This window comes from Microvirga sp. CF3062 (assembly GCF_036314045.1).
Lineage (GTDB): Bacteria > Pseudomonadota > Alphaproteobacteria > Rhizobiales > Beijerinckiaceae > Microvirga.
Genome location: NZ_JAYGGN010000001.1, coordinates 53,997 through 165,673, shown reverse-complemented (window position 1 = coordinate 165,673; position 111,677 = coordinate 53,997). Strand labels below are relative to the sequence as shown.

110 protein-coding genes and 1 riboswitch (2 of these 111 cut by a window edge) are annotated in these 111,677 nt (G+C 63.7%); of the genes, 58 read left to right on the top strand and 52 right to left on the bottom strand.

Annotated features, from left to right (window positions below):
- On the bottom strand, positions 1-711 hold the 5' portion of the coding sequence (locus VB618_RS00855) for a M48 family metallopeptidase (protein WP_329794601.1). The gene continues 375 nt to the left of window position 1, outside the view; 711 of the gene's 1,086 nt are visible here — the first part of the coding sequence; the start codon lies at positions 709-711; its stop codon lies off the left edge, out of view.
- 8 nt (positions 712-719) lie between these two features.
- Positions 720-1,943, bottom strand: a complete 1,224-nt coding sequence (locus tag VB618_RS00850; RefSeq protein WP_329794600.1) for a YjgN family protein — start codon at positions 1,941-1,943, stop codon at positions 720-722.
- Between the two features lie 191 nt (positions 1,944-2,134).
- On the opposite strand from VB618_RS00850, the gene VB618_RS00845 reads away from it, so the two are divergent.
- From VB618_RS00845 to VB618_RS00835, 3 genes are all read left to right on the top strand, one after another.
- Entirely contained in the window at positions 2,135-2,623 is a 489-nt protein-coding gene (locus tag VB618_RS00845; RefSeq protein ID WP_329794599.1) for a MarR family winged helix-turn-helix transcriptional regulator, read from the top strand.
- A gap of 8 nt (positions 2,624-2,631) precedes the next feature.
- Positions 2,632-3,477 (top strand): patatin-like phospholipase family protein, encoded by an 846-nt coding sequence (locus VB618_RS00840; protein ID WP_329794598.1) that lies wholly within the window; start codon positions 2,632-2,634, stop codon positions 3,475-3,477.
- A 223-nt stretch (positions 3,478-3,700) separates the two neighbouring features.
- A complete protein-coding gene (locus tag VB618_RS00835) occupies positions 3,701-3,892 on the top strand; it encodes a hypothetical protein (RefSeq protein ID WP_329794597.1) in 192 nt (63 codons plus the stop codon).
- Positions 3,893-3,957: 65 nt separating this feature from the next.
- Here the strand turns inward: VB618_RS00835 and VB618_RS00830 are convergent, their stop codons facing one another.
- Entirely contained in the window at positions 3,958-4,545 is a 588-nt protein-coding gene (locus tag VB618_RS00830; RefSeq protein ID WP_329794596.1) for a L,D-transpeptidase, read from the bottom strand.
- A 195-nt stretch (positions 4,546-4,740) separates the two neighbouring features.
- On the opposite strand from VB618_RS00830, the gene VB618_RS00825 reads away from it, so the two are divergent.
- Positions 4,741-5,682: a histone deacetylase family protein gene (locus VB618_RS00825; RefSeq protein ID WP_329794595.1), complete on the top strand. Its 942-nt coding sequence runs from the start codon at positions 4,741-4,743 to the stop codon at positions 5,680-5,682.
- A 133-nt stretch (positions 5,683-5,815) separates the two neighbouring features.
- Here VB618_RS00825 and ribB read toward each other — a convergent pair whose 3' ends face one another.
- The 5 genes from ribB to VB618_RS00800 all read right to left on the bottom strand — a co-directional run bounded on the left by ribB (position 5,816) and on the right by VB618_RS00800 (position 10,725).
- Positions 5,816-7,105 carry a 3,4-dihydroxy-2-butanone-4-phosphate synthase gene (gene ribB / locus VB618_RS00820; protein WP_329794594.1) on the bottom strand — a complete coding sequence of 430 codons (1,290 nt, stop codon included), beginning with the start codon at positions 7,103-7,105 and terminating at the stop codon, positions 5,816-5,818.
- Positions 7,106-7,322: 217 nt separating this feature from the next.
- Positions 7,323-8,438 (bottom strand): chorismate synthase, encoded by a 1,116-nt coding sequence (aroC, locus tag VB618_RS00815; RefSeq protein WP_329794593.1) that lies wholly within the window; start codon positions 8,436-8,438, stop codon positions 7,323-7,325.
- Between the two features lie 638 nt (positions 8,439-9,076).
- Positions 9,077-9,481, bottom strand: a complete 405-nt coding sequence (locus tag VB618_RS00810) for a VOC family protein (RefSeq protein WP_329794591.1) — start codon at positions 9,479-9,481, stop codon at positions 9,077-9,079.
- A 78-nt stretch (positions 9,482-9,559) separates the two neighbouring features.
- The gene (locus VB618_RS00805; RefSeq protein WP_329794590.1) at positions 9,560-9,952 is read right to left on the bottom strand and encodes a hypothetical protein; all 393 of its coding nucleotides are present in this window, start codon (positions 9,950-9,952) and stop codon (positions 9,560-9,562) included.
- Between the two features lie 353 nt (positions 9,953-10,305).
- A complete protein-coding gene (locus VB618_RS00800) occupies positions 10,306-10,725 on the bottom strand; it encodes a hypothetical protein (RefSeq protein WP_329794589.1) in 420 nt (139 codons plus the stop codon).
- Between the two features lie 377 nt (positions 10,726-11,102).
- Here VB618_RS00800 and VB618_RS00795 point away from each other — a divergent pair, with 377 nt between their 5' ends.
- Positions 11,103-11,582, top strand: a complete 480-nt coding sequence (locus tag VB618_RS00795; protein WP_329794588.1) for a tetratricopeptide repeat protein — start codon at positions 11,103-11,105, stop codon at positions 11,580-11,582.
- Positions 11,583-11,650: 68 nt separating this feature from the next.
- Here VB618_RS00795 and VB618_RS00790 read toward each other — a convergent pair whose 3' ends face one another.
- The 4 genes from VB618_RS00790 to VB618_RS00775 form a co-directional block, all read right to left on the bottom strand.
- Positions 11,651-12,244: a histidine phosphatase family protein gene (locus VB618_RS00790; protein WP_329794587.1), complete on the bottom strand. Its 594-nt coding sequence runs from the start codon at positions 12,242-12,244 to the stop codon at positions 11,651-11,653.
- A gap of 30 nt (positions 12,245-12,274) precedes the next feature.
- Entirely contained in the window at positions 12,275-13,099 is an 825-nt protein-coding gene (gene fabI, locus VB618_RS00785; RefSeq protein ID WP_329794586.1) for an enoyl-ACP reductase FabI, read from the bottom strand.
- Between the two features lie 134 nt (positions 13,100-13,233).
- Positions 13,234-14,175, bottom strand: coding sequence for a J domain-containing protein (locus VB618_RS00780; protein WP_329794585.1), 942 nt, complete (start codon positions 14,173-14,175; stop codon positions 13,234-13,236).
- Positions 14,176-14,275: 100 nt separating this feature from the next.
- Positions 14,276-14,701 (bottom strand): RT0821/Lpp0805 family surface protein, encoded by a 426-nt coding sequence (locus VB618_RS00775; protein ID WP_329794584.1) that lies wholly within the window; start codon positions 14,699-14,701, stop codon positions 14,276-14,278.
- Between the two features lie 99 nt (positions 14,702-14,800).
- On the opposite strand from VB618_RS00775, the gene pdxH reads away from it, so the two are divergent.
- From pdxH to VB618_RS00760, 3 genes are all read left to right on the top strand, one after another.
- Positions 14,801-15,409 carry a pyridoxamine 5'-phosphate oxidase gene (gene pdxH / locus VB618_RS00770; protein ID WP_329794583.1) on the top strand — a complete coding sequence of 203 codons (609 nt, stop codon included), beginning with the start codon at positions 14,801-14,803 and terminating at the stop codon, positions 15,407-15,409.
- A gap of 104 nt (positions 15,410-15,513) precedes the next feature.
- Positions 15,514-16,236, top strand: coding sequence for an SDR family NAD(P)-dependent oxidoreductase (locus VB618_RS00765; protein WP_442931626.1), 723 nt, complete (start codon positions 15,514-15,516; stop codon positions 16,234-16,236).
- An 8-nt stretch (positions 16,237-16,244) separates the two neighbouring features.
- On the top strand, positions 16,245-16,673 hold the full coding sequence (locus tag VB618_RS00760; RefSeq protein ID WP_329794581.1) for a hypothetical protein: 429 nt from the start codon (positions 16,245-16,247) through the stop codon (positions 16,671-16,673).
- Between the two features lie 118 nt (positions 16,674-16,791).
- Here VB618_RS00760 and VB618_RS00755 read toward each other — a convergent pair whose 3' ends face one another.
- Entirely contained in the window at positions 16,792-17,094 is a 303-nt protein-coding gene (locus VB618_RS00755) for a hypothetical protein (protein ID WP_329794580.1), read from the bottom strand.
- A 963-nt stretch (positions 17,095-18,057) separates the two neighbouring features.
- Positions 18,058-18,297: a hypothetical protein gene (locus VB618_RS00750; protein WP_329794578.1), complete on the bottom strand. Its 240-nt coding sequence runs from the start codon at positions 18,295-18,297 to the stop codon at positions 18,058-18,060.
- A gap of 2,329 nt (positions 18,298-20,626) precedes the next feature.
- On the opposite strand from VB618_RS00750, the gene VB618_RS19755 reads away from it, so the two are divergent.
- From VB618_RS19755 to VB618_RS00730, 5 genes are all read left to right on the top strand, one after another.
- Positions 20,627-20,794 carry a DUF7696 family protein gene (locus tag VB618_RS19755; RefSeq protein WP_442931608.1) on the top strand — a complete coding sequence of 56 codons (168 nt, stop codon included), beginning with the start codon at positions 20,627-20,629 and terminating at the stop codon, positions 20,792-20,794.
- Positions 20,795-21,349: 555 nt separating this feature from the next.
- Positions 21,350-21,799, top strand: coding sequence for an NUDIX hydrolase (locus VB618_RS00745; protein ID WP_329794577.1), 450 nt, complete (start codon positions 21,350-21,352; stop codon positions 21,797-21,799).
- Entirely contained in the window at positions 21,796-22,422 is a 627-nt protein-coding gene (locus VB618_RS00740; RefSeq protein ID WP_329794576.1) for a TIGR02301 family protein, read from the top strand. The genes VB618_RS00745 and VB618_RS00740 overlap by 4 nt, the downstream gene beginning before the upstream one ends.
- 172 nt (positions 22,423-22,594) lie before the next feature.
- The gene (locus VB618_RS00735; RefSeq protein ID WP_329794575.1) at positions 22,595-22,858 is read left to right on the top strand and encodes a hypothetical protein; all 264 of its coding nucleotides are present in this window, start codon (positions 22,595-22,597) and stop codon (positions 22,856-22,858) included.
- Positions 22,859-23,019: 161 nt separating this feature from the next.
- Positions 23,020-23,379, top strand: a complete 360-nt coding sequence (locus tag VB618_RS00730; protein ID WP_329794574.1) for a GIY-YIG nuclease family protein — start codon at positions 23,020-23,022, stop codon at positions 23,377-23,379.
- Positions 23,380-23,497: 118 nt separating this feature from the next.
- Here the strand turns inward: VB618_RS00730 and VB618_RS00725 are convergent, their stop codons facing one another.
- A complete protein-coding gene (locus VB618_RS00725; protein ID WP_329794573.1) occupies positions 23,498-23,773 on the bottom strand; it encodes a hypothetical protein in 276 nt (91 codons plus the stop codon).
- The gene (locus VB618_RS00720) at positions 23,770-25,104 is read right to left on the bottom strand and encodes a dihydroorotase (protein WP_329794572.1); all 1,335 of its coding nucleotides are present in this window, start codon (positions 25,102-25,104) and stop codon (positions 23,770-23,772) included. The genes VB618_RS00725 and VB618_RS00720 overlap by 4 nt, the downstream gene beginning before the upstream one ends.
- Before the next feature lie 76 nt (positions 25,105-25,180).
- Between VB618_RS00720 and ygfZ the strand changes: the two genes are divergently transcribed.
- The 11 genes from ygfZ to dxs all read left to right on the top strand — a co-directional run bounded on the left by ygfZ (position 25,181) and on the right by dxs (position 38,218).
- Entirely contained in the window at positions 25,181-26,059 is an 879-nt protein-coding gene (ygfZ, locus tag VB618_RS00715) for a CAF17-like 4Fe-4S cluster assembly/insertion protein YgfZ (protein ID WP_329794571.1), read from the top strand.
- Positions 26,060-26,172: 113 nt separating this feature from the next.
- The gene (locus tag VB618_RS00710) at positions 26,173-28,113 is read left to right on the top strand and encodes a hybrid sensor histidine kinase/response regulator (RefSeq protein WP_329794570.1); all 1,941 of its coding nucleotides are present in this window, start codon (positions 26,173-26,175) and stop codon (positions 28,111-28,113) included.
- A 102-nt stretch (positions 28,114-28,215) separates the two neighbouring features.
- A complete protein-coding gene (locus VB618_RS00705; protein ID WP_329794569.1) occupies positions 28,216-28,872 on the top strand; it encodes an FMN-binding negative transcriptional regulator in 657 nt (218 codons plus the stop codon).
- The gene (gene aac(6'), locus VB618_RS00700) at positions 28,835-29,323 is read left to right on the top strand and encodes an aminoglycoside 6'-N-acetyltransferase (RefSeq protein WP_329794568.1); all 489 of its coding nucleotides are present in this window, start codon (positions 28,835-28,837) and stop codon (positions 29,321-29,323) included. The genes VB618_RS00705 and aac(6') overlap by 38 nt, the downstream gene beginning before the upstream one ends.
- 223 nt (positions 29,324-29,546) lie before the next feature.
- On the top strand, positions 29,547-30,155 hold the full coding sequence (locus VB618_RS00695; protein ID WP_329794567.1) for a DNA-3-methyladenine glycosylase I: 609 nt from the start codon (positions 29,547-29,549) through the stop codon (positions 30,153-30,155).
- A complete protein-coding gene (locus VB618_RS00690; RefSeq protein ID WP_329794566.1) occupies positions 30,155-30,751 on the top strand; it encodes an HD family hydrolase in 597 nt (198 codons plus the stop codon). The genes VB618_RS00695 and VB618_RS00690 overlap by 1 nt, the downstream gene beginning before the upstream one ends.
- 208 nt (positions 30,752-30,959) lie before the next feature.
- Positions 30,960-31,478: a tyrosine phosphatase family protein gene (locus tag VB618_RS00685; RefSeq protein ID WP_329794565.1), complete on the top strand. Its 519-nt coding sequence runs from the start codon at positions 30,960-30,962 to the stop codon at positions 31,476-31,478.
- A gap of 49 nt (positions 31,479-31,527) precedes the next feature.
- On the top strand, positions 31,528-34,230 hold the full coding sequence (locus VB618_RS00680; protein ID WP_329794564.1) for a DUF2339 domain-containing protein: 2,703 nt from the start codon (positions 31,528-31,530) through the stop codon (positions 34,228-34,230).
- Between the two features lie 35 nt (positions 34,231-34,265).
- Entirely contained in the window at positions 34,266-34,514 is a 249-nt protein-coding gene (locus tag VB618_RS00675; protein WP_329794563.1) for an exodeoxyribonuclease VII small subunit, read from the top strand.
- Positions 34,515-34,694: 180 nt separating this feature from the next.
- Positions 34,695-35,996, top strand: coding sequence for an O-antigen ligase family protein (locus VB618_RS00670; protein WP_329794561.1), 1,302 nt, complete (start codon positions 34,695-34,697; stop codon positions 35,994-35,996).
- A 227-nt stretch (positions 35,997-36,223) separates the two neighbouring features.
- Complete coding sequence (gene dxs / locus VB618_RS00665; protein WP_442931607.1) at positions 36,224-38,218, top strand: 1-deoxy-D-xylulose-5-phosphate synthase; 1,995 nt, start codon at positions 36,224-36,226, stop codon at positions 38,216-38,218.
- 102 nt (positions 38,219-38,320) lie between these two features.
- On the opposite strand, the gene VB618_RS00660 is transcribed toward dxs, so the two are convergent.
- The gene (locus tag VB618_RS00660; RefSeq protein WP_329794559.1) at positions 38,321-39,034 is read right to left on the bottom strand and encodes a superoxide dismutase; all 714 of its coding nucleotides are present in this window, start codon (positions 39,032-39,034) and stop codon (positions 38,321-38,323) included.
- Between the two features lie 106 nt (positions 39,035-39,140).
- Here VB618_RS00660 and VB618_RS00655 point away from each other — a divergent pair, with 106 nt between their 5' ends.
- The gene (locus VB618_RS00655) at positions 39,141-39,869 is read left to right on the top strand and encodes a TlyA family RNA methyltransferase (protein ID WP_329794558.1); all 729 of its coding nucleotides are present in this window, start codon (positions 39,141-39,143) and stop codon (positions 39,867-39,869) included.
- Complete coding sequence (locus VB618_RS00650; RefSeq protein WP_442931606.1) at positions 39,829-41,112, top strand: class I SAM-dependent RNA methyltransferase; 1,284 nt, start codon at positions 39,829-39,831, stop codon at positions 41,110-41,112. Before VB618_RS00655 ends, VB618_RS00650 begins: the two co-directional genes overlap by 41 nt.
- A gap of 247 nt (positions 41,113-41,359) precedes the next feature.
- Here VB618_RS00650 and VB618_RS00645 read toward each other — a convergent pair whose 3' ends face one another.
- From VB618_RS00645 to VB618_RS00630, 4 genes are all read right to left on the bottom strand, one after another.
- Positions 41,360-42,109, bottom strand: coding sequence for an SOS response-associated peptidase (locus VB618_RS00645; protein WP_329794555.1), 750 nt, complete (start codon positions 42,107-42,109; stop codon positions 41,360-41,362).
- A gap of 76 nt (positions 42,110-42,185) precedes the next feature.
- Positions 42,186-43,181 carry a magnesium transporter CorA family protein gene (locus VB618_RS00640; protein WP_329794554.1) on the bottom strand — a complete coding sequence of 332 codons (996 nt, stop codon included), beginning with the start codon at positions 43,179-43,181 and terminating at the stop codon, positions 42,186-42,188.
- A 171-nt stretch (positions 43,182-43,352) separates the two neighbouring features.
- On the bottom strand, positions 43,353-44,204 hold the full coding sequence (locus VB618_RS00635; RefSeq protein ID WP_329794553.1) for an SDR family oxidoreductase: 852 nt from the start codon (positions 44,202-44,204) through the stop codon (positions 43,353-43,355).
- 4 nt (positions 44,205-44,208) lie between these two features.
- Complete coding sequence (locus tag VB618_RS00630) at positions 44,209-45,987, bottom strand: acyl-CoA dehydrogenase (RefSeq protein ID WP_329794552.1); 1,779 nt, start codon at positions 45,985-45,987, stop codon at positions 44,209-44,211.
- Between the two features lie 107 nt (positions 45,988-46,094).
- On the opposite strand from VB618_RS00630, the gene VB618_RS00625 reads away from it, so the two are divergent.
- Positions 46,095-47,084 (top strand): L-threonylcarbamoyladenylate synthase, encoded by a 990-nt coding sequence (locus tag VB618_RS00625; protein WP_442931605.1) that lies wholly within the window; start codon positions 46,095-46,097, stop codon positions 47,082-47,084.
- A 25-nt stretch (positions 47,085-47,109) separates the two neighbouring features.
- Here VB618_RS00625 and wrbA read toward each other — a convergent pair whose 3' ends face one another.
- Positions 47,110-47,712 (bottom strand): NAD(P)H:quinone oxidoreductase, encoded by a 603-nt coding sequence (gene wrbA, locus VB618_RS00620; RefSeq protein WP_329794551.1) that lies wholly within the window; start codon positions 47,710-47,712, stop codon positions 47,110-47,112.
- Positions 47,713-47,881: 169 nt separating this feature from the next.
- Here wrbA and VB618_RS00615 point away from each other — a divergent pair, with 169 nt between their 5' ends.
- A complete protein-coding gene (locus VB618_RS00615) occupies positions 47,882-48,829 on the top strand; it encodes a LysR family transcriptional regulator (protein ID WP_329794550.1) in 948 nt (315 codons plus the stop codon).
- A gap of 137 nt (positions 48,830-48,966) precedes the next feature.
- On the opposite strand, the gene acuI is transcribed toward VB618_RS00615, so the two are convergent.
- The 6 genes from acuI to VB618_RS00585 all read right to left on the bottom strand — a co-directional run bounded on the left by acuI (position 48,967) and on the right by VB618_RS00585 (position 57,123).
- The gene (gene acuI / locus VB618_RS00610) at positions 48,967-49,953 is read right to left on the bottom strand and encodes an acrylyl-CoA reductase (NADPH) (protein WP_329794549.1); all 987 of its coding nucleotides are present in this window, start codon (positions 49,951-49,953) and stop codon (positions 48,967-48,969) included.
- A gap of 81 nt (positions 49,954-50,034) precedes the next feature.
- Positions 50,035-51,276: an MFS transporter gene (locus VB618_RS00605; protein ID WP_329794548.1), complete on the bottom strand. Its 1,242-nt coding sequence runs from the start codon at positions 51,274-51,276 to the stop codon at positions 50,035-50,037.
- A 141-nt stretch (positions 51,277-51,417) separates the two neighbouring features.
- Complete coding sequence (locus tag VB618_RS00600; protein ID WP_329794547.1) at positions 51,418-53,298, bottom strand: hypothetical protein; 1,881 nt, start codon at positions 53,296-53,298, stop codon at positions 51,418-51,420.
- 184 nt (positions 53,299-53,482) lie between these two features.
- The gene (locus VB618_RS00595; RefSeq protein ID WP_329794545.1) at positions 53,483-54,859 is read right to left on the bottom strand and encodes a M10 family metallopeptidase C-terminal domain-containing protein; all 1,377 of its coding nucleotides are present in this window, start codon (positions 54,857-54,859) and stop codon (positions 53,483-53,485) included.
- An 89-nt stretch (positions 54,860-54,948) separates the two neighbouring features.
- Positions 54,949-56,172 carry a cell wall hydrolase gene (locus VB618_RS00590; RefSeq protein ID WP_329794544.1) on the bottom strand — a complete coding sequence of 408 codons (1,224 nt, stop codon included), beginning with the start codon at positions 56,170-56,172 and terminating at the stop codon, positions 54,949-54,951.
- Between the two features lie 111 nt (positions 56,173-56,283).
- Positions 56,284-57,123, bottom strand: coding sequence for a helix-turn-helix domain-containing protein (locus VB618_RS00585; protein ID WP_442931604.1), 840 nt, complete (start codon positions 57,121-57,123; stop codon positions 56,284-56,286).
- Positions 57,124-57,257: 134 nt separating this feature from the next.
- On the opposite strand from VB618_RS00585, the gene VB618_RS00580 reads away from it, so the two are divergent.
- Positions 57,258-57,659 carry a hypothetical protein gene (locus tag VB618_RS00580; protein WP_329794542.1) on the top strand — a complete coding sequence of 134 codons (402 nt, stop codon included), beginning with the start codon at positions 57,258-57,260 and terminating at the stop codon, positions 57,657-57,659.
- 238 nt (positions 57,660-57,897) lie between these two features.
- Here the strand turns inward: VB618_RS00580 and VB618_RS00575 are convergent, their stop codons facing one another.
- The 8 genes from VB618_RS00575 to VB618_RS00540 all read right to left on the bottom strand — a co-directional run bounded on the left by VB618_RS00575 (position 57,898) and on the right by VB618_RS00540 (position 67,206).
- A complete protein-coding gene (locus tag VB618_RS00575) occupies positions 57,898-58,254 on the bottom strand; it encodes a GFA family protein (RefSeq protein WP_329794541.1) in 357 nt (118 codons plus the stop codon).
- A 19-nt stretch (positions 58,255-58,273) separates the two neighbouring features.
- The gene (locus VB618_RS00570) at positions 58,274-58,552 is read right to left on the bottom strand and encodes a hypothetical protein (RefSeq protein ID WP_329794540.1); all 279 of its coding nucleotides are present in this window, start codon (positions 58,550-58,552) and stop codon (positions 58,274-58,276) included.
- Complete coding sequence (gene ppdK, locus VB618_RS00565) at positions 58,549-61,227, bottom strand: pyruvate, phosphate dikinase (protein WP_329794539.1); 2,679 nt, start codon at positions 61,225-61,227, stop codon at positions 58,549-58,551. Before ppdK ends, VB618_RS00570 begins: the two co-directional genes overlap by 4 nt.
- Before the next feature lie 246 nt (positions 61,228-61,473).
- The gene (locus VB618_RS00560; protein ID WP_329794538.1) at positions 61,474-62,109 is read right to left on the bottom strand and encodes a L,D-transpeptidase; all 636 of its coding nucleotides are present in this window, start codon (positions 62,107-62,109) and stop codon (positions 61,474-61,476) included.
- A 149-nt stretch (positions 62,110-62,258) separates the two neighbouring features.
- Positions 62,259-64,490 (bottom strand): glycine--tRNA ligase subunit beta, encoded by a 2,232-nt coding sequence (gene glyS / locus VB618_RS00555; protein WP_329795100.1) that lies wholly within the window; start codon positions 64,488-64,490, stop codon positions 62,259-62,261.
- A gap of 14 nt (positions 64,491-64,504) precedes the next feature.
- Positions 64,505-64,933 (bottom strand): endonuclease domain-containing protein, encoded by a 429-nt coding sequence (locus VB618_RS00550; protein ID WP_329794537.1) that lies wholly within the window; start codon positions 64,931-64,933, stop codon positions 64,505-64,507.
- A 184-nt stretch (positions 64,934-65,117) separates the two neighbouring features.
- Entirely contained in the window at positions 65,118-66,059 is a 942-nt protein-coding gene (locus VB618_RS00545; RefSeq protein ID WP_329794536.1) for a glycine--tRNA ligase subunit alpha, read from the bottom strand.
- 262 nt (positions 66,060-66,321) lie between these two features.
- Positions 66,322-67,206, bottom strand: coding sequence for a S49 family peptidase (locus VB618_RS00540; RefSeq protein WP_329794535.1), 885 nt, complete (start codon positions 67,204-67,206; stop codon positions 66,322-66,324).
- Positions 67,207-67,352: 146 nt separating this feature from the next.
- Between VB618_RS00540 and VB618_RS00535 the strand changes: the two genes are divergently transcribed.
- Positions 67,353-67,703: a hypothetical protein gene (locus VB618_RS00535; protein ID WP_329794534.1), complete on the top strand. Its 351-nt coding sequence runs from the start codon at positions 67,353-67,355 to the stop codon at positions 67,701-67,703.
- A 31-nt stretch (positions 67,704-67,734) separates the two neighbouring features.
- Here VB618_RS00535 and VB618_RS00530 read toward each other — a convergent pair whose 3' ends face one another.
- Together VB618_RS00530 and VB618_RS00525 are read right to left on the bottom strand one after the other, a co-directional pair.
- Positions 67,735-68,475 (bottom strand): tRNA1(Val) (adenine(37)-N6)-methyltransferase, encoded by a 741-nt coding sequence (locus tag VB618_RS00530; protein ID WP_329794533.1) that lies wholly within the window; start codon positions 68,473-68,475, stop codon positions 67,735-67,737.
- Positions 68,468-68,692, bottom strand: coding sequence for a putative signal transducing protein (locus VB618_RS00525; RefSeq protein WP_190844942.1), 225 nt, complete (start codon positions 68,690-68,692; stop codon positions 68,468-68,470). The genes VB618_RS00530 and VB618_RS00525 overlap by 8 nt, the downstream gene beginning before the upstream one ends.
- A 109-nt stretch (positions 68,693-68,801) precedes the next feature.
- Here VB618_RS00525 and VB618_RS00520 point away from each other — a divergent pair, with 109 nt between their 5' ends.
- A complete protein-coding gene (locus VB618_RS00520; protein WP_329795099.1) occupies positions 68,802-69,821 on the top strand; it encodes a polyprenyl synthetase family protein in 1,020 nt (339 codons plus the stop codon).
- 355 nt (positions 69,822-70,176) lie between these two features.
- A complete protein-coding gene (locus tag VB618_RS00515; RefSeq protein WP_329794532.1) occupies positions 70,177-70,983 on the top strand; it encodes a MetQ/NlpA family ABC transporter substrate-binding protein in 807 nt (268 codons plus the stop codon).
- Between the two features lie 124 nt (positions 70,984-71,107).
- On the opposite strand, the gene VB618_RS00510 is transcribed toward VB618_RS00515, so the two are convergent.
- The 3 genes from VB618_RS00510 to VB618_RS00500 all read right to left on the bottom strand — a co-directional run bounded on the left by VB618_RS00510 (position 71,108) and on the right by VB618_RS00500 (position 76,090).
- Entirely contained in the window at positions 71,108-71,980 is an 873-nt protein-coding gene (locus tag VB618_RS00510) for a 4-(cytidine 5'-diphospho)-2-C-methyl-D-erythritol kinase (protein WP_329795098.1), read from the bottom strand.
- A 254-nt stretch (positions 71,981-72,234) separates the two neighbouring features.
- Positions 72,235-74,025 (bottom strand): tetratricopeptide repeat protein, encoded by a 1,791-nt coding sequence (locus tag VB618_RS00505; RefSeq protein ID WP_329794531.1) that lies wholly within the window; start codon positions 74,023-74,025, stop codon positions 72,235-72,237.
- Between the two features lie 400 nt (positions 74,026-74,425).
- Complete coding sequence (locus VB618_RS00500; protein WP_329794530.1) at positions 74,426-76,090, bottom strand: electron transfer flavoprotein-ubiquinone oxidoreductase; 1,665 nt, start codon at positions 76,088-76,090, stop codon at positions 74,426-74,428.
- A gap of 241 nt (positions 76,091-76,331) precedes the next feature.
- On the opposite strand from VB618_RS00500, the gene VB618_RS00495 reads away from it, so the two are divergent.
- From VB618_RS00495 to moaB, 4 genes are all read left to right on the top strand, one after another.
- Positions 76,332-76,898 (top strand): methylated-DNA--[protein]-cysteine S-methyltransferase, encoded by a 567-nt coding sequence (locus tag VB618_RS00495; RefSeq protein WP_329794529.1) that lies wholly within the window; start codon positions 76,332-76,334, stop codon positions 76,896-76,898.
- 69 nt (positions 76,899-76,967) lie between these two features.
- Positions 76,968-77,792, top strand: coding sequence for a uracil-DNA glycosylase (locus VB618_RS00490; RefSeq protein WP_329794528.1), 825 nt, complete (start codon positions 76,968-76,970; stop codon positions 77,790-77,792).
- Positions 77,793-77,870: 78 nt separating this feature from the next.
- Complete coding sequence (gene ypfJ / locus VB618_RS00485) at positions 77,871-78,737, top strand: KPN_02809 family neutral zinc metallopeptidase (RefSeq protein ID WP_329794527.1); 867 nt, start codon at positions 77,871-77,873, stop codon at positions 78,735-78,737.
- A 130-nt stretch (positions 78,738-78,867) separates the two neighbouring features.
- The gene (gene moaB / locus VB618_RS00480) at positions 78,868-79,422 is read left to right on the top strand and encodes a molybdenum cofactor biosynthesis protein B (protein WP_329794526.1); all 555 of its coding nucleotides are present in this window, start codon (positions 78,868-78,870) and stop codon (positions 79,420-79,422) included.
- 18 nt (positions 79,423-79,440) lie between these two features.
- On the opposite strand, the gene VB618_RS00475 is transcribed toward moaB, so the two are convergent.
- Entirely contained in the window at positions 79,441-80,202 is a 762-nt protein-coding gene (locus tag VB618_RS00475; RefSeq protein ID WP_329794525.1) for a hypothetical protein, read from the bottom strand.
- A 7-nt stretch (positions 80,203-80,209) separates the two neighbouring features.
- Positions 80,210-80,704 (bottom strand): hypothetical protein, encoded by a 495-nt coding sequence (locus VB618_RS00470; RefSeq protein WP_329794524.1) that lies wholly within the window; start codon positions 80,702-80,704, stop codon positions 80,210-80,212.
- 124 nt (positions 80,705-80,828) lie between these two features.
- On the opposite strand from VB618_RS00470, the gene VB618_RS00465 reads away from it, so the two are divergent.
- A complete protein-coding gene (locus VB618_RS00465) occupies positions 80,829-82,010 on the top strand; it encodes a PA0069 family radical SAM protein (RefSeq protein WP_442931601.1) in 1,182 nt (393 codons plus the stop codon).
- 6 nt (positions 82,011-82,016) lie between these two features.
- Here the strand turns inward: VB618_RS00465 and VB618_RS00460 are convergent, their stop codons facing one another.
- Positions 82,017-82,433 carry a GFA family protein gene (locus VB618_RS00460; protein ID WP_329794523.1) on the bottom strand — a complete coding sequence of 139 codons (417 nt, stop codon included), beginning with the start codon at positions 82,431-82,433 and terminating at the stop codon, positions 82,017-82,019.
- Between the two features lie 155 nt (positions 82,434-82,588).
- Between VB618_RS00460 and VB618_RS00455 the strand changes: the two genes are divergently transcribed.
- The 5 genes from VB618_RS00455 (at position 82,589) to VB618_RS00435 (ending at position 88,596) form a co-directional block, all read left to right on the top strand.
- Complete coding sequence (locus VB618_RS00455) at positions 82,589-83,230, top strand: ribonuclease HII (protein WP_329794522.1); 642 nt, start codon at positions 82,589-82,591, stop codon at positions 83,228-83,230.
- 157 nt (positions 83,231-83,387) lie between these two features.
- Positions 83,388-84,584 (top strand): site-specific DNA-methyltransferase, encoded by a 1,197-nt coding sequence (locus VB618_RS00450; protein ID WP_329794521.1) that lies wholly within the window; start codon positions 83,388-83,390, stop codon positions 84,582-84,584.
- A gap of 149 nt (positions 84,585-84,733) precedes the next feature.
- On the top strand, positions 84,734-85,711 hold the full coding sequence (locus VB618_RS00445; RefSeq protein WP_329794520.1) for an ABC transporter substrate-binding protein: 978 nt from the start codon (positions 84,734-84,736) through the stop codon (positions 85,709-85,711).
- On the top strand, positions 85,708-87,519 hold the full coding sequence (locus VB618_RS00440; RefSeq protein ID WP_329794518.1) for an ABC transporter permease: 1,812 nt from the start codon (positions 85,708-85,710) through the stop codon (positions 87,517-87,519). The genes VB618_RS00445 and VB618_RS00440 overlap by 4 nt, the downstream gene beginning before the upstream one ends.
- A 180-nt stretch (positions 87,520-87,699) precedes the next feature.
- Complete coding sequence (locus VB618_RS00435) at positions 87,700-88,596, top strand: LysR family transcriptional regulator (protein ID WP_329794517.1); 897 nt, start codon at positions 87,700-87,702, stop codon at positions 88,594-88,596.
- Positions 88,597-88,764: 168 nt separating this feature from the next.
- On the opposite strand, the gene mutY is transcribed toward VB618_RS00435, so the two are convergent.
- Positions 88,765-89,883: an A/G-specific adenine glycosylase gene (mutY, locus tag VB618_RS00430; RefSeq protein ID WP_329794516.1), complete on the bottom strand. Its 1,119-nt coding sequence runs from the start codon at positions 89,881-89,883 to the stop codon at positions 88,765-88,767.
- A 57-nt stretch (positions 89,884-89,940) separates the two neighbouring features.
- On the opposite strand from mutY, the gene VB618_RS00425 reads away from it, so the two are divergent.
- The 9 genes from VB618_RS00425 (at position 89,941) to VB618_RS00385 (ending at position 98,246) form a co-directional block, all read left to right on the top strand.
- Entirely contained in the window at positions 89,941-90,450 is a 510-nt protein-coding gene (locus VB618_RS00425) for a DUF721 domain-containing protein (protein WP_329794515.1), read from the top strand.
- Positions 90,451-90,521: 71 nt separating this feature from the next.
- On the top strand, positions 90,522-91,160 hold the full coding sequence (locus tag VB618_RS00420; RefSeq protein ID WP_329794514.1) for a DsbA family protein: 639 nt from the start codon (positions 90,522-90,524) through the stop codon (positions 91,158-91,160).
- Between the two features lie 45 nt (positions 91,161-91,205).
- The gene (smc, locus tag VB618_RS00415; protein ID WP_329794513.1) at positions 91,206-94,673 is read left to right on the top strand and encodes a chromosome segregation protein SMC; all 3,468 of its coding nucleotides are present in this window, start codon (positions 91,206-91,208) and stop codon (positions 94,671-94,673) included.
- Between the two features lie 207 nt (positions 94,674-94,880).
- Positions 94,881-95,252 (top strand): AtpZ/AtpI family protein, encoded by a 372-nt coding sequence (locus tag VB618_RS00410; RefSeq protein WP_329794512.1) that lies wholly within the window; start codon positions 94,881-94,883, stop codon positions 95,250-95,252.
- A gap of 53 nt (positions 95,253-95,305) precedes the next feature.
- On the top strand, positions 95,306-96,034 hold the full coding sequence (locus VB618_RS00405) for a F0F1 ATP synthase subunit A (RefSeq protein ID WP_329794511.1): 729 nt from the start codon (positions 95,306-95,308) through the stop codon (positions 96,032-96,034).
- 54 nt (positions 96,035-96,088) lie between these two features.
- Entirely contained in the window at positions 96,089-96,313 is a 225-nt protein-coding gene (locus VB618_RS00400; protein ID WP_009764739.1) for a F0F1 ATP synthase subunit C, read from the top strand.
- 114 nt (positions 96,314-96,427) lie between these two features.
- A complete protein-coding gene (locus VB618_RS00395) occupies positions 96,428-96,976 on the top strand; it encodes a F0F1 ATP synthase subunit B family protein (protein ID WP_329794510.1) in 549 nt (182 codons plus the stop codon).
- 13 nt (positions 96,977-96,989) lie between these two features.
- On the top strand, positions 96,990-97,475 hold the full coding sequence (locus VB618_RS00390; protein WP_329794509.1) for a F0F1 ATP synthase subunit B family protein: 486 nt from the start codon (positions 96,990-96,992) through the stop codon (positions 97,473-97,475).
- A 126-nt stretch (positions 97,476-97,601) separates the two neighbouring features.
- On the top strand, positions 97,602-98,246 hold the full coding sequence (locus VB618_RS00385; protein ID WP_329794508.1) for an HAD family hydrolase: 645 nt from the start codon (positions 97,602-97,604) through the stop codon (positions 98,244-98,246).
- Positions 98,247-98,422: 176 nt separating this feature from the next.
- Here the strand turns inward: VB618_RS00385 and gcvPB are convergent, their stop codons facing one another.
- Genes gcvPB through gcvT form a run of 5 tightly spaced genes read right to left on the bottom strand, consistent with a single transcriptional unit; the run spans position 98,423 to position 103,396 of the window.
- Positions 98,423-99,997, bottom strand: a complete 1,575-nt coding sequence (gcvPB, locus tag VB618_RS00380; protein ID WP_329794507.1) for an aminomethyl-transferring glycine dehydrogenase subunit GcvPB — start codon at positions 99,995-99,997, stop codon at positions 98,423-98,425.
- Positions 99,997-101,337, bottom strand: a complete 1,341-nt coding sequence (gene gcvPA / locus VB618_RS00375) for an aminomethyl-transferring glycine dehydrogenase subunit GcvPA (RefSeq protein ID WP_329794506.1) — start codon at positions 101,335-101,337, stop codon at positions 99,997-99,999. The genes gcvPB and gcvPA overlap by 1 nt, the downstream gene beginning before the upstream one ends.
- A 20-nt stretch (positions 101,338-101,357) precedes the next feature.
- Positions 101,358-101,834 (bottom strand): OsmC family protein, encoded by a 477-nt coding sequence (locus VB618_RS00370; protein WP_329794505.1) that lies wholly within the window; start codon positions 101,832-101,834, stop codon positions 101,358-101,360.
- A 13-nt stretch (positions 101,835-101,847) separates the two neighbouring features.
- Positions 101,848-102,222 carry a glycine cleavage system protein GcvH gene (gcvH, locus tag VB618_RS00365; RefSeq protein ID WP_329794504.1) on the bottom strand — a complete coding sequence of 125 codons (375 nt, stop codon included), beginning with the start codon at positions 102,220-102,222 and terminating at the stop codon, positions 101,848-101,850.
- Positions 102,223-102,247: 25 nt separating this feature from the next.
- Positions 102,248-103,396 carry a glycine cleavage system aminomethyltransferase GcvT gene (gcvT, locus tag VB618_RS00360; protein WP_329794503.1) on the bottom strand — a complete coding sequence of 383 codons (1,149 nt, stop codon included), beginning with the start codon at positions 103,394-103,396 and terminating at the stop codon, positions 102,248-102,250.
- Positions 103,397-103,553: 157 nt separating this feature from the next.
- Positions 103,554-103,648: riboswitch (glycine riboswitch) on the bottom strand.
- A 163-nt stretch (positions 103,649-103,811) separates the two neighbouring features.
- Here gcvT and VB618_RS00355 point away from each other — a divergent pair.
- On the top strand, positions 103,812-105,116 hold the full coding sequence (locus VB618_RS00355; protein WP_329794502.1) for a hemolysin family protein: 1,305 nt from the start codon (positions 103,812-103,814) through the stop codon (positions 105,114-105,116).
- 3 nt (positions 105,117-105,119) lie between these two features.
- On the opposite strand, the gene VB618_RS00350 is transcribed toward VB618_RS00355, so the two are convergent.
- Both VB618_RS00350 and VB618_RS00345 read right to left on the bottom strand, forming a co-directional pair.
- Complete coding sequence (locus VB618_RS00350) at positions 105,120-105,692, bottom strand: hypothetical protein (RefSeq protein WP_329794501.1); 573 nt, start codon at positions 105,690-105,692, stop codon at positions 105,120-105,122.
- A gap of 28 nt (positions 105,693-105,720) precedes the next feature.
- The gene (locus tag VB618_RS00345; RefSeq protein ID WP_329794500.1) at positions 105,721-106,233 is read right to left on the bottom strand and encodes an invasion associated locus B family protein; all 513 of its coding nucleotides are present in this window, start codon (positions 106,231-106,233) and stop codon (positions 105,721-105,723) included.
- Between the two features lie 313 nt (positions 106,234-106,546).
- On the opposite strand from VB618_RS00345, the gene coxB reads away from it, so the two are divergent.
- The 6 genes from coxB to VB618_RS00315 all read left to right on the top strand — a co-directional run.
- The gene (coxB, locus tag VB618_RS00340; RefSeq protein ID WP_329794499.1) at positions 106,547-107,404 is read left to right on the top strand and encodes a cytochrome c oxidase subunit II; all 858 of its coding nucleotides are present in this window, start codon (positions 106,547-106,549) and stop codon (positions 107,402-107,404) included.
- Positions 107,405-107,433: 29 nt separating this feature from the next.
- Positions 107,434-109,053 carry a cytochrome c oxidase subunit I gene (gene ctaD / locus VB618_RS00335; protein WP_329794498.1) on the top strand — a complete coding sequence of 540 codons (1,620 nt, stop codon included), beginning with the start codon at positions 107,434-107,436 and terminating at the stop codon, positions 109,051-109,053.
- Positions 109,054-109,179: 126 nt separating this feature from the next.
- Positions 109,180-110,136 carry a heme o synthase gene (locus VB618_RS00330; protein WP_329794497.1) on the top strand — a complete coding sequence of 319 codons (957 nt, stop codon included), beginning with the start codon at positions 109,180-109,182 and terminating at the stop codon, positions 110,134-110,136.
- A 4-nt stretch (positions 110,137-110,140) separates the two neighbouring features.
- Entirely contained in the window at positions 110,141-110,302 is a 162-nt protein-coding gene (locus VB618_RS00325) for a hypothetical protein (protein ID WP_329794496.1), read from the top strand.
- 9 nt (positions 110,303-110,311) lie between these two features.
- Positions 110,312-110,902: a cytochrome c oxidase assembly protein gene (locus tag VB618_RS00320; protein WP_329794495.1), complete on the top strand. Its 591-nt coding sequence runs from the start codon at positions 110,312-110,314 to the stop codon at positions 110,900-110,902.
- Between the two features lie 68 nt (positions 110,903-110,970).
- Positions 110,971-111,677, top strand: the 5' portion of a protein-coding gene (locus VB618_RS00315) for a cytochrome c oxidase subunit 3 (protein ID WP_329794494.1). 157 nt of this gene lie beyond the right edge of the window; the window shows 707 of its 864 coding nt (coding positions 1-707); it begins with the start codon at positions 110,971-110,973; its stop codon lies beyond the right edge, outside the window.

The window sequence follows — 111,677 nt, the reverse complement described above, 5'->3', positions numbered from 1 at the left end:
GCCCGCCTGGATCAACTTGCGCAATCCATCCCTGTGCGCGGCATGGCCGATCTCATGCGCCAGCACGCCGGCGATCTCGTCGGCCGATTCCGCCTCATCGAGAAGCGCCTTGAAGAGATAGATCCGCCCTCCCGGCAGGGCGATGGCGTTCGGCACCTTCGATTCCAGCACCGCCACGTCGATATCAGCCGGGAGATCCTGCGCTCCGCGCAGTTGTGCGACGAGGGTTTCGAGCGCCGCGAGGCCGCGCGGATCCTTGCAGATCTTGCCGCTGAAGATCGTGCGGATCTGGTTGTCGACCGCCGTGCCGAGACGGCGCTCGTACGACGCCGGAATAAGCGGCGTCAGCCTCTCCGCCAGAATGGGGAGCAGGAAGAAGACGCAGAGCAGGATCGAGAGCGCCGCCGCCGCAGACCAGAACAGGATCCGGCCCGTCTTCTCCCGATGAACGGCGTCATCGAGATGCAGGCAAAGCAGCCTGATCGCCGACTGCGTTTCCGCATCTGCGATGTCGAGACGGGCAAGGGAGTGCGCCTCTTCGCGCGTCAACCGCAGAATGCCGTCAGGAGCATCGCGTCTCCTGATGTCGGCGGCAGGCCAGGAGGCGATCCAATCAGGCCCTTCATGAAGATCGAGAGAGGATGGGGTGATCTTGACCGAAACCGTTCTGCGACGGGCGCTCTCGCCGTCATAGAACACCGCATCCGCCATCGCTTACCTCATATGCCGACGTTGAAATCGAGCGCGTCGGCCAATCCCTCTCCGAGAACGCCCGCCGGCTGCCCGGCGGCCACCGCGGCATCGATCGCCCGCAGGTTGGTCACCGTCGTGGAGGTCACGATCGCAGCCCATAAGCCCCGTCCGAGGAAGTAGCGCTGAAGAACGCCGAGACCGAGAAGAACGATCAGATAGGCGACGACAACCAGAAGACCAGCACTCAACGATGACAACGACAAACCATCGGCCTCTGCCATGGCTGCCGTGAAGAAGGACGAGAAGAGATAAGCGGCCACGCCAGCAATGATGCCGAATGCAATCAGGAATCCGAAGGACGAGAAGAGCAGCTTGAAGATCAGTCCGTAATACGTCCCGGCTCGGAAGTTGCTCGCTGCGGTGACGTCGCTGAAGCGCAGACCGTCGATATGCCAGCGGGTGAAAATCGCCATCGCCAGTGGCACAAGCGCCACGATGAGCAGACCAACGAGGCCCGCGAGACCCTGCAAGGCGGGCTTACCGCTCCCCGTAGCAATGTCGGAAGCGACGAAGAGGAAAAAGGTGAAGGTCAGAAGAACGAGCCCCGACGCCCAAACCCACCATCCGCGCTTGAACAGGGACCAGCCGGTTCCGACGAAATCGCCTTGGATGCTGCCGAAATAGGTATGTCGCATCCGGTAGCGCTCGAGGGAGGCCATGGCCCATGGCAGTGCAAGGCCAAGCGTCAGAAGAGTGGCGAGATCCCACAGAATGGCCCGGACGGCATAGGCCCAGCCCGAGCCCTTCATCCAGAAGCGAACACCCCGGAAGATGGTTCGGCTCGCGCGGTACTTGCGGGCCCGGTAGCTGCCGAAATGAGCCAGCACATACATGACGATCACGAGCGGCACGCTGGCGAAGGCGTACTGCTCCTCAGCCATGATACCGATAATGAAATACGCGATGTAGAGGGGAACGAGAACGGCGAGCGCAATGAGGAAGCCGATCAGCAGTTCCTTCGCGGTCCCGGTATATTCGAAAGCCTCCCCGTCGATCTGCGTGTTCGCCCAGAGGTGCCGCCGCAGCTTCGTGATCAGCCAGAAGCGATAGAAGCCGAAGGTCGGGATCTGAAAGAGGCTTCCGGTGATCAGAAGCCTGAGGAAGTCCCCGCCCCTGCCTGAGAAGGACATGGACGCATTGTGTGCTGTGGGCTGGGCCAGAGGCAGATCGGTGGACAGAGAAGCGGTCATGGATCAAGGCTCGGTGATGGTCCCTCAAGCTGTACCACAAATATGGAACATTAGAACATGCGACTTGATTGAACCTCTCCCTTTGCTCCACCGGAAAGGTGCGGGAGAAGTGCCGACCCGGCAGGCTGCGAGGGTGACGGCGGGAATGGTTTCACTGTAAACTATCCGCCCTGTATCTGGAGTATGAACCCTTGACGTCCTCCTCCTCGGCCTCTGCCGAGATCAACGCTGCCGATCCTCTGCGGATCTGGTTCCGGATCATCCGCCTGAACCGGCGCGCAACCAATGCAGTCGCGGCGGAACTGAAGGCCCTTGGCCTGTCGATCCCCCAGTTCGACCTGTTGTCTACTCTCACGGAGCGCGAGGGCTTAAGCCAGCAGGAGCTGGCGGAACGGCTTTATGTCACCAAGGGCAACGTGTCGGGCCTGCTCGACCGCATGGTCGAGGCCGGTCTCGTGGAACGGCGCGCAATCCCAGGCGACCGGCGCTCCAACGCTCTCCATCTCACTCCCAAAGGGCGTGACCTCGCCAACCAGGGGATCGCGGCCCAGCGCTCCTATGTGATGCGGACCCTCGGAACACTCCCGACGCAGGATCTCGTCGAGCTGGAGCGGGTTGTTCTGGCCTGGCGCGATCGGGCGCGCGCCGACGAGGAGGCTTCACCCGCCAAACAACGCTAGGAGCACCGATGTTCGATGCGGTGGCATTCGCGGGCGGCGGCAACCGCTGCTACTGGCAGGGAGGCTTCTGGGAGGCCGCAGCGCCGCTGCTCGGATTGAAGCCGGAGATCGTGGTCGGCGTGAGCGCAGGCGCCTGGTCGGCCTGCTACAGCCTCCTCGGTCTCGGCCGGAAGGTAAACGAGATGGTGGCTGAAGGCTGCAGCATCGGGCGCCGCAATTTCGAATGGCGCGCCTGGCGCAGCGAGGGCTCGCCCTGGCCTGTCTCGCTCATGTACCGCAGCCTGATCGAGAGCATCATCGACGAGACGGCCTTGGAGCACCTGAAGCAAGGTCCCGATGTCCTCATCGGTCTCGCCCGCAAGCCCCGCCGCCTGCCTCTGTCGCTTGCCGTTCCGCTGGGCATCGCCACGTACCAGATCGAGAAGACATGGCGCGCACCGGTCCACCCGAGAGGCGGCCGTGCGCTTGGCTTTCGCCCGGAATTCGTCCGCGTGCAGGATCTTGCGTCACCAGAAGAGCTCTCGGCGGTCCTGATGGCGAGCGCCAGCGTGCCGCCCTTCATGCCGGTCGGCCGCATCGGCGGCATGGCGGCCCTCGATGGCGGCCTCGTCGACAACGTGCCGACGGAGCCCCTGCTCCCCGTCGAGGAGCAGGGCGGCAGGACCCTGGTGATTCTCTCCCGGCTCTACCGTGCCGTTCCTCCGGTGAAGGGCCGCACCTACACCCAGCCCTCCCAGCCGGTCCCAATTGGACAATTCGACATCACCAACCCGGCCGGGATCCGCAAGGCTTACGAGATGGGTCTAAGGGATGGCGAGAGCTTTGCAAAAGGTGTGGCTGCGCACAGCTTCTGAGGAAGCGCCTCTGTAGAACACGCTCAGGTGACGCAACGACAAGACGACAGGTATTCATGCCTTAAGTCGGCGGGAAGACTGCGCCGTTAAGTGTTGGTTCACCCTGCTTGCTTCATCTGCAGCCAAGCCAACACATGATCACCGGTCTGCCCCAAAGCGGTCACAGCCCTGGAGATCATAGAAGCAGGTTGCAGAGACAGCCTGTATTTTCCAGAGAGGATCCATGACCCAGCCCGCTCCAAGCCGAGACATCCGTTCAGGCCAACAGAATGCCGCCCAGTCCATCCCGGCCTTCAAGGACGTCGCCCTGCCGGCTCTCGCCGCGGCCGTTCAGGCCGCCAAGCTGCAGCAGAAGCGCCCGAAGGTCTCCGAGCTTCCCGCCTTCCTGCGCAAGGAAGCCATGCTGGGCCAGTAGCCCAAAACATAAAGAGCGCCCCTTCGGGCGCTCTTTTGTTGCCGGCTTCAATCTGCCGTTCGGCTTTAACGGACGATGACCTTCGTGTTCACCGGCACGCGATTGTAGAGGTCAACCACGTCGATGTTGCGCATCCGGATGCAGCCCGAGGAGACGGCAAAGCCGATCTTCTCCGGCTCGTTGGTGCCGTGAATGCGGTAGAGGGTGTCCTTGTTGCCCTCGTAGAGGTAGAGCGCCCGTGCGCCGAGCGGGTTGCTCGGACCGCCCTTGATGTATTGCACATGCGGCCAGCGCGCCTTCATCTCGGCCGGCGGATTCCAATCCGGCCACTCGGCCTTGCGGGCGATGGTGGAGGTGCCGGTCCAGCCATAGGCTTCGTCGCCGACCGCCACGCCGTAGCGGATCGCCTTCCTGTTGGGCTGCACGAGATAGAGCTGGCGCTCCTTCGTATCGACCACGATGGTCCCCGGCGCCTCACCGGTCGGATCGTCGATGAGGTAGCGGCCGAAGCGCGGATCCTCTTCGGCCTTCGGGATCTGTGCCATCCATTCGGCATCGCGCGACGAAACCTGAGGGTCGGGAATGCCCTTGTAGTTACAGCCGGCCAGGGCCGTCATCATTGCCAAAAGAAGGGGCAGACGAAAAAGACGCATCGTGCAAAGCTCTGAAGACTCAGCGGAACTGAGGCGAAGGATGGTTTCGGGCGGGTTTATAGACCGGAAGGTCGTCAAGTCGAATCGGAACACACCATGGCACGGCTCCGCTCCGAAAGGTGTTGCATCGCAACAACATAAACAGACCCATGTGACGCTGCGAAATTTGGCAGCGGCCCTTATCTAAGAAAATCAATGTCCACGCTCTACATTGCCCATCCGGCCTGCCTCGATCATCAGACACCCTTCGGCCATCCCGAGCGCCCCGATCGCATCCGAGCCATTGAGCGCGCCCTCGAGAAGGAGCGCTTCACATCGCTCGTTCGCGAGCAGGCGCCGATGGCCGAGATGGAAAGCCTCGCCCTCGCCCATCCGGAAGACCACATCCTCCGCCTCCGCGACATCAGCCCTCGGGAGGGGCTCGTCCAGATCGACGACGATACGGTCATGTCGCCCGGCACCTACGAGGCGGCCCTGCGGGGTGCCGGCGGTGCGGTGCTGGCCGTCGATGAGGTGATGGCCGGCAAGGTGAGAAACGCCTTCGTGGCCATGCGCCCGCCGGGGCATCATGCCGAGCGCGTCAGGGCCATGGGCTTCTGCTTCTTCAACAACGCGGCGATTGCCGCCCGCCATGCGCAGAGACGCCATGGCGCCGAGCGCGTGGCGATCTTCGACTGGGACGTGCACCATGGCAACGGCACCCAGGACATCTTCTGGTCGGACGAGACCGTGCTCTATTGCTCGACCCACGAGGCGCCGCTCTATCCCGGCACCGGGGCACTGTCCGAGAGGGGCGAACACGGCACCATCGTCAATGCGCCCTTAAGCGCCGGCGAAGGCAGCGAAGCCTTCCGCGAGGCGGTAGAAACCGTCATTGCGCCGCGCATCGACAGCTTCGCGCCCGATCTCATCATCATCTCGGCGGGATTCGATGCCCATTGGCGCGATCCGCTCGCCAGCCTGAACCTTACGGAATCGGACTTCGCCTGGGCGACGCAGAAGCTGATGGATCTCGCCGACCGCCATTGCGGCCAACGGATCGTGTCCGTTCTCGAAGGCGGCTACGACTTAGAGGGCCTCGCGAAGTCGACGGCGTTCCACCTTGATGCGTTGATGGGCCGTGAGGTGGGCGCATAGAGGGCATCCGGAGAACCATCCACGTCATGGCCGGGCTTGTCCCGGCCATCCCGATTCTGTGAAGCTCCATGCTTCAATCAATCGAGATCACCGGCACAAGGCCGGTGATGACGAGGAGGTTGAGACGCAGGCCTCAACCCTCAATCGGCTCCTGCCCCAGAAGCTCAATGCCGAAGCCGCTGAGACCCACATAGGAGCGGCTCGAGGTGGCAAGGTTGCGGATGGACTCGACGCCGAGATCCTTCAGGATTTGCGCGCCAAGACCGATCTCGCGCCACTGGCTTGAGCGCATCGCCTCAGATTCCGTCTCCTCGGTTTCCGCAAAAGATGTGATCGGAACGCCCGCCGTGCCGTCGCGCAGGTAGACGAGGACGCCCCTGCCCTCCTTGACGAAACGCTGCAGCGAGGCGTTCACCGCCTTGCCGCCCTCGAACACGTCGGTGAGCGCATTGGCGCGGTGCAGGCGCACGGGAATGTTCGTACCGTCGCCGATGCGGCCATGCACGAGAGCGATGTGCTGCACGCTGTCGAAGGGCGTCGAATAGGCATAGCCCGTGAACGAGCCCCACTGGGTCTCCACCGGGAAGGTGGCGATGCGCTCGACGAGCTTTTCCCGCGCCTGGCGATAGGCGATGAGGTCTGCCACCGAGATGCGCTTGAGGTTGTGGGTCTCGGCGAAGGCGTCGATCTGCCGGCCCTTCATCACGGTGCCGTCGTCGTTGGCCAGTTCGCAGATCACGCCCACCGGCGGCAGGTCCGCAAGCTTGCACAGATCGACAGCGGCTTCCGTGTGCCCCGAGCGCATGAGCACGCCGCCATCCTTGGCGATCAGCGGGAAGACATGGCCGGGCCGCACGAAATCGGTCGCGCCCATGTTGTTGTTGGCGAGCGCCCGCACCGTGTTCGAGCGCTGCTCGGCGGAGATGCCGGTGGTCAGGCCGTGCTTCACGTCGACGGTGACCGTAAATGCGGTGCCGAGCGGCGCATCGTTCGAGGCGACCATCGGGTCGAGCCGCAGGCGGCGAGCCTCCGCGGCGGTGAGCGGCGCGCAGACGATGCCGCAGGTGTTGCGGATGATGAAGGCCATCTTCTCCGGCGTGCAGAGGGAGGCGGCGACGATGAGGTCGCCTTCGTTCTCGCGGTCGTCGTCATCCGTGACGATGACGATTTCACCGCGAGCGAAAGCCTCGATGGCGTCGGTGACGGAATTGGGCATCAGGGCCTCCTTGGCGGCCGGGGGCAGGAAGTCGTTGGGCGTGACGGCGCCACGGGTTTCACGGGCGATCAGATCCGCCGTGTCCCGCGAGAGCCAAGCCTGTTCGGAGTTGCACATCTGGGTGATGGCGCCGGGCGTAACGCCGATCCGCCGCGCGAATTCCACGCGCGACACGCCATGACGGGTGAGCCACTCAGCCAGTTTCATGCCGGTGGTTTAGCCGAAGGTGCGATTTTAGTAAAACTAAAATCTGCATGCCTGCCCTTGCAGAATTGCCTGGCCCAAGGTGTGGACCCACTACCCCGACGTCATTACCGGCCTTGTGCCGGTGATCCCGATTAACTCAGGCCGCGCCTTTCAGCATCGAGATGACCGGGACAGGCCCGGTCATGACGTTCAGGTTGTGCTTCTCGCCGTCAGGGCCTCAGCTCCCAAACGGCCAAGCCGCGTTCTGCCCCACCTGCCCCCGGTGGCGGAGGACGTGGTCGGCGAGGACGCAGGCGACCATGGCCTCGCCCACCGGCACGGCCCGGATGCCGACGCAGGGGTCGTGGCGACCCTTGGTCATCACCTCGGCCTCGGCCCCGGAGCGGGTCACGCTCGCGCGGGGCGTAAGGATCGAGGAGGTGGGCTTCACGGCGAAGCGGCAGACCACCGGCTGGCCGGTGGAGATGCCTCCGAGCACACCGCCGGCGTGGTTCGACAGGAAGGTCGGCGCGCCGCCGTTGCCGGGGCGCATCTCGTCGGCATTCTCCTCGCCGCGCAGGCTTGCTGCGGCGAAGCCGTCGCCGATCTCCACGCCCTTGACGGCATTGATCGACATGAGCGCGGAGGCGAGGTCGGAATCGACCTTGCCGTAGATCGGAGCACCGAGGCCCGGCGGCACGCCTTCGGCCACAATCTCGAGGACGGCCCCGATGGAGGAGCCAGACTTGCGCAGGCCGTCGAGATATTCCTCGTAGAATTGAGCGGCCTTCGCGTCGGGGCAGAAGAACGGGTTGCGGGCAACCTCGTCCCAATCCCAGTTGCCGCGGTCGATGGCATGCGGGCCCATCTGCACGAGGGCGCCCCGGATGGTGACACCGGCGAGCACCTTGCGGGCGACAGCGCCAGCAGCCACGCGGGCCGCCGTCTCGCGGGCCGAGGAGCGGCCGCCGCCGCGGTAGTCGCGGATGCCGTACTTCACGTCATAGGTGAAATCGGCATGGCCTGGACGGTAGGAGTTCTTGATCTCGGAGTAATCCTTGGAGCGCTGGTCCACATTCTCGATCATGAGCGCGATCGGTGTGCCGGTGGTCACCTGCTTTCCCGTGCGCTCGTCCGTGAAGACACCCGAGAGGATTTTGACCTGATCGGGCTCCTGGCGCTGTGTGGTGAAGCGCGACTGCCCCGGCCGGCGCCGGTCGAGCTCCGCCTGGATCTCGGCGGCCTCCAGCGGGATCATGGGCGGGCAGCCATCGACCACGCAGCCAAGGGCCGGCCCATGACTTTCGCCGAAGGTGGTGACGCGGAACAGGTGACCGAAGGTGTTGTGGGACATGGCGCTTCTTCAGGGTTCAAGGCGTCTTAAAACCAAAGCGCCCCGGTGTCACGCTTGGGCTATGGAATGGACAGATGTCAAACATCCAGCGCCTTGGGGCCCGCAGCGGGTGCTGCGAGCCTGAAGGTTGATCGAGGGTGGCGCGTCGGGCAGCCGGCTCGATGGGTGATGGGGAAGGTGAGAGCCGGGCTGCTCATCACGCACGGTTCTTTTCAGGTGGACCTGGTCAGAGCCAGGATCGACCTCCCGCGACCACAGGCTTGCGAAACCTGCGGCGGGACCGCTCCTCGCCCCGTTCTTGCGACGCCTCGCGAGCGCGCCCCTCGTCGGGCGGGGATGTCTGTAGCTATAGCCGAGCTTAGGAGGATTGTCAAGAACAAAGTGAGAACATTGCTCCTGCCAACCCACTGTCATTCCGGGGCGAGCGCAGCGAGAGCCCGGAATCCATAAACACGACATGTCAGGAAGGGGCGAACAGCGTTTCGCCTCTTTCTGCACTGTTAGCGGTTATCGATTCCGGGTTCGCCTTTGGCGCCCCGGAATGACAGTGAGGGTGTCATTCCCGGCCCTCCACGTCTTCGGACCCGCTGCAGAGACGTGGATCCCCGGACCAAGTCCGGGGATGACGAGGCGGGTGATCATGGACGACCGTCCGTGAATTGAACGAGGTCCCATAGATTGCCGTAGAGATCCTTGAACACGGCAACGATGCCGTAATCAGCCTGCTTGGGTTCCCGGACGAATACGATGCCTGCTTCGGCAATGGCGGCGTGGTCCCGCCAGAAGTCATCGGTTCGCAGGAACAGGAAGACACGGCCTCCGGCTTGGTTGCCGATGAATTCCTCCTGATGAGCATCGGACGCGCGTGCCAGGAGCAGCGATGCGCCATCATTGCCTCGTGGCCTGACGATAACCCAGCGCTTGTCCTGCTCCGGCTGGTATGTGTCCTCGACCAATTCGAACTGGAGCTTGTTCACATAGAAATCGATCGCCTCATCGTAATCCCGGACCACGAGGGCGATGTGAGCAATCCTCTGGTTCACGGCCATCCCCTGCGTGGTTGGAGGAAGCCGTCATCTCCACATCGACAGGACAGCTCCCTTGTCGTTGAGGATCTGACCTTATTCCACGCGGATTCGATAGGTGTTGGTCATCAGGGTCTCAGGACCAGCCTCATTCCAGCTCCAGGGAATGTCGAGAGCGACCTCGTCGGTCCCTTTGAAGCCCTTCTTCGGCGTATAAACGTAGGCGAGGCCGCGAACCTTCGTGCCGGGGCAACGCGTGTCCTTCCCGAGCGCCTGCTCATATGGGCGGATCTGAAGGGTGCCGTTGGCCGGCTGCTGCCGGATCTTCACATTGGGAATATTCGACGGGTAGCAGGTCTCCACCTCGTAGCCGAGGAACCCGCCAATGGCCGAAACCGTGTTGGCCTTGACCGTCCGCTCAACGGTTTCGGCAGACGCGGAACTCATGAGCAGGGCCAAGCCGGCCGCAAAGGCCATGAGGCGAGACATGACAACCCCTATGTTGAAACTTGATAACATAGAAGAGCATATTCTTGAGGAAGGCTCAACAGCAGGGGAAGTGACACAGCCTGGAGCTTGTCCGCCCGTCATGGCCGGGCTTGTCCCGGCCATCCCGATGCTGTGAAGCGCCGCCGCCTTCCAAAGTCGAGATCACCGGCACAAGGCCGGTGAGGACGTGAGCGGATGTTATTCCCGGCCGGAGCGTCAGCGGAGGGGAAGGGAATCCACTCACATACGTAGCGCTATGGATCCCCTTCTCGATCCTGCGGACCGCCGGGGATGACGCCTCACTGACTATCGCCGACACAAGCAGGAGGTGATGGTTGGGAGCGTGGGCGCGCTCAGTGATAAGGATAGCAACGGCTTCGCTCGAGGCTGAGGCCAAAATGCTCGCCCAGCTTCCTGATGGCCTCCGCATGATCGATATAGGGGTCGCTGTTCTCAGGACCGACGATGATGATCCTGAAGGCCGGTTCATGACGCCCGCCCGGCGGCAGCATGGCCGTGACGAGCGCCTGTCCCTCCGCATCGCGCAGGGTCAGGAACAGCGGCATGGCGCGCTGCACGTGAGCCTTGAGGCCGATATTCTTCTCGACGAAGGAACTCGACGTCGGCCGGTAGCTCCGCTCGGCTGACTCCCAGGCCTGATGGAAGTGCTTCTCGACGGCATGATGCATGGCATCGGATTCGAGCGCAGCCTCCCCTTCGGTTTCAATCAGAAACCAGGTCGTCGATCCCGGGGCGTCGCAGATGTATTGCATATCCTTCAACGCGGGAGTGCGGTGAAGGTTGTGCGTTCGTTCTGTCCATCTTGCAGTGCTTTTGCACTCCAAACGCCTACCCCAGCCGTTTACGGCTCATTGGGTCCACGCAGGTTCATTGCCAAACCGAGGAGTAAATTTGGATAGCCTCATGATCTATACAATGTAACATAGGATGATCTCCGAGGAGAGAGACAAGGCTGGAGATAGACAACCAAATGCGTTGCCTTCGATCATTCCTTATCGTTGGAATTCTGCTGTGCCCTTTGCAGACGCTTGCGTCTGGTATTGAGGCGAGGCGCGCGTACATTGCGCAGAACTATGAGGTTGCTTTCAGGACTGCGCGACCGGCAGCCGAAAATGGAGACGCCATCGCAATGCTGGTGCTGGGACGGCTCTATTATGCGGGGAAAAGCGTTCCACAAGATTACATGGCTGCCCTCACATGGTGGCGAGCCTCTGCCGATCTCGGAAACAGCAAGGCACAAAGCAATATCGGCCTTCTTTTTACTTATGGGTTTGGCGTCCCCAAAGACTATAAAGAAGCGGCAAGGTGGCTTGAGCTCTCTGCAAATCAGGGAGAGGCATCAGCTTATTATCACCTCAGCGGCCTTTATATCCACGGAAAGGGGTATGAGACCAACTACGGGAAGGCCCTCGAATATCTGGAGAAAGCTGAGGCTCTCTATAAGGAAGAACTGCTCAACGACCCTGAAAACTCAGAAGCTCTGAAGAAAGGCCTTAACCGCGTTGCTACGGAACTTGCCCTCCTGACTGAGCACCTGAAAAGCATAAAGGCTTTAGAGAAAATGAACAAAGCCATAAGGGACAGGCGTCAACAGGCGACGCCGCGATAAGTCGAGGCCTGAAACAGAAATACAGAATTTACTGTAGAGGCAGATGATCAAGTCTTAGTACAAGCCCTTCACACCCACCGGTGGCTGCGTCCGTCGATCACGAGCACCTTCCCCTGCCAGATGTCCATGCTGGCGGCTTGGCGGGCATTGACCCCGCAGGCGATGGCGAGGAAGGCGCGGGCGACGCCGCCATGGGCCACCACCACCGTATCGCGGGTGATGTCGTCGAGGACGGGGCGGATGCGCTCGACCAGCATGGCGTAGCTCTCGCCGCCTCCGGGCGGAGCGTAGTGCCACTTGTCCTGCTCGCGCAGCACCGCCAAAGCCGGCTCGGCCTTGCGGACTTCCTTCCAGGTCATGCCTTCCCAGATTCCGAAGGTCAACTCCACGAGGCGCTCGTCCAGCTTGTAGGATTCCGGGTGCAGCCCCAGGGTCCCCCGCAGGATCTCCATGGTCTCGCGGGTGCGGGTCATGGGGCTCGCGAGATAGGCGAGATCCTCCACATGGGGCGCAAGAGCCCGGAGCTTGCGGGCTGCCTCCTCGGCCTGAACGCGGCCGACATCGTTGAGCGGAATGTCCTTCTGCCCCTGAAGGCGGCCTTCGAGGTTCCAGTCCGTCTCGCCGTGGCGAATGAAGTAGATCGTGGGGCGGGACGGGGTCACGGTTTGAAGTCCGGTTACGCGTTACTGGGGTCAGTCTTTGTCGAGGGAGAGGTCCGGCGCTTCCGGGTTCTTCATGCCGACCACATGGTAGCCCGCATCCACATGCAGGATCTCGCCGGTCATGCCGCGGGACATGTCGGACACGAGATAGGCAGCCGTCTCGCCGACCTCTTCGATGGTGACCGTGCGGCGCAGCGGCGAATTATACTCGTTCCACTTGAGAATGTAGCGGAAGTCACCGATGCCCGAGGCAGCCAGCGTCTTGATCGGGCCCGCCGAGATGGCGTTGACGCGGATGTTCTTCGGCCCGAGATCGGCCGCGAGATAGCGCACGGAGGCCTCGAGCGCAGCCTTCGCCACGCCCATGACGTTGTAGTGCGGCATCCACTTCTCGGCGCCGTAATAGGTGAGCGTGAGCAGCGAGCCGCCCTCGTTCATCAGCTTCTCGGCCCGCTGGGCGATGGCCGTGAAGGAATAGCAGGAGATCAGCAGCGACTTGGTGAAGTTGCCCTCGGAGGTCTCCACATAGCGGCCGGTGAGCTCGTCCTTGTCGGAGAAGGCGATGCAGTGGACCACGAAGTCGATGGAGCCCCAAAGGCGCTTCACCTCGTCGAACACCGCGTCGATGGTGGCGCCGTCCGTCACGTCGCAATGGCCGACCACATGGGCATCCAGCTCCTTGGCCAGGGGCTCGACGCGTTTTTTGAGAGCATCGCCCTGATAGGTGAAGGCGAGTTCAGCCCCGTGCTGGCGGGCCGCCTGCGCAATGCCCCAGGCGATGGAACGGTTGTTCGCCACGCCCATGATCAAGCCGCGCTTGCCGGCCAGAATGCCGGGAGCCTTTGTCTCCGCCATGGTTCACCTAGATCGTCACTGGAGAGGTCAAGTAAGGAACGGCCTCTTTAGCCGACCCGGCAGCCACGGGGAAGCCCTCTTGGCATGCCTCGTGCCGATCCCGGCGGATAAGGACTAATTTCTGCGGTCGCGCCTTACTTGGCCTTCGCCGAGAGGCGTCTGCGGGCGTAGTCCATCAGGTCCTCGTCCACGATCTCGGGCAGCCTGATCTCCGTGGTCACGAGAAGGTCGCCATGGCCAGTCTTGCCCGGCAGGCCCTTGCCGCGCAGGCGGAAGGTTCGGCCGGAATTGGTCAGAGGCGGGATCTTCATCTCCACCGAGCCGGTCAGGGTGGGCACGCGCACCGACCCGCCCAGGACGGCCTCCTCGATCTCGACGGGCAGCCGCAGCCGCAGGTTGGAGCCCTCGGGGGTGAATTGTTCATGGGGCGCGAACGCAATGGTCAGCAGCGCATCGCCCGGATCGATCCCGGGGGCGCCCTGCCCTAGGCCGCGCAGGCGGATCACCTGACCGTCGGCGACACCCTTGGGAATGACCACGTCCACGTCGCGGCCGGTGGGGAGCCTGACCCGCTTCTTCGCCTCGGCGGCGACATCCTCCAGGGTGACCGTGAGCGTGGCCTCCACGTCCTCACCCTTCTGCTTAGGCTGGCTGCGGGCCTGGCGCGGGCTCTCGCCGCCGGCCCGGAAGGCGTTCTCGAAGATCTGGGAGAAGAAGTCCTCGCCCGGATCGGCCCCGAAACCGCTCCTGCTGCGCCGCCCGCCGAAGGGATTGCCGCCGCCGAAGCCGGAGAAACCCTCCGCCCCGGCCCCGCCCCGGCCGCCCCCAAAACCCTCGAAACCGGAGAAGCGCGGCTTGCCCTCGGCGTCGATCTCGCCCCGGTCGAACTGGGCGCGCTTGGTCGCATCGCCCAGGATCTCGTAGGCCGAGTTCGCCTCGGCGAACTTGTCCTTGGCCTTGGGGTCGTTCGTGTTGCTGTCCGGATGATAGGTCTTGGCGAGCTTGCGGAACGCCTTCTTAATGTCCGCTTCGCTCGCAGAGCGGGACACGCCGAGAACGTCGTAGGGGTTGCGCATGTGGAATCCTGAACCGTCGGATTGGGAGCCTGAAGGCTCAAAGGTTTGACGGTCATATGGGCAAAGTGTTGCCCCTTTGCAACGCCCGAGCCGGTGAACGTTAGACTTTGGACGTGGCCTTTACCGGCTTGATCTCTTTGAGCACCCATTCGCTGCCCGAGGGTCGGCAGGCCGTGCCCTGCAGGGCGGCCGTGGACGGGCCGCTCAGATGGGCCGAGAAGGTGCGGCAGATCTCGTCGTTCTTCACGAAGGGCGCCCCCACCGGAGTGAAAGTGCCCTTGCGGCTCGTCGCCGGATTGTCCCAGGAAACCTGGGTGCCGGGCCCCTGCGGATCGAGAGCGACCGCTAGCGCCGCCTTGGCGCGGCGCCAATCCTCCTCGTCCAGATCGGCCGAAAGGGTGATGTCGCTCTTAGGTCCGATGGCGCCTGTCGCCTTCGGGCCGTCCTCGTCCAGGGCGGAAAGTCCAAGGGACATGCCGCAGGCGCTCGTCGACAGAGCAAGCAGGCCGACAGCCAAGATTTTCATGGCTTCGCCAGCGAAGCCATCTGATCTATAACGGCGCGGATTGATCCACGTCACGCGTTGGGTCCCCCAGAACCAAAAGTCACAGAACGAGATAAGACAGTGAACGCGTTAACAAGTGGTGACTTCACGGAGTCCGAAGAGCCCTTCGCCCTCTTTCAGTCTTGGTTGAAGGAGGCGGAAGCCTCCGAGCCGAACGATCCCAACGCCATGGCGCTCGCCACCGTGGACGAGACCGATCTGCCGAACGTGCGCATGGTGCTCCTCAAGGGGTTCGACGAGAACGGCTTCGTGTTCTACACCAACACGGAATCCAACAAGGGCCGCGAGCTCCTCGGCCAGGGCAAGGCCGCCCTCGTGCTGCACTGGAAGAGCCTGCGCCGGCAGGTGCGCGCCCGCGGCCCTGTGACGCTGGTGAGCGAACAGGAGGCCGACGCCTATTTCCAGAGCCGACCCCGCGACAGCCGCATCGGCGCCTGGGCGAGCCAGCAATCGCGCCCGCTCGAGAGCCGCTTCGCCCTCGAGAAGGCCGTAGCCCTCAACACCGCCAAATATGCCGTGGGCGAGATCCCGCGCCCGCCTCACTGGACGGGCTTCCGCATCGCGCCGGTTTCCATCGAGTTCTGGCAGGACAAGCCGTTCCGGCTGCACGACCGCGTGGTGTTCAGCCGCGAGGGCGACGGCTGGCGGAAAGTGCGGCTTTATCCATGAGGCCGAGCCATCCCATGGACCGCGCTCCTGAACTGAGATAGAGGTCTGCCCCCTCTTACGAGAGAACCCCCATGTCCTCTTCGTCCAATACATCCCGCCGCATCATGCTGCTCACCGGCGCGAGCCGCGGCATCGGGCATGCGACCGTCAAGCGCTTCTCGGCGGCCGGGTGGCGGGTGATCACCTGCTCGCGGCATGGATTCCCTGAGAACTGCCCGTGGGAGATGGGGCCTGAGGACCACCTGCAGGTCGATCTGGCGGATGCACAGGACACGCGCCGCGCTATCGCCGAGGTGAAGGAGCGTCTTGCCGTCGAGGGCGGCTGCCTGCATGCGCTCGTCAACAATGCGGGCATTTCGCCCAAGGGCGAAGGCGGCGCGCGGATGGGAACCCTCGACACCCGCTACGAGGACTGGCTGCGGGTGTTCCAGGTCAATTTCTTCGCCTCGATCCTGCTGGCCCGTGGCCTCCAGGACGAACTCACCAAGGCCAAGGGCTCGGTGGTGAATGTGACCTCCATCGCGGGCTCGCGCGTCCATCCCTTCGCGGGCGCGGCCTATGCCACCTCCAAGGCGGCGCTCGCCTCGCTGACCCGAGAGATGGCGGGCGACTTCGGCCCGCTCGGCGTGCGCGTGAACGCCATCTCGCCCGGCGAGATCGACACCGCGATCCTCTCTCCCGGCACGGACAAGATCGTCGAGCAATTGCCGATGCGCCGTCTCGGCACGCCGGACGAGGTGGCCAAGGCGATCTACTTCCTCTGCACGGACGCGAGTTCCTACGTGACCGGCGCGGAGCTGCACATCAACGGCGGCCAGCACGTCTGAGGTGGTCCATGCCTCTGCGGCCTTCCCGGCACCCGGCACAGAGCCTTCTCACAGCGTTGCTGATGCTCGTTTCGTCAGCAGCAGCAGGCCAGGAGAGTCCTGAGAAGAACCCCTTCGCCGATCCGGACATGCAGCCCTCCTATCAGGCGCAATGTCATGAGGTGCGGGAACTGACCAAGGATCGCGAGACCGGCGAAACCCGCGTGGATTTCAGCGTCACGGGTCCCCTCGCCCTCGTGCATTTCGACGGCACGCTCGCCTATCTCGGCCTGTGCGGCACCGCGCCCGATCCGAAGGTGCTCTGCGTCACCTACCAGACCAACGACATGAAGGTCGGCGACGTGGTGACGGTGGCCGGCGGCTACAGCCGGCCGAACCCGGATTTCATCGTCCTCGATCCGTGCTTGGCTCAGCGGCCGGACGAGTCGGCGCAATAGGACGTCACGCCGCCTGTGCGGGCCGGGCTATTACCGCATCACGACGGAAGGCCGCGCCTCCCTCCGCTCTCCTGGACAGGGAGGGGGGATAAGTGCCCTCCTTCGACATGCGAAGCTATCAGGTCGCGTCGAGCACGGTCCATCCGCAGTTGGGCATGTCATCGCCTTTGGCACATGCCAGTGCCCCGGAGCGGCTCTCCACCCACACGTTCGTGGCTGCTGGCAGGATCGTGCACTGCTTCTCGGCGGTTTCCGATTTGACCTGTGCTATCCAGGCACTGTTGTTGTCGCGCAACTCGTTCAAGCGGTTTGCCGTGTCAGCTGTCGAGCAAAGGACGTGAAGGCTACGCAGCGTGACGCGCTCTGCTTGTGCAGCTGCAGGAGTTGCTGCAAGCGCCAAGAGGATAACAAGACTTTTCATACGCGGTACCTTTCGTGTGACTGACCCGAGGATCTTGGGGGCATCAGGCTCTCCCCAGCTGTGTCAGGTTGCTAGTTCAGGAAACGCGTATGACGGGGTTCCCGATGCATACGCCAAAAGAGGGATGGTACCGATACCCCCATTATTGACGGCCCGATTGGATGAGGTTCAGGGCTAAAGCCATCATCCGGAAAGACTGTTTTCGGGCTCAGCAAGCCGCTATGGTGTGAAGGAGGGGCATCGCTGGCAGATATGGCCTGGCATCACTATGGCGAGTATCTGATGTGAGCATATTGCAGAAAGCTCGGAGCATCTTCCGGAAGCCAGATCAGGCACTGCGGGCACCCCAATCTCTTGCTGAGATAGATAACCGGATCGGCGGCTCACGCTCTAAAAGGGCACAGATCAGGGATATTCTCCGACGCTACGAGCGCGGCGTTATCACTCAAGCTGAAGCTGTCGAAGAGCTTCTGAAGATGATGCGCTAACGTCGAGGCCCTCAACCCTCTCTTCACCCCTTCATGCCATGCTCTCGGCACGCCTTCTCTCGCGAGCCACCTAAGACGCAGCTGACATGAAGTATTTTTTCGAAAGCATTGAATCAAAAAAGCGCCTTAGGGTCGCAACCAATGCAGCGGGCGGGGCTGTTATTGGCACATTGATCGGGTTCCTGCTGCACCTTCAGCATCTCCCTGTTTCGGAGCCTGTCGAAGGTAGCCCTTACCTGAATGGGAAAGGCGAGATTGCGATATACGCATTGGCCGGAGCCGCACTCCTCCCCGCCACTCTTGCAGCTTCCAGATGGGTCGCTAAGAGGTACCTAGCGGGTTTACTGGCTACCCTAAAGGCAAGGAGCCGCAGCGCGTGAGCAACTACTCCCGCGACACCACCGCCATCTTAGCGTATCGGGCAAGCCGTGAGTGCCTGGCCGGCGACCGGCAGCAATAAGACGAAGAGTTCGGCCTACCGCCTCCGTACCAGCCAGTTGCGGATCACGGATAAGGCAGCAAGACCGAATGCCCCTGCAAATATGAACTTGGCCATTTGCGCGATGAGGTGCGGGAGTACGTCATCCCCAGAACTTGGGCTCCAAAAGGCGTGGACGTAGCCATGAACCACACCAACAATCAGGCCGAGCAAAGCGCCATTTAAGGCGAAGCTTCTGGTGCTCCACGGTGCTGAGGATTTATCGTCGATCTTCATGCCAAGAACGCTAAAGCCTTACCCTCTTAAGAGCAGGTTAACCCATAGCAGTTGCGCCGGAGAACGTCGGTGCGCCACCAGATGGTCAGAGCCCGGATTACCAAGCCTGTCCATTGAGATTTTCGGAAAATGATCCTTGCATGTGTGCAAAGACCAGCCCCGTGTAATCGTTTACACATACTGGAATGAGCCCGAACGACCAGGAATCACATCATAAGCTTCAACGGCTGGCGAGCATTGAAGCCCAACTCCATCAGCTCCGAAGAACAGCCAAGTTCGTGCTGACGGGCGTTTCCTTCTTCGGCATAGCAATACTTGGGCTGCTCCTCTTCCAGGCCATTCAGCCGTAGAGCTGCTCTACCGCGACTGTCGTTCGGCTCAACGTTCTCTTCACTCCTCCCCGCTATACCCTTCCCATGACCTATTCCTGCGGATCGAATGCTCCAGAGTGAGCACACCGCCATGAAGAGCCCTAATGTCTGAGCACCGGTTTGAAAGCCATAAGACCCGAGAGACCAAGGTACGCAGTTCAATTGCTCGTATTCCTCAGCAAACCCACGTCAGCCAACCACTCCTCAGAATGACCTTGGCTTTTGCTGCAGCGACTGTATCGCTAGTCGCCTACCTGTTTCTAGGTTGAGATACCGGGCGTTTAGTTGCCACCTACTCCGGCGACACCACAGCCATCTTCATTTCCATAAAGCGTATTGTCGGAGTAATTGAGAGCTGTCAGTTACTGTGTATACCGCTTGTACTCGTCAGCCTCATTTCGGTCAGGTCGGTTGGACTTGTCATACTTGAGGTCTGACAAACCTTCCCCCACTGTCGTTATTACCACATACGAGCCTTGGGGGCTGTGAAATACGAACTGACACTGACCCAACCCTGTGCCAGCGCAGGCATCAGTTTCCAGGTAAGTCTCACAGATCTCGTTGCGTCCCCAACACCGCCGCTGCTGCTCTTCCTTCGGGAAACGAAGAGGACTAAAGCCCTGCCTGATTAATGTTTGACGCACTTGGGTATACGGCGTTCCCTTCTTGAGAGAGGGTAGATTTTGTGCGTTTGCGGCAAAATTCGAAACTACGAAAATGGCGGCAAAGATTGCTAAAGGCTTTCCACATACGCCCCTCCCCTCGCTTAAGTGCCCCAGGGCGGTTTGCTCTGAAGATTCCAGGTTCTGCACCAAACCAGTCGCCGGCAAGATAGTAGGGCATGGTCAATGACAGTACCCATGCCGGATTATTCGAATTTGGAAACGCCGAGGAGATCATGACGGCAACGGGAAGGCGGCCACGCTGCGCCTTGCCGGCATCCATCGTGAAGTAGACCTGTCGCCCAAGGAGGCGCAAATGACCGATAGCCAAGCCACTTTTTGGCGGCTGATAGCGACCGCTCCGACTGACGGGACAACGGTCCTCCTGACCTGGGACAGTGGCCAGCTTAAGGAGACTGTCATCAAAGGCTATTATGATGGTGAATGGAAAAACATGGCAGGTGGCTCGCTCGATAAATATGGACGAGGGTTAGGGCTCGGCGGTCCTACGCATTGGTTCCCACTCCTTCATCTGCCGCATGCAGGATCGCGGCACTGATCAGCGCCGCTTCAAGCCTGCTGAGGTCCATTTTAGGGAAGTAGAGCCTGTGGAAGGCCAGACGAGAGCTCCGGAAGCGCCGTTAACATAAGTTATTAATTTTTGATATTGAGCCAGGAACAGCCGCCGTCTTGCATCGTTTTCCAGCCACGCTCGCCAGAGCGTAGGCTGGGGGAAGCACATGTTAGATGCAGGTTGCGACGATTGGCAGTGCGGTGAGCTTGTCGTGATCCCCCTCGCTTGGAGAGACTACGAGCTCTGGTCACAAATTCAGACAACCACTCAAGATCACATCGGTATCAATCTGCGGGCGATGTACGGCGAGTTGCTCCAGCAGCCTCTGTCGCCTCCTCTCCGAGACGTCGCCCGTGAAATTGAGCGGCGACTTGACCCTTCCTGAGCAGCAGAAAAAGAAAGAGCGCCCACGAGGGGCGCTCTGAAGTGCCTGATCCGTAGGGGCAACATAGGACCAGAGGGTTTTCAACGTTAACTGGGCCGTCCGGTTCCCACAGAATGACCAGATAATTCTCAAACCTTGGCCGCATTCCAGCCAAGGTTAACTTTACGTTAACGAGCACCCGTAGGGGCAACTATGGGCCGGGGGCCGCGCCTAGAATTCACAAGGATCGGGCGCGGCCTTTTCTTCGTTCAACCCCATCCTCACTCATCCATGCCATAGCGATGGCATAACCTACTCCCGCGACACCACCGCAATCTCCGAGCTCACCGGCCAGCCTGTGAACACCTGGTCTGAGGAATGGCGGATCGAGACCGAAGCCCGAGCCATCCTGAAGATGTCCAAGCAGGAGCGGGATATGTTCTTCAACGGCCGGAAGGACAAGAACGGGAAGAGCATCGACCGGGGTCGGTTGAGGTCCGTGGACCTCAGGCTGCCGAGGAGTTGAAAACCCTCGTAGAAATAAAAAAGGGCCGCAGCTGGTCTTGTGACCATGCGCGACCCTCTCAACCAATAGTGCCCCCACGGGAGCGCCACGTATATCCAGCGCCAAAGCGGGGCACAATTAGTACAAAGCCCTAGGCCACGACCGAATAATCCCACCATAGGAAAGTAACTTTAACATTTATCACTTGTATTTATTGATCTATGTTAATAAGTAATAGTTATCGGATTCATTCTTTGCCCCCTACGGGTCCGACTCCTTGAGCGTCCTTGCATGTGGCGCTCATTTTTTTGCCTGCTTCGCGGCCAAGCTCCATCTCAACCTGATCTAACGCCCTGATCGGGCGTCTCGCCTCCCTCGCGAGGCCAATAGGACGTTGTCACGCTGCCTGCTCGGGCCAACGCTCCCACAGAGCGCGATTGCGGCCAACCGCGAAAAGCGCTGTAAAGCCCTCTCGCGGGGCGCTCACGCCATCGAGCAGCGCAGCCAGGCAACCCTCATCCGACCTCGGGCCCGCTATGTGGCGGCCGAGGAACCTCCCAAGCAGAAATCCCCCTGATGTCGAGCGACCGCTTCTACCCCGCCCGCCCCATTCTCGCCGCTTCCGTCGCCGTGATCCGCGACAGGCGCATTCTGCTTGCTGCCAGGGGCAAGCCGCCGAGCGAGGGGCTGTTTTCGCTGCCCGGCGGCATGGTGGAGGTGGGCGAGACCCTGGCCGAGGCGGCCTTGCGGGAACTTCGCGAGGAGGTTGGGGTTGAGGCCAAGCTTATCCGCCTGATTGCCCCGGTCGAATTCATTGAAAGGGACGAGAAAGGCCATATAAGACATCATGTCGTCATCGCCGCCCATGCCGCCCGCTGGGTTTCAGGCGAACCCCAGACAGGTCCGGAAGCAAAGGAAATCCGTTGGGTCACGGAACGGGACATCGCCGATCTGCCGCTGACGGCAGGACTTGCCGGAATTCTGGAGCAGGTCTTCAGGATCGCCAGGGAGGAGCCTGCTCCATGAAGCGCGCAGGCTTGAGCCTCGCCGTTTCCGCGATGCTGCTGGCCGTACCCGGTCCGGCCTCTGCGCAGGGCTTCTTCGAACGGCTTTTCGGCCGTCCGCCAGGCCAACAGCCAAGCCAACAACCGGGCCAGCAGCCGGGCGTTCCGCCGCAATACCGGCCACAGCCGCAGTACCGTCCCCTGCCGCAGCCCGGGCCGCAATATCGCCAGCAGCCCGCCCCTCAGCAGCGCCGCCAGCAGTCGCAACCGCAGCGCCCAGCCCCTCAACAACAGCCGCCGCCGCAACAGCAGGCGGAACCCGCTCCGGTGGTCGAGCCGCCACCGGCGCCTTATGAGAAGGAGCTGCTCCGGCTTGCCGAGATCATGGGCGGGCTCGCCATGCTGCGCCCTCTCTGCAGCGCCCCTGATGCCTCCGAGTGGAGCCGGCGCATGCAGATCCTGCTCGAGACCGAGGGCACCACACCCGGCCGGCGGGAGCGGCTCGCCGGCGCCTACAACAAGGGCTATCAGGCCTATGCCCTCACCTACCGGGTCTGCACTCCGTCCGCGCAGGAAGCCTCGGTCCGCTTCTTGGCCGAGGGAGAGCAGGTCGCCCGCAGCATCACTGGGCGCTACGGCGGCTGATCGGGAGGCAACCCTCTCCGTCCGGGGTGTTGCAGCAGCGCCTCTTATCCACATTTTTCAGCCAGTGCCCCCTCGCGTTAACCTCCTTGCAAGGTGATGCTGGCGGCGGGTCGGCGCGATGCGTAAGAGTAATTCAACCGAACTCGCGCCGCCCCTCAAAGGGGCCTGGATCATGAACGACAACGACGTCCTTCTCGACGAATCGCCCAACCTCAGCGCCCTCAAGCAGGCGGCCCTGAGCTATGTGACCGAGGCTTTCGCAGAGGCCGAGCTCGATGGGCTCGACGGCGACTGCATGGCCCAGGCCGCCCTCTTCGCGGCGTTCACCGAACTCGTCGCCACCTATGGCGAAGATGCCGTTGCGGAATATGCCGCCACCCTGCCGGACAAGATCCGCACGGGTGCGTTCTCCATGGCGATGTCGCTGAAGCATTGAGGCAGTCGCGAAAGACAGCCACTTTCGGGGACACTGGCTCACAATTCAGCTCTCCCGCAGCCTCATCCTGAGGAGGTCACGTCAGTGACCGTCTCGAAGGACGAGGCGTCTCCAGCGCTCTCTGAAGCATCCTTCGAGACGCAGCTGCGCTGCTCCTCAGGATGAGGCTGTTTGTTCGCCATGAAGGTGAAATAATGGATGGCTGCTGGTTCTATATTCTACGTTGCGCGGATGGCAGCTATTACACTGGAACAAGCCGGTCGGATAATCTGGAAACGCGGGTCAGCCAACACAACCAGGGCACCTTTGGAGGCTACACGTCCAAGCGACGCCCCGTTGTTCTCGCCTACTCAGCGCACTTTGACAGCATCGTTGATGCCATTGCGTATGAGAGACAGGTCAAAGGCTGGTCAAGAGCCAAGAAGGAAGCCTTAATAAGAGGTGACTTCGAAGCCCTTCAGGGAATGTCGAAAAGCCATCGCTCTCGATGTAAACCTGTACGCACGCCCGACGAGATTTAGACACCCATTTACATAAACTGAACCTCATCCTGAGGAGCAGCCGTCAGGCTGCGTCTCGAAGGAGAATCCAGAGACCACTGGAGACGCCTCGTCCTTCGAGATGGACCTGCGGTCCTCCTCAGGATGAGGCTGTGGTGGTGCCGCTGTCTTTCCAGGCTCTTAATGGAAGATCTGCCTTAGCCTCTTGAATCAGCCACTCCACAAGCTCAAGCGGAAGGTTCTTTCTATAAGCGCTGAAGACCATATCGTGGCTCTGATCTGAATAGAAAACGTCAGCTACAGCTACGTGTGGTTCTTCGGTTATATCCTGAACTTCAAGATACACGCCATCTTCAATGACATCGCTGCAAACCCAGAGGCTATAACGACGCCCTCGGAACTCTACAGCGCTCATCTCGCCATCGTCTCCTCGAACCGCACCACCTCGCCCTGCGACGGCGTCTCCAGCGCACCGTCCCACATCACCACGTTGCCGCGCACGACCGTCCCGATGGGCCAGCCGGTGACTTTCTTGCCGTCGTAGGGCGTCCACTGCGACTTCGAGGCGATCCAGTCGTTGCGGATGGTTTCCACGCGCTTGAGATCGACCACGGTGAAATCCGCATCGTAGCCGACGGCGATGCGGCCCTTGTTGGCGATGCCGAACAGACGCTTGGGGCCGGCGCTCGTCATGTCGACGAAGCGCTCGAGCGTGAGGCGGCTTGCATTCACATGATCGAGCATCACCGGCACGAGCGTCTGCACGCCGGTCATGCCTGAGGGCGTATTGGGATAGGTCTTGTCCTTTTCCTCGCGGGTGTGCGGCGCGTGATCCGAGCCGAGGATATCGGCGATGCCTTCATCCAGTCCCTGCCAGAGAGCGGCGCGATGCAGTTCGTCGCGCACGGGCGGGTTCATCTGGATGTAGGTGCCGAGGCGCTCGTAATCTTCTGGTCCCACCAGCGTCAGGTGATGCGGCGTCACCTCCACGGACACGAGATCCTTGTGCTCCTTCAGGAGCGCCATCTCCTCGGCCGTGGTGATGTGGAGCACGTGGATACGCGCGCCGGTGTCACGGGAGATGCGCACGAGGCGCTGCGTACATGCGAGCGCCACTTCGGCCGAGCGCCACACGGGATGCGAGCGCGGATCGCCCTCGATGCGCAACCCTTTGCGCTCGCGCAGCATCGCCTCGTCCTCGGAATGGAAGGCGGCGCGGCGGCGGGTGCGGCGAAGGATGTTGGCGATGCCCTCGTCGTCCTCGACGAGCAGCGAGCCTGTGGACGAGCCCATGAACACCTTGATGCCGGCAGCGCCCGGCAGGCGCTCCAGTTCAGGCAGATCATTCACGTTCTCATGGGTACCGCCGACCCAGAAGGCGAAGTCGCAATGCATGCGGTGATGGCCGCGCCGCACCTTGTCGGCCAGTGCCTCAGGTGTCGTGGTCTGCGGGTCGGTGTTGGGCATCTCGAACACCGCCGTGACGCCACCCATGACGGCGGCGCGCGAACCCGACTCAAGATCCTCCTTGTGGTCGAGTCCGGGCTCGCGGAAATGCACCTGGGTGTCGATGACGCCCGGCAGGATATGCAGGCCCCGGCAGTCGATCTCCCGTGCGGCGGAGGCTTGCGACAGGTCGCCGATGGCGGCGATCTTTCCGCCGCGCACGCCGACGTCGCGCTCCACGCGTCCGTCGTGATTCACGACGATACCGCCCTTGAGGATCAGGTCGAAGGTCTGGGGCATGGCAATCTCATCCCTTGAGGCTGCTGCGGAAGGGGCATATGTCTCGGACCCAGCAGAAGCAATCGGAGCGGGGCACATGCCGTCAGTCCATCTGGCCGACCGGGGCGTGGTAAGGGTTTCGGGCGAGGACGCCAAGACTTTTCTCGACAACCTCATCACCTGCGACCTGGACCGGGTCTCTCCGCAAGCCGCGCGCTTCGGCGCCCTGCTCACCCCACAGGGCAAGATCCTGTTCGACTTCCTGGTCTTCCAGGCGCCGCAGGAGATCGGCGGCGCCTATTACCTCGATGTCTTGAGGGTCTACGCGCCCGATCTCGCCAAGCGCCTCGGCTTCTACAAGCTGCGGGCCAAGGTCGTGGTGGAGGACCTGTCCGATTCGCTCAGCCTTGTGGCCGGCTGGGATGCGCCGCGACCTGATGAAGAGGCTGGTCTCGTGGTCGAGGACCCGCGCCTGCCCGCTCTCGGCTGGCGCGCCATCGTGGCAAGCCAGGACGCGGCGGAGTTCGCCGGGGATCCGGCTGAGGCCTATCACGCGCATCGCATCGCGCTCGGCGTGCCGGAGGGTGGGCGCGACTTCCTGTTCGGAGACGCCTTTCCGCATGAGGCCCTGATGGACCAGCTCAACGGGGTCGATTTCGACAAGGGCTGCTATGTGGGCCAGGAGGTGGTGTCCCGCATGCAGCATCGCGGCACGGCCCGCACTCGGATCGTGCCGGCTCTCTATGAGGGCGGCTTCGCGGCCGATCTCGGCGTCGAGGTCATGGCGGGCGAAAAGCTTCTGGGCAAGACGGGCACCGGCGCGGAGGGGCGCGGGCTCCTGATGATCCGCCTCGACCGGGCCGAGGATGCGCTCAGAACCGGTGCGCCGATCAGGGCCGGAGGCATCCCGGTGAAACTGGAAAAGCCCTCCTGGATCAGGTTTGCTTTCCCGGGAGAGCAAGGCGCCACTTCCTGAGCCGGCGGAAAAGCCAAGCTTCGAACGGAACGAAATTCTCACGAAATTGTTACAAGTAATCGACCTGCGAGCGGACCGAAGTAAGAGCCGTCATGGTCTGCTGGGGAATCCTGATGAATGCAGCGCAAGGAATCGGTTCAACGTCCTATGAGGGACGCTTCCAGCTTCTGGTCGATGCGGTCACCGACTATGCAATCTACATGCTCGATCCGAAGGGCATCGTCTCCAGCTGGAATGCCGGCGCCCAGCGCTTCAAGGGCTATACACAAGACGAAATCCTAGGCGAGCATTTCTCACGGTTCTACACGGACGAGGACAAGGCGACCGAACTTCCCCGGCGAGCACTGGAGACCGCTTCCCGCGAGGGCAAGTTCGAGGCCGAGGGCTGGCGCCTGCGCAAGGACGGCACCCGGTTCTGGGCCCATGTGGTCATCGACCCGATCCGCGACCCTCGCGGCAACCTGATCGGCTTCGCCAAGATCACCCGCGACCTCACCGAGCGAAAGAGGACGCAGGAAGCCCTGAAGGAAAGCGAGGAGCGCTTCCGCCTGCTGGTCCAGGGCGTCACCGACTATGCCATCTACATGCTCGATCCCAAGGGCATCGTCTCCAACTGGAATCCCGGCGCTCAGCGGATCAAGGGCTACACGCAGGACGAGATCGTCGGCCAGCACTTCTCACAGTTCTATACCGACGAGGATCGAGCAACAGAACTGCCCCGGCGAGCGCTTGAGACCGCGGCCCGTGAGGGCAGGTTCGAGGCCGAAGGCTGGCGCCTGCGCAAGGACGGGACCCGCTTCTGGGCCAGCGTCGTCATCGACCGAATTCAGAACGACATGGGCGAACTCATCGGCTTCGCCAAGATCACCCGGGACATCACGGAGCGCCGGCAGGCGCAGGAGGCCCTGGCCCAGGCACAGGCCGCTCTGTTCCAGTCGCAGAAGATGGAGGCCGTCGGGCAGCTCACGGGCGGCGTCGCACATGACTTCAACAATCTGCTCACGGTCATCGTCAACAGCCTGGATCTCTTGACCCGCAACACCCGCGATGCCCGTGACATGCGGCTGATCGAGAGTGCCCAGCGCGCGGCCGAACGCGGCGCGAAGCTGACGCAGCAGCTGCTGGCCTTTTCCCGCCGTCAGCCTCTTCAGCCAGCCCTGCACAATCCGAACACCCTCATCGGGGGCTTCGAGGCGATCCTGCGCCGGGCCTGCGGCGAGCTGGTCAAGCTGCGGCTTGCGCTTGCCCCGGGCGTTCGGTCGATCTCGGTCGACGCGCCGCAATTCGAGGCGGCCCTCCTCAACCTCATCGTCAATGCGCGGGACGCGATGCCGGACGGCGGGTCGCTGACGATCAAGACCGGGAATGTAACCATAGGCGAGAACGAGCAAGCTCCCGCTGCGTTGAAGCCCGGCCCCTATGTGTCTATCACGGTGGAGGATACGGGATCGGGCATAACGCCCGAGGTGCTCGACCGCGTCTTCGAGCCCTTCTTCACCACGAAGGAGATCGGCAAAGGAACGGGCTTGGGCTTAAGCCAGGTATATGGTTTCGTGACGCAATCGGGCGGGCACATCAAGGTCGACAGCACCCCGGACCAGGGCACCAAGGTCACCATGCTGCTGCCGGCCCAGGACAATGGGGAAGAGGTCGTGGAAGACGAGGACGGGACGGTCCATCCGGCACGGGACAGCGCGGGCACCGTGCTGATCGTCGAGGACGAGCCCGCCGTGCTGGAAGTGGCGAGCGACATCTTCGACAGTCTCGGCTACGACGTCCTGACCGCGACCGATGCCAACGAGGCGGTGGCGGTTCTGGGAAGCGATGCAGCCATCGACGTGATGTTCAGCGACGTGATCATGCCCAACGGCATGAACGGGGTCGAGCTCTCCCGCAAAGCCCGCGAGATGCGCCCTCACCTCAGGATCCTGCTGGCATCGGGCTACCCTATGTCGGCCCTTCCCTCCGAGGGCCTCGGCGCGGGCGTCTCGTTCATCAGCAAGCCCTATCGCTGGACCGAGCTTGCCGACAAGCTGCGCGTGCTCCGCTCCTGAGCGAAGGCCCATCGCCATGCGTGATGGACGGCATCGGCAATTTTGATTGGTGCCGGCAAAGGCTTCCCGCTAGCATCCCGGCCCAATCAGACCGGGAATGCCATGTATCAGCCGCCCCACTTTCGCGAGGACAATCTCGAGGTTCAGCACGCCCTCATCCAAGCCCATCCGTTCGGGCTTCTGGTGACCCTGGGTAGCGCCGGGCTCGTGGCCAATCCCATTCCCTTCGTGCTGGATGCCTCCGCGTCGCCTCAGGGAACCCTCAAGGCCCATCTCTCGCGGGCCAACACCCAGTGGCAGGATTTCGACGCTTCGCAGGAAGCCCTCGTCGTGTTCCAGGGGCCCGAGACCTACATCACCCCATCCTGGTATGCGGCCAAGCGCGAGCACGGCAAGGTCGTGCCGACATGGAACTACGCCATCGTGCAGGCCTATGGCCGCATGCGCGTCATCGACGATCCCGATTGGCTCCTCCGGCAGATCACAGCCATGACGGATGTGCAGGAAGCTGCAAGGCCGGAGCCCTGGAGCGTTAACGATGCGCCGGCTCCCTTCGTGGCGGCGCAGCTCAAGGGGATCGTCGGCATCGAGATCGAGATCACCCGGATCGAGGGCAAGTGGAAGGTGAGCCAGAACCGGTCGGAGGCCGACCGCCGGGGCGTGGCAGAGGGGCTGCGCCTCGCGCAGGACGATGCCTCGCAGCACATGGCGGATCTGGTCGATGCGCGAGGAGCCTTGCCCGGTGGCCGACAATCTTGAACCGCGCATCGAGCCCTGCGTGCTGCAGACGCTCGAGGAATGGGTTGCCCTGCGGCATGCCCTGTGGCCCGAGGGACCGAAGGAAGATCATCGCTCCGAAGCGCAGGCCATGCTCTGGGAGCAGAAGGAAGCCGTCGCGCTTCTCGTCCGCCTGCCCGACGGCACGCCGGCGGGCTTTGCAGAAGCGGCGCTGCGCCACGACTACGTGAACGGCTGCACCACCTCGCCGGTGGCCTTTCTCGAAGGAATCTACGTGCAGCCGGAGCATCGCGGGAAGGGACTGGCCCGGCTGCTGTGCCGGGCGGTCGAGCGCTGGGCGAGAAGCCTCGGCTGCAGCGAGTTCGCCTCCGACGTCCTCCTCGACAACACCGCTTCCCAGAGCATGTACAAGGCGCTCGGCTTCGAGGAGACGGAGCGGGTCGTGTATTTCCGGAAGCAGATCCGCTCCTGACCGGGTTTGCAGAGGCGGGGCATGGAAGCGCCAACAGCCCTCCTCCCCCTTGTGAGGAGGAGTTGGAGGTGGGGGTGCCGGCGTCACGCTGGTCCAATTCAGCGCACACACCCCCACCCTTAATCCCTCCCCACAAGGGGGAGGGAAACTGGCGCACACTTTATGGGGCAGCCTCTCCCGGGTGCATCTTTCCGTTTTCCGGCACTCCCGCTACACAGGCTGCATGACTGACGGATTAATCCTGCATCCCGACAACAAAACCCGCTGCTGGTGGCCCGGCACCGATCCCTTCTATGTCGAGTATCACGACACCGAATGGGGCGTGCCCGAGTTCGACGACCGGGCGCTGTTCGAGAAGCTCATTCTCGATGGCTTTCAGGCGGGCCTCTCGTGGATCACGATCCTGCGCAAGCGCGAGAATTTCCGCCGCGCTTTTGCCGGCTTCGACCCCGCCGTGATCGCCCGTTTCGATCAGGCGCAGGTGGAGGCGCTGATGCTCGATTCCGGCATCGTGCGCAACCGCGCCAAGATCGAGGGGGCCATTGCAGGCGCCCGCGCCTGGCTCATAATCCAAGAGCGCGGCGGCTTTTCGAAGTTTCTCTGGGACTTCGTTGATGGCCGCCCAGTCCAGACCAACCTGAAAAGCCGCAAGGACGCGCCCACCGAGTCCGAGGTCTCCCGGAAGATCTCGAAGGCACTGAAAGCGGAAGGCTTCAACTTCGTCGGACCCACCATCGTCTATGCCTTCATGCAGGCGGTGGGCATGACGAACGATCACCTGACCGGCTGCTACCGCCATGCGGAATGCGCGGTGCTCGCCGAGAAGCGCTGATGGCAAAGGAACCGCGCGTCTGGCAACGGATGCTCTCCGGCCGCCGCCTCAACCTGCTCGATCCGTCACCGCTGGACGTCGAGCTCGACGACATCGCCCATGGCCTCGCCCGCGTCGCGCGCTGGAACGGTCAGACGGCAGGTGGGCACATCTTCTCCGTCGCGCAGCACTCCCTGCTGGTGGAAGCGATTGCGAGCCACCTCGATCCCGCCATGTCGCGCGAGTGGCGCCTTGCGGTGCTCTTACACGATGCGCCGGAATATGTGATCGGCGACATCATCTCGCCGTTCAAGGCGGTGATCGGCGACGCCTACAAGGCCATCGAGGCGGGCCTGCTCACGGCCATCCACCTCCATTTCGGCCTTCCCGCGCAGCCGGCCGCGGCGCTCAAGCGCTTCATCAAGCAGGCGGACCGGCAGGCGGCCTTCCTCGAGGCGACGCACCTTGCCGGCTTCGGCCGTGAAGAAGCGATCAAGTTCTTCGGACGCCCCGAGCCCCTGCCCCGCACAGTGCTGGCGCTTCTTGAGCCCTGGCCCGTGAGCCAGGCCGAGGAGCGCTATCATCAGAAGGTCACGGCAGCGCTGGCAAAGGCTTAAGTACCGACCTCAATTTGAAAGTCTGGCGCGGAAACCCTCCTCCCCCTTGTGGGGAGGAGTTGGAGGTGGGGGTGTAAGCGCTGAACTGGATCAGCGTGGCGCCGGCACCCCCCTTGATCCCTCCCCGCAAGGAGGAGGGAAAGACCGCCTGCACCTCGGAACAACGCACGAATCGTGTAAGGCTCCGCGACTGTCCGGAACCAGAACCATGCCGACCCTGCACGTCTGCCCCCTCTCCCGCCTGCACGCCACCGTGGCCGAGACCCGCGCGAGCCATGTGGTGAGCCTCATGGGAGCCGGCGCCGAGGTGCCGCGCATCACGGGCCTCGCAGCGGAGCGCCATCTCTTCATCGGCGTCAGCGACATCGTGGAACCGCTCGACGGCCATGTACTCGCGGGAGCCGAGCACATGGAGCAGCTGCTCGCCTTCATCCGGGCATGGGAGCGGGAGAGCCCCCTCGTGCTCCATTGCTGGGCCGGGATCAGCCGCTCGACGGCCGCAGCCTTCATCGCGGCCTGCGCCCTCGCCCCGGAGCGGGACGAGGCCTCCATCGCCCTTGCCCTGCGCGAGGCTGCCCCCAGCGCCACCCCGAATGCGCGGTTCGTTGCTCTCGCCGACGATCTTCTCGGTCGCCGGGGCCGGATGGTCGATGCGATCCGGTCCATCGGGCGCGGAGCCGAGGCTATGGAGGGAACGCCCTTCATGTTACAGCTTAACGATAGCTAGCCGATTCCGCTTCGGACGGTCGGCCTGACATGAAAACCTGGATCGTCCCTTGGAAATCCCCTTCCTCGTCCTGCTGGCCCTCAGCATCCCGGTCTGCGCCATTGCGGCCCTGGTTCTTGGCCTTTCGGCCCGCAGCAAGCTGACGATTCTGCAAGGGCGCGTCGCCACTCTGGAGGGTGAGTTGCGGCTGGTCCGAGCCCAGGCGGGACCGGCTGCTGCAGCGGAGCAGCCGGCGTCGATGCCCATGCCGGAGGCTCCTGCCGAAGAAGCTCCCGTACCCGAGTTGTCCCCGGAGCCGGAAGCCGAAGCGCCCCGGCCGGTGGGATCGGTTCCAGCCATCCAGGCGCCGGCCTCGCAGCCGGCTCCCACAGGTCGGGGTTTCGAGGAGACGCTGGGCTCCCGCTGGGCCGTCTGGGTCGGCGGCGTGGCGCTTGCCCTCGGCGGCATCTTTCTCGTCCGCTATTCCATCGAACAGAACCTGCTGAGCCCAGCGACCCGCATCACCTTCGGCGGCCTGTTCGCCCTCGCGCTGATCGGGGCCGGCGAATGGCTGCGCCGCCGGGAGAGCAGCATCGCCCTGCCGGGCGTTGCCAGCGCCAACGTGCCCAGCATCCTCACGGCAGCGGGAACCTGCGGAGCTTTTGCTGCCGCCTATGCGGCCTATGCCCTCTACGACCTGATCGGCCCGGCCACCGCCTTCGTAATCCTGGGCCTGATCGCGGTCCTGACCATGGTCGCATCCACCTTGCATGGTCCTATCCTGGCTGCGCTCGGCCTGCTCGGCGCCATGGGAAGCCCGCTCCTCGTCTCGTCTGACGAGCCTCAGCCCTGGGCGCTGGTGATCTACCTCGCCTTCGTGGTTCTGCCCGCCTATGGCGTCGCCCGCCTGCGCCTGTGGCGCTGGCTAGCGCTCTCGGCCGCGACCGGCGTGCTGATCTGGACGCTCCTGATCTTCATCCTGGACGCACAGGATGCCCTACCGGCCATGGTGCATCTGGTGCTCCAGGCCAGCTTGGCCGCGCTCTCCCTGGTGGCTCTCCCTTACCGCCATATCTCCGATGCCGAGAGAGGGATCGATCGGGCAGCCAGCATCGTGTGCCTCGCCTTCGCGATTGCCGCTGTCGCAGTGTCGAGCACGGTTGCGGCGGGCGACGGGCGCGCGATCTTCGTCACCGCCATAGCACTCCTCCTGCTGGCAACAGGCATCCGCTTCGCGCCGGCGGCCCCAGTTGCCGCTTGGGCGGCCCTGACCATCATCGGCGCCCTCCTGCTCTGGCCCATCCGGGCCGATCTCGGTGGCGCGCCCGAGAACCTCTTCTATCAAAGCGGCGATCTCTTCGCGGTGCGGCCGCACGCGCTCGAAGTCTATCTCGGCCTCGCGCTCCTTGCTCCCGCGGCCATCACTGGCGCCGCCCTCCTCCGGCTGGCGCGATCGCCGGACCTGCGCCTTTCAGCAGTTGCCTGGTACACGGGAGCCGCCACCATCGGCCCGCTTATTGCCCTCGTGGCGGCTTATTGGCGGGTGGCGTCCCTGGAGCGGAGCCTGTCCTTTGCCCTGATTGCCGGCGGGCTGGCCCTGGCCTTCATCGCAGCCAGCCGCTGGCTCAGCCGCCAGGATGGCACGGACAGCGCTCCGACCCGGCTTGCCCTCGGAGCGACCGCTTCGGCTGCTTTGGCGGCGCTTGCCCTCGGCCTGACTTTCGCCCTCGACAAAGGCATGCTGACGGTGGCCTTCGCCCTGACCGCCCTGGGAACGGCCTGGGTTTCCGAGAGAACGGCTCTGCCCGCCCTGCGCTATGCGGTCGGGGCCATCGGGTTGATCGTTCTGGGGCGGCTGATCGCCAACCCGAGTATCGTGGACGGCGATCCCGGACCGATCCTGATCAACTGGCTCCTCTGGGGCTACGGCGTCCCGGCCGTGGCCTTTGTCGCAGCGAGCCGGCTCATGGAGCGGTCCGGCCGCGACAGGATTGTCCAGCTGACCGAGAGCCTGAGCATCGTCTTTGCGGCCTTCCTGGTCTTCTTCGAGATCCGCCATGCCCTCCACGCCGGCAACCCGCTGGCCCATGATTTCAGCCTCGTGGAGGCAGGTCTGCTGGCCACGGAGAGTCTCGTCTTCGCGATTCTCCTGACACGCCTCGACCTCAGGCGAGGCGACCCCATCTACCGCTGGGGCTCACTGATCTTCAAGATCGCCTCGCTGGCGCTTTGCGCCGTAGGCCTCCTTCTGATCGAGAACCCACTCCTGACGGATGATGCAATCCTGGGCGGGCCGGTGTTCAACGCCCTGATCCTGGCATATCTGCTGCCTGCCCTTCTGGCTACCGGACTGGCTCTGGTCGAACAGCGGGCCCGGCCGCGCCTCTACAGCCTCTCCTCAGCCGTCTTGAGCCTGCTCCTCTTCTCCGCCTATGTCGGGCTGGAGATCAGACGGATTGCCGCAGGGCCTGAACTGGCGCTCTGGCGCGGTTTCACCCAGGGCGAGCAATGGAGCTACTCCGTCGCTCTCCTGGTCACGGGCATCGTGCTTCTCGGCTTAGGGCTCGCCCGTGACAACCGCTTTGCCCGCCTTGCCTCCGCGGCCTATCTCGTGCTGGCGGTGCTAAAGGTGTTCATCGTCGACCTGGCCAATCTGGAGGGCGTCATGCGCGCCCTGTCATTTATTGGCCTCGGCCTTGTTCTCATCGGCATCGGTCTCGTCTATCAGAGACTTCTCGCCCACCGACCCAGCAATGCCGCAATCCCATCGTGACATTGCCCGACACCAGAGATTTGACGGATAGCCGCATGACCGACACCGCCTCCATCAAGACCCTCCCTTTCGAGAAGGCGCTAGCCGAACTCGAGGAGATCGTGCGGCGCCTCGAGCGCGGCGACGTGCCTCTTGAGGACTCGATTGCGATCTATGAGCGCGGCGAGGCCCTGAAGAAGCATTGCGAGCAATTGCTGAAGAAGGCCGAGGCCCGGATCGAGAAGATCACCATCGGCCCCGACGGCGCCGCCACAGGCACGGCGCCGCTGGATGTAGATGGGTAATTTAGCGAGGCAATTCCGGAAGCGAGTAGCCAAGCAGCCGGGCAGCATGCAATAAGATTTCATGAAGGCAGATTCTTTGAACACGTAGCTGTGCTCAATTATGGCATCGCTTCGCTTGGACAATTGCCCACCAGCAGCACACAGCAATGAGCTTCAGCCGTCGAACTATACCCATCCAATATGATTACATCCATTCAGCCTAGCAAAAAATTCATTATCAGTCGGAAGCTCGATGTAATTGGACATGGGTTTATTGTCGCGCTTCCGGTTGCCATGGTCTTGGCCAACCGCTCGTCGCCCCTATTCCTTTCTTGTGCGGCTGGTTTCATAGCAGCAGCTCATCTCATGTCTGGGAGCGGCACCTCTTTTCTATCGGCCCTGACAAGAATGCATACGGGGGCGTTCATTGGGCTTCTCGGCGCCGTTGCATATTCGCTCCTTTCATTGGCTTGGACTGTCAGGCCAGAAGCCGCATTTCTCGCGCTGGGAGAAGCGGTTATCCCAATCTTCGCAAGCGCGGTCCTCATTATGAGATGGCGGATTGCACCTCCGCCCCAATGGCTATTCGAGACCTTGGCAAAGGCCATGCTGCTTGCCGCAGCACTGATTGCCTTTGAGCTCCTTCTCAACTTCCCGCTCAGGCAGGTCTACGGCGGTAGGCTTGGCTCCTATGTTCACAACAGGCCAGTCGTCACACTGCTCCTGCTTCTTCTGCCTGTTCTGTCATGGGCTCTGCTCTGCGGCAGGAAAAAGCTGGGTCTCATCCTGCTGTCGGCAATGACGATCGTGATCGCTATCTCTGATAGCGAGGCGGCAAAGCTTGGTTTGCTGGCCGCAATAGGCTCATCGATATTGGTCTATGCTTTTCCAAAACGGATCAGCCCCATATTGATCGTCGGGCTTCTCGGTTTCGTCTGGATTCAGCCCGTATTCGGCGACATTGTAGCGAATCTGACACCCCCACGCTTGATCGAGCTGACCAAGGCAGGGCATTCTAAAGAACGGATCGAGATCTGGCAGGCATTCGGCGAAGTGGCTCGAAAACATCCCGCAACCGGAACGGGATTTGCATCGACAGCCTTCATTAAAGACCATCCTGTCATAACGGAGGTTGATCCTGGATTCCGACGCGCCCTGGAAATGGGGCATCCTCACAATGCTTACCTTCAAGTATGGGTAGAACTAGGAGTGCCGGGTGCACTTATCCTGTCTTGGTTCCTTTTCTGGGGGATGAGACGCCTTTCAGAACAATCCGTCAGCATCCGTCGCATGGGGCTTAGCGCCCTGATGTGCGCAAGCGCTATCGCGCTTGTCAGCCATGGAGCATGGCAGGGTTGGTGGATTGCAGCCCTCGCACTTGTGGCTGCACTCTTCAGCATCCGGCCGAACGACCCCGTACAACAAGAGGTATTTATTCCTACATACCCAGAAGCGCATCTAACGCCAGATGAGCCGGTGACGGGAGTAACGGCTTCGGGATAGAGCGACTTCGATGGGTCACCTGCTGGGAGACCAATGGCCTCGGAACCGCATCCGACCAGAGCCGGCAAAGGACTCGAGGCTCGCAAGGCCTGGACCGCTCCAGCGGCGATTTGCTTTTGGAGCGAAGCAACCGCATATGTCACTTGGGACGTGATGGACTTTATCAGAACGGCTGGCCCTTGTTCCGACTCGGAATACAGGACGGTCTCTTTGGCATCCATCACCTGATGGTTTGTGTTTCCAATCTTTGCGGCGCTTCCAAGCTGGGGCTCCCGGTAAAGGAAACTGTGCATTCTGGTGACCACGTGAGCGCAACGCATACACCTCTCCTCGACACCCTCAAGACCCCAGACGATCTGCGTCAGTTGCCCGAGAGCCAGCTCCGCCAGGTGGCGGATGAGCTGCGGACGGAGACGATCAGCGCGGTCTCCGTCACGGGCGGACACCTCGGAGCGGGTCTGGGTGTGGTCGAGCTGACGGTGGCGCTGCATTACGTGTTCGACACCCCCCGCGACCGGCTGATCTGGGACGTGGGCCACCAGGCCTACCCCCACAAGATCCTCACGGGCCGGCGCGACCGGATTCGCACCCTGCGCCAGGCGGACGGCCTCTCGGGCTTCACCAAGCGTCAGGAGAGCGAATACGACCCCTTCGGGGCGGCCCATTCCTCGACCTCGATCTCAGCCGGCCTCGGCATGGCCGTGGCGCGGGACCTGGAGGGCGGAAAGAACAACGTGATCGCCGTGATCGGCGACGGCGCCATGTCGGCCGGCATGGCCTATGAGGCGATGAACAATGCGGGCGCCATGCATTCCCGCCTGATCGTCATCCTCAACGACAACGACATGTCGATTGCGCCGCCCACCGGCGCCATGTCGTCCTATCTCGCACGCCTCGTCTCCGGCGGCGCCTATCGGGGCCTGCGGGAGACCGCCAAGCAGCTGGCCAAGAAGCTGCCGAAGTTCATCTACGAGAAGGCACAGCGCGCCGAGGAATTCGCCCGCGGGTTCTGGACCGGCGGCACCATGTTCGAGGAGCTGGGCTTCTTCTATGTCGGTCCCATCGACGGGCACAACCTTGATCACCTGCTGCCGATCCTGAAGAACGTCCGCGATTCCGAGACCGGCCCGATCCTCGTCCATGTGGTGACGAAGAAGGGCAAGGGCTACGGGCCGGCGGAGGAAGCCGCTGACAAGTATCACGGCGTCGTCACCTTCGACGTAGTGACGGGCGCCCAGACCAAGGCCAAGGCCAATGCCCCCGCCTACACCAAGGTCTTCGGCGAGAGCCTGATCAAGGAGGCGGCCAAGGATGACAAGATCGTCGCCGTCACGGCCGCCATGCCGACCGGCACGGGCATTGACCTCTTTAGCAAGGAATTCCCCACCCGCACCTTCGACGTGGGCATTGCCGAGCAGCATGCGGTGACATTCGCCGCCGGCATGGCGACGGAAGGCTACAAGCCGTTCTGCGCCATCTATTCCACCTTCCTGCAGCGGGCCTACGATCAGGTGGTGCATGACGTGGCGATCCAGAACCTGCCCGTGCGCTTCGCCCTTGACCGGGCAGGCCTCGTGGGCGCGGACGGACCGACCCATGCGGGCTCCTTCGACGTCGCCTATCTCGGCTGCCTGCCCAACATGGTGGTGATGGCAGCGGCCGACGAGGCCGAGCTCGTCCACATGGTGGCCACCGCGGCGGCCTACGATTCAGGCCCCATCGCCTTCCGCTATCCGCGCGGCGAAGGCGTGGGCGTCGACATGCCCGAGCAGGGCGTGCCGCTCGCCATCGGCCGGGGTCGTGTGGTGAAAGAGGGCAGCCGCATCGCCATCCTGTCACTCGGCACCCGGCTTAGTGAGGCCTTGAAGGCGGCCGAAGAGCTGGAGGCGCGCGGCCTCTCCACCACCGTGGCTGATGCCCGTTTCGCCAAGCCCCTCGACGAGGAGCTGATCCTGCGGCTGGCGCGCGACCATGAGGTGCTCATCACCGTGGAGGAAGGCTCCATCGGCGGCTTCGGCTCCTATGTGCTGCAGCTTTTGGCCGACAAAGGCGCCCTGGATCGCGGCACCCTGAAGGTGCGCTCCATGGTGCTGCCCGATACCTATCTCGATCAGGACAAGCCGGAGCGCATGTATGCCAAGGCCGGTCTCGATGCGGCCGGCATCGTGACCAAGGTGTTCGAGGCGCTTGGGCAGGAAGAGACCCGGAAGGTGCGGGCTTAAAGGATTTTCTCCACCATCGTCATCCCCGGACTTGTTCCGGGGATGACGTCTTAAACGTCCTAAAACGTAGATAGCCGGGACAAGCCCGGCCATGACGGCTGATTAAATCGTCAGCGTCCCGGCCTTCGCTGCCGCATAACGCTCGCCGATCCGGTTCCAGTCGAGCACGTTCCACCACGCCTTCAGGTAGTCCGGCCGGCGGTTCTGGTATTTGAGATAATAGGCGTGCTCCCACACGTCGTTGCCCATCAAAACCCGCTGCCCATCCATGAGAGGGGTGTCCTGGTTGGGCTTGGAAACGATAGAGAGCTTGCCGTCGCGGGCGACGGTCACGAAGACCCAGCCTGATCCGAACTGTCGGGTGCCGGCGGCATTGAAGTCCTCCTGGAACTTCGCCAGCCCGCCGAGATCCCGGTCGATGGCGCTCTTGAGCTCGCCTGAAGGCTCGCCGCCCGATCCGCCCATGATCTGCCAGAACATGGTGTGGTTGGCGTGGCCCCCACCGTTGTTGCGCACCGCCGTGCGGATCGATTCCGGCAACTCGCCGAGCTTCGCCAGCATCTCATGCAGCGGCATCTTCGCCGCCTCGGCATTCTGGGAAAGCGCCGTATTGAGATTGGTCACATAGGCCGCATGGTGCTTGCCATGGTGAAGCTCCATGGTCTGCGCGTCGATATGGGGCTCGTTCTTGGACGGCGCATAGGGCAAGGGGTCGAGCTTAAAAGGACCCGACGGGGCTTGCGCCCAGGCGCGGGGAATGGCAGCGCTGGCGGCAAGCAGGGTAGCGCCTGTCAGAAGATGGCGACGGCTGATCATGGGATCTCCATTGGCTATGAGAGACTTGTGAACGAAAGATGATCTAGGGCTGGGCCCGGTTCTGCCCATGGAAAGGATCGTGAACGCACATGGATGTGAGACTTCAATGACCCGCAAACGCGCCGATGTGGTCCTGGTCGAGCGCGGCTTCTTCGTGAGCCGCGCCCGGGCCCAAGAGGCGATTGCCGCTGGCCTCGTCACCGTGAACGGCGCCGTCATCCGCAAGGCGTCCGAGACGGTGCCGGAGGAAGCCGTGATCACCGCCGAGCAGCCGCATCCTTACGTCTCTCGCGGTGGGGTGAAGCTCGCAGCCGCGCTCGATGTGTTCCAGATCGACCCGAAGGGCAAAGTCTGCCTCGACATCGGCGCATCCACCGGCGGCTTCACGGAAGTGCTGCTCAACCGGGGAGCAGCGCATGTGTATGCGGTGGATGTGGGACACCGCCAGTTGCATCCCACAATCGTGGGCAATGCACGCGTGACCAATCTCGAAGGGACGGATGCCCGCTCGCTGAATGCGGACCTCATTCCTCAAGCGGCGGATCTTCTCGTCTCGGATGTGAGCTTCATCTCGCTCAAGCTCGTGCTGCCGGCCGCTGTTGCCCTGCTGAAGCCTCAAGCCGAACTGGCCGTTCTCGTGAAGCCGCAATTCGAAGCCGGGCGCGATCACGTGAAGAAGGGCATCGTGCGCGATGGGGCCGTGCATCGCGCCGTGTGCGAGGATATGAGAGCTTTCGTGGCCTCGCTCGGCTTCGAGGTCATGGGGCTCATCCCCTCGCCTATCGAGGGCGGGGATGGAAACCGGGAATTTTTGTTGGGAGCCCGCATTGGCTGAACAGGTCACCATCAGGCGCCTCGGCGCGAAAGCCGACGGCATCGCCGAAAGCGCCGCCGAGTCCATCTTCGTGCCGAAGGTGCTGCCGGGCGAGACCGTCACGGTCGAGCGTGACGGATCGCATGCGCGGCTCATCAGCGTCGATGTTCCCTCTATCGAGCGCGAGACGCCGTTCTGCCCTTATTTCGATGCCTGCGGCGGCTGCGCCACGCAGCACATGAAGCACGGCTTTTATCAGACGTGGAAGCAGGAGATCCTCGCCCATACCTTAAGCCAGGCGCGGATCGAGGCGCCTATCGCGCCGCTCGTCGATGCCCATGGCGAGGGCCGGCGACGCGTGACGCTGCATGTGCGCTTTCCCGACCGCGGCATGCATGTGGGCTACATGGCTCCCCGCAGCCACCAGATCGTCGAAATCGCGTTCTGCCCCATCGCGGAGCCCGGTCTCAAGGAGCAGGCGCCGGGCATTGCCCGTGCCATCGGCGAGCACTTGAAGGGGCCGCGCAAGCCGCTCGACATCCAGATCACGCAGACACAGACCGGATTCGATGTGGACGTGCGCGGGCACGGCCCCATGAAGGATGTAGAGCGTCTGAAGCTCATCGATCTTGCAAGCCGCCTCGATCTCTCACGCCTGTCGATCCACGGCGACGTGGTCGTGGAGCGCCGTCCGCCCGCGATTCTCATGGGCCGCGCCTTCGTCGTCCCACCACCGGGCTCGTTCCTGCAGGCGACGCGTCTTGGCGAGGAGGTGCTCGCCGGGCTGGTAATGGAGGCCTGCGCGAAGGCCAAGCGCGTGGCCGATCTCTTCGCCGGATCGGGCCCCTTCTCCTTGCGTCTTGCGGAGAAGGCGGAGGTGCATGCGGTCGAGTTCGATAAAAGCTCGATGGCGGCGCTCGACAAGGCGTTCCGCGCCACGCCGGGGCTTCGCAAGATCTCGACGGAAGCGCGCGATCTCTTCCGCCGCCCGCTGCTCACGCCGGAACTGAATGCCTTCGACGCGGTGGTGCTCGATCCGCCGCGCGCAGGCGCGGAGGCGCAGGTGAAACAGATCGCCGTGTCGAAAGTGCCGCTCGTGGTGAGCGTGTCGTGCGACCCCGCCACCTTTGCCCGCGACGCCGCCATCCTGATCGAGAGCGGCTATCGCCTGGAGCGCGTGACACCTGTCGACCAGTTCAAGCACTCGCCGCATCTGGAAGTCGTCGGCATCCTGCGCCGCGATGTGGCGAAGAAGCGGCGGTAAATTGAACAACGTCGTCCCGGACGGCGAAGTCGATCCGGGATCGGGTGCAGGATAAGGCGGATACTCCCTCTCCCTGAGGGAGAGGGTTGGGGTGAGGGGTCACAGGTTTATCCGGAGAGGACTCTAACCCCTCACCCGCGCCTCCGGCGCGACCTCTCCCACTGGGAGAGGTGAAGACAGCGCCATTCTCGTCATACGATCCCGGATCTCGCTTCGCTCGTCCGGGATGACTGCCCTTAGATGACCATCAGAAGAGACTCCCCTGCTCGTCTTCATCGCTGGAGAGCGGTTTCTTGGCCTTAGGCTTCGCCTCCCGCACGGGCGCAGGCTCTGGCTGCGACAGAGGCTCCAACAGGCTGGAATCGTCGTTCTCAACCTTGTTCACGCGGCTCGAGACCGGCACCATGTCGAGCCACTCGTCCGGGCAGGGCCGCACGAGGTGCATCACGTCGGCGCGCTCATCGCGCACATCGAGCCAGGCCCCAATGTCGTCCGGCGAGAGAATGACCGGCATGCGATCGTGTACGGCGGAGAGCGTGCCATTGGCGTCCGTGGTGACGATGGCGGCGGTGTCGATCTCGCCTCCGTCCGGGCTGCTGTAGGTTTCCCACAGGCCTGCGAGCGGCATGGGCTTGCGGTTGCTTGGGCGGATGAGGAACGGCGTCTTCTCGCGTCCCTCCCGTCGCCATTCATAGAAGCCGTCGGCGAGGAAGATGCAGCGCCGGCGCTTCAGGGCTGCCTTGAAGGTCGGCTTCGTCTGCAGGGTTTCCCCGCGGGCGTTGATGACGAGGGGAAAATCCTTCGGGTCTTTCACCCAGGAGGGCAGAAATCCCCAGCGCACCAGCATGAAATGACGCTCGCCTTGATCCTCCAGCACAATGGGCACAGGCTGGGTGGGAGCCACATTGTAGCGCGAGGGGAAATTCGGCTGTTCAGAATAGCCGTAGAACTCCCGGTAGACTTCCGGATCGAGGCTGATGGCATAGCGCCCGCACATGGCGTTCTCCCCTCTGCTGACTTGCCACTGTCATTCCAGGCTCCGCTGCGCGGCCCCGGAATGACAGCACTGTGTATCAGAGCCACCGCTTCCAGCGAAAGAACAGATAGGGCAGCGCGGCGGCAAGGATCATCAGGGTGATAGCCCAGGCATAACCGAAGTCCCACTCGAGCTCGGGCATGAGCTTGAAGTTCATGCCGTAGAGCGACGAGACCAGGGTCGGCGGCAGGAAGATCACCGACATGACCGAGAAGATCTTGATGATGTCGTTCTGCTCGATGGTGACGAGGCCGAGCGTCGCATCGAGCAGGAACTGGATTTTGTTGGACAGGAACGTCGCATGCTCCTCGATGGATTGCACGTCGCGAAGCGCCGTGCGCCATTCCGCCTGGAAGCCCGCTGCCTTCTGCGGCCGCGGCATGCTGGCCGAGAGGAACAGCAGCATGCGTTCCACCGATACCATGCTCTCACGCACATTGGAGATGATGTCGCCCTTGCGCCCGATGGACTTCAAGGCCGCGCGATAGGATGCAGCGCGCTTGGCGCCCCGCCGCTCGTTCTCGAAGATCGCCTGCGACAGGCGGTCGATGCGCGAGCCGACAGTGCCGAGGATCTCGGCCGCGCGGTCGATGATGGTCTCGATGAGGCCGTCGAGCACAGCTTCCGGCTGATGCCTGCATCCGCCGGGCTTGCCAGCGCGGGCCATGAACATGCTGAAGGAGCGCGGCTCGCCGTAGCGCACAGTCACAAGGGCGCGCTCGGTGAGAATGAAAGATACGTCGATGAGCTGTGGCGTATCCGTCTCGGAACTGCACAGCACACGCACCGTCATGTAGCGCGCGTTGTTCTCGTGGTAGAGGATCTCGGACGGCTCGATATCGGCCATCTCCTCGCGGGTGGGGATCTCGATGTTGAGATGGGCCTCGACGAGTTTGTCCTCCTCGCGGGTGGGCTCGATCAGGTCGACCCACAGGGCATCGTCGGGAATGGGCGTTCCCGGCGGCAGGACGTAACGGTCGAGGGACTGACCGGTCGGTCCGGTTGCCTGCGCTGGCCTGTGGATCAAAATCATACGCGTTCTCGCCCCTTCATGACCACGCCTTCCCTCCCCCTTGTGGGGAGGGTCAGGGTGGGGGTGTGGGCGCTGAACTGGACCAGCATGGCGCCGACACCCCCTCCTCCAACTCCTCCCCACAAGGGGGAGGAGAGTCTGTTGGCGCTAGCATAACAATGGTTAGTGGACCTAACGCAAGGATGACAGAGGCGCCGTGTCGTCTGGCACAAAGAAGTCCGGCATCAGCCATTTGGACGGATCCACGCGGTACTTCTCGAAATCCGTCACCCCCTCGCCGTGCAGGAAAACATCGTCGATGAGGAAGTGACCCGAGAAGCTTTTCGACGGCTTCTGGAAGATCGCATGGGCCGCATCGGCCAGGATCTCAGGCGTGCGGCTGGCCTGCACGATCTCATCCCCGCCGAGTAGGTTCTTGACCGCACTCGTGGCAATCGTGGTGCGCGGCCAGAGGGCGTTGACGGCTATGCCCTTGGGCCGCAGTTCGCCGGCCAGTCCCAGCACGCAGATGCTCATGCCGTATTTCGCGAGAGAATACGCCACATGGGGCGCGAACCACTTCTCGCTCATGTCCAGCGGCGGCGAGAGCATGAGGATGTGCGGGTTCTCGGCCTTTTCCAGATGCGGAATGGCGTATTTCGACACCATGTAGGTGCCGCGCGTGTTGATCTGGTGCATCAGATCGAAGCGCTTCATGTCGGTGATCGAGGTGGGCGTGAGGCTGATGGCGCTGGCGTTGTTGACCACGATGTCGAGGCCGCCGAAGGTCTCGACCGTTTGTGCAATCGCGCCCTTCACCGCCTCCTCGTCGCGCACGTCGACCACCAGCGGCAGCGCCTTGCCGCCCGCCGCCTCGATTTCCTCCGCGGCCGTATAGATTGTGCCGGGAAGCTTGGGATGCGGCTCGGCGGTCTTGGCCGCGATGACCACGTTCGCGCCGTCCTTGGCCGCGCGCAGGCCGATGGCAAGGCCGATGCCCCGTGAGGCGCCGGTGATGAAGAGGGTTTTTCCGTTGAGGCTCATGGGATCAGCTCGCGAGTGCCAGGGTTGCGTCTTGCAGGAAGCCTGCACCGCTCATCACCGTTTCCTCAAGCCCCTTCGCGCCGACCGCGATGTTCTCGGCAAAGAAGCGGCAGAGCGCGATGCGGCCGGCATGGGCGGGGTCCGTATCGCCGCCGGCGGCCTGCGCGTTCGCCGCAAGCGCCATCTCGGCAAGCGCTGCCCCGCCTTGCGCGAGGGCAAAGAGCCGAAGATACGGTGTCGCGCCAGCAAGCGCTTCGCCCTGGGCGTTGGAGGAAAGCGATTGCAGCAGATGGCTCGTCGCCCGATCAAGGCTCTCGATGGCATCGCGCAGGCGCGGCGCGGTCGCGCCGAAAGCGGGCGTGCTCTCCTTGAGCAGCCGCGTAACCGTAGCCCGCATGGTGGCGATCTGTGCCCGCACCGTCTCGCCGCCGGCGAGCGGAAGCTTGCGGGTAACAAGATCGATGGCCTGGATGCCGTTGGTGCCCTCATAGATCGGCGCAATGCGCGCATCGCGGAAATGCTGCGCGGCGCCGGTCTCCTCGATGAACCCCATGCCGCCATGGACCTGCACGCCGATGGAGGACACCTCCACGCCGATATCGGTCGAGAAGGCTTTCGCCACCGGCGTCAGCAGCGAGGCGCGCTCATTCGCTTTCTTCCGGCGCGCCGGATCTTCTTCGAGATGTGCGCGGTCGATGGCTTCCGCCGTCATGTAGCAGATCGCCCGCGCAGCGGCCGTGAGCGCCTTCATGGTCAGCAGGTTACGCTGCACGTCCGGATGCACGGCAATCGGGCTCATGCCTTCAACCGCTCCGATGGCGCGGCCCTGCCTGCGCTCGTTGGCATATCCGAGCGCCTGCTGATAAGCGCGCTCGGCAATCGCCACGCCTTGCAGGCCCACTGCAAGGCGTGCGTTGTTCATCATCGTGAACATGCAGGCGAGGCCGCGATTTTCTTCACCGACAAGCCAGCCGACGGCGCCGCCATTATCGCCGAAGATCATGGTGCAGGTGGGCGAGGCATGGATGCCGAGCTTGTGCTCGATGGAGTGGCAGCGCACGTCGTTGCGTGTGCCGTCGGACAGAAACTTCGGCACGAGGAACAGCGAGATGCCGCGGGTGCCGGCGGGTGCGTCCGGCAGGCGCGCAAGCACGAGGTGGATGATGTTGTCGGTGAGATCGTGCTCGCCATAGGTGATGAAAATCTTCTGGCCCGTGACCCTGTAGGTGCCGTCACCCACCGGCTCGGCGCGCGAGCGCAGGGCCGCGAGATCGGAGCCCGCATGCGGCTCCGTCAGGTTCATGGTGGCGGTCCACTCGCCGGAGACGAGCTTTTCGAGATAGAGACTCCTGAGATATTCCGAGCCATGCTGCACCAGCGCCTCGATGGCCCCCATGGTGAGCACCGGGCCGATGCCGAATGCCATGGAGGCCGCGTTCCACATCTCGACGCAGGCGGAGTTCAGCAGGGTCGGCAGGCCCTGGCCGCCGTATTCCACCGGGCCGGGCAGCGCGTTCCATCCGGCCTCGGTCCAGCCCTTGTAGGCCTCCTTCCAGCCGGGCGCGGTGGTCACCGTGCCGTCCTTGAGGATGACGCCGTGCTTGTCGCCCTCCCGGTTGAGGGGCGCGATCACGTCATTGGCGAAGCGGCCCGCCTCGTCCAGAATGGTCTCGGCCAAGTCCACGGAGAGGTCGCCATAGAGGCCATCCGCCACGGCGCGGTCGAGGCCTGCCACATGCCGCATGGTAAAGATGATGTCGGGGACGGGCGCGCGGTAGGTCATGGGCGGTTCCTCTCAACACGATGGGCTTTTCATATTGACGCGTGTTCTCGCGCCGTTAAACCCGCCCGGCAAGGGGATTTTCCCCACGGGCAAGGAATAGTTTAGACGTGAACGATCTTGGGTCAATGCGCCAAACGGAGCGTCTGACGTCTGACGAGGCCGGCCTTGCCCGCGCGGCGGAGATTCTGCGGGGCGGCGGCCTCGTGGCCTTCCCGACGGAGACCGTCTATGGCCTAGGCGCCGACGCCACAGATGCGCAAGCGGTCGCCGGCATCTATGCGGCCAAGGAGCGCCCGAGCTTCAACCCGCTGATCTCCCACCTGGACAGTTTCGAATCCGCCAGAACGCAAGGAATGTTCGACGAGACGGCCCGCCGCCTGGCGGAGGCTTTCTGGCCCGGTCCGCTGACCCTTGTGGTGCCGGTAGCGCCCACCTGCACCATTTCCGACCTCGCCCGCGCCGGTCTCGACAGCGTGGGCCTGCGCGTGCCGGCCCATCCCTTCGCCCATGCGCTGCTGCAGAAGGCGGGCCGCCCGGTCGCCGCGCCGTCCGCCAACCGCTCGGGGCGCGTGAGCCCCACCGATGCGGACCATGTGCTGGGCGATCTCGATGGGCGGATCGACGCGGTGCTCGACGGCGGATCGTCCCAGGTTGGCGTGGAATCGACCATCGTGGCTTGCCTCGGCGGCGCGCCCCAGCTGCTGCGCCCAGGCGGCGTGCCGCGGGAGGCCATCGAGACGCTGATCGGCATGAAGCTTGAAGCCGGACAGGAAGGCGGCAAGAGCCCGCTGGCTCCCGGCATGCTCGCCTCCCATTATGCACCCCGCGCACGGGTGCGCCTGAATGCGGCGAGCATTGAGGCCGGTGAAGCCGTTCTGCTGTTCGGCCATGAAGCCCCGAAGGGCGCGAATGCAGCACGCATCACCCTGAACCTCAGCAAAAACGGCGACCTCGTGGAGGCCGCCGCTCATCTGTTTTCGTATCTGAGGCAGCTCGATTCCTCGGGCGCTGCCACCATCGCGGTGAGCCCGATCCCGGAGACGGGCCTGGGCGAGGCCATCAACGACCGCCTGAGGCGCGCCGCTGCGGAGCGGTAAGCCCGCTCCGCTCATCTCAAGTTTCTTACTTCGCTGCCAACTTCGCTGCGATCTGCGCCACGTGCCGGCCCTGGAAGCGGGCGCCGTCGAGGTCGATCTCGGTTGGCTGGCGCGAGCCGTCGCCGGCCGCGGTCGTGGAGGCGCCGTAGGGCGAGCCGCCGCGGATCTGGTCGACGCCCATCTGGCCCTGGAAGGAATAGGGCAGGCCCACAACCACCATGCCGTGATGCAGGAGCACCGGCAGCGTGGTAAGGATGGTGGCCTCCTGGCCGCCGTGCTGCGTGGCCGCGGAGGTGAAGACGGAGCCCACCTTGCCGATGAGCTTGCCTTGCGCCCAGAGACCGCCGGTCTGGTCGAGGAAGTTCTTCATCTGCGCCGTCATGGTGCCGTAGCGGGTCGGCGTGCCGAAGATGATGGCGTCGTATTCCGGCAGCTCCTCGACCGTAGCGATAGGCGCCTGCTGGTCGGTCTTGTAGTGGGCGGCTTGCGCGATCTCGGCCGGCACGAGCTCCGGCACGCGCTTCACAACAACCTCGGCGCCGGCTTCGCGGGCGCCCTCGGCTGCGGCATAGGCCATCTGCTCGATGTGCCCCCAGGACGAATAATACAGAACCAGAACCTTGGTCATGTGAACTCCGATGAGTTGGATTGGACGCAGGCTAGCCTTCTACCGAGCCTCTCTTCATGAAGGCCGGATGTGCGCTGCCCTGCTGTTGTTGGACATCCAAGAGGATAAGCTTTCTCCTCTGCAAAACCAGTGCTAGATATGCAGGGCCTCTCTTGCGTGAATGCAAACGATGTCCAAGCAGCAGCATCTCGAATGGGACGACTTCCGGCTCGTCAAGATCATCGCCGAAGCCAATGGGCTTGCCGGCGCGGCTGAGAAGTTAGGCGTCAATCACTCCACGGTCTTCCGACGGCTCGGCCAGATGGAGGAAAACCTCGGGGTCAAGCTCTTCGAGCGGCACCGGACCGGCTATGTGCTGACCACGGCCGGCGAGGAGATGACGGCGCTTGCCGAGCAGATGGAGGAGAACGTCACGGCGTTTACCCGCAAGCTCGCAGGCCAGGCCGTTGCGCCCGCTGGGGAGCTGCGGGTCACCACCAACGACACCCTGCTCGTCCATCTGCTGACGCCGATCTTCGCCCGCTTCATCACGGCCTGCCCGGAAATGCGGCTCGATGTGGTTCTCGCCAATCAGGCGCTCAACCTCTCGAAGCGCGATGCGGACGTGGCGATCCGCGCCACCGACTACCCGCCCGAGACGCTGGTCGGACGGCGCGTGGCCACCATCGCCTGGGCGATCTACGGCCGGAAGGTGGACTTCCCCGACGTCCGGGGACCGGAAGACGTGACCCTGGCCGATCTCTTCGCCCGGCACTGGGTCGCGCTCGGGGACAATCTGGCGACGCTCAAGGTCGCCCGCTTCGTGCGCGAACACGTGGCGCCGGAGAACCTCGTCTATAAGGTCAACACGGTGCTCGGCCTCGCCGAGGCGGTGGAGGCTGGAACCGGCATCGGGCCCCTGCCCTGCTTCATTGCGGATGCAAGCCCCAATCTCGTGCGGCTGTCGGACATCAATGCGGATTTCGCCGCGGGCCTGTGGCTCCTCACCCACCCGGACCTGCGCCAATCCGCCCGGGTGCGGGCCTTCATGGATTTCATGGCCGCCGAGATTACCAAGCAGAAGAAGCGGATCGAGGGCGGCGGGGCGAAAGCCGCTCTGCTCACCGAAGCGGGCTAGCTGTTGACGAGGACCCCCCTTCACGTCATCACCGGCCCTGTGCCGGTGATCCCGATCCGAAAAGCGCAGCGCTTCACATGATCGGGATGGCCGGGACAAGCCCGGCCATGACGGGCGAGCGTTGTCCGCACGAAGCCCTAGCCAATCTCCACCACCACCCGGCCCTTGATCCGCCCGGCCACGATCTCCCGGCCGGCCTCCAGCACCCCATCGAGCGGGATGGTCGAGGTCATGGCGGCGAGCTTGCCGTGATCAAGTTCGCGGGCGATCCGGTTCCAGGCCTCGAGCCGCAGCGCCTTGGGAGCCATCACCGAATCGACGCCGAGCAGGGACACGTTGCGCAGAATGAAGGGCGCGACGGTGGTGGGCAGATCCATCCCGCCGGCCAGCCCGCAGGCCGCGATGGCGCCGCCATACTTCGTCATGGACAGGACATTGGCGAGCGTCGTGGAGCCGACCGTGTCGATACCAACCGCCCAGCGCTCCTTGGCTAGCGGCTTTCCGGGCCCGGCGAGTTCGCTACGGTCAAGAATCTCAGCCGCTCCCAGGCCTTTCAGGTAATCGGCTTCCTCAGGTCGCCCCGTGGAGGCGATCACATGCCAGCCGGCTTGCGCCAGCAGCGCCACGGCCACCGAGCCCACGCCGCCGACGGCGCCCGTGACGATGGCGGGCCCGCTATCCGGGCGCAGGCCGTGCCGCTCCAGGGCCATCAGACAGAGCATCGCCGTGTAGCCGGCTGTGCCGACAGCCATGGCTTGCTGCGGTGAGAGTCCTTCAGGCAGCGGGATCAGCCAATCGCCCTTCACGCGCACCTTCTCGGCATAGGCGCCAAGATGCGTCTCGCCCAATCCCCAGCCGTTGAGGACGACCGCGTCGCCGGGTTTGAAATCGGGGTTCGAGGAGGCTTCCACAATGCCGGCGAGATCGACGCCGGGGATCATCGGGAAGCGCCGCACCACCGGGGCCTTGCCGGTGAGCGCGAGCCCGTCCTTGTAGTTCAGCGTCGAGTGCGACACCCGGACGGTCACATCGCCGTCCATGAGATCCGCCTCGTCGAACGCGCGGATCCCGACGCTCTGGCCAGCGTCAGACTTGTCGATGACCATAGCCTTGAATGCGCTCATGCCGATTCCTCCCCTGTCCATTTGTGGCGCGGGGAGGATGAGGACAAGCACGAACGATTCATCCCTTAGCAGGGAGGCGCCCTACTCCGCCGGCTGCAGCGCCGGCGCGCGATCGACCGGCTGCTCCTTGATCGGCAGGTTGATCAGGGCCGAGACAAGGCCGAGCAGGACGGAGAGCCACCAGACCATGCTGTAATTGCCGTTGATCTCGTAGAGCAGGCCGCCGAGCCATACGCCGAGGAAGCCACCGACCTGGTGCGAGAAGAACGCGAAGCCGTAGAGCATGGCCATGTAGCGGGTGCCGAACATCAGCATCACCAGGGATGACGTGGGCGGCACGGTGGAGAGCCAGAGCAACCCGATGGAGATGCCGAACAGGATCGACGTGACCGGCGTGGCCGGAACCAGGATGAAGGCTGCGATGGCCACCGAGCGGCCGAGATAGATCCAGGCCAGCAGCCAGCGCTTCGACATGCGTGTCGAGAGCCAGCCCGAGCCGAGGGAGCCGGCCGCGTTGGCAAGGCCGATGACGGCAAGCGTCCAGCCGCCGACCGCCGCCGAGAGGCCGGCATCCTTCAGGTAGGCCGGCAAGTGCACGGTGATGAAGGCAAGTTGGAAGCCGCAGGTGAAGAAGCCGAGCACCAGCAGCACATAGGAGCGATGCTTGAAAGCCTCCGACAGGGCCTGGGCAATCGACTGGTTCGGAGCCGCAGCCGGGCCGGACTGAGCCGCATCGCCGGTCGGCCGGGTTGCAAGAGCCAGCGCCAGAGGCATCACGATGAGCACGCTGGCGGCGAAGACCAGAAGGGCCTGTTGCCAGCCGAACTGCTCGATCAGCACATTGCCGATGGGAGGAAAGAGAAACTGGCCGAACGAGCCCGCCGCCGTGCCGGCCCCGAAGGCCATCGGGCGCCACTTCTCCGGCAGGATCTTGCCGAAGGCGCCAAGCACCAGGTTGAACGAGCAGCCGGAGAGGCCGAAGCCGATGAGCACGCCGGCGCCGATATGCAGGACGCCCGGCGTGGTCGCATAGGCCATCACCACGAGACCAAGCGCATAGAGTAGAGCACCCACGCAGAGCACCCGGAAGGCCCCGAACCGGTCCGCGACCGCGCCGGCGAAAGGCTGTCCGACGCCCCAGAGGAGATTCTGGATCGCGATGGCAAAGCCGAAGGTGTCCCGGCCCCAGCCGTATTCCGTGATCATCGGAAGCTGGAACAGCCCCGATGAGGCCCGGGGCCCGAACGTGATCAGGGCAATGAGGCAGCCGCAGACAACGACGATTTCCGGGGAGACGCGAGGGCGGGCGGGCGATGCGTGCATGGTCACGGCCTCAGGGCGCAAAACAAGAACGGCACCCTAGCCCAAGTCTCGCATCAGCAGAATTGAAAATTTGTCGCCTTTGGCATGACGAAACGTGATGGGTGGGGGAGTGGATTCCCCTCTCCCACTCTTTTGATGACCTTAGATCACGTAAAAGTCGCTGTGGGTCATCTTCAGGTTCTTCGACAGCGTGGCGATCTCGACCGCCTTATATTTCGTGCCTGATCCGTCGGCGTCGTAGGACAGCACGCCCTTCTTCTTGCTGTAGATGATATGGTCGTTCCTGTCCTTGGCCGTCTCCAGGGCAAAGTATGATTTGCTCAGCTTCGACGGCTGGGCCTCGCTGCCTTTGCGCCCCAGCTTGGTGAACACCGCGTTGTCGAGCCAGAAGGTGTCGTCCTTCACCTTGAAGTCGGCGATCTTGTCCTTGTTAGCCTTCGTGTTCGCCTTGGTGTCGAACACGAAGATGTCCCGGCCCGAGCTGCCTTTGAGCACATCGTTGCCGAGCCCGCCCCAGAGCCTGTCGTTGCCGCCAGCTCCATTGAAGGTGTCCTTGAAGCGCCCGCCCTTGAGCACGTCGGCACCGGCACTACCAATGAGGTTCTCGCTCGCCACATCCTCGACCGCTACCTCGAGCCACTGCTCGTAAGTGGCACCGAGCGCATCCCTCACCTGCACCTTGATCATGTGCGAGCGCGCCTGCTCGTAATCGAGCCGGAGGCCATCCTTAACCACGAGGGCACCAGAGGCCGAGAGCCCAAAGCGCCCACCGGCATCGTCGATAAGAGTGTAGGTATGGTTCCCATCAGTCACAAAGGCTTTAGTGGCGATCTGAACGGCCGATCCTATGTGCCCCTCCGCCACCGCTTGTGTTAACGAGAGGCCAGTCGGCGTGGTCGGTCCGACCTTCTGGCCATCTGCCGTAAAGCGCTGCTGGTAGATGTTCCATGAATGATCCAATTCTTCGGATTGCCATGTAACAATCCAGCCGCCATCCGGCAGTGCCGTGACTGACGAATATTCCTGCTCATACGTGGTGGTGGTGTTGACGAGGATTTCGCCGCCAATGGCCTGGCCAGCGGCATTGTAGCGCTGCTGGAAGACCCCGTCGCCAGATCCGTCCTGCCTTTGGGAAGTCCAAGTGACGACCCATCCTCCATCTGCCAGAGACGTTACTGACTGATCGGACTGGCCTTCAGAAGTTGTCGTGTTGACTCGAGCCTCCCCACCGATCTTTGATCCATTGAAGGAATATCGCTGCTGGTGAATGTCGCCTCCAGACTCCCAGATAGTAAGCCAGCCGCCATCTGGGAGTTCTGCCACAACGGAGTGGTCTTGTGTTCCAGCTGTGATTGTGTTGACTAATGTCTCATCACCCACAGCTTGTCCCTGCGCATTGTAGCGTTGCTGGTAGATGTCATCTTGAGACGTCCAAGTGACAATCCAGCCTCCGCCAGTCAGGGCCTCTGTAGATTGATCGTTCTGATCTCCAGCAGTGGTCTTATTGACCAGGATCTCACCATCGATCTTTCCGTTGATGCCATAGCGCTGCTGGTAGACATCAGTTTGACTAGAAATATTTTCTCTAGAAACCCAAGTTACAAGCCACTCTCCATTCGAGAGGGTCGTTAAACTAGCGCTATTCTGGCTATCAATGACAGTAGTATTAACGCGATCTTCGGCGCCAATCTTATTGCCATTAGCATCGTATCGTTGCTGAGACAGCCCTGTTTCGCTACCGTCGTTACTCATCCAAACGACAACAGTACTTCCATCCGACAACACTATGCTTCTGAAATGAGGAATGTAACCATCGGAATCGACAGTAATTCTTATCTCATCTCCTACTACCCCGCCCTTCGCATCATATCGCTGCTGGCAGAGCGTGAAATTGCTAGAGCTGTACAATTGCCATGTTACGACCCATCCCCCTGCAGCAAGATCAGTTACGATCGGGGCAGAATTATCACTGCCTAAACTTGTGCTGACCCGGGTCTGTCCTCGTATACCAATCGTGCTCATAGAAATTAATTACCTGTCAGTTTCAAATGATGAATTATGACATAACGTAACCAATAGCAAAAAGAAATGTTATAAAATCTTATTCACTCCGGGCAAGCGAAGCAGCCCTTTGCCACTAAACTATTGCCGGGAAAATAGACGCTATAGATGGTTAGGCTTGATCATCACCTGAATAAACGACCACCTAGACCACGAAGAAATCGTTGTGCGTCAGGGCAAGCCCCTTCTTGAGGCTGGCGATCTCTACCATCTTGTATTTGGATTGGGTGCCGTCGGCGTCGTAATAGAGCACACCTTTCTTGCTGTCGTAGATGATCCGGTCCTCCCAGTCCTTGGCCTTGGAGGCTTTGACGAACATGTCGGCCTTAAACTTCACCGGGTTGCCATAGGTGCCCTTGCCGAGCTTGGTGAACACCGCATTGTCGAGCCAGATTGTGTCCGACGTCACGCTGTAATCGGCAATCCTGTCCTTGTTGGTGTTCTTGTTCGGCTTTGTGTCGAAAACGAAGGTGTCGCGGCCTGCACCGCCGGTTAGGACGTCATTGCCGCCATTGCCTTTCAGCGTGTTGGCCGCGGCATTCCCGTAAAGCTTGTCGCTGGAGCGGCCGCCCGTGGCATTCTCGATCACCACGCCGTTCGCAATCGTGAAGCCGCCGGCGACACCCGCCTCGCGCGAGACGAAGCCTCCCGCGTTGGGATCGCCAGTTCTCAAGGTGGCAGCCCGCAGGTCGATCTGCACGCCAGCCGATGCATTCGTGGCTGCAATCGTGTCCGTTCCGCCCGCATCCCAGAGGCAGAACCATCCCTGTTCCTCGGCGAACAGGTTCCATGTCGGCAGGGTGTAGACATCCCTGCCCGCACCCGTCGCCATGTTCTGTCCATAGAGGGCCTGCAGGGCCGCGATGTCGAAGGCCCCGAGCCCTGCCTGATTGCCATAGGTCACGTCGTAGCCGGCTCGATCCCAGCCCGTGTTGTACGACATGATTGTCCAGACGCCCTGGTTCAGGCCGTAGGTGCCCGTCGAGGACGCATCCGTCACACCGGGGAAAGTCGTTCCACCCTCGTCCCCGCCATCATGCGGGTGCGCCAAACCCAGGCCATGCCCGAGTTCATGCAGCACGGTGTTGAGGCCGTCGCCCCCGAAATGCATATTGCTCCAGGAGGGTGTGGAGGGATCGAAATATCCCCAGGCCTGATCGCTGTTAGGTAACTCGTGGAGGCCAAGCGTGCCGTCGCCAATCGCTGTCTTCCACCAGACGATATCGGCCTTGGCTGCCGTATCGACGAGCTGGAACCTGAGGCCGCACACGCTCCCGTAGACAGCGGCAGCGTAGTCGAAGACGCCCATTTCCGCGAGGGTCCAGTCCTGCGCCTGAGCAGCACTGGTCAAGACCTCGCTTTCCCCATGGCGGGCACTGGCTGCGGCGAAGTCGCCGCTTTGGCCGAAATAGACCTTGATCGGCTCGACGCTCGTGTTCCAGGCCGTTCCGCCCCAGATCAGGGAATCCACAAAGACATTCCCATAGCCGGCGCCCGGCACAGCGTTTCGAATCGTCGCCATCATTCCCTCGTCTCGAGACCTCGCATCTCAAGCTTCTACTACTCTATTACGTTACTCCTAGTGCCGAAACGCACAGGCGAGGGAGTTTCTCAAGTCTGTCCCGGCTTGAGCTTGTAGAAGATGTGGCGGCCGATCACGTCCATTTTTTTCAAGCGGCGCGACCACGAGGGACGAACGTAGTTCGCATGGTAGTGGGTCGCGCCACCGACATCGGCCAGATAGGTTCTGCCTTCGAGCACGGCGCTCGCCACCCTGGTCGCCCGCTCCCAGGATTCGCTGTCGCGGATGCGCAGGGACTTGCCCTCGCAGGCGAAGGTGAACTGGCAGGCGAGATGGCGGTGGCGGTTCTGGTAAACCACGCCGCAGATGGACGAGGGATAAAGCCCACTCTTCACGCGGTTCAGGATCACCTGGGCGACTGCCGCCTGCCCTTCCACAGGCTCACTGCGAGCCTCGAAATAGACGGCCTCGGCCAGGCAGCGCTGCTCCTTGTTCAGGTTGTCCGGGTCGATCAGGTCAGCATAGCGCGGGCGGTCGGGATCATCGCTCTTCGGCAGGATCGTCATATCGCCACGGTCGAGACGCGGCGACTGCAGCGACACGGGGGCGGCGGCGATCTCCATGGGCGTTGCATCCATAGGTGCCGGCGTTGCCGAGGACAGGGTGACGGCTCGCTTCACCATCGGCGTGGTCGGGCTGGCCGAGGCGCCGGTTGAACCTGCCGCTGCGGCAGCCGGAGACTGCACCGAGATGGCCTGCTGGGTCGTGGTGTATTCCGGCGCCTGCCAGGGCTCGAAGGCCTGTTCCATGTCGAATTCTTCGAGTTGCCCTTCCATGAGAACGGTGGGCGGCAGGAGATCTTCGTCCTGGCTATAGATTAAACGGGCGCTGCCAGCCTGGTTGAGCACCGAGCGCAGTTGCTTGGCCCGCCGGGAAAGCGTCGCGTGCGGCGGGACCAGCGGATTGCCCTTCATCGATCGGTCGATGATCGCGTCAGTGCCCGCATCGGCCTTCCGGTCGGCCTTCAGGGGCTCGGAATCACTCATTTCACTCGGCAGGTCGTAACGCGGCAGGGAACGGAGGATGTCGCGCTCGACCCCGAGCCTGCTCCCGGCCATCGACGCGCCGGTCGGCGGCACGAGGGCGGTATCGATCAGGCGGGCGGTGGCGCTGCGAGGGGCGAAGCTCACGCCGGAATGGAGATCGTTGCTGGCGGATGCCGTGAACGAGATCAGCAGACCGGTCGCCAGCGCCCAGGGGGCCGTGGTGGCGCAGATCCATTTCACCCGAGACCGACGATACGGAAGACGCACGCGCAACACCCTGCAAAAAACTCGACACAATCCGGAGCATCCAGCAGGAGGGCTCCGATGTCTTAAAGTTATCGCGGGTTAAGGTTGATGGGTGGTTAAGACTGGCCCCGCCTATTGGGCCGGGCCTGCGGCAGCCTGACGCTTCTCGGCCAAGCGCCGCAGCGCATTCGCGGTTCCCGCATCGGCCGGGAAGAAGGCCTCGATGGCGAGCTCCGACAGGGTCACGTCCACCGGCGTGCCGAAGATCGTGGTGGTGCTGAAGAGCGTCAGCACGCCCCCCTCCGTGGTGAGCTGCAGGGGCACGACGATGCCGGCATAGTCATGGCCCGCCTTGAGAGCGCGTGCAGCCGCATCGGGCGTCGGATAGGAGCGCAGCTCTGCGATCAGGGCGGCGAGCGTTGCGTCGCCCGTCGCATCGACCTGCCGGTGCAGGCGATGGACGAGATGGTTGCGCCACTCGGTGAAGTTCACGATGCGGCGCGCGAGCCCCGCCGGATGAACGCTCAGGCGCAGCACGTTCACCGGCGGCTTCATCAGGGCCGGATCCACATCGCCGATAAGCGAGACAAGCGCATCGTTGGCCGAGACGAGCGACCAGTGCCGGTCGACGGCGAGCGCCGGATAAGGATCGTGCCCTCTCAGGACGAGATCGACCGCCTGGCGCATGCTCGCCAGCGCGGGATCGTCGAGGGAACGCTCCGAATAGATCGGCGCAAAGCCTGCCGACACCAGCATGATATTGCGCTCGCGCAGGGGCATGTCGAGCTTTTCCGCGAGCAGCAGCACCATCTCGCGGCTCGGCTGCGAGCGGCCCGTCTCGAGGAAGCTCAGGTGCCGCGTGGAAATCTCGGCCTCAAGCGCCAGGTCCATCTGGCTCATGCGCCGGCGCTGGCGCCATTCACGAAGATAATCGCCCACAGGCGTGGGGCTGTTCACAGGTTGGGTGTTCACGGTTCTCATGAGAGGACCATAGCGCGAGGTACGCCGGTGTTCCATGACCTCGGAGGTAATCGACGACCCTCCCTCCCGGCGCAATCCTGCATTCACGGTTGATGCCTTCAGCCGGTGAACAACAGGAGACAGCCATGATGAATATCCACTCCTCCCCGCTTCTTCGCCAAGCTCTCGTGGCCGATGCCGCCACCAGCGCCGCCTTCGGCCTGCTGATGCTGATCGGAGCCGGACCGTTGAGCGGCATTCTCGGGCTGCCGGAGACGCTGCTGCGCATCGCAGGCCTAGTGCTCCTGCCCTATGCGGGCTTCATCGGCTGGCTCGGTGTGCGCGAGACAATCAGCAAGCCCGTCGCCTGGGCCGTGGTGCTGGGCAACGCTCTCTGGGTGGCCGACAGCGTCCTGCTCCTGATGAGCGGCTGGGTTGCGCCGACAAGCGCCGGCTATGCCTTCGTGATCGGGCAAGCACTGGTGGTGCTGATGTATGCGGAGTTTCAATATGTGGGGCTGCGCCGGTCAGCGGAAGCCGTTGCGTGAAGTGTCAAGCCAGTTGTGCCCCGTCATGCCCGGCCTCGTGCCGGGCATCCACGCCTTCAATCACCCTCACTGTCCTTCCGGGGCGGCCAAGGGCCGAGCCCGGAATCCATAACCGCTAACATTGCAAGAAGAGGCGAGATGCTGTCCGTCCCGTCCTGAGCTGTCGTAGTTATGGATTCCGGGCTCCGCTGCGCGCCCCCGGAATGACAGCTTGAGACTGGTATGTTGTGCGAGGGGATCAGCCCCTCGCATCCCGCCCGTTGAACGGGACCGGCGTGATGTCCGACAGCTCCACCGTCTCCAGGCAGCGCACGTTGATGGCTGCCGTCGCCTCGCCGGTCGGCTGTTTGCCTTCTCCGAAGGTGGCCGCGCCGCAGGTGGAGCAGAAGCGGTGCTGGATCGTGTGCGTGTTGAACGTGTAGGTGGCGAGGTCCTCCTCGCCGCGGATTACGTTCAGCGCGCTGCGCGGCACGAAGGTCAGAAGGTAGCCCTTGCGCTGGCAGATGGAGCAGTTGCACTCGATCACCTGCGCGAGATCCGTCTCGACCTCGTACGCAACCTTGCCGCAATGGCACGAACCCTTGTGAAGCGTCATCCCAAACCCCCGTTTTTTGTCAGGCCGCGTATGCCACCATCGCCGTGACGATGAGGCCGGCACCGAGAACGGCAATGAACCGGTCGCTCATGGTGAGCGGCTCCGCCCTGCCCTGCGCGGCCATCTGGCCGATGATCATATCGAGCACCAGGGACACGGCGAAAGGCCATGCGGCCGGCGGCACGATCAGCTCCTGCAGATGCGGCCGTGGCGCCACGATGAGGCCGATCACGATGCCGGAGACCAGCACTGCGATGATGTAAAGCAGGCGCCCGCGCGACAGGGACATCGGCATCATGCCTGGCTCGCGGCTTTGCTGCCGAGCGCCGCCTGCGCGGCCGCAAGGCGCGCGATCGGCACGCGGTAAGGCGAGCAGGACACGTAGTCGAGACCCGTCGCTTCGCAGAAGTGGATCGAGGCCGGATCGCCGCCGTGCTCGCCGCAGATTCCGAGCTTGATGTCGGGCCTCGTCTTCTTCCCACGCTCCACCGCGATCCTGACCAGTTCGCCCACACCTTCCTGATCGATCGTGACAAACGGATCGGCCGGCAGCAGGCCCTTCTGCGTATAGGGACCGAGGAACGAGGCCGCGTCGTCGCGTGAGATGCCGAGCGTGGTCTGCGTCAGATCGTTGGTGCCGAAGGAAAAGAACTCCGCCGATTTCGCGATGTCGCCGGCGAGCAGGGCCGCGCGCGGCAGCTCGATCATCGTGCCGACCTGATACTCGATGGTAACGCCGCTTTCCGCCTTCACGGCTTCCGCCATGGCAACGATGCGCTCCTTCACCCAATCGAGCTCCGGTTTCGTCATCACGAGCGGCACCATGATCTCGGGAACCACAGGCTGTCCCGTCGTCTTTCCGGCCTCAACCGCCGCCTCGAAGATGGCGCGCGCCTGCATCTCGGCGATTTCAGGATAGGCCACCGCCAGACGGCAGCCGCGGAAGCCAAGCATCGGGTTGAACTCGTGCAGTTCGCGGGCGCGGTGTCTCAGCTTCTCGACAGAGGCATTCATGGCTTTCGCCACCTCCTGCATCTCTTCTTCCGAGTGCGGCAGGAACTCGTGCAGCGGCGGATCGAGCAGGCGGATCGTGACGGGCAGCCCGCTCATGATCGAGAACAGCTCGGCAAAGTCCTTGCGCTGCATCGGCAGCAGCTTGGACAAGGCCGCGCGGCGACCGGCCTCGTCGTCGGAGAGGATCATCTCGCGCACCGCCACGATGCGGTCGCCCTCGAAGAACATGTGCTCCGTGCGGCAAAGACCAATGCCTTCCGCCCCGAAGCTGCGCGCGGTCTTGGCATCGAGGGGCGTCTCCGCATTGGCGCGCACCTTCATGCGGCGCACCTTGTCGGCCCAGCCCATGAGGGTGGCGAACTCGCCCGAGAGTTCCGGCTGCAGCATCTCGACCTGGCCCAGCAGCACCTGACCGTTCGAGCCGTCGATGGTGATGATCTCGCCCTTCTTCAGCGTCTGTCCTGCCACCGTGAGCGTCTGAGTTGCGTAATCCACGCGGATCTGGCCCGCGCCCGAAACGCAGGGTTTGCCCATGCCGCGCGCGACCACCGCCGCGTGCGAGGTCATGCCGCCTCGGGTGGTGAGAATGCCCTCCGCCGCATGCATGCCGTGAATGTCCTCAGGCGAGGTCTCGACACGCACGAGGATGACCTTGTGGCCCGCCTTCTTGGCCGCTTCCGCATCGTCGGAGTTGAACACGATCGCGCCGGAGGCAGCACCCGGAGAAGCCGGCAGGCCTGTGCCCAGGATCTTGCGCTCGGCTTTGGGGTCGATAGTGGGGTGCAGCAGTTGGTCGAGGGCCGCCGGCTCCACGCGGGTGATCGCCTCTTCCTGCGTGATCAGGCCCTCAGACGCCAGCTCCACGGCGATGCGCAAGGCCGCTTTCGCCGTGCGCTTGCCGTTGCGGGTCTGGAGCATCCAGAGCTTGCCGGTCTCGACCGTGAATTCCATGTCCTGCATGTCACGGTAGTGCCTCTCGAGAATGCCGTAGATGCGCACCAGCTCGTTGTAGGCGTCGGGCATCGCCCGCTCCATGGAGGGCTTGTCGGATCCGGACGCGACGCGCGCCTTCTCGGTGATGTCCTGCGGGGTGCGGATGCCCGCCACCACGTCCTCGCCCTGGGCATTGATGAGGAACTCGCCATAGAGCTCGCTCTCGCCGGTCGACGGGTTGCGGGTGAAGGCAACGCCCGTGGCGGAGGTTTCGCCCATGTTGCCGAACACCATGGCCTGCACGTTCACCGCCGTGCCCCAGCTCGCCGGAATGGCGTGCAGCTCGCGGTACTTGATGGCGCGGTTGTTCATCCAGGAGCCGAACACGGCCCCGATGGCGCCCCAGAGCTGCTCCTGCGGCTCCTGCGGGAAAGGCTTATCCAGCTCCTTCTCGACCAGCGCCTTGTAGCGCGGGAGAATGGTCTTCCAGTCCTGGGCGGTCATGTCCGTGTCGAGCGTGTAGCCCTTGCGGTCCTTGAACTCGTCGAGGATCTCCTCGAAGTGATGATGCTCGATATCCAGCACCACGTTGGAATACATGGTGATGAAGCGCCGGTATGAGTCATAGGCGAAGCGCTCGTCGCCCGCGCCCTTGGCCAGCGCCTCGACGGTCACGTCGTTGAGGCCGAGATTGAGCACCGTGTCCATCATGCCGGGCATGGAGGCCCGGGCGCCGGAGCGGACGGAGACCAGAAGCGGGTTCTCGGCATCGCCGAAGGTGCGGCCCGTGAGCTTGCCGACATAATCCAGGGCCTTTGCGACCTGGGTTTTCAGCTCCTCAGGATAGGCGCGGCCATGGTCGTAGTAGTAGGTGCAGACTTCCGTCGTGATGGTGAAGCCCGGAGGCACCGGCAGGCCCAGATTGGACATTTCGGCGAGATTCGCCCCCTTGCCGCCCAGCAGGTTCTTCATCCCCGCCTGGCCCTCGGCCTTACCGTCCCCGAAGGTATAGACCCACTGCGTCATCACTCGATCCCTTGGCTTAAGAAACGCCCTGCTGCCGCGCAGGTGTTGGCTTGAAACATGTGGAGCCCAAACGCAAGCTGAACAGCCACGGTTCCGGGAAATTTCAGAAGGGTAGCTCTTTGGGTAGCCTGAAGCTCTGCCCCTCCCCGTTATCCCCGGGCGTGTTCCGGGGACCGCCATAACCAAGAGAGCAAACAAAAATGGCCGGGACATGCCCGGCCATCGTGATCTTTCATGAACTCGGGCTCAGACGCGATACCGCCCGTTGCGCTTCACGTAGACCGTGGTGCCCACCGGGACGCGCTCGTAGAGGTCGGCGACGTCCTCGTTGAGCATGCGCACGCAGCCGGAGGAGACCTGATCGCCGATGCTCCAGGGCTCGTTGGTGCCGTGGATGCGGAACAGGGTGTCGGCGCCGTTCTGGTGCAGGTAGAGGGCGCGGGCGCCGAGCGGGTTGTTGAGGCCTGCTTCCATGTAGCGCGGCAGGTCCGGCTTGATGCCGACCATGGTCTTGGTGGGCGACCATGCGGGCCAGACGCCCTTGCGGCCGACCGAGGCGACTCCCCGCCAGGAGAAGCCCTGCTTGCCGACGCCGACGCCGTAGCGGATCGCCTTGCCCTCGGGCTGGACCAGATAGAGCATGCGCTCGTCAATATCGACCACGATGGAGCCCGGCTTCTCCGAACCCTTGTACTCCACCGTCTGGCGGGCGTATTTCGCGTCCATCTTGCGGCGGTCGACCAGCGGGATGTTGTGCGGCTGATCCGGGATCGAGCCGACATACCAGTTGTCGTCGTCCATTGTGGCAACGGGCTGCTGGGCGGTCTGGCAGGCAGCCAGGGGCACGCTCAGGAGAGCGGCAATCAGGAGGCGTCGAATCATGATCGGTCTTCTGAGTTGAAACGGTTGCCGCCTACCTAGAGCCCCGAGGCCGCCTTGGCTGTGCCCCTCAGGCAACACCTTAACCTGAATTAACCTGTGAGGGCTGCCCCATGCGCGTGGCGCAACCCTCACCGTTTGCCGGGTCTTGATTACCCCTCGATCCGGGAGAAGTCCGCCACCGTGCGGGTCGCCTCGCGGATGCTGTTGAGGAGCCGCAGGCGGTTGGCCCGGAGTGCGGGATCCTCCGCGTTGACGGTCACCTTGTCGAAAAAGGCGTCCACGGGCTGGCGCAGGCGGGACAGGGCCCGCATGGCGCCTTCGAAATCCTCAGCCTCGACGGCAGCGGCCGCCTCGTCCTTGGCCTTGGCCAGAACCACGGCCAGCGCCTTTTCCTCGATCTGCCCTTGGTCGTTCACGATCTGGAGATCGGGCGCCTCGTTGTAAGCCCGCCCGTCCTTCTTCTCCTCGATGCGCAGGATGTTGGCCGCGCGGCGATAGCCCGCGAGCAGATTCCGGCCGTCTTCCGTGTCGAGGAAGCGACCGAGTGCTTCCACGCGGCGGACGATCATGAGCAGGTCGTCCTGACCTTCGAGCGCAAACACGGCGTCGATGAGATCGTGACGCGCGCCCTGATCGCGGAGATAGACCTTCAGGCGGTCGGCGAAGAAGGAGAGGAGATCCTTCTGAAATGTCTTCACCGAACCCTTGAGAGCTAAAAACTCGTCAGCTGAAACCAAAGCACCTGAGAGCTCTAGCTCCACACCATTTGGACCAATAACTTTCTTCGGCGCACCTTGAACAAACGCATCCATTGCTTTGCTCGAAAGCTGATTCAGCAATTCTCCTGATTGGAAGAAGAAACTTTCCATTAAGCCGAAGCGCACTTCGTTCTCCAGCACCAACCGGATCACACCCAGTGCCGCACGGCGCAGCGCGTAAGGATCCTTCGAGCCTGTGGGCTTCTCGTCGATAGCCCAGAAGCCAACGAGCGTGTCGATCTTGTCGGCCAGCGCCACTGCTACTGAGACCGGATCGGTCGGCACGCGGTCGGATGGGCCGAGCGGCTTGTAGTGCTCCTCGATGGCGGCTGCGACGGACGCGTGCTCGCCCTGCAGTGTCGCATAATAGCGGCCCATGAGGCCCTGCAGCTCGGGGAATTCGCCCACCATCTCGGTGACGAGATCGGCCTTGGCGAGACGCGCGGCGCGCTCCGCAAGTTCAGGATCGGCGCCGACGATGGGAGCCAGCTCTTTGCTGAGCGCTGCGATGCGCTCCACGCGCTCGTATTGCGTGCCGAGCTTCTCGTGGAACACGATTGCTTTCAGCTTCTCCAGCCGGTCTTCCAGCTTCACCTGCTGGTCGGTCTTCCAGAAGAAGTTGGCGTCGGAGAGGCGCGCGCGCACCACGCGCTCGTTGCCGCCGACAATCGTCTTGCCGCCGTCGCTGGCAATCAGGTTTGAGGTGAGCAGGAACTTGTTGGCGAGCTTGCCGGTGTTCGGATCGCGCAGCACGAAGCATTTCTGGTTGGCGCGGATCGTGGTGCGGATCACCTCAGGCGGGATATCAAGAAACGCTTCATCGAAGGAACCCATGAGCACCACGGGCCATTCTACAAGGCCGGCCACTTCTTCCAGCAGTCCCTCGTCCTCAATGAGTTCGAGGCCTTGCACGAAGGCAAGGTCCTTTGCGTCGTGCAGGATCATGTCCTTGCGGCGGTCGGTGTCGATCACGACCTTGGCGCGCTCCAGCGCCGGCGCGTAATCGTCGAAGCGCTTCACGCGGATCTCGTCCGGCGCGAGGAAGCGATGGCCCTTCGTGACGTCGCCCGATCCGATGCCGTCGACATCGAAGCGCACCACCTCCGGATCCTCAGTCTCGGGGCCGAAGGTGCAGACGATGGAATGGAGCGGACGCACCCAGCGCAACGAGCCGGGCTCGCGGGAGGCAGCACCCCAGCGCATGGATTTCGGCCAGGGGAAATTCTTGACGATGCCGGGCAGGATCTCCGCCAGAACGTCCGGCGTCGAGCGGCCGGGCTTTTCGATGACGGCGACGTAGAACTCGCCCTTCTTCGGATCGCTCTCGATCTTCGCCTGCTCAATGGACGAAAGCCCCGCCCCTTTCAGGAAGCCCTGGATCGCCGCATCGGGCGAGCCGACGCGCGGCCCTTTGCGCTCCTCGCGCACGTCCTGCCCCTTCACGGGCAGGCCCGCGACGTGCAACGCCAGCCGCCGCGGCGTCGCGAAGGCCTTGGCGCCCTCATAGAGGAAGCCGCGCTCCACGAGCGCATCGGTGACAAGCTTCTTCAGATCCTCCGCCGCACGGCGCTGCATGCGGGCCGGAATTTCTTCGGAAAAGAGTTCGAGGAGGAGATCGGGCATGGCGGGTGCGTCCATCACCCTCCCCTTGAGGGGGAGGGTCGGCCGTCAGGCCGGGGTGGGGTGGGAAGCGCGGCGGCTTCGGATTGAGGCGAGCCATACAAGGCCGCGTAAATGGTGTCGAGAACGCCGTTCATGTTCTCGGAGAGTTCGGTGTTCCAGAAGCGGACGACGCGGTAGCTTTCATTTTCGAGCCAACGTGTCCGGGCCTCGTCTTTCGCGGCGATGTCATCCTGCGCGTGGTGGCCGCCGTCGAGTTCGATCAGCAGGCGCACCTTCAGGCAGGCGAAGTCCGCCACATAGGGGCCGATGGGGACCTGGCGGCGGAAATGGGTGCCGTAGACGGGAATCCGCTTCAGGGCGCGCCAGAGGGCCTGCTCCGCATCGGTTGCATTCCGGCGAAGCGCGCGAGATCGAGAGGTGCCGATTTTGCGGGTGGAAGGCATCTGAAATTCGATCCGAGTTCCCATTTTCTCACAGGAAGCACCGCCCTGGCCCTCCTCCCCCTTGTGGGGAGGAGTTGGAGGTGGGGGTGTGAGTGCCAGACTGGTCCAATTTAGCGCCGGCACCCCCACCCCTAGCCCCTCCCCACAAGGGGGAGGGGAATAGTCGCGAGAAGCCGTCATTCTCTCAGGCCGCCACGCCTCCGCCCTCGGTCTTCAGCCATGCCGCGCCGCAGGCTTTCGCCAGTTCGCGGACGCGCAGGATGTAGCTTTGGCGCTCGGTGACGGAGATCACGCCGCGGGCGTCGAGCAGGTTGAACATGTGGCTTGCCTTGATGCACTGGTCATAGGCCGGCAGCGCCATCAGGTGGCGCTGGTCGTTGGCATCAGGCTTCGGCTCTCCGGCGTCCAGATACTTGCGGCAGGCGGCTTCCGCGTCGCGGAAGTGCCGGAACAGCATCTCGGTGTCGGCATGCTCGAAGTTGTGGCGGGAGTATTCCTGCTCGGCCTGCAGAAAGACATCGCCGTAGGTGACCTTCTCGACGCCCTCGAGGCCGTTGAAGTTGAGGTCGTACATGGACTCGACGCCCTGCAGATACATGGCGAGGCGCTCGAGCCCGTAGGTGAGTTCGCCCGCCACCGGCGAGCACTCGAAGCCCGCCACCTGCTGGAAGTAGGTGAACTGTGACACTTCCATGCCATCGCACCAGCACTCCCAGCCGAGACCCCAGGCGCCGAGCGTCGGGCTCTCCCAATCGTCCTCCACGAAGCGGATGTCATGGAGCGAGGTGTCGATGCCGATGGCCTTGAGCGAGCCGAGATAAAGCTCCTGCAGGTTCGGCGGGTTCGGCTTCAGGATCACCTGGAACTGGTAATAGTGCTGGGCCCGGTTCGGGTTCTCGCCATAGCGACCATCCTTTGGGCGCCGGGAGGGCTGCACATAGGCTGCGCGCCACGATTTGGGGCCGAGAGCCCGCAAGGTGGTGGCCGGGTGGAAGGTGCCGGCGCCCATCTCCATGTCGTAGGGCTGGAGGATCACGCAGCCCTGTCCGGCCCAGTAGCGCTGGAGCGTAAGAATCAGGCCCTGGAAAGAGCGCGCAGGGTTCATATGCGCGGGTTCGCTCGTCATATCGGCGTCCGGTTTTATCCAAAAATTTCAGGCGAACCCTTGGGATGATGGGCTGTCTAAGTCAAGCGCTGCCCTTTGATCCCCCTCCCCCTTGTGGGGAGGGGCTAGGGGTGGGGGTGTGAGCGCTGAACTGGACCAGCGTGGCGCCGGCACCCCCACCTCCAACTCCTCCCCACAAGGGGGAGGAGGGCTCGGTTGCACTACTCTCATCCAACGATTCCGGGCTCGGCCTCCGGCCGCCCCGGAATGACAGTGGAAAATGCTACAACCCCAATCGCGCCCAGGCGGCCCTCTCCTCCAGGGCGCCGACGATCTCGCCCGGATCGAAGAGGCTGATGTCGCCGACCGCGCGGCGGCCGAGCAGGCGAGCCAGAAGCGGCCGGCGGGCGGGCTCAATCATGCGGAACCGCACCTTGTCGCCGAAGCGCTGGCGCAGGACGGAACGGATATCGCCGAGCCCGTCGACGAGGCCGAGATCGACCGCCTCGGCCCCGACCCAGAAGGCTCCCGAAAAGAGATCGTCGTAGGAATCGTTGAGCTTTTCGCCCCGGCGGGAGCGGACGAGATCGACGAAGACGTCGTGGATCTTGAGCTGGAGACCCTTCAGGCGGATCACATCGTCCGGGTTCTCGGGGCGGAACGGGTCGAGCATGGCCTTGCTCTTGCCGGCGGTGTGCACACGCCGCTCGATGCCGATGCGCTCGATCAGCTCGTGGAACCCGAAGCTCGCGGAGACCACCCCGATGGAGCCCACGATGGAAGCCGGATCGGCATAGATCTCGTCCGCTGCGCAGGCGATCATGTAGCCGCCGGAGGCCGCCGCATCCTCCACAAAGGCGATAACGGGGATCTTCTTTTCCTCGGCAAAGGCACGGATACGCTTGAAGATCAGATGGGATTGCGCCGCCGACCCTCCTGGCGAGTTGATCACGAGGGCCACGGCCTTTGCTCCCGGCACGGAGAAGGCCCGCTCCAGGAGCGGCGCCACGCTCGACATGGCGAGCCCTGAGCGCAGGGGCATCACGGCCCCGATGGGGCCGGACAGGCGTACCACCGGCACGACGGGGCTGGACGAGGTGCGGTACTTGGCCGGGAGGAGGAATTGCAGGCGTGCGGGAAGCATGGAGAGGAGGGATGTTTGAGCCATAGCGTCTATGTAGGGTGCACGGCCCGGCTTCCCAAGATGAACATCCCGTTAGGGAATTCGTCGGCCTCCATTCAGCTACGATGAGCTAAACCCTCACCATGGAAAAGTGCCCTGCCCTTGTGTTGGCAGAGGTGAGGAGAAAAACAATGCGTAAGCTGATGTTCGGCCTTCTTGGCCTTGCGACCCTCGGGCTCGGTGCCCTCTCGGCGCAACCGGTCGAGGCCCAGCCCTACTATCGGGACTACGGTTACGGCTATCGTCCCGTTGTTGAGCGCCGCTATGTCCGTCCGCGCCCGCGTCCGGTGATCAGCGTCCAGGTCGGCAACCCCTACCGGGCATACCGTCCCTATCGGGCTTATCGGCCTGCGCTGATCTATCGCCCGGTACGCACGGTTCGCCGCTGCTGGGTCGAGCGCCGGAGGGTTTGGACCAATTACGGGTGGGTCCGCCGTCCGGTGCAAGTCTGCCGCACGGCTCGCAGACCCGGTCGCTGGTAAATCGATGAAGGGCGCCGAAAGGCGCCCTTTCTCATAGGAGAGTGGCTTCGCCCCGATGCAGCGCCTCGGCTTCAGGGGTGAAGCGTCCATCGGGGCCGTTCAGGATTACGGGCGGCAGGATAACCAGAGGAGCCCGGCTGCCCTTGACACCGGAGAGCAGGCAGCGGATCGCAGGCTTGTCGGCAGAGGGATGCACGAAGCGAAGCTCCATCCCTCCAAGCCACTTCCCCAGGATTTCCAGGCACTCGGCTGTCCGGTCGGCCCGGTGGATCAGCACCAGGCGTCCCTTAGGTCTGAGCAACCCCGTGCAGGCCTTGAGCCAAGCCTCCAGGCCGCCCGCCGGCAGGGCATGGGCCGCAGCCCGGCCTCGGTCCGGCGAGATGCGGGCCTGCCCCTCTTCCAGGAAGGGCGGATTGGTCAGGACGAGGTCTGCGCTCTCTAACGTCAGGCCGGAGGCTTGGCGTGAGCCCCTGTCAAGCACATCGGCTACCACGATCTGTGCCTTAACATCATTGTCCCGGCAGTTCCGGCGGCAGAGATCGGCAAGGTCGGGATCCTGCTCCACGAAGACGAGGCGCGCATCCCTCTCCCGGGCAGCCACCATGAGCCCGACCGCCCCAGTGGCGGCGCCCACGTCCACCACCACGTCGCCGGGCTTCACGGGAGCGGAGGCGGCGAGCAGCACCGCATCAGTGCCGGCGCGATGGCCCCTGGCCGGTTGCGCCAGATGCACACGCCCGCCGAGCAGTAAATCCTGCGTGATTTCAATCATGCCGCAGCTCGGCTCCGAGACCCGCATCGACAATGAGGCGGCGGGCCTGTGCCGCGTGATCCCCAGGCACCAGGATCCGGCGCGGGAAGGCGCCGATCATGCCCTCCAGGGCGCTCATGTGGTTATCCGCCACCAGAACCGGGATGTTGGCGTTTTCCAATAAGGACTGTAGGAAGCCGACCAGAACGAGATCGCTGCTTCGGACGATTTCGACCATCGGCCTGAGACCCTTTCCTATGCGGTAAGCGTTTGCATTGCAGCATGGAAAGTGCCATGCCAGTTCATATTCCTACCGGCTTTTCCCGCCGGCAACCCGGGTCGTGGCAGTGGGCGTCGTCGTTCCGTTCGAAGACAAGCATCCCGAGAAGAATGCGAGCATCGAGAAGCTCGTTTCCCTTGTGGCCTCCGATATGGAACGGGTCAATGCGATGATCCTGTCGCGCACGGGCTCCGAGGTCACCATGATCCCGGAGGTGGCGAACCACCTCATTTCTTCCGGCGGCAAGCGCCTGCGCCCCATGCTGACGCTCGCCACCGCCGGCCTCTCCGGCTACCAGGGCGACGGGCATGTGAAGCTCGCGGCTTCCGTCGAGTTCATGCACACGGCCACCCTCCTCCACGACGACGTGGTGGACGAGAGCGACATGCGCCGGGGCAAGATCGCGGCTCGAATCAAGTGGGGCAACGAGGCGAGCGTGCTCGTCGGCGACTTCCTCCTCGGCCAGGCCTTTCGCATGATGGTGGAAGTGGGATCGCTCCGCGCCCTCGACATCCTGTCCGCTGCGGCAACGGTGATCGCCGAGGGCGAGGTGATGCAGCTCGCCGCTGCCAAGAACACCGAGACCACGGAAGACGAGTATCTCGCGGTGATCCGCGGCAAGACGGCCGAACTCTTCGCCGCGGCCTGTGAGGTCGGGCCCGTCATCGCCGGCCGCCCCAAGGCGGAGCAGGCTGCCTGCCGCTCATACGGCATGAATCTCGGCATCGCGTTCCAGCTCGTGGACGATGCCCTCGATTACGGCGGCAAGGCCGCGACGCTCGGCAAGAACGTCGGCGACGATTTCCGCGAGGGCAAGATCACGCTCCCCGTCGTCCTCTCCTTCCGCCGCGGAACGGACGAGGAGCGCGCCTTCTGGAAGCGTGTGCTCGAGCAGGGTGAGATCGAGAACGCCGATCTAGAGCAGGCTATCAGCATCATGCGCCGCCACCGGGCGCTCGAGGATACGGTCGAGCGCGCCCGCCATTACGGCGCCATGGCCCGCGACGCGCTGGCGCTCTTTCCGTCGAGCCCCATGAAGCAGGCGCTGCTCGATGCCGTCGATTTCTGCATTGCCCGCGCTCACTGAGCATAGCAGGTCTGTTCTTTTTACAGAACGAAACGGTTGACATAAAAATCAGCAGGTATAAAACCACTCTTGTCCTGGAGCAGCTTCGGCTGCCTCAAGGCCGCGGTGATTTGAGACGAGCAGCTTGCGCCGCGTGATCAAACGCTAAAGCGCCACGGGCGAATCCCGCCTCGTGGTTCACGAGGATCGACGCGTCATGATGCGCATGTGCCCCATCTCTGTCCGATGTCCGCAACGGCGTGCACCGCTCGGCAAGAGCCATCGCATCACCGCCTGAATTCCCAAGTCCAGCTCGAACAACCTGACCGGCTTCATGTTGAAGCCGCAACGAACTTTTGTCGGAAAGAGACCCAGCATGTCCGTTATCACCCGTCGCACCCTGTTGGCCGCCACCGTCGCACTTGGCGCCGCCCTGACCACCGCCCTGCCCGTGGCAGCCCAGCAGAAGAGCATCAAGGTCGGCGTCATGTCGGGCGCAGAGGAAGAGGTGGCGCAGGTCGTCAAGAAGGTCGCGGCTACGAAGGGGCTCACCGTCGAACTCGTGCCCTTCTCCGACTACGCCCTCGTCAACGAGGCGCTGGAGCGCAAGGACCTCGACGCCAATGCCTTCCAGCACAAGCCGTATCTCGACGCGCAGATCGCAGCGCGCGGCTACAAGATCGCGCCCGTCGGATTCACCTTCGTGCAGCCGATCGGCCTCTACTCCAGCAAGGTGAAGTCGGTCACCGACCTGCCCCAAGGCGCCAAGATCGGCATCCCGAACGATCCGAGCAACGGCGGCCGCGCCCTCAACCTGCTCGCGGCTCAAGGCGTGATCACGATCAAGGAAGGCCGGGGCCTATCGCCGAGCCTCCTCGATATCGGCGAGAACCCGAAGGGCGTGAAGTTCTCCGAACTCGACGCCGCGCAACTGCCCCGCGCCCTGCCCGATCTCGATGCGGCAGTGATCAACACCGACCACGCCCTGAACGCCGGCCTCGACATCCGCCGGGACACCATTGCGACTGAAAAACGTGAGGGCAATCCTTACGCCAACTTCGTCGCCGCCCGCCAGGGCGACACTCGCCCGGAGATCAAGACATTCGTGGAAGCCTATCAGTCCCCGGAAGTCGCGAAGTTCCTGGAGGAGCGTTTCAAGGGCGCCATCATCCCGGCGTGGTAAGAAGCAGCGACAACCTTTGAACGTCATAGCCGGGCTCGTCCCGGCCATCCACCTCTTGAGAGCCATAACGCAGCGAAGACGTGGATCCCCGGGACGAGCCCGGCTATGACGGCGGAGGATCAGGTTACCGCAGGCTCGTCGCCTTCACCCACCAGTCAGGGCGTGCGCGTCCAATCTGCTTGGCCGACACGGCGGCCGCTTCGCAATCGTCATAGAGTCCGAACACCGTCGCGCCCGAGCCGGACATGCGCGCCAGGCGGCAGTCGTCCGTCGCGCGCAGCAGGCCGAGCGCCTCGCCGATCACCGGCTGCACATTGAGGGCCGGCTGCTCGAGGTCGTTGCGGGTTTCCTTGAGCAGGGCGAGGAGCGCGTCCAGGGAGGGCGCCTCAGGCGCGGGATGCGCAGCTGAAGACAACGTCTGCCCCGGCTGCAGGCCCAGTGCCTTGAACACGGCGGGCGTCTCCACCGGCACGCGCGGGTTGACCAGCACGGCAAAGAGGCGCGGCAGAATTAGCCCGGGTCCCAGTTCCTCCCCTGCTCCCCGCATCATGCGAGCCCTCGGCTCCAGGCACACAGGCACATCGGCTCCGGTGAGCCGGGCGGTCTCTTTCAAGGCCGGATGCGACAGCGGCAAGCCGTTGAGGCGGCCTAAGAGCCGCAGGGCCGCGGCGGCATCGGATGACCCGCCGCCGATTCCGGCTGCCACCGGCAGGCGCTTCGTCAGATGGAAGGTGCCGACTTTCAGGCCTTCCACACGCTCCGTAAGCAGGCGCGCGGCTTTCAAGACGAGATTGTCGGTATCACTCCCGGCGAGCAGGGCCGTCGGACCGCTGACCTCCAGGGCCAGGGTTCGACTAGGCTCGAGCCGCAAATCGTCGCCTGTTCCGGCGAACACCACGAGACTTTCGAGTTCATGATAGCCGTCGGCCCGGCGTCCGAGCACGTGGAGCGTCAGGTTGATCTTGGCGGGCGCACGGGTGGCAAGCGGCTGAGGCATGGCGCTTTCCATGCCCGAGAGCGGAGCGGATGGGAAGGGCGTCGGCAGCAGGCCCATTCCCTCAATCCTCATCCTGAGGAGCCGCGGAGCGGCGTCTCGAAGGAGGGTCCAGAGAGCACTGGATACACCCTCGTCCTTCGAGACGGTCTGACGACCTCCTCAGGATGAGGGCTCAAGTCCTGAACACGCTTCAAAAACAGAAATGGCCGGGACATGCCCGGCCATGACGTTGAAATCAGGAATGTACGGGAGCCTTACCCGCCGTTCTGCTTCGGCGCCTCTGCTTGAGGCGCAGGCGTGTTCTCGGCCGCAGCCGGCTTCGGCTCCTCTTCGAGGCCGTTGTCGATCTTCTTGAGGATCTTCACCAACTCCTCGTGCTCCGGATCCGAGTTCTTGGCGTGGTCCCACTGGAACTTCGCCTCGAGCTTGCGGCCGACCCTCCAATAGGCGTCGCCCAGGTGGTCGTTGATGGTGGAATCGCCCGGCTTCAGCTCGACCGCCTTCTCGAGCTCGCGCACGGCGTCCTCGTAGCGGCCCATGCGGTAATAGGCCCAGCCCAGCGAGTCGATGATCATGCCGTCGCGGGGCGCAAGCTCCACCGCCTTGGTGAGCATCTTGAAGGCCTCGTCGATATTCATGTTCTGGTCGACCCAGGAATAGGCGAGATAGTTCATCACCTGGGCCCGGGCGGCATTCAGGTTCTCGGGAACGAGCTCCAGGGCCTTCTTCAGGTCGGCCTCGCCCTTGTCCCACTGCTTCGAGCGCTCATAGGACGAGCCGCGGTAGAAGAACAGAATCCAGTGGCCGCGCTCGGGCTGGCCGACGAGGTTGATGGCCTTGGTGTAGGTCTCAGCCGCTTCCGCGAACTTCTTGCGCGAGCGCTGCACGTTGCCGAGAGCCATGACAACGTCCACCTCCTGCGGATGCTCCTTCATGAGCTTGTCGAGATGGGTAATCGCATCCTCGCCGCGGCCCATCAGCTCGTAATTGTGACCGATGGAGATGTCGGCGCTCGTGCGGATGGGTGAATCCTTCGGGATCCTGGCGAAGATCGCATTGGCGTTGTCGTACTGCTTCAGGCGCTCGTAGACGTCGCCGAGAGTAACGAGGGCCAGCGGGTGATCCGGCTTGAGATCGAGGCCGAGGCGCAGATAGATGATGGCCGTCAGCTCGTCACCCTGGGAATTGCCCACGACGCCGAGGCCGTAGAGCAGCTCCGCCGCACCGTCCTGGGCGTTGGTGACGAGCGGCATGAGGGGTTTGCCCTCCTCCAGTGCCTTCATGGCGGTGCGCACGATGGGATGGCGCGGAGCCGCCTCGTCGAAAGCCTTGTAGACCTTCAGGGCCTCATCCTTGCGGCCGCGCTTGGCCAGGAACCGGCCATAGGCATCGACCACTTGCAGGGTATTGCGCTCGCCCTCATAGGCAGCCTTGAAGCGCTTCTCCGCCTCGGCCGCATTGCCGGTCACGTCGGCAATGAGGGCGGCGTGGTATTCGCGGAACTGGTCGAAGGCGCGCTCGTTCTTGAGCTTGTCGACGGTGGCGAGTGCCTGCTTGCCGTCCTTGGAGCCGGCGAAGGTCCACGCGGACAGAAGCGTCGCCGTGAGATCCGCCTGACGGCCGCGCATGCTCTTGGAGAGCCGGGCACGGGCATCGGCATATTTCTGGGTCTTGATGGCGCGCACGCTAAGGGCGAACTGCGCGAGGTTGTTAGACCCGTCCTGGGCCGAGAGGCGCTCCGCCGCCCGGATCGCGTCCGGCATGGAGCCGTTGGCCAGGAAGGCCACGAAGGCGCGCTCCAGAAGCTCCTGGTTGCGGGGATCCTCCTGGATGGCCTGGCGGAAGAAGAGCGTCGCAGCCTCCGTGTCCCGTGCGGACCCCGCCACGTAGGCCGAGAGGAAATTGCCCTCAAGGCTCTGGGCCGGCTCCAGAATCTCGTCCCCGGCGGCGTTTGCCACGGCGGCAGGAGAGACCAGCATGGTAGCGGCCATCAGGATCAGGGCAGGCAAGCCCTTGCGGGACTTCAGACTTTTCAAGGTGGGCACGAAGCGTGGCTCCAATCATCGCGACATCTCATCAGAGGGAGATGTGCGCCAAATCAGGCCGGAGAATGGCGTCTCCCTCAGAGCGCCGCAAGGGGACAATTGCCGCTGGGGCGTAAAAGGCTCGTGAGGGGGGTTAGGAATAGGCGGAAGCAAAAGAACGTCATCCCGGGGCTGCGCAGCAGAACCCGGGATCGCTGGACGAGTGTGGCTCCCTTCACCTCTCCTTGTGGGAGAGGTCGCGCCTTCAGGCGCGGGTGAGGGGTTACAGGTTTATCCGGACAGGACACTAACCCCTCACCCCAACCCTCTCCCTCAGGGAGAGGGAGCCCAGAGCCACATCCTGCGCACGATCCCGGATCGCCTGCGGCGTCCGGGATGACCGCTGAAGGCGCGCGCGTCCTCACATATTCACGTAGTTCGGCCCGCCGCCGCCCTCGGGGGTGACCCAGTTGATGTTCTGGTTCGGGTCCTTGATGTCGCAGGTTTTGCAGTGGACGCAGTTCTGGGCGTTGATCTGGTAACGCACCCCCCCCTCGCCCTCGACCCATTCATAGACGCCCGCCGGGCAGTAGCGCTGCGAGGGACCGCCGAAGACATCGTGCTCCGAGCCCTTCTGCAGGCCCATGTCCTTGACCTTGAGATGGACCGGCTGATCCTCCTCGTGGTTGGTGTTCGACAGGAACACCGACGAGAGCTTGTCGAAGGTCAGCACCCCGTCGGGCTTGTCGTACTTGATCGGCTTTACTTCAGAGAGCGGCAGCAGGCACTCGTGATCCGGCTTGCCGTGGCTCATGGTGCCGAAGGGCGACCAGTTGAAGATCTCGGTGAGCCACATGTCGAGGCCGCCGAGCGCCACGCCGGCCGTGGTGCCGTATTTCGACCAGAGCGGCTTCACGTTACGCACCCGTTTCAGATCGTAGCCGATGGGCGAGGAGCGCCAGGCTTCCTCGTAAGCAGCGACCTCGTCATGGGCCCGGCCTGCCTGCAGCGCCGCGAACACATGGTCGGCGCAGAGCATGCCCGACAGGATTGCGTTGTGGCTGCCCTTGATGCGCGGCACGTTCACGAAGCCAGCCGAGTCGCCGACAAGGCAGCCGCCCGGGAAGGAAAGGCGCGGCACCGACTGCCAGCCGCCCTCCATGATGGCACGCGCGCCATAGCCGATGCGCTTGGCGCCCTCGAACACGTCGCGCACCATTGGGTGCGTCTTAAAGCGCTGAAACTCGTCGAAGGGCGACAGGGTCGGGTTCTTGTAGTTGAGGTGCACCACGAAGCCGACGGACACGAGATTGTCGTCGAAGTGGTAGAGCCAGGAGCCGCCGCCGGAGTTGTTGGGCAGCGGCCAGCCCATGGAATGGCGCACGAGGCCCGGCCGGAAGTGCTCGGGCTTGACCTGCCACAGCTCCTTGATGCCGATGCCGTATTTCTGGTGGTCCTTGCCCGCATTCAGGCCGTAGCGCTCGACCATCTGCTTGGTGAGCGAGCCCCGCGCCCCTTCGCCGAAGACCGTGTACTTGGCGCGCAGCTCCATGCCGCGGGTGAAATTGGCGTTGGGCTCGCCGTTGCGGCTGATGCCCATATCGCCGGTGGCGACGCCCACGACCTTGCCGTCCTCGATCAGCACTTCCGCCACCGGGAAGCCGGGATAGATCTCGACGCCGAGTTCTTCCGCCTTGCGGCCGAGATAGCGGGCAACATTGCCGAGGGATCCAACGAAGTTGCCGTGGTTGCTCATGAGCTTGGGCATGAACACGTTGGGCAGCTTCACGCCGCCGGCATGGCCCAGATACATGAACTCGTCGGCCGTGACTTCGGTCTTGAGCGGGCGGTCCGGATCGGAGCGCCACTCGGGCAGGAGGCCGTCCAGGCCGATCGGGTCGATCACGGCGCCGGACAGGATGTGCGCGCCGACCTCGGACCCCTTCTCGACCACGACCACGGAGATGTCCGTGCCGGCCACGGCTGCCTGCTGCTTGAGCCGGATGGCAGTGGCGAGACCCGCAGGACCCGCGCCCACGACAACGACGTCGAACTCCATCGATTCACGGGCGGGCAGATCGGACATCGAGTTTCCTCCTGGTACGCGGCTTCGGCGATTGAAGAGATAGATGGTTTACATATGAACAATCTGCTCGATTTCTCAAGCCATTCTAATGAAGACATTGTCCTAGCTTCATTGGAACAAGGCTGAAAGTTCTCTTTCCGCATAAGGTTATGCCAAAACCCAATAATCGCCTCTGCCCTGCGCAATTGGATCAGATCGACCAAGCAGTTGTTCGAAGATCACAGGAGGTTTACAAAAGAGCATGCAGGACCATCCGTCCAACCATGCGGCGTTCTATGCGCTTTTCGAGACATCCATCGGCCTCTGCGGGCTGGCTTGGAACGAGCGTGGCGTGGTCGGCTTTCAGCTCCCCGAGGACGATGTCTCCAAGACCCGCAGCCGCATCGCCAGGCGCTTTCCCGGAATTGTCGAGACCCCGCCGCCTCCGCACATCCAGGGCATCGTTGCCGATGTGACGGCTCTGCTGCAGGGCGAGGCGCGGGATTTGTCCACTGTGCCGCTGGACCTGGAAGGCGTGGCGGACTTCGACCGCCGCGTTTACGAGATTGCCCGCAGCATTCCACCGGGCCGTGTGCTGACCTATGGCGAGGTTGCCGCCCGGCTCGGCATCAACAACGCCAGGGCCATCGGCCAGTCCCTCGGGCGCAATCCGTTTGCCGTCATCGTGCCCTGCCACCGGGTCGTTGCCGTGGGCGGCAAGCTCGGAGGCTTTTCGGCCAATGGCGGTGCCACGACCAAGCGCCGCCTCCTTGCCATCGAGGACGCCAGACGCGACGAGAGCCCGACCCTGTTCGACCTGATTTCATAGGGAAAAGATCCGTTGGGTTCTTCGCGAACCTGAGTTGTCCACAGCCCCTAGGATGCTTACATACGGATCATGCAGGATCTCCCCTCCGACCGCGACGCTCTCCAGGCGCTGCTCGACTTCCATGTCGAGGCGGGAGTCGATCTTGCGCTCGACGAGACCCCGCACAACCGCTTCGCCGAACCCAAGGCCGAGGCCCCTCAGGCCAAGGCTCCTGCGCCCAAGCCCAGTCCAGCCCCGTCCGCTCCCCCGCCCCGCGCTTTGCCCAAGGCCGCCGCCAGCGCGCCCGAGGAGGTCGCCGGCATGGCCCGCGAGCAGGCGCGTCATGCGCAATCGCTGGAGGAGCTCGAAGCAATTCTGGCAGGTTTCGACGGCTGCGCCCTGAAGTTTTCCGCCAAGAACCTTGCTTTCGCGGACGGCAACCCGGAAGGCCGGGTGATGCTGGTGGGCGAGGCCCCCGGTGCCGACGAGGACCGCATCGGCAAGCCCTTCATGGGCCGTTCCGGCCAGCTGCTCGACCGGATGCTCGCCACCATCGGGCTCGATCGGTCCCAGGTCTATGTCGCCAACATCGTGCCCTGGCGTCCGCCGGGAAACCGCACGCCGACGCCCCAGGAAATCGCCATCTGCAAGCCCTTCATCGCGCGGCAGATTGAGCTTGCGAGCCCGGAATTCTTGCTCTGCCTCGGCGGCCCCGCCGCCCAGAACCTGCTCGGCATCAAGGACGGGATCCTGCGCACCCGTGGCCGCTGGCTCACCTACAAGGCCGAGGACGGGCGTGAGGTCAAAGCCCTGCCGACCCTGCACCCGGCCTATCTCCTGCGCCAGCCCCTGCAGAAGCGCCTCGGCTGGCGCGATTTCCAGGCTCTCCGACGGGCCCTGGACGGGCGCGAGTAAGGCGTCCGTTCGGAACCAGTTCATATGCTTACGCCTTAAGTTCCTGCAGTGACTCGAACTGCGGCTGGAAGGTGAACGATGCGCTGGCAAGACTTTCGGACCTCGTCCAATGTGGAAGACCGTCGCGGCATGGGCATGGCGGGCGGTGGCGGGCTCGGAATAGGCGCTATGGTGATCCTCGGCCTCGTCGGCTGGGCACTGGGCATCGATCCCCGCATCCTGATCGGTGGCGCCGAAATGATGACAGGCGGCGGCTCGGGCTATCAGCAGCAACAGCAGGGTCGGCAGGGCGCGCCGCAGGACGAGGCCGGACGCTTCGCCTCCGCCATCCTCGGAAACACGGAAGACGTGTGGAACACGGTCTTTCCCCAACAGGTCAACCGGCAGTACCAAGCGCCGAAGCTCGTGCTGTTCTCCGGCGCCACGCGTTCGGGCTGCGGCGGTGCGCAATCGGCCATGGGGCCGTTCTACTGCCCGCTCGACCAGACGGTCTACATCGACCTGTCCTTCTTTGAGGAGATGCAGAGCCGCTTCCGGGCCGGCGGCGACTTCGCCTACGCCTATGTGCTCGCCCACGAGGTCGGCCACCATGTGGAGAACCAGCTCGGCATCCTGCCGCGCGTGCAGGAGCGCCAGCAGCAGGTCAGCAAGTCAGAAGGCAACCAGCTCTCGGTACGCGTCGAGCTGATGGCCGATTGCCTCGCCGGCGTCTGGGCGCACCATTCCGATCAGCGGTGGAAGTCGCTCGAGCAGGGCGACATCGAGGAGGCCATCCGCGCGGCGGAAGCCATCGGCGACGACCGGCTCCAGAAACAGTCACAGGGCCGCGTCGTGCCTGATTCCTTTACCCACGGCTCGTCCGAACAGCGCATGCGCTGGCTGACGACCGGCTTGAAGAGTGGGACGATCCAGTCCTGCGACACGTTCAGGGCGAGCCGGCTTTAATCACCTGCCGTCGTAGCGAGACCCATGCTCACCACTGTCATTGCGGGGCCGCGCCGCGGAGCTCGGAATGACATGTGTGGAAGCGGTTGGCTTTCCGCGCTACATGAAGACTACGCATCCAGAGTCTCCCATGGCCGGCATCGACGACACCCTCCCCTTCGTCCCGCTCAGCATCGCCGTGCTGACCGTATCCGACACGCGTTCGCTGGAGGAGGATAAATCCGGCGCCACGCTGGCGGAGAGGCTCACGAAGGCGGGGCACAAACTCGCAGACCGCACCATCGTGACGGATGACGTGGAGGCGATCCGCGGCAAGGTGCAGGGCTGGGTCGACGATCCCACGGTCGACGTGGTCATCACCACGGGCGGCACGGGCTTTACCGGCCGCGACGTGACGCCGGAAGCGATCGAGCCCCTGTTCGACAAGCGAATGGAGGGCTTCTCCGCCGTCTTCCACCGCATCTCCTATGACAAGATCGGCACCTCGACGATCCAGTCGCGGGCCACTGCCGGCGTGATCGGCACGACCTTCGTGTTCGTGCTGCCGGGCTCGCCCGGCGCCTGCAAGGATGCCTGGGACGGCATTCTGGCCAACCAGCTCGATTATCGGCACCGGCCGTGCAACTTCGTCGAGATCATGCCGCGCCTCGACGAGCACCTGAAGCGGGGAAAACTGAAAGCCTGAGGACGAATGCTTTCAGCCTCACACCAGCGAGACGGTCTCTGCAATCGTCGAGTCGAGGACGAGGTCGTCGTAGGCTCCCATGAGCCAGAGATGATGGACGGTGAACTGCAGGATCGCGCGATCCCACCAGCGGTCGATCAGGGAGGCGAGTGCCGCCGCCTCCTCGGCATCGAGATCATCCGTCATGTTGTAGACGCCGACCACATACAGATCGGTCTCGCGGCAGCCCAGACTGCGCTGAATGTGCCGGAAGACGTTCTCGCCGTGTCGGCTTTCCGGATAGGCCCGAAGATAAAGCCTTCCGCGATTCACGCTGCCGGAAAACAATCCCCGCAGCTCGACATGAATGGGCCCAAGCCTCGCCAGTTCCTGCCGCTGCATTCGATCAAGCACGTGCGGCTCTCCGGTTGAAAGCGAGCCGCAGATCGTTGCATGTAGCTTGTCCTTGCGCCGCTCCAGCAGATCCCAGGCGATCTTGTGGGCGAACGGCGCCTCTCGCAGCGCCTCGTTCAACTCGCGATAAGCCGGGGTTCCGAACAGGAGATCGCCGGAGATCGGCAGCACGAGAGAAAACACTCGCTCATGCCGGCCCATGTCATAGGACGAGCCTTCCCGCGCCCTGATCACGCGCGGATGATCCGGGGCGACGAGCGGCAGATGCGCGAGTCGGTAGGTTTCATCGAGGATGAGTCCCTCGCCTGAAGCGAACTGCGTTCGGCTGCGCTCGTAGCCGAGTTCGGAGTCCTGACAGAACAAGGATGCAGGCGAAAAATCATTCATGGATGGCTCAGCCGAAGAGGGGATCGCGCTCGATGGTGGCGGAGAGCCGCACGGGCATGCTGGCTCTTACCTCGTTCATCAACACCCGGCGATGAACCAGATCGCCGCCGCGCACCTTCGAGCCCGCGAACAGATTGGTGAGTGCACCGCTCATCACGCCAGCCCGTCGACGTCGCATCCGCGCGAGCCCCTGCTCGGGTTTAGACAGGGCGACGAAGCGGTCGAGCACCCGGATCCAGCCCTCCTGCGGGATATCGCCGTCATCGAGGCACAGCAGCCAGTCGCGCCGCGCCACCCGCGCGCCGTCGATCCAGGAGCCGGGCTCAGCCAAAATCAGGGTTGCGCCGGCGGCATCCGCCACCTTTGCTAGGATGTCGTCCTGCCTGTCGGCCAGGATAACGGCATCGCCGACCAGACCTTCGGCAACGGCCGGGACAAGGGCACTCAGAGTGGCGGCCAAGGCCTCGGGCCCGTGGGTCACGCGAACAAGAACGGTAATCATCTGAACACTATAGCGGCCCTTTGCCGGCTCGTCGCCAGGGCATTTCTGCCAACCTCCTCTTGATTTTGTTCCTTATTTGTTCTTATGCTTGAGACTCCCAAGGTCAGATTCGCCCGAGGCCGCCATGAGTGTTCGCGCCAAAGACAATGCCCGCGACCCCCTGCTCTCCAGGCCCGTGAAGCGCACGCCCCTGGAGGCTGCAGAGGCGGCGCGGCGGCGCATGGACGATCCGGCCTATCGGGTCGAAGTGGATCGCCGCCGCGGCCGTGGCGCCGCGGCCAACCCGTCGGGGCGCTACGAGCCGGCGCAGCGCGAGGCCTTCGATGACGGCTGGGAGATCGACGAGGAGCTTCCGACCCTGCCCACCGAGGTGATCGTCGAGAAGGCGCGCACCATCATCACCACGAATGACTCGCCCGACATCTTGTTCGAGAAGTCAATCAACCCCTATCGCGGCTGCGAGCACGGCTGCTCCTATTGCTTCGCGCGGCCCACCCACGCCTATCAGGGCCTGTCCTCGGGGCTCGATTTCGAGACCAAGATCTTCGCCAAGCCCAATGCGGCGGAGCTGCTGGAAAAGGAACTGCGGGGCTCAAAATACCAGCCGGCCCCTATCGCACTCGGCTCCAACACCGATCCTTACCAACCGGTGGAGCGGCGCTTCCGCATCACGCGCTCGATTCTTGAGGTGCTGAACCGGATGAACCACCCGGTCGCAATCGTGACGAAGTCGGCTCTCGTCACACGCGACATCGACATCTTGGGCCCAATGGCCCAGCGGCAGCTCGCCAAGGTCGCCATCTCCGTCACGACCCTCGACCCGAAGCTCGCCCGCCGCATGGAGCCCCGCGCCGCCACCCCCGCCAAGCGCCTCGAGACGATCCGCCGGCTGACCGAGGCTGGAATTCCCGTGACGGTTCTGGTCGCCCCGATCATTCCGGCCATCAACGATCATGAGATCGAGGCTATCCTGAAGGACTGCGCGGAGGCTGGCGCTGGGGAAGCAGGTTACGTTCTCCTGCGCCTGCCGCATGATCTCAAGGACCTGATGCGCGACTGGCTCGTCGATCACTACCCGGACAAGCTCAACCACGTCTTCACGCTGCTGCAGGAGGCCCGCGGCGGCAAGGACTACGATGCGAACTGGAGCACCCGCCAATCCGGTGTCGGCCCCTATGCCTGGATGCTCGGCCGCCGCTTCGAAACCACCTGCGAGCGGCTCGGGCTCAACAAGCGCAACCTGCGCCTGCGCACCGACCTGTTCAAGGTGCCGCCGAAGGAGACAGGGCAGTTGAGTTTGTTTTGAGAGCCTTCAGTCACGCAGGCCGAACTGCGGCCCTCCGGTCTCCTGGGGCAACGCATCCTCGATCTCGACCCAGGGAGCCTGAGAGCCCACACAATAATGCATGCTTGCCTTCATGCCCGGGTCGCTATCCAGCGTTCCGAGCCGGAACCCAAGCTCCTCCGGGCTGGCATCCTCTCTCTTATAGATCGGGGATCCGCAACAGGAGGTGAAGAAGCGCCGTACGCCGGGGCTCGATTCCCAGTGCTTCAACCAGTCCTCGCCAGCCACGAAGACGAGGGCCGTCGCATCAAGCCCCGCCGTTGTGCCGAAGCTCGATCCGGAATGCTTCCGGCAGCGCCAGCAATGGCAGTAGGTGATCGGCCCACGGAGATTGCCGCGAACCTCGTAGCGGGCACGTCCGCAAGCACACGATCCCTTCAACATGCAATCATCCTACGATCGATGGCGGCTGATCCGGTCAAGATTGCACAATTCGATCCGAACATCTGAGACATTTGCTCTCAGATGCCGAATGACCGCATCTCTAGCCTCTCTTAGAGGGATGACAAAGCCGTCCCCTTCCCGCTTTGATCGCCGGTATGACCGCACCGATTCGCGCGCTCCGCCTCCCTGATCTCGGCCTAGACCGCGAGCACGCCGCTCGCGCCGAAGGCTTCACCTGCATCGCAGGCCTCGACGAGGTCGGGCGCGGGCCGTTGGCCGGGCCGGTGGTGTCGGCGGCCGTGGTGCTCGATCTCGGCAACGTTCCTCAAGGGCTCGCCGATTCGAAGGCGCTGACGGCGGCAAGGCGCGAGGCGCTGTTCGCCGAAATCCTGGCAACGTCGCAGGTGGGCATCGCTTCGGTGTCGCATCAGGAGATCGACACGATCAACATCCGGCAGGCCTCGCTGCTGGCCATGTGCCGGGCGCTCGCGGCGCTCCCCTGCGCGCCGGACATGGCCTTCGTCGACGGCAACGACCCACCGGCTCTGCCCTGCGCGGCGGAAGCGGTCATTAAGGGTGATTCGAGCATCGCGTCGATCGCAGCAGCCTCCATCGTGGCGAAAGTGATCCGCGACCGCATGATGGCGCGGCTTGGGAACGCTTATCCCGCCTATGGTTTTGCCAGCAACGCGGGCTACAGCACGAAGGCGCATCTCACGGCGGTGGCAAGCGAGGGGCCTTGCCCGTTTCATCGACTAAGTTTTTCACCTCTGCGTCAAGGGTTACTGGATCTGTAACCTCCCTTAACTTTGATTAACTAAAAATCCCAATATTTTCAAAGCGTAGGCAAGATTTGCCGATCCAAAATATTTGGATTTTATCGCGTTTGGAAACCTCCTCTTTACCCTATCGCCTCATGATCCTGAGTGTCAGTTGCGTAACCGGTGATCACCCATGGGTACCTCGCGTACCGGGGCTGCCGGCGCCGCCTCCCGGATCCATGTCTCGCGTACCGGGCGGTCTGCGCCGGCACCTCGGACGGGGCGTAAAACGCCCCTCTCCGTTCTGCCGAATTCCCTTCCTCTCAATGAGATCCTTCTCGGCGACTGCATCGCCAATCTCGAGAAGCTTCCCCCTGAGAGCGTGGACGTGGTCTTCGCGGATCCGCCTTACAATCTTCAGCTCGAACAGGCGCTCACGCGTCCTGACCAGAGCCTCGTCGACGCGGTCGACGACGACTGGGACAAGTTCGCGAGCTTTGCCGATTACGACGCGTTCACCCGCGCCTGGCTTCTCGCCGTGCGCCGCGTGATGAAGAAGAACGCGACGCTCTGGGTCATCGGCTCCTATCACAACATCTTCCGCGTGGGCTCGGCCCTGCAGGATCTGAATTTCTGGATCCTGAACGACGTCGTGTGGCGCAAGGCCAATCCGATGCCGAACTTCAAGGGCCGCCGCTTCACCAATGCGCACGAGACCATGATCTGGGCCTCGAAAAGCGCGGAATCGAAGGGCTACACCTTCAATTACGATGCGCTGAAAGCCGGCAATGAAGACGTGCAGATGCGCTCGGACTGGTTCATTCCGCTCTGCACAGGCGACGAGCGCCTGAAGGACGAGAACGGCCGCAAGGTGCACCCGACACAGAAGCCGGAATCCCTGCTCGCGCGCATCCTGCTCTCCTCGTCCAATCCCGGCGATGTGGTGCTCGATCCCTTCTTCGGCTCCGGCACAACAGGCGCCGTCGCCAAGATGCTGGGCCGCAACTTCATCGGCCTCGAGCGCGATTCGACCTATGCCGCGGCGGCGCGCAAGCGCATCGATGCGGTGGAGCCTCTCTCCGATGTTTCGATTGCGGCCGCCCCCGAGAAGCGCACGGAAGTGCGCGTGCCGTTCCTCTCCATCATCGAGGCCGGCCACGTGAAGGCCGGCGAGACCCTGGTGGACGAGCGCCGCTGCCACAAGGCGGTGGTGCGGGCCGACGGCACGCTCGCGCTCGGCGCCATCGTAGGCTCAATCCACAAGATCGGCGCTCTGACGCAAGGGTTCCCCTCCTGCAACGGGTGGACGTTCTGGAACGTGGAGCGGGGCGGCAAGCTTATCTCGATTGACGAATTCAGGGCCAAAGTGCGGGCTGATATGGCCGCCTGAGACCCACTGCGACATCGCAAATCTGTGAAAGGGCCAGCCACTTGCTGGCCCTTTTCGTTTGCCGCACTAATGTTTTCGTCACAGAGGCGTCACTCAAGGCCGCTAGCGCAGGGCCAGCCTTACCAGAAGCGAGGAACTGACCCGTGCCCATGAAGCGGATTTGTCTCACCCTGCTCGTCGCCCTCGTGCCTGCTTTCGCGCAGGCGCAAGGTGTTTCCGGCAACCTGGTGCTCTATACGAGCCAACCCAACACCGACGCGCAGCAGACCATTGATGCGTTCAAGGCGAAGCACCCGGGCGTCAACGTCACCTTCGTGCGCGATGGCACGCCGAAGATCCTGGCCAAGCTGAGCGCGGAGTTCGAGGCCGGCCAGCCCCAGGCCGACGTGCTGCTGATTGCCGACAGCGTCACCATGGAAGGTCTCAAGAAGGAAGATCGTCTCCTGGCGCACGAGAAGGCGGATACGTCCGCCTATCCGGCCGGCACGCACGATTCCCAGAAATTCTGGTTCGCCACCAAGCTGATCACCACCGGCATCGCCTACAACACCAAAGCAGGCTTCAAACCCGCCTCCTGGCTCGATCTCACGAAACCTGAGGTCAAGGGCCAGGTCGTCATGCCAAGCCCGCTTACCTCGGGCGCTGCTCTCATCCACGCTGCGACGCTCACGGGCACCATCGAAGGCGGTTGGGACTATTACGAGGCGCTGAAGGACAATGAGGCGGTTGCCGGCGGCGGCAACGGCGACGTGCTCAAGCAGGTGGCCGGCGGGCAGAAGCTCTACGGTGTCATCGTCGACTACATGCCGATCCGCGAGAAAGCCAAGGGCGCGCCGATCGAGTTCGTGTTCCCGAAGGAAGGCGTCTCGGCGGTGTCCGAGCCCGTTGCCATTCTCAAGACCACGAAGAACGCCGATGCCGCTCGTGCCTTCGTCGACTTCCTGCTCTCGAAGGAGGGCCAGGAGGTGGCGCTGAAGCAGGGCTACATTGCAGCCCACCCGGCCGTCGCGCTGCCCGCCGGCTACCCGCCGCGCGAGCAGATCAAAGTCATGGGCTTCGACGCCGCTAGGGCGTTGGCCGACGAGACCAAGAACAAGGCGGCCTTCGCCGACATCTTCGGCCAGTGAGGCACGGGACGAAGCACAAGTCGTTCCTGGAGCGGGGAGGCCTCAGTCTCCTCGCTCCCATTGCTTTGGCGGTGGTGATCTTCGACGTGCTGCCCGCCGGCCGCCTGCTGCTGACGGCTCTTGCGCCCGGCGGCGTCTTCGATCCCGACAAGGCGCTTGCGGCGCTTGCCAGCCGTTCGGCTATCCGCGCCACCTGGGCCACGCTGGAAACCGCGTTCTTCTCCACCCTGCTGGCGCTGCCCCTCGGCACGCTCATGGCGCTCGTGCTCGGCATTACCGATATCCGCAGGCGCCGGATCACATCGTTCCTGTTCGTACTGTCGTTGATGATCTCGCCGCAGGTGATCGCGCTCGCCTTCCTTCATCTCGCAGGTCCCGCCTCGCCGATCCTCAATACCCTGGGGCTCGCGCCCGAGGCCGGCAGCATCAACCCGATGCTTGGACGCCTCGGCATCATTCTCGTGCTGGGGCTGCATCATGCGCCCCTGGTCTATGTGATCATGAGCGCAGGCCTGAAGCGCATTCCACTCGCCGTCGTCGAGGCGGCGCGCATCGACGGCTCGCCGCCGCTTAAGGTCGTGACCGATCATCTTCTGCCCCTACTACGGCCGCATCTCATGAGCGCGGGCCTGCTCGCCTTCGTGGCCGGCATCGGCAATTTCGGCATTCCAGCGCTTCTCGGCGCGCCGGTGAACTATCTGACCCTTCCCGTGCTCATCTATCGCCGTCTGTCGAGCTTCGGCACGGGCATTCTCGGTGACATGGCGGCACTCGGTCTTCTCGTGGCGGTCATCGCCATCGTGTGTGTGGCGGCAAGCCAGATCCTGACGCGCCGCGGTGAGGTTCTTCTGGAGGAGGACGCGCCTCTTCAGCCCTTCTGGAAACTCGGACGCGCGGGCGCGGCAGTCGAAGTTCTCGTCGGCATGGTGATCGCCGTGACGCTGATCCTGCCGATGCTGTCGCTCTTCACGGCAGCCCTCGTGCCGTCCTACGGCATGCCTCTGACCCTTTCCACGCTCACCCTCGACAATTTCGTCGAGGTGCTGGCGCGGCAGGACGTCACCATCCGGGCCTTCCTGAACTCACTGCTCTACGCAGGCGGCGCGGCCTGCCTGCTCGCGTGCTTCGCGATCCCGATGGCCTATGGGCTGGTCAGGCTGATGGGACCAATGAGGATCGCGGCCACAGCCCTTCTCGAGATCTCCTATGTGCTGCCCGGCATCGTGCTGGCCATCGCGTGCATCCTGCTGTTCCTGAAGCCGCTGCCACTCGTCGGCGTCTCGCTCTATGGCACGCCGTGGATCATCGTATTCGCCTATCTCGCCCGCTTCTTAGCCTTGGTGCTCAAGCCTGTGCTTGCCGGCATGGTTCAGGTCGACATGGCGCAGGAGGAGGCTGCAGCCCTCGACGGCGCAAGAATCATGCGCCGCCTCATGGATGTCATCCTGCCGTCGCTTCTTCCGGCCGCAGTGGCAGGCGGCCTGATGGCCTTTTTGCTCGCCTTCAGCGAGCTCACCGTCTCGGCCCTGCTCTGGTCGGCCGGCACGGAAACGATCGGCGTGGTGCTCTACAACCTCGAAGAGGCGGGCCTCGCGAGCCAGGCTTCGGCAGTTGCCATCGTCATCGTGGCCGTCGTCACACTCGCGATGCTCGGGCTGAATGCGCTGGGTCAATATCTGCCTGCTGGCACCCTGCCCTGGCATGTCGAGATGGAGGGCAAAATGCGCGTGAATGTACGGCAAGGCGGCATTCCCATCCGCGCTCAAGCGATCAACCCTCGCGCACCGAAGCCGGCCCTCGGCACCTAGTTCTCAAGCCATAGCACCTCACACTGAGCCACAGGCATTGCGACACCTCCTCAAAACTGAAGAGGTGCCTCACATGCCCGGCAGGCTGCGGGGCAACCTTCGTTGCGCGATGGTGCGGTTTGTCCCCAGGTTGGAACATTCCCCTATGCCGAACCCGGTTCAGCGTTTTAGCATCCTCTCATGGCTCCTTCGTCTCTCGATCCCTTCCGCATCGCCCTCACCGAACCGTCCTGGGACGATCTGCGGATCTTTCTCGCCGTGGTGGCTCATGGATCGATGAACAGCGCCGCCAAGGCGCTGGGCCAAAGCCAGCCGACCATCGCACGGCGCATCAAGGTGCTGGAGGAAACCTTAGGGCTCACCCTCTTCCAGCGCGGCCCCAACAATCTCGATCTGACGGAAGCCGGACACGCCGTTCTCGAAGCGGCGGCTCCCATGGGTGAGGCAGCCGCCATCGTGTCACGCACGACCGCAGCCTACCGGCCCGATCCGGACGCTCCGGTGCGGATCACGGCGACGGCCTCGGTCACCCTCTTTCTGTCGCTTCATGCGGCGGAGCTGCACGAGGACGCAGCCCCGGTGGAGATCGCCTACATCCCAACCAGGCAAAGGCTCGATCTCGCCTCGGGCGAGGTCGATATCGGCCTGCGTATGCGCACCCTGCCCGAGGGCACTGACGATCTCGTGGTTCGTAAGATCGGCCAGATTGCCTTTGCCATTTATGCCCGAACGGAAAACCCCACCGCCGTCATCGCGCCACCTGAGGACCCGACGTTGTCGCGGCAGGCGGCCTATGTGGCCGAGTTCGCGCAAGGCCGCACCATCGCGGCCCGCATCGGCGACATGCCGATCCGCTATCAGGCCGCGAAAGCTGGATTAGGGGCCGCCTTCCTCCCCTGCTGGCTCGGTGATTCCGATCAGGATCTCGTCCAAGTGATGAAGCCCGAGGGCGACCTGATCGAGGACGTCTTTCTCGTGATGCATCGCCGCAGCCGGAACCGTCCGAACGTGACGCGGGTGGCGAATGCGCTCGCGACGCTGTTCAAGCGCAATCAGAAGGCGCTGGTGGGCGGGTGAGACGAGCACTTCTCTCTTCTTGCGGCAATACCTCCATTATGCTCTCCCACGTCATCACCGGCCTTGTGCCGGTGATCCCGATTGCATGAAACGCCGAGCCTCGCCGCATCGGGATGGCCGGGACAAGCCCGGCCATGACGTGAAGGTTTCACCCAGTTACGAACGGCATCATGCGCTCTTCGCCGGCTTCTTCCCCGCAGCCTTGACCTTTGCACCCGGCAACTCCCCAAGCGCATGCGCCAGCACCTTCTTCATTGCGCCGGGCAGCGCCTCCTCGTGCAATTGCAGGCGCGGTGTCCAGCGCATGTCGTCCGGCGCCGGCGTGCCCTTGGCGACCTTGGCGAACATCACCGTCAGCTCCAGCGGGAAATGGGTGAAGACGTGGCGCACCGTGCCCGGTAGGCGCTGCCACCGCGCCTCGATGGGGGCGTCGAGCACGGCGCGGGAGGGCTGGTAATCCGGCACCCATTCGCTCGTCGGCGGCTCCACCATGCCGCCGAGCAATCCTGTGGGCGGGCGGGTGCGCAGGAGGATCGTGTCGTCGGCGCGCAGCACCACGAAGGCAGCGCCTTTGCGCAGTTGCCCGGTCTCCTTCTTCTGTTTTTTTGGAAACGTCTCCTGCAGGCCCTCGGCCCTGGCCCGGCAGGGCACCATCCAGGGACACAGCGCACAGGCAGGGCGCTTGGGTGTGCAGATGGTGGCGCCGAGATCCATCACGGCCTGGGCGAAGTCGCCCGGACGGCCCTGCGGCACCAACGCCTCCGTGAGGCTCCGAATCAGGGGCTTGGCCTTCGGCAGCGGCTCCTCGACCATGAAGACGCGGGACATGACCCGCTCCACATTGCCGTCGACCGCCGCCGCCTTCTCGTTGAACGCGATGGCCGCGACTGCCGCCGCCGTATAGGCGCCGATGCCAGGAAGCTTCAGGAGTTCGGCTTCCGTCGCTGGAAACCGCCCGCCATGTTTGTCCACAACCGCCTTGGCGCAGGCATGAAGGTTGCGGGCGCGGGAATAGTAGCCGAGCCCGGCCCAAGCGTGCATCACCGCATCTGAGGGGGCTTCCGCGAGGGCCTCCACCGTGGGGAACCGCTCCAGGAACTTCAGGTAATAGGGTTTGACTGCTGCCACCGTGGTCTGCTGCAGCATGATCTCGGAGAGCCAGACACGGTAAGGGTTTGCGGTCTCGGCCGGCTTGGCGCGCCACGGCAGGTCGCGCCGGTGACGCTCGTACCAGACGAGAAGATCCTGCGGGTCGGGCTTGGTCGCGCTCGAAGCGGGCGTTAACATGGGCTTTGGAATAGCGTTCTATACCGAATATTCCAACGCGGCTTTTGGACATTCAACATGAGACGACCGCGGCCCCTTGCCCGCCCCCTCGCCGAGTTTCTCGACGTCTGTCTGTCCCCCAGCCTGGCGGCGCAGGGCTTTGCCACGTCGGACATCATCATGGCTTGGTCCGAGATCGTCGGCGAGCGGCTTGCCGCCTTCACTCAGCCGCTCAAGATCGAGTGGAAGCGCAAAGCCCCTCATGCCGACCCGGAAACACGGCCGGAGCCCGCGACCCTGGTCATCCGGGTCGAGAGCGCCTTCGCCCTCGAGCTCCAGCATATGGCGCCCACCGTCATCGAACGGGTGAACACCTATTACGGCTGGCGCTGCATCGGAAAGATCGTGCTGAAACAAGGGCCCGTTCGGCGGGTTGAGAAGAAGCGCCCGGCGCCTCCCGTGCTCACCCCTGCGGATCGCGAGAATGTCGACAGGGCGGTGCAGCCTATCGAGGAGGAGGGTCTCAAGGCGGCTCTCGACCGGCTGGGGCAGGCGATAGTCAGCTCAGGTTCACGCACGAAAGCGTGAGATAGCGGCGCTTGCCTCGCAGGCCAAGGCATTCTACCGCAGAACGAAATCCCTTCAGGAGTTCCCTTACGATGATCACTCGGCGTCAGACGCTTCAGCTTCTTGGAACCGCAGCCGTTGCGGCCTATTTCGCCACGAGCCTGCCTGCCTTCGCCCAGAACGTGTCCGCATCCGATCTCGCGGTCCAGGGCCCCCTTGGGGACGTGGCCATGGGTCCGGAGGACGCCAAGGTGACGATCATCGAGTACGCCTCGCTGACCTGCTCCCACTGCGCCACCTTCCACAAGACCACCTGGCCGGAGCTGAAGAAGCGCTATATCGACACCGGCAAGGTCCGCTTCGTCCTGCGCGAATTCCCTCTCGACCCCCTCGCCACGGCCGGCTTCATGCTCGCCCGCTGCGACGGCAACGACAAATACTACCCGATCACGGACCTGCTCTTCGAGCAGCAGCGGAATTGGGCTTTCACAGACAAGCCCCTCGACGCCCTGCGCGGGCTGATGCGCCAAGCTGGTTTTTCACAGGAAAAATTTGACGCTTGCCTCAAAGACCAGAAACTATATGACGCAGTCAACGCGGTGAAGAACCGGGGTATGGAGCAGTTCCGTGTGGACTCCACGCCAACCTTCTTCATCAATGGTCAGCGTCATCCTGGAAGCCTGTCGATCGATGAGATTGAAAAGGTCATCAAGCCGATCCTGGGAGAGTAACCTCTCCTCCCCTGCCCCCATGGGGCGGGACGGGAAGGCGCGTCCATGAAGCTGACGCGCCTTCGCATTGCAGGCTTCAAGACCTTCGTCGAGCCCACCGACTTCCTGATCGAGCCGGGCCTGACCGGCGTCGTCGGGCCGAACGGCTGCGGCAAGTCCAACCTCGTCGAGGCCCTGCGCTGGGTCATGGGGGAGAACTCCTTCAAGAACATGCGCGCCACGGGGATGGACGACGTCATCTTCTCCGGCTCCTCAGGCTCAGGGGGTCGTCCGGCCCGCAACTGGGCCGAGGTGATGCTCACCATCGACAATGCGGAGCGCACGGCGCCCGCGGCCTTCAACGACGCCGATCTCCTGGAAATCTCGCGCAAGATCGAGCGCGAGGAAGGCTCGACCTATCGGGTCAACGGCAAGGAAGTGCGCGCCCGCGACGTGCAGATCCTGTTTGCGGACGCTGCCACCGGCTCCCGCTCGCCCGCCCTCGTGCGCCAGGGCCAGATCAGCGAAATCATCTCGGCCAAACCCCAGGCCCGCCGCCGCATCCTGGAGGACGCCGCCGGCATCGCGGGCCTCCATGCCCGCCGCCACGAGGCTGAACTGCGCCTCAAGGCCGCCGAGGACAACCTTGTCCGCGTCGAGGACGTGATCCGCGAGCTGGAAAGCCAGATCGAGAGCCTGAAGCGCCAAGGCCGTCAGGCCTCCCGCTACAAGAACCTCTCGGCCGAGATCCGCCGCCTTGAGGCCCTGATGTACGCCATCAGCTTCTCCGAGGCACGCGAGCAAGCAGCCACCGCCGAACGTCAGGTGGCAGACGCCCTCAAAGCCGTGGCCGATGCCACCGAGGAGCAGACCCGCGCGGCCACCGCCCAGGCGGTCGCCGCCCATGCCCTGCCTAGCCTGCGCCAGGCGGAGGCAGCCGCAGCCGCAGCCCTGCAGCGCCTGACCCATGCCCGCAACGAGCTCGAATCGGAGGAGCGCCGCTCCAAGGAGCGCGTGACGGAACTGGAGCGTCACATCGGCGACCTCAACCGCGACATCGCCCGCGAGGCAGCCCAGCGTACGGACGCCGAGGCCACCATCGAGCGCCTCCAGTCCGAGGCCGCCGAGATCGCGCTCACCACCGACGGGGCTGACGATGCCCGTGCCGAGGCGGAAGAGCGCCTTCATGCCGCCGAGGGGGAGCTGCACGAGGCCGAGGCTGCCCTGAGCGCCCTTCAAGCCCAGACCTCCGACCTCAACGCCCGCCGGGCCGCCCTGGAGCGTGCCGTGCGCGAGGAGATGGAGCGCGCCGCCCGGTTCCGGTCCGAGAAGGAGCGGCTGGAGCGCGAGATCGCTGCTCTTTCCGCTTCGCCCGAAGACGGCCCCTCCCTCGACGACATGCGCGAGGAGATGGCGATCGCCGAGGAGAGCGCCCAATCGGCCGAAGAGGCCGTGATCGAGGCGCGCGAAACCCTCTCATCTGCCCGCGAGGCCGAGAACCGCCTGCGCCCGCCCCTCACTGAGGCCGAGCGCAAGGCGCAGCGGCTTGAGACCGAGGCCCTGACGCTCGCCAAGCTCGTCACCTCCGCCACCGGCGACCTCTGGCCTCCGGCGCTTGACCAGATCACGGTCGAGAAGGGCTATGAGACGGCGCTGGGCGCAGCGCTCGGCGACGATCTCGAAGCCTCGACCAATCCCTCAGCCCCGGCTCATTGGGAAATGACCGGCACCGGCGAGAGCGATCCTTCCCTGCCGGAGGGTGTCCGCTCGCTGGCCGATCTTTCCCGCGCGCCGGCCGAAATGCAGCGCCGCCTGCGCCAAATCGGCGTGGTGAGCCGGGCCGACGGGCTTCGCCTGCGCGCCCTCCTCAAGCCCGGCCAGCGACTTGTCTCGCAGGAAGGCGACCTGTGGCGCTGGGACGGTTTCACCAATGCGGCGGAAGCACCCTCCCCGGCCGCCCGGCGGCTGGCGGAGAAGAACCGCCTCGGCGATCTTGAGCGCGAGGCGGCGGAAGCCCGCGAGGAGGCCGAGCACCTGCGGCACGAGGCGGAAGCGGCACTTGAAGCCGTCCGCCGGGCCGCCACCCATGAAATGCAGGCCATCGAGGCCGCCCGCCAAGCCCGTCAGGCGCTCGATGCAGCCCGGACCCGTTTGACGGCCGCCGAGCGCAAGGAGGCCGAACTCGGCCAGCGCCGGTCGGCCCTTCAGGAAGGCCTGACCCGCTTCTCCGAGAGCGAAGCGGAAGCGCTGGAGCGCGTGCAGGATGCTGAAGGCGCCCTGCAGGACCTCGCCCCGGCACCCGATCTGGAAAGCCGCTTGCTCGAGGAGCGCACCCGTGTCGCCGAGCGCCGGGCCGCCGCCGCCGAGGCCCGCGCCGCCCTGCAGTCCCTCATGCACGAGGCCGAGCTGCGCCGCCGCCGGCAGGATGCGCTTGCGGCCGATATCCGCCTCTGGACCGAGCGCACCGCCCGCGCAGCCAAGGCTTTCGAGGATCTGGGCGAGCGGCTTGAGCGCGCCCAGGACGAGCACCAGCGCCTGCTGGAGGCTCCCGACACCTATCTCCAGCGCCGCCGCGCCCTCATCAATGAGGTCGACGAGGCCGAGGCGAAGCGCAAGGAAGCTGCCGACCATCTTGCCGATGCGGAGACGGGCCTTGCCGAGATGGACCGCACCGCCCGTGCCGCCCTCGAGGCACTCTCGGCCGCCCGCGAATCCCGTGCCGGATCCCAGGCTCGGCACGAAGCCGCCGTGGCGCGCCTCGCCGAGATCACCCACAATATCGCGGAAAACCTCGAGACGACCCCGGCCGGGCTCATCGAGCTCGCCGGCCTGAAGGAGGCGACCGAGCTTCCGCCGCATGCGGAAATCGAATCGAAGCTCCACTCCCTCAAGAGCGACCGGGAGCGCCTTGGCGCCGTGAACCTGCGCGCCGACGAGGAGCTCTCCGAGCTCGAGACCAAGTACAACAGCATCACCGGCGAGCGGGACGACCTCGTCGAGGCCATCAAGCGCCTGCGCCAGGCGATCGGCAGCCTCAACCGCGAGGGCCGCGAACGGCTGCTCGCCGCCTTCGATGTGGTGAACAACCATTTCAAGCAGCTCTTCAGCACCCTGTTCGGCGGCGGCACGGCGGAACTGACGCTGGTCGATTCGGACGATCCGCTCGAGGCGGGCCTCGAAATCCTCGCCCGCCCCCCCGGCAAGAAGCCCCAGAGCATGACCCTGCTCTCCGGCGGCGAGCAGGCGCTCACCGCCACCGCCCTGATCTTCGCCGTGTTCCTCACCAATCCCTCGCCGATCTGCGTGCTCGACGAGGTGGACGCGCCGCTCGACGACGCAAACGTGGAGCGCTATTGCGCCCTCCTGGAGGACATGTCCCGCCAGACCGAGACCCGGTTCGTGGTTATCACCCACAACCCGATCACCATGGCCCGGATGGACCGCCTGTTCGGCGTCACCATGGCTGAGCGCGGTGTCTCGCAGTTGGTCTCCGTCGACCTGCAGAGCGCCGAGCGCATTCTTGAGGTAGCCTAAGGTTTTCAGGCCCCGCCATGCTTCAGCCTCAAAAACATGTGCGCTTTCCGTCTCAGGCTGCGCAGAGCCAAGCATAAGATAGCAATATCAACTACTTAGTTCTTTTCACACTGTTCTTGACAGGGGTAACCCCCGCTCATATGGTGCGCCCGGCTTTCGGGGCTGGTTTTTCAGGCATTTTCCCGCAACGCTTCACAGGAGATCGCAATGGCGGACCCTAACGAGCGGAACGGTGAAGATGATCGGAAATCGAGCAGTGCCGATGATGCCGACCTTTCAGCGAGACTGAAATCGCTCGATGCGCGGATCTCACAAGCATCCGTTCAACGAGCAGAATCGGAACCTCGCGCCCGCCCGACGTCCAATTCCGCTGCTCTTGGCCAGGCCTTCAGGCTCTCGGCCGAATTCGTTGCAGGAGTTGCGGCTGGCGGGATCCTGGGTTGGATCGTCGACTACCTGCTCGGATCTTCCCCTTGGGGTCTGATCGTTTGTCTGTTACTCGGCTTCTGCGCCGGGATGCTCAATCTGATGCGAGCAGCCGGGGTGGTCAAACCAGCCCGGCATGACGACAAGCGGTGACGGACTTCGAACGCCGAACGGCATTGGCAACAGCGAACTTTTGAGAGCGGATCATGGCGAGCCCGATCGAACAATTCCAGATCAAGCCCCTTATTCCGGTCATCAACTTCACCAATTCGTCGGCCTTCATGATCGGCGCTGCCGCCGTGATCGTGGGCGGCCTTCTCTACGCCACCCGCAAGCGCGCCGTCGTTCCGGGCCGCGCCCAGTCGGTCGCCGAGGTTCTGCACGATTTCGTGGCGAACACGCTGGTCGATGCCACCGGCAAAGAGGGAATGAAGTTCTTCCCCCTCGTCTTCTCGCTCTTCATGTTCGTGCTGACGGCAAACCTGCTCGGCATGATTCCCGGCTTCTTCACGGTCACCAGCCACATCATCGTCACCTTCGCGCTCGCGATGCTGGTGATCGGCACCGTGGTGATCTACGGCTTCGTCAAGCACGGCACCCATTTCCTCGGCCTTTTCGTGCCGTCGGGCGTGCCGGGCTGGCTCCTGCCCTTCATCGTGGTGATCGAGCTCATCTCCTTCCTGTCACGCCCGATCTCGCTGTCCCTGCGTCTCTTTGCGAACATGCTCGCGGGACACATCGCGCTGAAGGTTTTCGCAGGCTTCGTGGTCAGCCTCCTGGCGGCCGGCGGCGCTCTGACGATCCTCGCTCCGCTGCCGCTCCTCATGGCGGTTGCTCTCATGGCGCTCGAGTTCCTCGTCGCCGCCCTGCAGGCCTACGTCTTCACGGTGTTGACCTGCATCTACCTGAACGACGCGCTGCACCCGGGCCACTAGGTCTGCGCTGAGTTAACCTTCCCTCCCGATCACGTTATTCCCAAGGAGATCACAATGGATCCGGTTGCTTTCAAGTTCCTCGGCGCGGGCCTCGCCTGCATCGGCATGGGCCTCGCTGCTATGGGCGTCGGCAACATCTTCGGCAACTTCCTCTCGGGCGCCCTGCGCAACCCGTCGGCAGCCGACGGCCAGTTCGCCCGCGCCTTCATCGGTGCGGCGCTCGCAGAAGGTCTCGGCATCTTCTGCCTCGTCGTCGCTCTCGTTCTGCTCTTCACCTAATCTCAAGACGGTGATCGGGAGGTCGAGGCGCCCAACGCTTCGCCTCGACAGGAGTGACGGCGGATCCACCGCCGTCATTCGTTGTTTTCAGGATCGTTCTTCAGGATCTGCTCCATGGCTCAGGCTCAGACGACCAATGCCACAACAGAGGCCCCCGGCGGCGCTCACGAGGATATCGGCTTTCCGCCCTTCGAGACGGAAACCTATGCCGGTCAGCTCCTCTGGTTGGCGATCACCTTCGTGGTGCTCTACACACTGCTCTCACGGCTGGTCCTCCCGCGCCTGAGCGGAATCATCGAAAACCGCCGCGGCATGATCGCCAACGATCTCGACGACGCGGCTGCCATGAAATCCCGTGCGGAAGAAGCCGGCACGGCCTACGAGAAGTCGCTCGCTGAAGCCAAGAGCCGCGCTCAGGCCCTGGCTCAGGAAACCCGCGCCACGCTCTCGGCCGAGACCGATGCCAAGCGCAAGGCGCTTGAGGCCGATCTCAATCAGCGCCTCGCTGAGGCCGAAGCTACCATCTCTGGTAGGAAGGCCGAGGCCATGAGCCACGTGGATGCCATCGCCCGCGACACGGCGTCCGCCATCATCGAGCGCCTCACCGGCAAGGCTCCGGCCCCGCAGAAGGTCGAAGCCGCTCTCAACCAGATCAAGGCTTGATCAGGAGATCCGCATGTTTCAGAGCGCTGAATTCTGGGTTGGGGTCGCGTTTGTCATCTTCTGGGGACTGATGTTCTACCTCGGCGTCCCGGGCAAGGTGATGAACCAGCTCGACTCCCGCGGCAAGCGCATTGCCGACGAACTAGCCGAGGCCAAGCGCCTGCGTCAGGATGCCGAGAAGCTCCTGAAGGAATACGAGTCCAAGCGCGCCGCCGCCGAGCGCGAGGCCGCCGACATCGTCTCCAACGCCCGTGCCGAGGCCGAGCGCCTTGCTACTGAGGCGCAGGAGAAGATGGCCGACTTCGTGAAGCGCCGTACCGCAACTGCCGAAGCGAAAATCGCCCAGGCTGAGGCCCAGGCCTCCGCCGAGGTGCGTGCCGCCGCTGTCGACGCCGCCATCAAGGCCTCCGAGCGCGTCCTGCGCGACGAGATCACCGGCGCCACCGCCGCCTCGCTCGTCACGTCCAGCCTCAACGACGTACGCACGAAGCTGCAATAAGGTTTTCGCAGAACCGCGAGATCTCAAAGGCCGCCCTTCGAGGCGGCCTTTTTGCTGGAGCATCGTGCGGAAACGTGGATTCCGGTTTTCCGTGCCAAACGATGCGATGATCAAAAAGGGACCATCATGCTGCTGATCTTCGACTGCGACGGGGTTCTTGTCGATTCGGAAGCCCTTGCCTGCGAAATCGACGCCCAGATCCTCACCCGCATCGGGCTGCCTTACACGGCGCAGGACATCGCGCGGAAATTCGTCGGGGTCAGCTTCAAGGACATGGTGGCGCGGATCGAGGCAGAGCATGCTTGCACGCTTCCCGCCGACCTAGGCGCGCAGATCGACAGCGCTCTGTTCGCGAAGTTCGAAACGGACCTGAAGCCGATCGAGGGTGTCCGCGACGCCATCCTCTCACTCCCCTACCCGCGCTGCGTGGCCTCCTCCTCCACGCCCGAGCGGATCGCCCTGTCGCTGCGCATTACAGGGCTGTCGGATCTGTTCGACCACGTCTTCAGCGCCACGCAGGTCGCGCGCGGCAAGCCGGCTCCCGACCTGTTCCTCCATGCTGCAGAGCGCATGGGCGTGAGCCCGCAGGATTGCGTGGTGATCGAGGATTCAGCCGCAGGGGTTCAGGGTGCACTTGCCGCCGGAATGCGTGTGATCGGCTTTGTCGGCGGCGCCCATTGCGGGCCAGAGCATGCGGAGAAGTTGCGACGGGCAGGAGCGCGCATCGTTATTGACAGAATGCCAGATTTGAAAAGCGCCTTCGGGATATGACGCACGCCTAAACCCTCTCCCCTTTAGCGGGAGAGGGTGGCCCTCGCGTCAGCGAGGGTCGGGAGAGGGGCAGCGCAACTACAAAAAAGGCAGCGCTACGGATGCAGCGCTGCCAGATCAATCCGAGATTTCATGAGGGCTTCCCCTCTCCCGCAGAGGGGAGAGGGTTCAGCAGCTCACTCCGCCGCTTCTGCCACCGGCGCCGGCGGTGTCCACTTGAGCACCGGGCTCCTCGCCGCGCGGGTCTCGTCGAGGCGGCGGCGCGGGGCGTGGTAGGGGGCGCCGGTGAAGCGCTCCGTGTCGCCGTTCTTCGCGGCCATGGCGAGATCACGCAGCATCGCGATGAAGAGGTCGAGCGACGCCTTCGACTCGGATTCTGTCGGCTCGATCAGCATGGCGCCGTGCACCACCAGCGGGAAGTACATGGTCATCGGGTGATAGCCCTCGTCGATCATGGCCTTCGCAACATCCAGCGTGGTCACGCCCGTGTCTTTGAGCCACGCATCGTCGAACAGCACCTCGTGCATGCAGGGCTTGTTGCCGAAGGGCAGCGACATCAGGTCGGCGAGGCCCGCGCGGATGTAGTTGGCGTTGAGCACGGCATCCTCTGATGCCTGCTTCATGCCGTCCGAACCGTGCGAAAGCATGTAGGACAGCGCGCGCACATACATACCCATCTGGCCATGGAAGGCAGTCATGCGGCCGAACGGGGCGGCAGTGCCGCCAGCCTCATTGTTTTGCTCCACCAGCTCGAAGCCATCTTGGCCAGCCCGCACGAACGGCACCGGCGCGAACGGCGCGAGGCGCTCGGACAGCACCACCGGACCTGAGCCCGGACCGCCGCCGCCATGTGGCGTCGAGAAGGTCTTGTGCAGGTTGATGTGCATGGCATCGACGCCGAGATCGCCCGGCTTTGCCTTGCCCACGATGGCGTTGAAGTTGGCGCCGTCGCAGTAAAAATAGGCGCCCGCATCGTGGATCGCCTTGGCGATCTCCACGACCTGCGGTTCGAAGAGACCGCAGGTGTTGGGGTTCGTGAGCATGATCGCCGCCACGTCGGGGCCGAGGCGCTCCTTCACGTCCTCCACGTGCACCCAGCCGTCCTCGCGGGCCGGCACCGGCTTCACCTTGAAGCCGATCAGGGCGGCAGTCGCCGGGTTGGTGCCGTGCGCCGAATCGGGCACGAGCACCACGTTGCGGGTTGCGCCTTCGCCCTTGGCCTCGATGGCGGCCTTGATCGCCATCATGCCGCAGAGCTCGCCATGCGCGCCGGCCTTCGGCGAGAGCGCCACGGCGGTCATGTTGGTGAGCGTGACGAGATAGCGGCCAAGCTCGTCCATCAGCTCCAGCGCGCCCTGCACGGTGGAGACCGGCTGCAGCGGATGCACGTCCGAGAAGCCCGGCAGACGAGCCATGCGCTCGTTCAAGCGTGCGTTGTGCTTCATGGTGCAGGAGCCGAGCGGGAACAGGCCGGTGTCGATGCCGTAGTTCTGTTGGCTGAGGCGCACGTAATGGCGCATGGTCTCGGGCTCGGAGAGGCCCGGCAGACCGATGGGCTCCTTGCGCTCCAGCCCGCCGAGGCGCGGCTGGAAATCCTCCGGCTCGTCGAGATCGACGCCGGTGGTGTCGTAGCGCCCGATCTCGAACAGCAGCGGCTCGATCTGCGCCAACGCCTTATTGCCGGTGAAGGTCGGATGCGTATTGGTGCCGGCTTCTCCGGCGGAAGAGGGACGTCCCTGGCGGTTCAACATCACAGAACCTCCTTCAAGGCAGCAACAAAGGCCGCGCGATCATCATCGGTGTTCACTTCGGTGGAAGCGACGAGGAGCAGATTGTCGAGGCCGGCGCCAGGCAGGAGGCGCGACACGGGCACGCCGCCGAGCACACCCTTTTCGGCAAGACGCTCGACCACTTCGGCCGCGGGCTCTGCGAGCTTCACGGTGAACTCGTTGAAGAACGTCTTGTTGAGCACCTCGACGCCCTTCACGGAGGCCAACTGATCCGCCAGCTTCACTGCATTCGCGTGGTTGATGCGGGCGAGGCGCGAGAGGCCCGCTTCGCCGAGCAGCGTCATGTGAATGGTGAAGGCAAGCGAGCACAGGCCCGAATTGGTGCAGATGTTCGAAGTCGCCTTGTCGCGGCGGATATGCTGCTCGCGGGTGGAGAGCGTGAGCACGAAGCCACGGCTGCCATCCGCATCCACGGTCTCGCCGCAGAGGCGGCCCGGCATCTGGCGCAGGAACTTGGACTGGGTAGCGAAGAGGCCCACATAGGGCCCGCCGAAGTTCAGCGCATTGCCGATCGACTGCCCCTCGCCCACCACGATGTCGGCGCCCTGGCTGCCGGGCGACTTGATCAGGCCCAAGGACACGGCTTCCGTGAACACCGCGATCAGCAGCACGCCGTGCTGGTGCGCCTTGTCGGCGATGGGCTTCAGGTCGCGCACGTTGCCGAACACGTCCGGCGACTGAACGACGACGCAGGACACGCTGTCGTCGATCTGGGACAGGATGTCCTCGGTGCCGCCCACGTCCGGCGCCATGGTGACGACATCGTCGCTCGACATCTCGGACAGGGTCCGCACCACATCGGCATAATGCGGATGCAGGCCGCCCGAGAGCACAGCCTTGCGGCGCTTGGTGACGCGGTGCGCCATGAGCACCGCCTCGCCCGTGCCGGTGGAGCCGTCATACATGGAGGCGTTGGCCACCTCCATGCCGGTGAGCGCGGCTACTTGCGTCTGGAACTCGAAGAGGTATTGCAGCGTGCCTTGCGCGATCTCGGGCTGATACGGCGTGTAGCTCGTCAGGAACTCGGAGCGCTGGATCAGGTGATCGACGGTTGCCGGCACATGGTGCTTGTAGGCGCCGGCGCCGACGAAGAACGGCACCGACGAGGCCGGAATGTTCTTCGTGGACAGGCGGGCGAGAATGCGCTCCACGTCCAGCTCGCCCTTGCGGCGCGGCAGGTCGACCGGCTCCTTGAGGAGCAGGTTCTTCGGCACGTCGGCGAACAGCTCATCGACGTGGTTGACGCCGATGCGCGTGAGCATCTCGCTGCGGTCGGTGTCGGACAAAGGCAAATAACGCATCGGCGAAAGAACCTTGTTTGTTAATGCGAGGGAATGCCGGCCACCACGATCTCCGTGAGCACGGAATTCGCGATGAAGCATTCCTTATGGGCGAGGTGGTGCATGTCGGCGATCTGCTCAGGCGTCGGGAGCTTGTCGCCTGAGAATTCGATTGTTGGGTCTAAGGTGACTTTGGAGACGAAGAGCTTGCCGTTCTCGTTCTGCGTCATGATGCCAAGCGCCTTGTCCTCGTAACGATCGACGGTGAAGCGCTTCTTGGCGACAATCGACAGGAAGGTGAGCATGTGGCAGCTCGACAAGGCCGCTACGAAAGCCTCTTCCGGATCGACCGCATCCTCCCGCGAGAGCGGCAAGGGCACGACGGAGGGCGATGCGGAGCCGGGAACTTCGATGCCGCCATCGAAGGACCATGTATGGCCGCGGCTGTAGAGGTTGTCGGAGAAGCTCTCGTCCTCTCCCCTGGTCCAGCGGATCGTCGCCGTGTATTCGTGCGCCATGGCCGTGTTCTCTTTACGAGATCGACTTCACGAATTCCCCGTACTGCTCTTCGGTCATGAGGCCGTCGAGCTCGCTCTCGTTCGTGAGACGGATCTTCATGAACCAGCCGCGGCCGGCGGCATCCTCGTTCACCGTGCCGGGGGAGGACTCGAGCTCGCTGTTGACCTCCACCACCTCACCGGAGACGGGGGCATAGACTTCGCTTGCAGCCTTCACGCTCTCGACGACAGCCGCCTCGTCGCCTTTGGACAGAGTCTTGCCGACGCTCGGCAGCTCCACGAACACGACGTCGCCGAGTTGGCCCTGGGCGTAATCGGAAATGCCTACGATACCGGCATCGCCTTCGACACGGATGTATTCGTGATCCTTGGTGTAGCGCGTGGTCATGATGAATTCCCTCTTGATAGTGATGTCAGCGCTTGTAGCGATGGGGTGCGAACGGCATGGCCGCGACCTTGGCCGGCAGCGGCTTGCCGCGAACGATGAGATGCAGGTCCATTCCAACAGTAGACACGTCCTTCGCCACATAGCCCATGGCGACCGGGCCGCCGACCGTGGGACCGAAGCCGCCGGAGGTCACGATGCCGACCTCACGTCCATCGGGTGTGGTGATAACGCTGCCCTCGCGGGCTGGAGCGCGGCCCTCCGGCTTGATGCCGACGCGAACACGGGCGGCACCGTCCTTGATCTCGCGCTGGACGCGTTCGGCGCCCGGGAAGCCCCCCTCCTCGCGACGGCGCTTCTGGATCGACCAGATCAGGCCCGCTTCGATGGGCGACGTGGTGGGGTCGATGTCGTGGCCGTAGAGGCAGAGGCCCGCTTCGAGACGCAGCGAATCGCGCGCGCCGAGGCCGATGGCCTTCACCTCCGGATTGGCGAGGAGCGCGCGCCAGAGCTTTGCCGCATCCTCGCCCTTGCAGGAGATCTCGAAACCGTCCTCGCCCGTGTAGCCCGAGCGGGACACATGGCACCAGATGCCGTCGATCTGTACGTCGGCGGACATCATGAAGGAGAGCGCGGCGGCTTCAGGCGAAAGCTTCGCCAGAACGGCTTCCGCAGAAGGTCCCTGCAGGGCCATCAGGCCGAGGTCGTCCTTGCGGTTCAGGCTCACGCCCTTCGGCAGGCGCGCCTGGATGTGAGCGTAGTCCTGCTCCTTCATCGAGGCGTTCACGACGAGATAAAGCCACCCCTCGTGACCGGGAGCACCGACGCGGGTCACCATCAGGTCGTCGAGAATACCGCCGTCCTGGCTAAGCAATTGCGAATAGCGCTGCTGATTGGGCTTGAGGTTGAGCACATCGGCGGGGATCAGCGCCTCGAGCGCCGTGGCTACGGTCTCGTGGCTCTTGTCCTCGGCGACGAGGAAAGCCTGGCCCATATGCGAGACGTCGAACAGGCCCGCATGCTCGCGGGTCCAATTGTGCTCGGTGAGGATACCGGCAGGATACTGCACCGGCATGTCGTAGCCGGCGAACGGCACCATGCGGGCGCCAAGCGCCACATGCTCCGCGTGAAGCGGGGTTTTCAGGAGCGGCTCGTCGTTATGCGCTGGCTCGGCCATCGGTACCCCTTAAAGGTGCGCGTTCCATCGAGCCTTGCGGCCCGTTGCTCTGCGCCCCCTCTGTCCCGAGACCTGAGAGATTTCCCTAGAGGCCGAAGCCCCAGGTTACGCCCGTCGGTGGACGACGCTTTCAAACGTCGTCGCTTTCCAGAGTGCCAGCTCCCACGCGGTCCTTTGGCCTGAGCGTTTCCGGGGCGGTTGCGCCTTCGGCGCCGGACTATCAAGATGTCCGGTCTCTTCCGCGGGGATCATCGGCTGGCCTAAGCTCTGAAGAGGAATTGGCCTCCTGTCAACAAAGCAAGGCGGGCCTGTTCACCCTTTAATTGACGGCAGCTGCCTCAGGCTCCATCTTAGGGGCCATCTGTCACAGAAGGGGAGAAGCGCGGCCTGATCCGGTCAGCAGCTCCACGCATCGTTGCTCGAACTGATCATCGCTATCGCTCTCGTCGCCCTCAATGGCGTCTTCGCTCTTTCCGAACTTGCCATCGTGTCCGCCCGCCGGCCCCGCCTGAAGGCCATGGCCGAACAGGGCCGCTCGGGCGCCAGCACGGCCCTCACCCTCATGGAGGATTCGGGCCGCTTCCTCTCCACGGTCCAGATCGGCATCACCCTGGTGGGCATCCTGGCCGGCGCATTTTCGGGCGCGGCACTGGGCAGCAAACTGACGGACATCTTCTTAGGCCAGGGCATGCCCGAGGGAGCGGCCGAGCCTCTCGGCTACGGCATCGTCATCGGCATCATCACTTATCTTTCCATCGTTGTCGGCGAGCTCGTGCCCAAGCAGCTGGCCCTGCGCCATCCGGAGGGCATCGCCTGCGCCATGGCCCCGCTGATGCTGGTCGTCTCGAAGGTCGCAGCTCCCGCCGTCTGGCTCCTGAATGCCTCCACGAGCATGATCTTCAGCCTCTTCGGCACCAAGTCCGACGATTCCTCGACCGTCACCGAAGAGGAGATCAAGATGCTCGTCGGCGAGGCCGAGAGCGCCGGGGTGATCGAGGAGGAGGAGCGCCGCATGATCTCGGGCGTGCTGCGCCTCGGCGACCGGACCGTGCGCGGCCTCATGACGCCTCGAACGGACGTGGACTGGATCGACACCGAGGATAGCGAAGAGACGATCCGCCAATTGTTGATCGAGACCCCGCATTCGCGCCTGCCGGTGAGCGAGGGCACACCCGATAACGTCATCGGCGTCGTTCAGTCGCGGGAGCTTCTGGCCGCCATGCTGACTGGCCAGCCCTTGGAGATACGCAAGCACCTGCAGCAGGCGCCGGTCATCCCGGATACCCTCTACGCCCTGGACGCTTTGGCAATCCTGAGGGACGCTGAGGTCCCCATGGCCCTGGTTCATGACGAATACGGCCATTTCGAAGGGGTCGTGACCCCGGCCGATGCCCTGGAGGCCATCGTCGGCGCCTTCCGGTCCGACGGCGAGGCGCCGGAGCCGGATGCTGTCCGTCGCGAGGATGGCTCATGGCTGCTCGCCGGCTCGATGCCGGTTGACGAAATGGCCGAGATCCTCGGCGTGACCCTGCCCGAAACCCGCAGCTATCACACGGTCGGCGGCCTGGTGATCAGCGAACTGCAGCACCTGCCGACCACGGGCGAACACGTGGAGACCTTCGGCTGGCGCTTCGAGGTCATCGACCTTGACGAGCGCCGGATCGACAAGGTGCTGGCCGCTCCCCTCAACCAGAGAGCAGGCGCGGCCGTTCTTTATTGAGTTTTAGCCGCGGCGTCCCGCGGCTGCACGGGTGCCGAGACCGACCTCGATCTCGAAGCTGTCCACGGAAGCGGCCGGAACCACGATGCCCTCCTCGATAACCGAGACCGTCGTTTGGGTCTGGCCGGCCGGGATTGCGGCCGCCACCCGGCGGGAGCGGTTGGCGAAAACACTCGAGCCGTCCTTGACGACAATCTGGACCGGCACGTCATAACGGCCTGCCGAGCCTCCAGCGCCCAGGAGTGCCCGGGCCTCGACCCCGACCCTCACGAGGGTGCTGCCGTCGGGCTGTCCGACGCATTCGCGGGCGAGATCCCCCAGGGCGATCTGGCTGCGCACGGAGCCCGAGTCACCGCCGCCGATCCGGATCACCGAACCGCCGTCCATGACCTCCACGGTCGGGCAATACACATCGCGGGTCTCGGCGGCCTGACGCGGCGTCGGGGTTGCCCCTGCGGTAAGCAGCATGTCGCCCACGCCGAAGCCGCTCTCCCCCGGCGCTCCGCAGCCGGCCAAGCCGGAAACCCCAAGCACAACGAAGGCCCATCCGGCCTTGCGGTTCAATCCCTTGCTCATCACTGTCCCCCAACCCTCTCTTTATTGATTACGGAAGGGCATCGAACCCGGCCGCCAACCCGTTGAGGGACACGGGAATCCCGATCCCCTCCTCGGGCGTCTGGAAGACGATGAAGGTGGCCTGCTGACCGGTCTTCATCTGGTTGATCAGGTTGTCCTCCATCACGACTTCGGCGACACAGCCCGATGCCAGGCAGCGCACGAATCCTGCGCGGCCGATATCCGTCTGATCGATCTTCAGACCGAGCCCCGAGGGCAACAGAATACCCAGAGGCGCCACCACGCGCAGGAGGCGGCTTTTGCCGTCGGCGGTTTTCAACACGATAATCACGAGGGTGACGTTGGGGCGGTCCTCCGCAACAACGTTCTGCACCAGGGCACACTGCTCGGCAGTGGCTCCGGCGGGAGTCTCGCAGCGCATCTGCCAGTCGCCGAAGGTGTTCTTGACCATCCCCTGAGCGCCGGCGCCGCTGGCGCCGAGCAGGGCTGCCAACCCCAGGAAAGCTGCCGCGCCATGGCGAACCCATTGCGATGCGCCCATCGGTGTCTCCATTCCGTAAACCCCGTCAAAGGGTCGCGGCATGCGGCCGCTACAATCCAACTTTTGCCCGTTGGGACCATGCAAGGGGGCGCAATGTCAAGCGAGAGGGGCTATTTGGGGACCTGAAACGTTTTTTGGCGGTTATGACGCACAGTTTGGAATGCTTCTACCGTTGCGCTTGGGACAATCCTGTGGTCTTTGACGCACATCAAAGGTGATGGCGCAAGCCGGGCGCCGTTATTCGCACGCCCGCGCTGTCCCCGATGCTTTCATGGCCCTGGGCCATCACATCTTTAGGAGCTTTGGAACGCCGATGCGGATCGAGACTGGACGTCGATCGGTGACCGCCCTCTCCACGGCAGCGGTCGCACTTGTGTTGGGCATAAGTGAGGCGTGGGCCGCCGCCGGGCAGCCCTCTCCTTGGGAAACCGGCATGCAGGAGATGGTGACCGAGTTGGGACAGAGCGTGTCCAACTTCCACACCTACATTACTTGGCTCATGGCCGCGATCTGCCTTTTCGTGCTGGCGCTGCTCCTTGTGATCGTTGCGCGCTTCAATGAGAACAAGAACCCGACCCCCTCGAAGACCACCCATAACACCCTGCTCGAAGTGGCTTGGACCATCGTCCCGGTCCTGATCCTCGTGGCGATTGCCATCCCGTCCTTCCGCCTCCTGCGCGAGCAGCTCGTGCCGCCGCAGGCCGACCTGGTGGTGAAGGTGACCGGCTATTCCTGGTACTGGGGCTACGAATACCCGGCCGACCAGGGCGGCGGCTTCAAGTTCGACTCGAACATGATCACCGAGGAGAAGGACCGGAAGCCAGACCAGCCTCGCCTGCTCGGCGCGGACAACGCGATGGTTGTGCCGGTGGGCAAGGTGGTTCGCGTTCAGGTCACCTCGGCCGACGTACTCCACTCCTTCACCGTGCCGTCCTTCTACTTCAAGGTCGACGCCATTCCCGGCCGCCTGAACGAAGTCTGGTTCAAGGCCGAGCGGGAGGGCGTGTATTACGGCCAGTGCTCGGAACTCTGCGGCAACGGCCACCCCTACATGCCCATCGAAGTCCGCGTCGTGAGCGAGCAGCAATATGCCGCTTGGCTGACCGAGGCGAAGCAGCGTTATGCTTCCACGGACAGCCCGGCTCCGACCAAGTTCGCGACCGCTCAGTAATCTGAAAGAAGGACCATAGAGGTCTCATCATGGCACATGCAGCTGATGCCGCTCACGCGGATCACCACGATCACCTTCCGAGCTTCTGGCGTCGGTGGTTCTATTCCACGAACCACAAGGACATCGGTACGCTCTACATGATCTTCGGCTTTACGGCGGGCATCGTCGGCGGCCTTCTCTCCATCGGCATGCGCCTGGAACTCCAGGAGCCGGGCCTGCAGTTCTTCTCCAATCCGCAGGCCTACAACGTCTTCGTGACGGGCCACGGCCTCATCATGGTGTTTTTCATGGTGATGCCCACGCTGATCGGCGGCTTCGGCAACTGGTTCATCCCGCTCATGATCGGCGCGCCCGACATGGCCTTCCCGCGGATGAACAACATCTCGTTCTGGCTCACCGTCGCGGCCTTCGCCCTGATGCTCTGCTCGCTGTTCGTCGAGGGCGCTCCGGGCTCGCTCGGCTTCGGTGGCGGCTGGACCGTGTATCCGCCGCTCTCGACCGTCGGCCATCCGGGCCCCGCGCTCGACTTCGGCATCTTCGCCCTGCACCTGGCCGGTGCGGCGTCGATCCTGGGTGCGATCAACTTCATCACCACGATCCTCAACATGCGCGCTCCGGGCATGACGCTGCACAAGATGCCGCTGTTTGCCTGGTCCATGCTGGTGACCGCGTTCCTGCTGCTCCTGTCGCTGCCGGTTCTCGCGGGCGCGATCACGATGCTGCTCACCGACCGCAACTTCGGCACGACCTTCTTCGATCCGTCGGGCGGCGGCGACCCGGTGCTCTATCAGCACCTGTTCTGGTTCTTCGGCCATCCCGAAGTTTACATCATGATCCTGCCGGCCTTCGGCATCGTCAGCCACATCATCTCCACCTTCTCCAAGAAGCCGATCTTCGGCTATCTCGGCATGGCCTACGCCATGGTGGCGATCGGCGTAGTGGGCTTCGTCGTGTGGGCGCACCACATGTACACCGTCGGCCTCTCGCTTCAGACCCAGGCCTACTTCGTGTTCGCCACCATGGTGATCGCGGTTCCCACCGGCGTGAAGATCTTCTCGTGGATCGCCACCATGTGGGGCGGCTCCATCCGCTTCACGGCGGCCATGCAGTGGGCGGTAGGCTTCGTGTTCCTGTTTACGGTTGGCGGCGTCACCGGCGTCGTGCTGGCGAACGCTCCCGTCGACCGCTACATGCACGACACCTACTACGTGGTGGCTCACTTCCACTACGTGCTGTCTCTCGGTGCGGTCTTCGTGATCTTCGCCGGCATGTACTACTGGTTCCCGAAGATCACCGGCTACGTGATGCCCGAGTGGATCGGCAAGCTGCACTTCTGGGTCGCCTTCATCGGCTCCAACGTGCTGTTCTTCCCGATGCACTTCCTCGGCCTCTCGGGCATGCCGCGCCGCTATGCGGATTATCCGGACGCCTTCGCGGGCTGGAACCTCGTGTCCTCCATCGGCGGCTATGTGTTCTTCGCCGGTCTCTTCATCTTCATGTTCGGCGTGGTCTATGCCTTCATCCGCAAGGAAAAGGCTGCCGACAATCCGTGGGGTGAAGGTGCGACGACGCTGGAGTGGACCCTGTCCTCTCCGCCGCCGTACCACCAGTTCGAGACCCTGCCCCGCGTCATCGACACGCACCACTAAAACAGCTGAGCCGGGCGGCAAACGCCGCCCGCTCCTCCCCAGAGGGCTTGCATGAATTCAAGCCTTCCGGCGAGGAGCCGACCATCCGGAGGCCTTTTGGCCTCGTCACGGCATTTCGGATTTGTGATGAGCACCATGTCGAACTCTCTGGCCGAAACTCACGTCGAGAGCCTTGCCACAGCAGGCCTGTCGCAGGGCGACGTCTCCGACTTCTTCGCCCTGCTGAAGCCGCGTGTGATGTTTCTCGTCGTCTTCACGGCCCTCGTCGGTATGGTCGTGAGCCCATCCAACGTTCACCCGGTCGTGGCCTTCGTGTCGCTCCTGATGATCGCCGTCGGCGGAGGCGCCTCCGGTGCCCTGAACATGTGGTGGGATGCGGATATCGACGCGGTCATGACGCGCACCCGCAAGCGCCCGATTCCGGCCGGAAAGATCCAGCCCGGCGAGGCCCTGGCTTTCGGCGTGACGCTCGCCTTCGGATCGGTCATCATCCTGGGGCTCGTCAGCAACTGGCTGGCCGCGGGCCTGCTCGCCTTCACGATCTTCTTCTACGTGGTCGTCTATTCCATGTGGCTGAAGCGCACGACGCAGCAGAACATTGTCATCGGCGGCGCGGCAGGCGCCCTCCCCCCGATCGTCGCGCAGGCCGCCGTCACGGGCCATGTGGCTTTGGACAGCGTCGTGTTGTTTGCCATCATCTTCATGTGGACGCCGCCCCATTTCTGGGCGCTCGCCCTCGTGAAGTCGGGCGATTACCAGCGCGCCGGCATTCCCATGATGCCGAACGTGTCAGGCCCCGACGCCACCCGGTTCCAGATCCTCGCCTACACGATCCTTCTGGCCCCGCTGGGCATGGCTCCGGTGGCCTTAGGGTTTGGCGGCCTGGCCTATGCCATCATGTCGCTCGTCGGCGGCTTCGGCATGCTGGCGCTGGCCGTGCAGGTCTACCGCCTGCGCCAAGGCGAGCCTGCCATGCGGGTGGCCCAGCAGCTCTTCGGCTTCTCGATCCTCTATCTGTTCCTGCTCTTCGCGACCCTGCTCGTGGAACACGGCTTCGGCTTCTTCCGGCCGGTGTTCGGGTAACCCCATGGCGGATCGCAAGACGCACCAGAGCCTGACGCCCGAGGAACAGAAGCGCCGCCGCAAGCGTTCGCTCGCCCTGGCGCTCACCCTCGGGACTCTCGTGCTGCTGTTCTACGTGGTCACGATCGCGAAGCTGGGACCGGGCGTCCTGCAGCGCCCCATGTGAGGTTTGGACATGGCTGAGAATCCGCACATCCAACGCAAGATGCACCGCACGGCCTTCGCCTGTGTCGGCATCGTTGTGGGCATGGTCGGCCTCGCCTATGCGTCCGTTCCCCTCTACGACCTCTTCTGCAAAGTCACGGGGTTCGGCGGCACGCCGGTCGCCGTCGACAGCAATGGATCACAGGTGGTGAACCGGACAATCTCCGTCCGCTTCGACTCCAATGTGGCGCCTGGGCTGAACTGGCGTTTCTCGCCGGAGACGCCTGAGGTCAAGGTCAGGCTCGGCGAGACCACGACGGTTCTCTACAAGATCACCAACAAGGGCGACAAGCCGAGCACGGGCATTGCCACCTACAACGTGCAGCCTGATCTGGCCGGCACGTACTTCTCCAAGCTCGAATGCTTCTGCTTCACCGAGCAGACCCTGCAGCCGGGCGAAACTCTGGAATCTGCGGTCGTCTTCTACGTCGATCCCCGCCTGGCGGAGGATCGCGACGTGAAGGACCTTTCATCCATCACCCTTTCCTACACCTACTTCCCCTCCAAGGGGGGCAAGCCGGTGGCGGAAGTGACATCATCCACCACACCCATCTCTCAATAAGACGCGTGACAACTTAAGCGGAAACGTCTTAAAGCGAGTTCACATACGAGGCACGGAGACGACACGAAATGGCCGAGGCCCACGCCAAGAACCACGACTACCACATCCTTGAACCGAGCCCGTGGCCGCTCATCGGCGCGGTCAGCGCGTTCCTGCTGACCTCCGGGTTCGTGACCTGGTGGAAAGACATCACCATCGCCGGAATGGATCTCGGCCCTCTGGTCTTCGGCCTGGGCATCGTCGGCGTTCTCTACACCATGCTCGCCTGGTGGTCCGATGTGGTGAAGGAGGCCAATACCGGCTCGCACACCCGCGTGGTCCAGCTTCACCACCGCTACGGCATGATCATGTTCATCGCCTCCGAGGTGATGTTCTTCGCCGCCTGGTTCTGGGCCTATTTCGACGCGGCCCTCTATGCCGGCGACCCGCAGCTCTACTCGCGCATCGAGGCGCTCGGCGGCGTCTGGCCTCCGAAGGGCATCGAGACCTTCGATCCCTGGCACCTGCCGCTCCTCAACACGCTGATCCTGCTCACCTCCGGCACCACGGTCACCTGGGCGCACCATGCGCTCCTGCACAACGACCGCCAGGGTTTGAAGATGGGCCTGTGGCTCACGGTGATCCTCGGCTTCGTCTTCACCTGCGTGCAGGCCTACGAGTACAGCCACGCGGCCTTCGGGTTCAGCGGCAATATCTACGGCGCCACCTTCTTCATGGCGACGGGCTTCCACGGCGCGCACGTGGTCATCGGAACCATCTTCCTGGCCATCTGCCT

What these genes read in the sequence shown, in the direction of transcription:
- VB618_RS00850 (WP_329794600.1), bottom strand. Translation starts at nt 1,943, where the DNA reads ATGACCGCTTCTCTGTCCACCGATCTGCCTCTGGCCCAGCCCACAGCA.
- VB618_RS00840 (WP_329794598.1), top strand. Translation starts at nt 2,632, where the DNA reads ATGTTCGATGCGGTGGCATTCGCGGGCGGCGGCAACCGCTGCTACTGG.
- VB618_RS00835 (WP_329794597.1), top strand. Translation starts at nt 3,701, where the DNA reads ATGACCCAGCCCGCTCCAAGCCGAGACATCCGTTCAGGCCAACAGAAT.
- VB618_RS00830 (WP_329794596.1), bottom strand. Translation starts at nt 4,545, where the DNA reads ATGCGTCTTTTTCGTCTGCCCCTTCTTTTGGCAATGATGACGGCCCTG.
- VB618_RS00825 (WP_329794595.1), top strand. Translation starts at nt 4,741, where the DNA reads ATGTCCACGCTCTACATTGCCCATCCGGCCTGCCTCGATCATCAGACA.
- ribB (WP_329794594.1), bottom strand. Translation starts at nt 7,105, where the DNA reads ATGAAACTGGCTGAGTGGCTCACCCGTCATGGCGTGTCGCGCGTGGAA.
- aroC (WP_329794593.1), bottom strand. Translation starts at nt 8,438, where the DNA reads ATGTCCCACAACACCTTCGGTCACCTGTTCCGCGTCACCACCTTCGGC.
- VB618_RS00805 (WP_329794590.1), bottom strand. Translation starts at nt 9,952, where the DNA reads ATGTCTCGCCTCATGGCCTTTGCGGCCGGCTTGGCCCTGCTCATGAGT.
- VB618_RS00800 (WP_329794589.1), bottom strand. Translation starts at nt 10,725, where the DNA reads ATGCAATACATCTGCGACGCCCCGGGATCGACGACCTGGTTTCTGATT.
- VB618_RS00795 (WP_329794588.1), top strand. Translation starts at nt 11,103, where the DNA reads ATGCTGGTGCTGGGACGGCTCTATTATGCGGGGAAAAGCGTTCCACAA.
- fabI (WP_329794586.1), bottom strand. Translation starts at nt 13,099, where the DNA reads ATGGCGGAGACAAAGGCTCCCGGCATTCTGGCCGGCAAGCGCGGCTTG.
- VB618_RS00780 (WP_329794585.1), bottom strand. Translation starts at nt 14,175, where the DNA reads ATGCGCAACCCCTACGACGTTCTCGGCGTGTCCCGCTCTGCGAGCGAA.
- VB618_RS00775 (WP_329794584.1), bottom strand. Translation starts at nt 14,701, where the DNA reads ATGAAAATCTTGGCTGTCGGCCTGCTTGCTCTGTCGACGAGCGCCTGC.
- VB618_RS00765 (WP_442931626.1), top strand. Translation starts at nt 15,514, where the DNA reads ATGCTGCTCACCGGCGCGAGCCGCGGCATCGGGCATGCGACCGTCAAG.
- VB618_RS00760 (WP_329794581.1), top strand. Translation starts at nt 16,245, where the DNA reads ATGCCTCTGCGGCCTTCCCGGCACCCGGCACAGAGCCTTCTCACAGCG.
- VB618_RS00755 (WP_329794580.1), bottom strand. Translation starts at nt 17,094, where the DNA reads ATGAAAAGTCTTGTTATCCTCTTGGCGCTTGCAGCAACTCCTGCAGCT.
- VB618_RS00750 (WP_329794578.1), bottom strand. Translation starts at nt 18,297, where the DNA reads ATGAAGATCGACGATAAATCCTCAGCACCGTGGAGCACCAGAAGCTTC.
- VB618_RS00745 (WP_329794577.1), top strand. Translation starts at nt 21,350, where the DNA reads ATGTCGAGCGACCGCTTCTACCCCGCCCGCCCCATTCTCGCCGCTTCC.
- VB618_RS00740 (WP_329794576.1), top strand. Translation starts at nt 21,796, where the DNA reads ATGAAGCGCGCAGGCTTGAGCCTCGCCGTTTCCGCGATGCTGCTGGCC.
- VB618_RS00735 (WP_329794575.1), top strand. Translation starts at nt 22,595, where the DNA reads ATGAACGACAACGACGTCCTTCTCGACGAATCGCCCAACCTCAGCGCC.
- VB618_RS00730 (WP_329794574.1), top strand. Translation starts at nt 23,020, where the DNA reads ATGAGGCTGTTTGTTCGCCATGAAGGTGAAATAATGGATGGCTGCTGG.
- VB618_RS00725 (WP_329794573.1), bottom strand. Translation starts at nt 23,773, where the DNA reads ATGAGCGCTGTAGAGTTCCGAGGGCGTCGTTATAGCCTCTGGGTTTGC.
- VB618_RS00720 (WP_329794572.1), bottom strand. Translation starts at nt 25,104, where the DNA reads ATGCCCCAGACCTTCGACCTGATCCTCAAGGGCGGTATCGTCGTGAAT.
- ygfZ (WP_329794571.1), top strand. Translation starts at nt 25,181, where the DNA reads ATGCCGTCAGTCCATCTGGCCGACCGGGGCGTGGTAAGGGTTTCGGGC.
- VB618_RS00710 (WP_329794570.1), top strand. Translation starts at nt 26,173, where the DNA reads ATGAATGCAGCGCAAGGAATCGGTTCAACGTCCTATGAGGGACGCTTC.
- VB618_RS00705 (WP_329794569.1), top strand. Translation starts at nt 28,216, where the DNA reads ATGTATCAGCCGCCCCACTTTCGCGAGGACAATCTCGAGGTTCAGCAC.
- VB618_RS00695 (WP_329794567.1), top strand. Translation starts at nt 29,547, where the DNA reads ATGACTGACGGATTAATCCTGCATCCCGACAACAAAACCCGCTGCTGG.
- VB618_RS00690 (WP_329794566.1), top strand. Translation starts at nt 30,155, where the DNA reads ATGGCAAAGGAACCGCGCGTCTGGCAACGGATGCTCTCCGGCCGCCGC.
- VB618_RS00685 (WP_329794565.1), top strand. Translation starts at nt 30,960, where the DNA reads ATGCCGACCCTGCACGTCTGCCCCCTCTCCCGCCTGCACGCCACCGTG.
- VB618_RS00675 (WP_329794563.1), top strand. Translation starts at nt 34,266, where the DNA reads ATGACCGACACCGCCTCCATCAAGACCCTCCCTTTCGAGAAGGCGCTA.
- VB618_RS00670 (WP_329794561.1), top strand. Translation starts at nt 34,695, where the DNA reads ATGATTACATCCATTCAGCCTAGCAAAAAATTCATTATCAGTCGGAAG.
- dxs (WP_442931607.1), top strand. Translation starts at nt 36,224, where the DNA reads ATGGTTTGTGTTTCCAATCTTTGCGGCGCTTCCAAGCTGGGGCTCCCG.
- VB618_RS00660 (WP_329794559.1), bottom strand. Translation starts at nt 39,034, where the DNA reads ATGATCAGCCGTCGCCATCTTCTGACAGGCGCTACCCTGCTTGCCGCC.
- VB618_RS00655 (WP_329794558.1), top strand. Translation starts at nt 39,141, where the DNA reads ATGACCCGCAAACGCGCCGATGTGGTCCTGGTCGAGCGCGGCTTCTTC.
- VB618_RS00650 (WP_442931606.1), top strand. Translation starts at nt 39,829, where the DNA reads ATGGAAACCGGGAATTTTTGTTGGGAGCCCGCATTGGCTGAACAGGTC.
- VB618_RS00645 (WP_329794555.1), bottom strand. Translation starts at nt 42,109, where the DNA reads ATGTGCGGGCGCTATGCCATCAGCCTCGATCCGGAAGTCTACCGGGAG.
- VB618_RS00640 (WP_329794554.1), bottom strand. Translation starts at nt 43,181, where the DNA reads ATGATTTTGATCCACAGGCCAGCGCAGGCAACCGGACCGACCGGTCAG.
- VB618_RS00635 (WP_329794553.1), bottom strand. Translation starts at nt 44,204, where the DNA reads ATGAGCCTCAACGGAAAAACCCTCTTCATCACCGGCGCCTCACGGGGC.
- VB618_RS00630 (WP_329794552.1), bottom strand. Translation starts at nt 45,987, where the DNA reads ATGACCTACCGCGCGCCCGTCCCCGACATCATCTTTACCATGCGGCAT.
- wrbA (WP_329794551.1), bottom strand. Translation starts at nt 47,712, where the DNA reads ATGACCAAGGTTCTGGTTCTGTATTATTCGTCCTGGGGGCACATCGAG.
- VB618_RS00615 (WP_329794550.1), top strand. Translation starts at nt 47,882, where the DNA reads ATGTCCAAGCAGCAGCATCTCGAATGGGACGACTTCCGGCTCGTCAAG.
- acuI (WP_329794549.1), bottom strand. Translation starts at nt 49,953, where the DNA reads ATGAGCGCATTCAAGGCTATGGTCATCGACAAGTCTGACGCTGGCCAG.
- VB618_RS00605 (WP_329794548.1), bottom strand. Translation starts at nt 51,276, where the DNA reads ATGCACGCATCGCCCGCCCGCCCTCGCGTCTCCCCGGAAATCGTCGTT.
- VB618_RS00600 (WP_329794547.1), bottom strand. Translation starts at nt 53,298, where the DNA reads ATGAGCACGATTGGTATACGAGGACAGACCCGGGTCAGCACAAGTTTA.
- VB618_RS00595 (WP_329794545.1), bottom strand. Translation starts at nt 54,859, where the DNA reads ATGGCGACGATTCGAAACGCTGTGCCGGGCGCCGGCTATGGGAATGTC.
- VB618_RS00580 (WP_329794542.1), top strand. Translation starts at nt 57,258, where the DNA reads ATGATGAATATCCACTCCTCCCCGCTTCTTCGCCAAGCTCTCGTGGCC.
- VB618_RS00575 (WP_329794541.1), bottom strand. Translation starts at nt 58,254, where the DNA reads ATGACGCTTCACAAGGGTTCGTGCCATTGCGGCAAGGTTGCGTACGAG.
- VB618_RS00570 (WP_329794540.1), bottom strand. Translation starts at nt 58,552, where the DNA reads ATGATGCCGATGTCCCTGTCGCGCGGGCGCCTGCTTTACATCATCGCA.
- ppdK (WP_329794539.1), bottom strand. Translation starts at nt 61,227, where the DNA reads ATGACGCAGTGGGTCTATACCTTCGGGGACGGTAAGGCCGAGGGCCAG.
- VB618_RS00560 (WP_329794538.1), bottom strand. Translation starts at nt 62,109, where the DNA reads ATGATTCGACGCCTCCTGATTGCCGCTCTCCTGAGCGTGCCCCTGGCT.
- glyS (WP_329795100.1), bottom strand. Translation starts at nt 64,490, where the DNA reads ATGCCCGATCTCCTCCTCGAACTCTTTTCCGAAGAAATTCCGGCCCGC.
- VB618_RS00550 (WP_329794537.1), bottom strand. Translation starts at nt 64,933, where the DNA reads ATGCCTTCCACCCGCAAAATCGGCACCTCTCGATCTCGCGCGCTTCGC.
- VB618_RS00545 (WP_329794536.1), bottom strand. Translation starts at nt 66,059, where the DNA reads ATGACGAGCGAACCCGCGCATATGAACCCTGCGCGCTCTTTCCAGGGC.
- VB618_RS00540 (WP_329794535.1), bottom strand. Translation starts at nt 67,206, where the DNA reads ATGGCTCAAACATCCCTCCTCTCCATGCTTCCCGCACGCCTGCAATTC.
- VB618_RS00535 (WP_329794534.1), top strand. Translation starts at nt 67,353, where the DNA reads ATGCGTAAGCTGATGTTCGGCCTTCTTGGCCTTGCGACCCTCGGGCTC.
- VB618_RS00530 (WP_329794533.1), bottom strand. Translation starts at nt 68,475, where the DNA reads ATGATTGAAATCACGCAGGATTTACTGCTCGGCGGGCGTGTGCATCTG.
- VB618_RS00525 (WP_190844942.1), bottom strand. Translation starts at nt 68,692, where the DNA reads ATGGTCGAAATCGTCCGAAGCAGCGATCTCGTTCTGGTCGGCTTCCTA.
- VB618_RS00515 (WP_329794532.1), top strand. Translation starts at nt 70,177, where the DNA reads ATGTCCGTTATCACCCGTCGCACCCTGTTGGCCGCCACCGTCGCACTT.
- VB618_RS00510 (WP_329795098.1), bottom strand. Translation starts at nt 71,980, where the DNA reads ATGCCTCAGCCGCTTGCCACCCGTGCGCCCGCCAAGATCAACCTGACG.
- VB618_RS00500 (WP_329794530.1), bottom strand. Translation starts at nt 76,090, where the DNA reads ATGTCCGATCTGCCCGCCCGTGAATCGATGGAGTTCGACGTCGTTGTC.
- VB618_RS00495 (WP_329794529.1), top strand. Translation starts at nt 76,332, where the DNA reads ATGCAGGACCATCCGTCCAACCATGCGGCGTTCTATGCGCTTTTCGAG.
- VB618_RS00490 (WP_329794528.1), top strand. Translation starts at nt 76,968, where the DNA reads ATGCAGGATCTCCCCTCCGACCGCGACGCTCTCCAGGCGCTGCTCGAC.
- ypfJ (WP_329794527.1), top strand. Translation starts at nt 77,871, where the DNA reads ATGCGCTGGCAAGACTTTCGGACCTCGTCCAATGTGGAAGACCGTCGC.
- moaB (WP_329794526.1), top strand. Translation starts at nt 78,868, where the DNA reads ATGGCCGGCATCGACGACACCCTCCCCTTCGTCCCGCTCAGCATCGCC.
- VB618_RS00475 (WP_329794525.1), bottom strand. Translation starts at nt 80,202, where the DNA reads ATGAATGATTTTTCGCCTGCATCCTTGTTCTGTCAGGACTCCGAACTC.
- VB618_RS00470 (WP_329794524.1), bottom strand. Translation starts at nt 80,704, where the DNA reads ATGATTACCGTTCTTGTTCGCGTGACCCACGGGCCCGAGGCCTTGGCC.
- VB618_RS00465 (WP_442931601.1), top strand. Translation starts at nt 80,829, where the DNA reads ATGAGTGTTCGCGCCAAAGACAATGCCCGCGACCCCCTGCTCTCCAGG.
- VB618_RS00460 (WP_329794523.1), bottom strand. Translation starts at nt 82,433, where the DNA reads ATGTTGAAGGGATCGTGTGCTTGCGGACGTGCCCGCTACGAGGTTCGC.
- VB618_RS00455 (WP_329794522.1), top strand. Translation starts at nt 82,589, where the DNA reads ATGACCGCACCGATTCGCGCGCTCCGCCTCCCTGATCTCGGCCTAGAC.
- VB618_RS00450 (WP_329794521.1), top strand. Translation starts at nt 83,388, where the DNA reads ATGGGTACCTCGCGTACCGGGGCTGCCGGCGCCGCCTCCCGGATCCAT.
- VB618_RS00445 (WP_329794520.1), top strand. Translation starts at nt 84,734, where the DNA reads ATGAAGCGGATTTGTCTCACCCTGCTCGTCGCCCTCGTGCCTGCTTTC.
- VB618_RS00435 (WP_329794517.1), top strand. Translation starts at nt 87,700, where the DNA reads ATGGCTCCTTCGTCTCTCGATCCCTTCCGCATCGCCCTCACCGAACCG.
- mutY (WP_329794516.1), bottom strand. Translation starts at nt 89,883, where the DNA reads ATGTTAACGCCCGCTTCGAGCGCGACCAAGCCCGACCCGCAGGATCTT.
- VB618_RS00425 (WP_329794515.1), top strand. Translation starts at nt 89,941, where the DNA reads ATGAGACGACCGCGGCCCCTTGCCCGCCCCCTCGCCGAGTTTCTCGAC.
- VB618_RS00420 (WP_329794514.1), top strand. Translation starts at nt 90,522, where the DNA reads ATGATCACTCGGCGTCAGACGCTTCAGCTTCTTGGAACCGCAGCCGTT.
- smc (WP_329794513.1), top strand. Translation starts at nt 91,206, where the DNA reads ATGAAGCTGACGCGCCTTCGCATTGCAGGCTTCAAGACCTTCGTCGAG.
- VB618_RS00410 (WP_329794512.1), top strand. Translation starts at nt 94,881, where the DNA reads ATGGCGGACCCTAACGAGCGGAACGGTGAAGATGATCGGAAATCGAGC.
- VB618_RS00405 (WP_329794511.1), top strand. Translation starts at nt 95,306, where the DNA reads ATGGCGAGCCCGATCGAACAATTCCAGATCAAGCCCCTTATTCCGGTC.
- VB618_RS00400 (WP_009764739.1), top strand. Translation starts at nt 96,089, where the DNA reads ATGGATCCGGTTGCTTTCAAGTTCCTCGGCGCGGGCCTCGCCTGCATC.
- VB618_RS00395 (WP_329794510.1), top strand. Translation starts at nt 96,428, where the DNA reads ATGGCTCAGGCTCAGACGACCAATGCCACAACAGAGGCCCCCGGCGGC.
- VB618_RS00390 (WP_329794509.1), top strand. Translation starts at nt 96,990, where the DNA reads ATGTTTCAGAGCGCTGAATTCTGGGTTGGGGTCGCGTTTGTCATCTTC.
- VB618_RS00385 (WP_329794508.1), top strand. Translation starts at nt 97,602, where the DNA reads ATGCTGCTGATCTTCGACTGCGACGGGGTTCTTGTCGATTCGGAAGCC.
- gcvPB (WP_329794507.1), bottom strand. Translation starts at nt 99,997, where the DNA reads ATGTTGAACCGCCAGGGACGTCCCTCTTCCGCCGGAGAAGCCGGCACC.
- gcvPA (WP_329794506.1), bottom strand. Translation starts at nt 101,337, where the DNA reads ATGCGTTATTTGCCTTTGTCCGACACCGACCGCAGCGAGATGCTCACG.
- VB618_RS00370 (WP_329794505.1), bottom strand. Translation starts at nt 101,834, where the DNA reads ATGGCGCACGAATACACGGCGACGATCCGCTGGACCAGGGGAGAGGAC.
- gcvH (WP_329794504.1), bottom strand. Translation starts at nt 102,222, where the DNA reads ATGACCACGCGCTACACCAAGGATCACGAATACATCCGTGTCGAAGGC.
- gcvT (WP_329794503.1), bottom strand. Translation starts at nt 103,396, where the DNA reads ATGGCCGAGCCAGCGCATAACGACGAGCCGCTCCTGAAAACCCCGCTT.
- VB618_RS00350 (WP_329794501.1), bottom strand. Translation starts at nt 105,692, where the DNA reads ATGAGCAAGGGATTGAACCGCAAGGCCGGATGGGCCTTCGTTGTGCTT.
- VB618_RS00345 (WP_329794500.1), bottom strand. Translation starts at nt 106,233, where the DNA reads ATGGGCGCATCGCAATGGGTTCGCCATGGCGCGGCAGCTTTCCTGGGG.
- coxB (WP_329794499.1), top strand. Translation starts at nt 106,547, where the DNA reads ATGCGGATCGAGACTGGACGTCGATCGGTGACCGCCCTCTCCACGGCA.
- ctaD (WP_329794498.1), top strand. Translation starts at nt 107,434, where the DNA reads ATGGCACATGCAGCTGATGCCGCTCACGCGGATCACCACGATCACCTT.
- VB618_RS00330 (WP_329794497.1), top strand. Translation starts at nt 109,180, where the DNA reads ATGAGCACCATGTCGAACTCTCTGGCCGAAACTCACGTCGAGAGCCTT.
- VB618_RS00325 (WP_329794496.1), top strand. Translation starts at nt 110,141, where the DNA reads ATGGCGGATCGCAAGACGCACCAGAGCCTGACGCCCGAGGAACAGAAG.
- VB618_RS00320 (WP_329794495.1), top strand. Translation starts at nt 110,312, where the DNA reads ATGGCTGAGAATCCGCACATCCAACGCAAGATGCACCGCACGGCCTTC.